A 115,343-nucleotide genomic window follows, 5' to 3' on the forward strand; every position below is an offset into this window, starting at 1 on the left:
TGCTCAAACCGCGCGGCATTAAGCCCGGCCAGTTTGTCGCTAATTTTCATTAACGAACCCAATTGCTGAGGGCTCAACTGCCGGCACACCTTTACCAATTCCTCGGCGTTATCCAGCAATCGTGGCTGAGTTACATCGAGGCTCGGCAAGTTGCTTTCATAATCCAGGTTTTTTGCAGGTGAAACTACAGCCAACATGTCAAATGCACTCCGTTCAAGTTAAACAGTTATACCTATATTAAGGCAAAGGATCCTGATCCGCGCCTTCTTTTTCCACTTCCGTCGGCATTAAGTCGTCACGGCTTACACCAAAGGCCAGAGCCACTGTACTGGCGATATAAATGGATGAATAAGTACCAATAACCACACCAAATAATAAAGCCGTAGCAAACCCATGAATTAACGGCCCACCAAGGAAGAACAAGGTTAATAACACCAATATGGTTGTTAACGAGGTAACCAATGTCCGGCTCAGTGTGTCCGTTAGTGCGCGGTTGACCGTCTGTATAGGAGTCAGTTTAGCGTATTTACGGAAAGTCTCCCGAATTCGGTCACAGACAACAACGGTATCGTTAATGGAGTAACCGATAACCGCAAGTAATGCCGCCAATACCGTCAGGTCAAACTCAAGCCCCAGTATTGAAAACAAGCCCAGCGTCAGAATAACGTCATGCGCCAATGCTGCGACAGCACCTACTGCCAGACGCCACTCAAACCGCATCGCAATGTAAAGCAAAATACAAATAAGAGCGGTTAACATGGCCAGGCCACCCTGTTCGATGAACTCATCACCAACATTGGGGCCCACAAACTCTATACGGCGCATCTCAACGGTTTGCTCAAATTCGCCGCGCAAAGAGTCAAGAATATCGGTGCCGAGCTGCTCGGCTTTCACGCCTTCACGCGGCTCCAGACGAATAAGGATATCTTCCTGGGTGCCGTAGTTCTGAACCACAGCATCACCGAAGCCCTTATTGTCTAACGCACTTCTCACCCGGCTTAAATCAGCTGGTTTTTCAAAACCCACCTCAAGTAGTGTTCCACCGGTAAAATCAAGCCCAAAGTTGAGCTTATTAACCGATAAAGAAGCTATGGAAGCCACCACCAGTATAATACTGATAATGCCCATAACTCCGCGGAACCGCATGAAGGGAAGTCGTTCATTTGTCTTTATAATCTCTTGCATGGCTCCCCCTAGATAGGCAGTTTAGACAGCTTTTTGCCGCCCCAAACTGAGTTAACAATGGCTCGGGTTCCGACTATCGCAGTAAACATGGATGTGATAATCCCGATAGCAAGAGTGATGGCAAAGCCTTTAATAGGACCGTTACCAATAGCGAACAATATAAGCGCCGCAATTAACGTTGTGACGTTAGCATCGGCAATGGTCGACAAAGCGCTGTCGTAACCATGATGAATGGCCTGTTGCGGACTCCGCTTAGCTTTAATTTCTTCGCGTATACGCTCAAAAATAAGCACATTGGCGTCAACTGCCATACCGACGGTCAATACGATACCCGCCATACCTGGCAAGGTCAGTGTTGCGCCGGGTATCATCGACATAACACCGATGATAAGAATCAGGTTAGCGGCCAAAGCGCAGTTTGCGACTAAACCAAACTTTTTGTAGTACACAACCATAAAGGCCAGTACTAAAACAAAGCCCCAGAAAATAGCCTGTGTACCTGAGTCAATGTTTTGCTGTCCCAGGCTTGGTCCTACGGTGCGTTCTTCAACAATCTGTATGGGGGCTATCAACGCACCTGCGCGTAATAGCAGCGCCAGATTCTGTGCTTCGTTAGCGCCAACACCCGTAATACGGAAGCTACTGCCTAAACGAGACTGAATAGTGGCTACGTTAATAACTTCTGCGTTTTTGGTGAACTGCAGGTTACCTTCTTCATCGCGCTCATCGGTGGCTTTATATTCGATAAAAACCGTTGCCATAGGCTGACCAACATGGTCTTTCGTTGCCATAGACATTTTATTGCCGCCGGCACCATCCAGCGTAATATTAACCTGAGGACGGTTATACTCATCGTAACCAACGCCTGCGTTAACAATATGGTCACCAGTCAGAATAACGTCTTCTTTCAGTAGCTGTTGTGGACCATCACGCATTGGCATTAACTCACTACCGAAAGGCACTCGGCCATTGACGGCGTCACGCACGTCATTTTCTGTATCAACCATACGGAACTCCAGCGTTGCTGTAGCCCCTAAAATTTCTTTCGCCCGGGCCGTGTCCTGCACCCCAGGAAGCTCAACAACAATGCGGTTAGAGCCCTGACGTTGAATAACTGGCTCTGCAACACCCAGCTCATTCACTCGGTTACGCATAATGGTGATGTTTTGCGACACCGCGTAATCTCGAGTTTCCGCAAGCTTCTGATCACTCATCTGCAACTGCAGCAGCCGGTTTTCTTCGTCTTCTACCAGGTTATAGCCCTGATACCTGCCGTCTAAGTAGCTTGCGGCCTCGGCATAGGCTTCGTCAGTACGCAACTCTATTTCTACAACGGTGTCGTCAACTCTAACGGCACTGTAACGAATACGCTCTTCACGTAACTCTGTGCGGATTGTGTCTTTCATACCATCGACAATTTTGCGGACAGCTTCATCCATGTCGATTTCCATTAAGAAGTGCACACCGCCGCGCAAATCAAGCCCAAGCTTCATCGGCTGAGCACCAACACTTTTCAGCCATCCTGGTGTTGCGGGCGCTAAGTTCAAAGCAACAATGTAATTATCACCTAAACTTTCCAGGATAGTCTCCCGGGCTTTTAGCTGCTCATCGTCCGAGTTTAAGCGAACCAGTAGCTGCTCTTCTTCTAGTGCGATACTTTTTGCTTGTATGCCAACGTTTTCCAGGCTGCTTTTTACGCGATCCATAGTGCTGGTATCAATGGTCGCATTTCGGTTTGCGGAAACTTGAACTGCCGGGTCTTCACCGTAAATATTTGGCAGCGCATAAAGCGCTGCCACTAAAACGATAAAAATAACCAGCAGGTTTTTCCACAACGGGTATTTATTTAACACGTCGTGCCCCTGTTTCTAATGTCAGAGATTAGAGAGACTTCATTGTTCCTTTAGGAAGAACGGAAGTCACAGACCCTTTCTGGATGGTTACTTCTAGCTCGTCAGTCAAAGCAATAACAAGAAAGTCTTTATCGTCGCTTACTTTGGTAATTTTACCGACTAAACCACCTTGAGTAAGTACTTCATCACCCTTGCTCAACGCACCCATTAATTCTTTATGTTGCTTAACACGCTTAGCTTGCGGACGGTAAATCATGAAGTAGAAAATCAAAGCAAACATTACCAGCATGAAAATTAATTCCATGCCACCGCCACTTTGGCCACCTGCGTCTTGCGCGTAAGCTGAGCTAATAAAAAAGTCCATAAAGTTCCCTCAGTTAATTTAAATTTATTATTAATTTTTGAACAACCATCTCACGATATGGGGACAGCTATTGCAAAATACAATTCAATTTATCTAAACCCGTTATACTATCAGAAAGTTTAACGCCGCTCAGTATTATCAAATATCATATCCCAAACTTTTCAGCCTGCGCCTCAGACCAATTTGTGATACTTGTAAATCCCACATCATTTTTTCGGTGTCAGAACGGTTTTTCTCGTAGCTTTGCTTAATCTCTTCTTCGGATAAGTCCTGTGCGGTTCGCACACCTTCAAAACGTTGAATTAACTGATAAACAGACGCTCGGGAAATACCAAGTTTTTTTGCTGTAGCCTGCAGCTCAAAGCGACAACTTCCCAGCGTTTCTAATAACTCGTTGCGGCTCACGCTGTTTGGTCGCCGCTGAACATTTGTTTCTTCTTCCCAGTGGCCATTTGCCGAGTTGGGCCTAAGCATAGAGAGTAGTTGCGGATCCAAATGCAATTGCTCCTGATCGCGGCTATCAATAACCACCTGCCGAGCAACATTTCGCAACTGCCGCACATTGCCAGGCCAATGAAATGTCATCAGCTGGCTCATTAGTTCACCGGAAATTTTCGCATCGTACGCGCGGTTACCATAAAGCTTTTGCCATTGTTCCCGAACAAAATAATCGAACAACAAGCCAATGTCTTCACGCCTTTCCGTTAAAGGCGGAATAAACAACTGATAAGCGGATAGCTTTTCAATGAGCATCGATAACGTCGAGTTTTCCTCAATGTCGCCGGGGTCTTTATGGCTGGTAAGCATAATACGACAGTTGATAGGCTGCGTGTCCTCGGTGCCGACAGGGACAACTGAGCCACTTTGCAGAACAGTGTGCAATAAGCGATGCACATTCACCGAAGCGTCTTCGATATCTTCAAGTACAATAGTTCCACCGTTTGCTTGCTCAAAATAGCCAAGCTGACGGTTACCGTCGCGTTCGCTCCCAAATAATTCAGCTTCGGCGACTGCATCATGAATTGCCGCAAGGTTCACACTAATGAAAGGCTTGTCGCGTCTTTCACTGGCCTGATGAATGGCAAAAGCCGCCTGCTGTTTTCCTACTCCGGCAGCACCTCTAATCATAACCGGCAGACTCATACTGGCCAGTTGCTCTACACGTTGTCTGATAGCCCGAATATCGGAACTGATACCAAAAAGTACATCGTTATCATCAACCGCAGAGTCATGCAGTGGCAGAAGCTTCAACAATAAGACGATTCTATGGTTTAAACCAATAACCACGCCATTATCCAGCTCTCTTTCGTGCAGCACATACTCATCCTGAACGCCCCGCCCGACAACGGTTACCGTCGTTTTAGTGCTATGTGCCCGAAGCTTTATGCGCCCATCGGGTTCACTTTGAAAAATAATGGGTGAACGACTAATAAATTCATCAAGCAAGGCTCTACCGGCATTGCCATTTTTAGCGAATTCGGGTTTTACCCGGCTTAAATAATCATTGCCCTCATTGTGCAAATCAATTAATGCGGCACGTTCGCCTATCCGTGATCTATCCGGGTGCGTTGCAATAACTAACATGGGAACTCGTTGATAACTGTCAACGAGTTCGTCAACCGCGTGTTTTGTCGTGTACTGAGTTGCACTCATTCTCGCTAATCCTTAGCCCAACAGCCTTTCTGACGTTGATGCCATGATAAAATTATGAATAGCAAATAGCCACTCAATTTGTGCTGGGAATCAATAAAGGTTAATGACAAACTAAGTTATACCATTGCTACTTTCTGATTACTCATGGAATTGATATTTTACTGGACAGATCATGCTGGTGTCGCGGTTTTTGCGATAGCTGGTACGTTATTAGCGTTTCGTAAGAAAATGGATGGTTTTGGCGTACTGGTTTTAGCCTCAGCAACGGCTATTGGCGGCGGAACGACTCGCGATCTTATACTGGGTTTACCGGTTTTCTGGACTTACGATCCCAACTACCTTTACACCATTATTATTGCGGCGTTACTCACTATAGTCTGGCTGCGCTTTAAAGCCTATATTCCCATGACAACATTAATGGTCGCCGATGCCATTGGACTTGCCTTTTTTGCAACAATGGGCGCGGAAAAAACCTTATCAGCGGGCTTTTCACCTTTTATCGCTATTATTATGGGAACCATATCGGCCTGTTTTGGTGGCATGCTCCGTGACGTTCTTGCCCGTGATATTCCCATGGTTTTAAAAAGTGAGTTGTACGCAACGACTTGCATCGCAGGGGCTACGGTTTATGTTCTGCTGGTTCCTTACCAGCCTTTGATAGCATTAGCTGCTGGTATGGCATCAACGCTGCTGATTCGCTTAGGGGCAATTAAGTTTAACTGGTCGCTGACTGTTTTCCGTGATCAGCAGGATCACCATTAGCCATGCTAAGCATCGAAGTCACCGTTTTTGCAGCAATTGCTTACTTAACCATTCTATTCAGCATTGCTTATCGCGGTGACCGGGCAGCGTCCAACCGGGTAAAGCCTTATCGCTACTCCCTGGCTCAGGGTGTGCACTGCACGTCATGGGCGTTTTTCGGCACCATTACTCAGTCTGCCTACTATGGCTGGGCCTTTGCGCCAACTTACGCCGGTGCAATTGTTGTTTTTATCGTGCTTCATGGCTTGCAACTTAAGCTACTCAATTATTGTAAACACCAGAACATTACTTCCATTGCCGATCTCATCGGCACACGCTACGGCAAGTCGCCTTTATTAGCCGGAATTGTCGCCATTACCGCTTTTATCGCCGTTGTGCCTTACATATCACTGCAATTACGTGCAGTCACATCAAGTTTTGCGGCTGTCACCGGTTTTGACAATAACCCGTCGTGGCTATTCGACCTTTCCTTCCTGGTGGCTTTAACCATGATTGGGTTCGGGTTCCTTTTTGGTACACGCCGCCTTAGTTTGGCCGAACAGCACTCCGGTTTAATGGATGCCATTGCTTTCGAGTCTTTAGTAAAGCTTGGTGCTTTTATCATTGTTGGGTTATTTGCCAGTTATACCGTGTTCGACGGTTTAGCCGACCTTTTCCAGACCAGTTTTCAGTCAGCGCATACTCAGGAGGTTCTGGCCGGGCGTGAACATGGCGGCTATGTGTTCGCGGTACATATGCTGTTAGGCGGGCTATCCATGTTTTGTCTGCCTCGCCAGTTTCATGTGGGCTATGTGGAAAATACCCACCCCGATGAATTGAAAACTGCACGCTGGGCTTTTCCGCTATACCTGTTCGCTATTAATTTTTTCATACTGCCGTTGGCATTAAGCGCATTACACCTTGCACCTGAACAAGCAGGCCAGGATACCTTTCTGCTTGCCATTCCGCTTATGATGGACAGGCCGGATATTACCCTTATTGCCTTTATTGGCGGTTTGTCAGCAGCTACCAGCATGGTCATTATTGCGTTACTGGCGTTGAGCATCATGGTCTCAAACGACGTGGTTATGCCCGTCTGGTTGCGCATGACCCGGCAAAAACTCAGGCAGTTTAGCTTTACGCCCAAGCGAATTTTGTCCATTCGCCGCATGACAATGGTCGTGGTCATGTTTATGGCCTACCTGTACTATCAAGCCACCATTGAGTCGATGCCATTGGTAAACTCCGGGTTACTCTCACTGGCCTTACTGGCTCAGTTGGCTCCCGCTATTTTAGCGACGGTTGTGTGGCGAAATGCGACTCAAACCGGGGTGCTGGCCGGACTCGCTGTCGGTACGATTCTCTGGCTGGTACTTTTACTCATTCCATCCATCGGCCGTCAACCTCTGGTTACCGATATTGATATCGCCAATGGCGTACTCATTAGCCTGGGAGCCAACCTGGCCTGCTTTTGGTTATTCTCGGTAATTAGCAGAAATGTTCAGACGGAACCGCCCCATATTGATAACAGTGACAGTTATACGCAACAGCCAAGTCTCACCTGGGCCCGGCTGCGTTCACTTTTATCCCGATTTTACGATGACCAGCAATTAGCGGCTATTCAACAGCGGCTGAGAATGGATCTGTTAACCCCGGAAGGCCAGGCGATGGTTCCGGCTCCTATGCTGGTTCGTATCGAGCGTGAGTTATCAGCGGTAATAGGCACTTCAGCCAGCCGGCTTCTGCTGGATACCGTTTCGGAGCAGCAGGAATTCCCGGTTTCCCGGGTGGTTGACTGGGCGACCGAAGCATCACGCCTTTATCAGTTTAACCGGGAGCTTTTACAGGCTTCCGTCGAAAATATTCCGCAGGGCATTAGTGTGGTCGACCAAAAGCTGAGACTGGTAGCATGGAACCGACGTTATCTGGAGATATTTGCTTACCCGGACGGATTAGTCCGCTCAGGAATGCCTGTTGAAGAACTGCTGCGTTACAACGCCAGTCGCGGTCTGCTAAGTACCTCTGAAAACGGAGACGTCGAAAGTGAAATTCAAAAACGTCTGAGTTACTTACGTGCTGGTAGTGCCTATCGTTACCAGCGCCAGCAGGGCTCATTAACAATAGAGCTTCAGGGAAACCCAATGCCGGGCGGAGGCTTTGTTACAACCTACAGTGATATTACTGAGCGTATCGAAGCCCAAAAACAGCTACAAAAAATTAATCAGGAGCTAGAGCAACGCGTTGACGAGCGAACACAACAGTTATTATCCGCCAAACAGGCGGAAGAAAGAGCTCATGAAAGTAAGTCCCGATTTTTTGCAGCGGTAAGCCACGACTTAATGCAACCTTTTAATGCCGCCAGCTTGTTTTGTGAAATGCTGCAGTCTCGACTACCACAGGACTACCTGCCACTAGCCTCAAATATACAACGGTCTTTAGAACACGCCGAAGAGTTGCTTACCATGCTGCTTGATATGACCAAACTGGACGCAGGAAACCTGCAACCCGACTACCAGTGCTTTTCTATTGATCAGGCGCTACAACCTCTCGTTGAACGTTATCAAATGATGGCGAAAGAAAAGCAACTGCAACTGAACTACCACAAAAGCTCTGGCTTGGTAAAAACGGATAGAAAACTACTGACCCGCATTGTGCAGAACCTGCTGTCTAACGCGTTACGTTATACCGAGCAAGGTCGAATTGTGCTGGGCTTTCGCCGTCGCAAAGATAAACTCACCATTTGCATTGTTGATACAGGAGCGGGCATTCCTGAGCATAAACAACAAGACATATTCCGCGAGTTTCATCAGCTGCAATCCAGTGGCGACAACCCGGGACTTGGGCTTGGGCTTTCTATCGTTGAACGTATGTGTCGACTGTTGGAAATTGAGTTAAACCTGTCTTCAACGCCCGGTCAAGGCACAGCTTTTAGCCTAACCCTGCCTGTTGTTGGATGGGAGAAAGAAGCTCAACCTATGGTTATTCAAAACTATTCCGTTGATGAGAAGTTATTACAGGGTATGAAGGTACTGGTTATTGATAATGACCCACAGGTTCTGGTTGCTACCGCTGGTCTTTTAACTGACTGGGGCGCACAAACCTTCACGGCGGCCGATATCAAACAAGCTAAAATGCAACCACCCTGTGAACTGATTCTGGCCGATTATCATCTCGACGACGGTCATACCGGAATTGAACTTGTTTGGGCTATGCGAAAAGCCTGGAGTGCTGATACCCCGGCTATTATCAATTCAGCTGACCCCGATGAACAACTCAGAGAGCAAGCGTTAGAAGCCAACGCTTACTTTATTCCAAAACCTCTAAAAAGTGGGGCTTTAAAGCGTTTACTCAAGCGTATCCGACGTGTCTAGCATTTCTCGGAACATAATGCCGGCCTGGGTGCGGTTTACACAGTTTAATTTGCGCAAAATTGCGGAAGCGTGTTGTTTAATCGTGGTTTCCTGCACGCCCAGTTCATAGGCTATTTGCTTGTTCAGTAAGCCGTCGGCAATACACTGTAAAACCTTAAATTGCTGTGGTGTTAGCTGCTCAAGCTTATTAGCAAATTCACTCATCTCTTCGTCAGGCTCTGCTAAATTCATGCTTAACATCGACTCCGGTAGCCAGTTATCACCCGACAACACTGTTGTTACAGCCGTCTGCCATTCGGGTAAAGGAACAGATTTTGGAATATAGCCACTGGCACCCAGCGCCATTGCCTGGCGTATAACACGAGTGTCTTCATTTGCAGAAACAATAACGACCAGAATATCCGGAAATTGGCTGCGTAAAGCAGACAGTCCGGTTAAGCCCCGATTACCCGGCATTGAGAGATCAAGAAACACCAGTTCAATTTGAGGAAACTGCTTTAACTGCTGTTCTAACTGAGAAAAACTTGAAGCTTCAATAATGTCGCTATCTAAACTATCACTTAATGCCTGCTTCATTGCCGCCCGAAAAAGCGGATGATCATCAGCAATAATTGCTCTGGCCATAGTTCCTGCTGAATTCAACTGTGAGTTAATGACCATGCTAGCGACTTAAAAGAAAAAAGCCAGCGTTACCGCTTTATGCAGCAACGCCGGCCGGGGGGTTAAAAACGATAACCGACAGACAAAGATACGGTCCGCGGATCACCGTAGTAGCCAGTCACAATGTTTTCGCCAAAGGTTGAGCCAAAGTTGTAGCCCGATACGCGATATTCCTCATCAAATACGTTCTTGGCATGCAAACCGACCGTCCACTGACTTGAGTTTGAGTACCAAACAACACTGGTATTAGTCAGACTATAAGCCTCTTCATCTAATGGTGATGGGACTTCAAAAATCTGTGTGTCATCGCGATAAGAGACATTCGTTGACCAAACCAAAGAGCCACTTTCAAGTGCAAACTCTTTTGTGAAACCAAGGTTGGCAGTCACTTTCGGTGTATTCTGGAAAGACCACAAATCAGACACGTCTTCAACTTGTTGCGTTTCCGGATTAAAGAACGCCACTGAATCGAATTCCGCATCGATATACCCGAGTGAGCCGTTGAAGTTTAATGTTGGAGTGGCCGCAAAAGTAGACTCAATCTCAAACCCTTGAACGGTTGAATCGGCTGCGTTCAGAACTTGAGAGGCGACACCTCCGCCTTCGATAGCCCGCTGCACAGTGACCTGCATATCCTGGTAATCAGAGAAGAACGCGGCAGCATTTAAACGCATACGTCCGTCAAGCATTTCGCTCTTCACACCAAATTCAACGGTATCAACAGTTTCTGGGTCATAAGGGTTTGAAGCGTCAGGGTTCAACGACACGTCCGCTCGCATATCGACACCGCCCGACTTAAAGCCATTGCTATAGCTTGCATAAAGCATAACCGCGGGGTCGACTTGATAACTGACACTTGCGTGAGGACTGAACTTGCTCCAGTCAGCCTGAGTCGTAAAGTCTGAATTAATTACAATAGGGTCCGCCGAGTAATCGCCGCGGTCCAGGAATTTGATGCCAGCATAAGTGTATCGAAATACATCGGCACTCTTATCATCACGTGTATAACGTCCGCCCAAAGTCACTGACCATTGATCATCCAGCTGATAAGTTGCCTGACCAAACAACGCCTCGCTTGACGTATCAACACAACCGCCGGTATCGATAGAAAGCCCCAGTAAACCTAAGACAGTCCCGAACTCACCACAGGCTTCACCTTCATAAAAGTACAAACCACCCACGAAATCTAAACGGTCATCACGATACATGAACTGAAATTCTTGTGTCGTCTGTTCATCTTCATAGACCGCAGGCACCAGTAATACAGGGTTTACTGTGGAATCAAAGTCGATATTCGTGTTTGTGGAACCTTCCCGGTACGCGGTAATCGACTTAAACATCCAGTCGTTATTAATTGCCCAGTCAACCGTCATTGAGTAACCTTCGTTCTCAACTTCGTTCCAGGTAGGCATGGCTGTATAAGCGTCGTAAACATCGGTTAAACGAGGTTCATCACTCAACAGAGACTCTTGTTCCCGGTGACCACCACGTGCGTTTGAGTCGTCTTTTGTCCAGTCAGCCGCAAATTTAACGTTAATGTCTTTATTGACAAGCCATTTGGCGTTGAAGCGCCCCGTCATTAATTCTTTGTTGTAGTTTTCATCGCCCGTGTTAACGAACTCACCGAAGCCATCCCGGTTTAATGTCGCAAAGGCTCCCCCAACATAGAAATTGTCGGCTAAAGCGGTCTGTCCCGATACTTTTAAGTCTCGCTGGTTATAAGTTCCAACAGTGCCTTTAACTTCAAATTCGTCATAACCTGTTAGTTCGCGAGTCACATATTTCATCGCGCCGCCAATGGTGTTCTTACCATATAACGTTCCCTGAGGGCCACGAAGGACTTCGACACGCTGAACATCTAATACTTCTAAAACCGCCCCTTGAGGTCTTGCAACGTAAACGTCGTCAATATAGATACCAACGCCTGGCTCAAAGCCCCATAGCGGATCCTGCTGACCAACGCCCCGAATATAGGCCGTTAATGTTGAATTAGTACCGCGGCTGACCTGGAAGGTTGTATTCGGCATTTTGTACTGCAACTCGGTGATATCCTCGATACCATCTCGTTCCAGTTCACCTTCACCGAAAGCCGAAACTGCAACGGGTACTTCTTGTAAACTCTCGTTTGTCCGGCGCGCGGTCACTTCAATTCGTTCAAGCTTGCCGTCTTCAGCCTCGGTATTCTCATTTTGCTGAGCCAAAGCCATAGGACTGCTAAGCAGAGTGGTTACCGCCGCTGCAATCAGTGATTTCTGAAATTTGGGTTGTTTCATTGTTGTTCCCCTGACAGATAATGTCGTTTGTAATTGTTATTTCCGTTTACAGCTATTTAACGGTTCAGAGTCATGGTTGCTTACTAAACTAGCGCAAATTGTTAAGATTGTGATCTGTACCATAGTACTATAGGGGCAAATCCCTTTATCACGCACAATACATCCATGCAGCGATTCAGAGCATGGTCCGTTTTCTTTTTCGTTGCGAGGTAACTCATGTTAAGTATGATTGGTCTGATCGGCGGCCTTGTGTTGCTCATCATACTCACTTTAAGAGGGATGAACCTGTTTATCAGTGCCCCTCTTTGCGCCGTGGTCGTGGCTTTATGTAGCGGCGTGCCATTACTCACAGGTGACGTGAACTTTGTCAGTGCCTATATGGACGGCTTTGCCAGCTTTGTGGCGGCCTGGTTCTTTATGTTCTTGCTGGGCTCGATGTTCGGTAAGTTTATGGAAGACACCGGTGCTGCTGACAGTGTTGCACGTTGGATAATTAACAAGTTAGGCCGTAAGCAGGCGGTGCTTGCTGTGGTGTTAGCCTGTGCCATTTTAACCTACGGTGGTGTCAGCGTATTCGTTGTGGCGTTCTCAGTTTACCCAATGGCGCTCAGTTTGTTTAAAGACGCGAACTTACCTCGCCGCTTTATTCCTGCTGCGTTAGCCTTTGGCTCTGTGACTTTTACCATGACCTCGGCAGGTTCACCGGAAATTCAAAACTGGATACCGGTTAAATACTTAGGTACTTCGCCCTATGCCGCCTGGGAAGTGAGCCTGGTCGTTGCAGTGTTAATGGCATCCTTCGGTTATTGGTGGCTCAAAAAGATCATTAACCGTGCCGTCGCAAACGGCGAGCAATTTGAAGCACGTGAAGGCGACCCAATACTTTTAGAACGAGAACTACCGTCTCCTATAAGTGGATTAATTCCACTACTGGTTGTGCTTGGACTGTCATTTACCTTTCACGATACCTTGCAGCAAAACGCCTTAATTGTTGCTTTGCTGGGCGGTGTTATTGCCATTGCGGTCATTAACTTCAAACATTTTCATAAGCCACAAACCGCCATTCATGAAGCCACAACCGGTGCTTTGGTGGCTATAGGCAACACCGCAGCAGTGGTTGGATTTGGCAGCATCGCCAAGATTACTCCAGCCTTTGATACAGCGGTAAATGCTATGACCAGTTTGCCGGGTAATGAATTAGTCGGCGCTGCCGTTGCTGTGAGCGTTATTGCCGGTTTAACCGGTTCGGCTTCTGGAGGTCAGGCAATCGCCTTACCTGAAGTAGGACCGCACTATATGGCTGCCGGCGTTAACCCGGAGCAATTGCACCGTATTGTCTCAATCTCCTCCGGTGCACTGGATTCCCTGCCGCACAATGGCTATGTGGTTACCACTATTCGCGCTATTTGTAACGAGAAGCACAGTGCCGCTTACTGGGCTGTTGCTGCCGTGACCGTTGTTGTGCCGTTAATGGGTCTGGCCGTGGCCATTGGCTTATTCATGTTGTAACCCAGCAGTAAGGGAAGGTAACCATGTTAGGAAATATGATGAAACGGCCGCTGCAAATTATCGATTTACTAAGATTTGCAGCGAGCCGCCACCCTCGACAGGAGATTGTCACCCGACGGCTGGAGGGTGACATTCACCGGTATTGCTATGCCGAATGCTGGCAACGAAGCGGACAATTAGCCCACGCATTGAAAAAGCTAGGGGTACAACCCGGCGAGCGCGTAGCCAGTCTGGCCTGGAATACTTACCGCCACATGGAGCTTTATTACGCTGTCAGTGGCAGCGGCGCTGTTATGCATACCGTAAACCCCCGCCTGTTTGGCGAACAGATAGCCTGGATCCTAAACCATGCTGAAAGCGGGTGGGTCTTTGTCGACCTAAGTTTTGTCGAGCTACTGGAGTCCATTGAAGACGAACTGCCCGGGGTAAAAGGCTTGGTAGTGATGACCGACCAAACCCACATGCCGAATACCAAGCTTAAGAATGTGCTTTGTTATGAAGAGCTTTTAGCGTCAGAGCCTAAAGACTATGACTGGCCAGACGTTGATGAAAACAGCGCGGCGCTGCTTTGTTATACCTCGGGCACTACAGGCAACCCCAAGGGCGTACTGGCCTCACACCGCGCTATGGTGTTACACGCTCAGGCAACCGTCAGTGCCGACATGCTCGACCTACGCAGCGATACCGTACTCATGCCTATGGTCACTATGTATCACGTAGCCGCCTGGGGCGCGCCCTACGCCGGTCCTTTGTCCGGTTGTAAGTTGGTGTTCACTGGCGATGGAACATCCGGCGAAGCTATGGCTGACATGATTCGCAATGAGCGAGTCACTGTTGGCTTAGGCGTACCGACCATTTGGCTCACTTTGCACAATTATTTGAATGAAAATAAGCTGGACATCCCATCGCTGCAACGCGTTTGCGTAGGAGGGGCTGCTTCCCCTATGGGGCTGGTTAAAACTTACGACCAAGAGTACGACGTTTACTGGCAGCCTATTTGGGGTATGACAGAAACAGGGCCGCTGGTGCATTCGGTGCCGCCGCAGACAGACATTATTAGCCGACCTAAAGACGAGCAATACCAACTGCAGACAACGGCTGGCCGCCCGGTTTTTGGCATAGAACACCGCATTGTTGACGCTGACGATAATCCTCTGCCTAACGATGGCGAAACCCGGGGCGAATTGCAGGTTCGCGGACACTGGATTGCTTCGCAGTATTTTCGAAATGACGACTTAAGTAGCTTCCCTGATGGATGGCTGGCTACGGGTGACATCGCGGTTATTGACCCCGAAGGCTTTATGAAAGTGGTTGACCGTAAAAAAGATGTGATTAAAAGCGGTGGCGAATGGATAAGCTCTCTTGATATAGAAAACATTGTCAGTCAGCACGAGGCGGTTAACGAGTCCTGTGTCATTGGTGTTAAACATCCGAAATGGGACGAGCGCCCGCTATTGCTGGTGGTACTGAATAAAGGTCACCAGCTGTCAAAACAAGACATTAAAGACTTTTTAACCGGCAAAATTGCCCGTTGGTGGATGCCTGACGACGTGGTTTTTGTCGATGAATTGCCCCATACCGGCACCGGTAAGCTGGTTAAAAATAAATTGCGCGAGCAGTACCAAAATTACTTACAGGAGAATGTATCATGACACGATTATGGACAACGGTTATTAGCATTGCGGTATTGCTGATCAGCTTACCTTTAGCAGCCGAGCAATGGGTCGAGAAAAAGACCTTTAGTATGGACAGTTATACCACCCACGGCGGTGAAACCATTAAAGACGTAAAAGTGGGCTGGGAGTCCTACGGGACACTTAATGGAGCAAAAGATAATGTCGTGCTTATTACCCACTTTTTCTCCGGTAACAGTCACGCCGCTGGCAAATACAGTGAGGATGACCAACAGGCCGGCTACTGGGATTCTATTATCGGCCCAGGCAAAGCCATTGATACCAACAAGTACTATGTTATTAGCGTTGATTCGTTAGTCAACGCTTACCCTAACCTTCCTACTGTCATTACTACCGGTCCTGCCAGCATTAACCCGGATACCGGAAAACCCTACGGTTTAGACTTTCCGGTGGTGACCATACGCGACTTCGTGAATGTGCAAAAAGCGCTATTGGAAGACTTAGGCGTTAAAAATTTGCACGCAGTGGTTGGCGCTTCTATGGGTTCATTGCAGGCTATTGAATGGGCGGCGGCTTACCCGGACTGGGTTGAACGTATGGTCTCTGTTATTGGTGCCGGCTCGTTAGACGCCTGGACCATAATGGGGCTGGAGCAGTGGGCACGAGCCATTAAGCTGGACCCTAACTGGAACGGTGGTGACTACTATGACGGCGACGCGCCTTTAGACGGTGTCACTATGGCGCAGGCAATGATCACACACGGTGCTATGCACCCGGAATATATTAACCAAGCGGTACCTCAGCAGGAGACCCTGCCTGAAAAGGGCCTTGAGTCCGTGACTAATGAGTTGCCTGCCGTAGAATGGTTATACAGTGCCAGCCGTGCGCGTGCACCACTGGCTGATGCCAACCATATTCTTTACCTGGTGCGTGCAAACCAGCTGTTTGTTGCCGGTCATCAGGATACTTTAAAAGATGGATTAAAAAACATTTCTGCAAAAACCTTGTTTTTGCCATCCAGTAACGACCTGCTGTTAATGCCGTACATGGCAGAAAACACGGCTGAGCAACTTAGAGAAATGGGTAAAGAGGTTCAGTACGAAGAAATTAATGGTCCCTGGGGACACTTAAACGGACTGTTTTCTATTCAACAAAAAGCCGAGTTACTCAGCGAGTTTTTAACCACTGAGTAACTCTGCTTAGGCTTAAGAGTCGCCGAAAATGCGGCCCTTAAGCTTATCTTTAAGACTGTCTTCAATTTTTGCCTTAAGTAACTCTTCGAGCTGCTCACTCTTATCGCCTGATTCGTTATCCCACTGAGTCAGGTTTTCCAGCAAACCTTGCTGACCGCCTAACTGGCCAGATACTTTCGCGGTCAAGTCCGCTTTTATTTCCGCCAGTTTCTCATCGGCCTCACCCATTGCACTTTGTGTCAGTAAGTCGCCTAACTGGTTATCCAGATCCGACTCAAAACTCAACGAAGGGCTTTGGATATCACCTCCAATATTGGTGGTGATATCCAACCGTTGCAGCTGTTTCAAAGCACCGGCAATAGCTGATGTCAGTTTGCTACTGCCCTCGGCTTCCAGGTCAAGGTTCAGCATCCGGACCATGGCTTTACCATCAAGCTTGTTTTCACGAACCAGCACAGTACCGTCGCTGTCCAGCAACGAAGACAATATACGAGCACTCAATTCACTGCTGTCGCTAAGGCCCAGGTTTTGTAATTGAGCGCCTTTCAACTGCCATTGCTGTCTTGCGTCTATGCCCAAGTCGGTCAACGACATCTCACCATTAAGGTTAAATGCGCTCCACAAATCGCTGTTGTCTGCTCTGGCCTGGTAGGTTGTGGGTTGTCCCAGTAAATTGTGCTGATGCGTTATGTTCTGCCAGTCGACATCAATAACGGTACCGCCCACCATAAATTCCGTACGAGCTTTTTTAATTAAAAACTCAGGCGGAGCGTTGTCATCAGCGAAGGAGATTCTCTGGCCTTCACCGCGAACCGGCTCTACTGTCGCTGAGTTATCGGAGCGCGCCAGCATAGGGCCCAGCTGCTCATACGCCAGAAGTACATACTTACTCCACTCGCGGGCTTTATCTCCCAAAAGCAAGCCAGTCACGTTCTGTAAGCCACTGCCGTCCATACTGAAAAAGGATTTAATGCGGTCAATATCATTACCGGGCGCATTTTTTAACTCACTAATTTGCTGTTGCACCACGTCTTTCGCTTGTTTGACTTCATCACGAAAGTTACTCACCGCTTCTTTATCGGCTCTTATCGACTCTTTCAACTCGTTTAAAGCCTTTTTCCTGGCGGCAATATCACCCAGACCTTCTACTTTACCTTCGGTTATTTGCTTAATTTTTTGTTCATATTCCTTTATTTTTTCCTCGCTGGGCAGTGCTTCCCGCGCGGCTTTCACTTCCTGTTCTTGTTGTTCATAAGCCGTTTTGGCTTCTTCAATGACTTTTTCGGTACGCAAATCAACCTGACTGACAATCTCATCCACAGAAGGCAGCGACATGGTCAATTTATCCCAGGACTGGTTCGCCCACCCCTGCATATCTTCTTTGTCCGGTAATACGTAAACCTCGCCTTCACTCTCTCTGGGCTGATTTACACGTACGCCTGTCATAGTAAGCTGTTCAATTAAGGTTCTGCCAAGTACCAGCTCCGTTGGACTGATGTCAGCAGACGCCTCACCAATTTGTACCCGGTTATTCTGAGGGGCGTTAGGGTCAGTCACCTGAACTCCGGCTACCGTTAAAGACAACGGAACCCAACGATGCTCTACTCGCTCAATATTCACTTCAGCACCGTTTAACCGACCCATAGTATGTTCCAGGGTCACTTTTATAATGGTATCCAGAAAGAGCCAGGAAATAGCGACTAATAACAGCACAAATCCGGCAAATACGGCCAGTCCCGGCCAGCGAATGATGCTACGTTTCATGCTCACCCCCTTAAGTCCGTATAAATTTGCCAGAAACGGCTGCCACGAATGACCTGTACGACACGCAGTTTCATTATTTTCGCCTGAATGCGTTTGCGGTAATTGGCAATAACCCAGTAGCTTATGGCTGCCACTATTGGCGCAGCAATAAGAGCAATAACAAAGCTACCCATGGTAATAGTGTGGTTAAACATGGAAAGGCGACCTAACGCAGTAGCGTACATAGCTTCGTAAATTCCCTGCCAACTTGAAGCTTCCAGCAAGCTCAGTCCTAAGCTGTGAAACCAGGGGTCAAGCAGGTAGGCGATACCCGAGAACACACCAAAAGATACGATAAATAAACTGAGGTTAACGCGGAAGATCAACGCCGCCAGAATTATAATTAAGTTATGGATCCGCCATAGCGGCGTTATTCCGATGAACATCCCTAGTACGACAGCTAAGGCCAGGGCCCACGCGCTAGTTTCAGAATTCAAAGCCTTTAACAACTTTGCCAGAATTGTCAGCATTCACCTGACTCCTTTGAAAAAGATAAAACAGCAAATCTGCTTGTTATCCGTTGTCTTTCTAATATAGTGTGAGTTGCATTTATTACGCAAATAATAAGCAAATAACTTACACCTTTTTAGCGACTTTTGAGTACTTTACGACATGCAGCAACACGTTCACCTTATCATAGATAATGCCGCCGACTGGCAGCCTTATTACCCAAGTCAAAGCTTACTCACCGCAAGTGAATACTTACAATCGGCACACTTGCAAAGTCGTTATCACGTCTTAAATTTGTGCAATGACCTATCTTACTTGTCCACCGGCTATTATGTCAGCCTGCTCGCAGAAGCACGAGGGCAAAGAGTCATGCCTTCTGTCGCTACCATTAACGACCTGACTAACTTCTCTCATTATCAGTTACTGATTAATACCGCTGACCGATCACTCACAAAATATTTGCAGAGCTATGATCAGAAGTCGCTATCCTTGTTAATTTGCTTTGGTTTGTGCGAGCAACCAGAACTGGCGTCTTTTGCGCGGCAAATTTTTGAGCGCTACCCATGTCCTATTTTAAAAGTTGAGCTGGAATTTAGTGGCCGCTGGCACATCAACAAGCTCACCTCCGGCGCGCTTAATGAGCTGAGTGACGAGCAACAAAGTTTTTTTGGTAACTCACTGGACCATTTCAGTAAACGAGTGTGGCGAAAGGCACGTACGCGTAAAGAATACCGCTTTGATTTAGCCATTCTTTATAACCCGGACGAGGCCATTCCGACCAGCGACAAAAAGGCGCTGGCACAGTTTATTAAGGCAGCAAAAGAAGCGGATATTGAAGCTGAGCTGATTACGGCAAACGACTTTAATCGTTTACTGGAGTTTGATGCGCTTTTCATACGGGAAACGACCCGTATTAACCACTACACCTACCACTTTGCTAAAAAAGCGGAGGCTAATGGCATGGTGGTTATTGATCACCCAGACTCTATTGTTAAGTGTGCCAATAAGGTGTTCTTAACCGAACTATTGGATAAGCATAAAGTTGCAACGCCGAAAACAGAACTGCTGCTGAGCCAGTCAGAAATTGATTACCAAGCCATAGGCGAGCGCCTGAGTTATCCGGTCGTACTGAAAATTCCTGACGGTTCATTTTCTATCGGTGTGGAAAAAGCAGAAAGCCTTGAGCAATTTAAACAAGTGGCAGCGGAGCTTTTCAAACAATCCACTATTTTGCTGGCACAAGAGTTTATGAAAACCGAATACGACTGGCGTATCGGTGTGCTGAATAACCGCCCCATATACGCCTGTCAGTATTTTATGGCCCGTAACCATTGGCAAATTTATAATCATAGCGAGTCGTCGTCGCGGGGTAAGAGTGGGTCTTTTGAAACTTTAGGCGTGCATCAGGCACCAAAAGACGTAGTTCGGCTGGCATTACAGGCAACTCGCTTAATTGGCGACGGCCTATACGGCGTTGATATCAAACAAACACCTAAAGGCCCGGTGGTTATTGAAATTAACGATAACCCGTCAATTGAGTCAGGTGTTGAAGATAAACATTTAGGATATGAACTCTATCGGCTGATAATGGCTGACTTTGGACGACGTCTGGATGAATACTGAGTTTAGGGTTGAGCCTGCAAAGCTCACCGATCTTGATCAATTAGTTACACTGGAGCGGGCGACATTTAATTACAGTTGTATTAGTCGCCGCAGCTTCCGGCAGGTTATTCAGTCTGATCATAATTATTGCTGGGTGGCGCGTTCAGAAAACCAGCTAGCCGGGTATGCCATTGCGTTCACCCGGCGCAACAGTAAAGTATGGCGCCTGTACTCTATTGCTGTATCACTAAACTTTCGTGGTTTTGGTGTCGGCAATTTACTCATTAATCACGTACTGGACACCGCCAAAAGGCAGGGCGCTGAAGCTATGTCTCTGGAAGTAAAAAGTGATAATAAAACCGCCATTCATTGGTATCAAAACTGTGGCTTCGAAACTATCGATATTCTGCCAAACTATTATGATGACGGCAGTGACGGTTTTAAAATGCGGTTTACTTTTTATCCGGAAAGTCTGTGAATACACCCTCAACACCGGCCTGCTTCAACCACTGTCGTAGCTGACCATGAGACTTAACGCCGTCGGGCAGGTCGTCAGCTCGCAAGGTATAAACATGAACATTCAGTCCCTTTTCTTCCGCAGAGTCTAAAACATCGCTCCATTGCGGTTCGCCGTTTTCAGAGACACCTTCTAATACATGATGTAACCACAGCCCGACCCCTTCTGCGTAGCTCTTAACCGACTCTAAACCAGCACTGGATCGCATAGCGCTGTAGTCAATATCTGTCGCGCCCCACTTGTTATCGCCAACCAGCTGGATGAGGGGCGCGTCCCAGTTAAACTCTCGTTTTAAACGCCGCAAGACTTCCGGATCAAAAGACTGCAAATAAATAGGGGTAGGCCGTTTGTCAGAATAGCCATTTCGTGCAAGTACCGACATAACAGCTGAAGTAATGTCGTACCCTTGTTGCTGATACCAACGTGAAGATTTCAGCTCCACATAAATACCGGTAGACATCTCACGCACCCGATTCAGTTCATGAATCAACTTAATGTGCTCATCCAGGGTTTGAATAGGGAAACGTACATCCGGTTGAGCAAAGCGTTTAGGATAGACCAGCTCATAGTCTTTATGGCGGGCAACAACCGTTAAGCGCTTTAATTCATCCAGGGAAAAGTCGACCACATAATATTTACCATCAGGCCGGTGCTTCTCCGGGAATACTTCAGACACGTTGGTAACATGGTCCAGTTTTTCGTCGTGCAAAACCACCGGCACACCGTCACGTGTTAGCTGTATGTCCTGTTCGATGAAGTCCGCACCTAAAGCATGAGCCATAACCGTACTGGCCTGAGTATGTTCCGGTAAATAACCCGACGCACCACGATGCGCAATATCCAGAAACTCAGGTACTTTTAAATCATGAAACGGCGCGTCCGGCAGAGTCTCCTGTGCTTTGGGTGCAGCAACTGCCAAACCTGATAACAAACCGCAAATGATGAATCTATTCATTATTCCAGTTAACCTCTAGCACTTTATCGCCAAGCTCGCGGTAACGTTTTATCAGCACCTCAATGGGCTCGGGCTCAGGGTTTAAGTCACGCCCTCGTAAATACTCCGGGTTATACAATTTACTGACCGAACGTTCACCTAAATCACAGGAAAACGTCACGATACGCTGCCCCGGCCCCTTTCGCAAAGCAGCAACCAAAGCGCCGGCAACATTAAGCGCGGAACTACTACCTAGTACAATACCGTCCTTGTCTCTGACATAACGCGACAGCGTGACTAAATCCTGGTCGGGCAAGTTAACGGCATGATCAATACGTGCCTGACGAAAGTTATCCACTAACCGCATAATACCAATGCCTTCTGTCATGGAACCCCCCGTCGAAACATACTCGCCACTGCGAAGGAACTCATAAATTCCCGAGCCATCCGGGTCCACAACCCAAACATCAATATCCGGATTCTTTTCTTTCAAAAAGCGCGAGTTACCACCAATGGTGCCACCAGTACCTGCCACAGAAACCAGAACATCAACTTTACCACCGGTTTGTTCCCAAATTTCCGGGCCCGTATGAAGGTAATGCGCACGGGCGTTGCTGGTATTTTCAAACTGGTTAGCCCACCAACAGTCGTCACGCTCTTCAGCTAAGCGACGCGCTGTGTGATAAAAGTGGTTTTCGTTTTTAAACGGAACCGGGTCAACGGCCATTAGCTCACCGCCATGCAGACGTATCATCCGTTCTTTTTCTGGTGTTTGATCATTAGGCATAACCGCCAGCATATTCAGCCCATAGGACTTAGCAACAACTGCCAGACCAATACCAGTGTTGCCGGCAGTACCTTCCACTACGGTCATGCCCGGTTTTAGTTCGCCGCGCTGCATAGCGTCGTCAATGAGCTGTTTAGCAGCACGATCTTTTATTGAGCCTCCCGGGTTCTGAAACTCGCACTTAATAAAAATATCGCACCCGGTTAAATCAGACAGCGATGGTATCCGTAACAGATCTGTCTCACCAATAAGGTCGCTCTGCCGTGCTCCAAGTTTCATGCTACTGCACCTTTCATCCTGCATTACTGTAGGTAAATAGTATCTCCCCTGTAAGGTCTGGGTTCAATAGCACTTTTGGTGCAGTGCACAGAGGTTGCGCACGTTTTTTGTGCAGAGCTCTCATCGAAATTCTATTTATCCATAAATATCAACAAATTAATCTTTGGCACATTTCCTGAATTAGAAGGTTGCTTAACAATCTTTTAATAAGGAAGCCTAATGAAAATGCTCGTTGCGTTAATCAAACCTTTCAAGCTGGAAGATGTAAAGCAGGCTTTGTTTGAAATTGGCTGCTCCGGCTTAACTGTAACCGAAGTTCGTGGTGTTGGCCGGCAAAAAGGCCATACCGAGCTGTATCGAGGAGCCGAGTACCAGGTCGACTTTCTTCCCAAAATGAAAATAGAACTGGCTCTTCCCGATGAAACCCTTGAACGGGCGCTGGAAGTTGTTAGCGCAGCGGCTCATACCGGCAATATCGGAGACGGAAAGATATTTGTTCTGCCACTTGAGCACTGCGTTCGCATACGTACCGGTGAAACTGACAAAGACGCTCTTTAAGGAGTCACCCATGGAAGCACAAGATTTACAGCAACTCACTTTTGCCCTCGATACTTTTTACCTGCTTGTTTGCGGCGCGCTGGTCATGTGGATGGCGGCCGGGTTTTCAATGTTAGAAGCCGGCCTGGTAAGAGCCAAAAACACCACCGAAATTCTGACCAAAAACATTGCTCTCTACTCCATTTCCTGTATTACTTATTTAGCCATTGGTTATAAAGTCATGTACCCGGATCCTTCCCCTGCTTACGCCGCCGATGCAAACTTCTTCTTTCAGGTTGTGTTTGTTGCAACCGCTATGTCCATAGTTTCCGGCGCCGTAGCAGAGAGAATGAAGCTCATGAGCTTTTTAGTTTTTTGTGTGGTACTCAGCGCATTTATTTACCCGGTCCAGGGCTTGTGGACCTGGGGTGGCGGCATGATAGCAAACTGGGGGTTTGTCGATTTTGCCGGCTCCAGTATTGTCCACTTAACCGGGGCATCAGCAGCACTGGCGGCGGTCATATTGCTGGGTCCCCGCTCTGGCAAATACCTGAGTGACGGCAGTATTAATGCCTTACCGGGTTCAAACATGCCTCTCGCCGCACTTGGTACTTTTATTCTCTGGTTCGGATGGTTCGGTTTTAACGGCGGCTCGCAGCTGGCCCTGGGCTCAGTTGATGACGCCAACGCCATTGCACGCGCTATGGTCAATACCAATACCTCGGCAGCAGCAGGAACAATAGCGGCACTGCTGTTTACCAAGTTACTCTGGAAAAAAGCCGACCTGACTATGATACTAAACGGTGCTCTGGCCGGACTGGTCGCCATAACTGCACAACCCGTTACTCCCGAACCCTGGCAGGCAAGTGTTTTTGGCTTTGTCGCCGGACTCATTGTTGTGTTGTCAATTATTGCTCTGGATAAGCTGCACATTGACGACCCGGTTGGGGCTATTTCAGTACATGGTGTCGTGGGTATATTCGGTACCCTGCTAGTACCCATAACTGACCCCAGCGCCAGCTTTATAATTCAGTTGGCCGGCGTTGCCACAATTTTCGGTTGGGTCTTTGCCTGTAGCTTTATCATCTGGACTATACTCAAGCTGACCGTAGGTATTCGCGTGACGAAAGAACAGGAATACGTAGGCTTAGATCAGGTTGACTGTGGCGTTGAGGCTTATCCGGAGTTTACTTCGCAGAAGTAGCAATACCGACGTCATATTGCCAGGCCCGCCCGTTCTTGATACGGTTTTATGCCATCAATTTCATGAATGGGCGGACAATTATGTCGACATCACGAGAGTATGTTGAAGAACTTTTAGCTCAGGCAGATATTCGCATTAACGGCAATCGGGCCTGGGACATGCAAATACACGATGAAACCGTTTTTGATCAGGCTTTGTCGCGTGGCAACCTGGGTCTTGGCGAATCCTATATGGCACGCTTATGGGATGCCGAGTCTCTTGATCAGTTTTTTTTCAAGCTTTTGCGGTCGGGCATTCAAGACAAAGTAAACCCCGCACGCCTTATCTTTCACTCTCTGAAAAGCCGCATTTTCAATCTGCAAAGTCAGTCGAAAGCCTGGGAAGTTGGACAGCACCATTACGATATGGGCAACGACTTGTACTCAGCTATGCTTGACGAACGCATGGTTTATACCTGCGCTTATTGGGAAAAAGCGAAAGATGTCGATGAAGCGCAACGGCACAAACTTGAGCTTTGCTGTAAAAAGTTAGGCCTGAAACCCGGTATGCGAGTGCTTGATATAGGCTGCGGTTGGGGCAGTTTTATGCAATACGCTGCTGAAAATTACGGCGTTGAATGCGTTGGCGTTACTATATCTAAAGAACAAGTTGCATTGGGTGAAGAGCGCTGTAAAGGCCTGCCTGTCGAGTTTCGATTACAAGACTACCGTGAGCTTGATGAACAGTTTGATCGGGTTATCAGCCTGGGCATGTTCGAGCACGTAGGCCAGAAAAACTATGACGACTATATGGATGTAGCCCTGCGCTGCACTAAAGAAGACGGTCTGTTTTTACTTCACACGATAGGCAAAAATGTCAGCGACACAGCAGCTGACCCATGGATCAGTAAATACATTTTCCCTAATGGCGAAGTGCCTTCTATTTCACAAATTGGCACCGCGCTGGAAGAAAAGTTTGTCTGCGAAGACTTTCACAACTTTGGGGCCGATTACGATAAAACCCTAATGGCCTGGTTTGAGAATTTTGATAAGGCCTGGCCGGAGCTTAAATCGCAATTTGATGATGAGTTTTACCGTATGTGGAAATACTACTTACTATCTTGCGCCGGAGCCTTCCGCGCCCGTGATATCCAACTCTGGCAGTGGGTATTATCACCTAAAGGGCGCGTTGGCGGGTATTCACGGCCTCAGCTTTAAGGGTCCGCGTTAAATTCCGTCATAAAGATATCCCAGAATACCAGGAACAGGGCTGCAACAAGCGGCCCTAATACAAAACCGGTAATTCCGAATAGAGACAAACCACCCAGAGTGGAAAACAACACTAAGTAGTCCGGCAGTTTTGTATCGCGGCCAACCAAAATTGGGCGTAATACATTATCGGCCAGACCAATAACAATTGCACCGTAAGCAACGAGTATGGTCGCGGCTATCCAGCTTCCTGTCGCGTATAGATAAATAGACACAGGTAGCCAGACCAGGCTGGCACCCACTGCAGGAATGAGTGACAAGAACGCCATCACAACACCCCAAAGTAAAGCGCCCGGAATGCCAAGCAACGCAAAGATAATACCGCCTAACGCCCCCTGAACTATCGCAACCACCAAGTTCCCTTTGACCGTCGCGCGTGTTACTTCAGCAAACTTAGTAAATAGCTTACGCTCTCGTTCATCTCCCAGAGGTAATGCCTTAACCATCAAGTTAATTAAACGGTGTCCGTCCCTTAGCAGGAAAAAAGTCAGGTAAATCATTAAAGCCAGGCTAATCAGAAAAGAAAATGTGTTTTGACCAATGCTGAGTGCTTCTTCCGCTAAGAACTTGCTACCGCTGACGGCTGTCGAGGATATTTTATCTCGCACATCGCTGGCTTGAATATCGAACTGAGCAAGAAGATCATTAATGATTGGGAAGGCAGTCTGAATTTCATCAAAAAGTTTTCCTGGATTAATTTTGCCTTCATTCAGTCGCTGGTAAAAACTAACGCCCTCTTGCACGAATGAATACGAAATTCCCAGTACCGGGATGACAACAATAACAAGTGCAATTAGCAGCGTAACAAGCGCTGCCCGGTTAGGCTTATCTCCAAACCTGTTCTTCAACCGTTGCTGCAACGGCGAGAAAATTACCGTAACGACACAGGCCCAAAAAATAGCAGCCCAAAAAGGTATAAGTACCCAGGCAAAAGCAACGCTGACAAGTGCCAGTGTCAGTAAAAATGAACGTCTTTCTAATGATTCCCGCATACTTGCTTCCTTGGCATTAGTAATTCTTTGCGTAAAGACTTGACAGACTTCCCGTTAGATAACAATCTCAACATAGCTAACTGCTTAATTTATCACAACTGATAAGAATAAATGTCGAAATCGGAAGATCCATACAGCTTTGCCACTTGGTGCAAAGAAAGTTTGATTAACTTTACAAAGATGAACGCCGAAAAACAGGTGTTTATTGGGTTTGTATTGGCGATATTTATTGCTGCTTTTATACGGGTTATTGAAATGACCGGTGGGCTTCCAAGCCTGTACGAGCATTTACTTTACTTTCCTTTAGTATTAACCGGACTTCTACTTGGCCCCCGTATTGGCGCACTGGCCGGGTTCATGTGCGGTGTTTTACTGAGCCCATTTTCTTTTTCTGATTCATTAATAAGCAGTAACGAAATTGCTGGCGGCTGGATCCTTCGCTTACTGGCTTTCACTTTCATTGCCACTATCGCCGGCATTATTGCAAGAGTCGTAAAAGAGCTTAATGGCGCGGAAAAAAGTGCGAAGTTCAAATATCAGGGCACAGACTTGCCTAACATTAATGCCTTACTGGAACAGCTAGAAACTATCGGTCACAGTAAGGACGGAGCTCCGGACGACCTTATCGATATTTTCAACTTTCGCTTGCAGAATATGGAGAAAATTCAGCAGCAAGTAGGTACTGAAAAAGCCAATGAACTCGTCAAACAAATGGCAATACAATTGAAAAAGCTACTTGGCGACCAGGTTCACGTTGGGCAAACGTCGAAAAATGAACTCGTTGGCGTTAGTGCAGAGGCAGAAGAGAATACCAAAGAACTGCAGAGTAAAATTGAAAGCTTTTTAGAAAAACCGATAGTGGTCGACGGCGTTTCGTACCAAATGGATAGTGCGGCAGGTGTACTCCGGGTCAAAAAAGACCAGCTTAAAGAAGACCATCAAAAAGTGTTCGATGAAGCCCAGGCCCATGCATTTAATGCGTTTCAGAAAAAGCAGCAGTTTTCATTTTTGGAACAAAATGATAACGCGATTGACCAAATTGAAGAGGTGACTTTCTCTCGTCAGTTTAGCGAGGCCATGAAGAATAATGACATTCAGCTTTACTTCCAGCCTCGCCTTAACACCAATACGGGTTACTTTTCCGTTCTGGAAATATCGGCAAAATGGGTACACCCAAAACGTGGCGGCATGAATTTAGAAGAGTTCAAGCCCATGATAGAGGAAGCTTCGTTAACCCAGCAGTTCACATCCTGGATGATTCAACGCACCTTTAAAGACCTGAAAACTTGGCTAAAACAAAAAGTCATAGTGCGAGTTTCTATTAATATCACTATTAATGATATTGTCGACCCTATTGTGCTAAACGTTCTGGCACACGAGCTACAGGACTCTAAGTTTCCTGCACGGCAAGTTTATATTGAAGTGAGTGAACGAGCTCTAATGTCACTATCTGATAAGTCAAAACGGTATCTGGAGCGTTTAAGAAGCGTTGGTTGTAACGTCATAGCTTCACATTTTGGAGAGGGTCGTTCGACCATTCAGTCACTTTTTGTACTACCCGTAGATGCCGTAAAACTATCTGAAGAGTTGGTACAAAAAGCAACGTCGCACAGTGACAAAAAGCGAGAGTTAGCGTCTATGGTCAAAATGGCGAGGGCTCGCGGTTTAACCACCATAGCCACAGGCATTAATGACCGCGCTAAACTCCTTCTGTTAAAACAAATAGGATGTGAGGAACTACAAGGATCGATTCTAAGTAAGTCGCTGAAAAAGGCTGATATACCCTGGGCCCGGATAAGATAATGAAAGACAAAATGAAGTTAACAACTCAACATAAGTGGCGCCGACCTTTTTTTAAGCGCCCGGAAGTTATTCTGGTAATAGCCTACATAGTTGCAGCTATAGTTTGGGAGCTTGGAGCCAGCGCCCTAATTCAGAATTTAACTATAGAAACCGATACCCAAAACCTTATGAACCAGTGGAAACCCTGGGGCTTTGTTGTTTTATCTGTGGTTTTTCTGTTTTTCTTTACTCGTATTTGGGTTTTAAGACTAAAAAAATCTCGCGAACTGCTTTATAACTATCTTGGGAACAGCCCTACCATTCATTACGAACTGCGTTCACTGGACTCAGGCATTCGCATTGACTGGGTCAGCCCAAATTGTGAACGCATTATGGGCTACTCACCCGAGGAAGTGAAAGCGCCAGGCTGGTGGTTACGCAATATCCACCCTAACGATACACAGTTAGCTAAGAAAACCATTTTACGAAGCCTTGAAGAAGACCAATTCGTTTACGAGTATCGCTTTCGCCATAAACAGGGGCACTACGTGTGGGTGCGGGACGAATTACGCCGTACCAATAGACGCCCTTTAAGCTTTCAGGGTTCATGGACCAATATCTCAGCCGATTATGTTGATAACTCAAACGGCAAAGCTGGCGAGCTCTCAGAACATGGAGTCTTATCAGGTATTGCCTTGCTCAATAAGCACCGCAAAGTCATTAGCGTGGATGCTCCATTTACCGAAATTTCCGGATTAACCGAAGCTCAGTGTGTTAACTCAAAGTTAGAGGAGCTTTTCACCGCTACAGATATCGACGATCTTGACAGCAATTTCCCTTGTAACCAAAGCATTTTAATTGTTGGCCGTAACGCAGAGAAAAAACGTTACTCCGCTGTTCTGACAATTAGAGAGGCTGTTTCAGGCTTTTCTGAAGAAGCGACTTATATCGCTACATTAAGCGATGTAACCCGAATGAAACAGCAACAGCGGCAGTTACAGAAGTTAGCATTTTTTGACGACTTAACCGGACTACCTAACGGCAATTCATTGGCATTAGATTTATCCAGACTGCTGGATGAGTTGCCCAGCGATCGACTCGCTGCAGTGCTAGTGATGAACGTCGACCATTTTCATCAGGTAAACGACAAATACGGTCATCACATTGGCGACAAAATTTTACAGCGCCTGACCCAAAGGCTAAAAGAAGTCACTCCTTTTGGCACTAAACTATACAATCTGGGTGGTGACGAGTTCGCTATTGTGCTGAATCACATTGTCGAATACATCGATATTCAAAATATTATCTTACAAATTCAAAAAGCCTACGAGCGTCCTTTTGTGCTGACCAATGACGACCAGCAAGTTCAACTAACAGCCAGTATTGGCGCCAGCGTTTACCCCTTAGACGGGCACGATAGCGGAAAGCTCTTAGCTCAGGCTAATTTGGCAATGAACTCAGCTAAAGACCAGCAGAATGAAAACCAGGCTTACTTCAAACAAGAACTTGAGAACCGCTCTTACGATGAAATTCAGCTAGAGGAAGATGTACACAGCGTTCTTCAGAGTGACCAAATGCAATTGGTCTATCAGCCGGTGCTCAATATGGATAAGCAGGTCGTCGGTGTTGAGGCTTTGCTGCGTTGGGAGCACCCCGAACTTGGTACCTTACAGCCTGAAAAATTCCTCCCCCAGTTTGACGCTAATGGCATGTTAGACACTTTGGGTATTTGGGTTATCGAAAACGTTGTAGCCCAAGTTGAAAGGTGGCAACAGCAGAATATTACGCCGGGTAAAGTAGCCATTAATTTGGCCACTGAGCAAATATCACAGCGGCTTTGTCAGGCCATGAACAGGTTAAATAAAGAAAGCCCTAAGCTTTTAGCTAAAATTGAATTCGATTTAAGCGAGAGTAGCTTAAGCGAACCTCTGCCGAACACGCTCGATATTATTGAACAACTGCACGAATTAGGTATTACTCTGGTTATCGACCGTTTTGGTAAGGGCATAGGCAGTATGCTGCATTTGAAAACTATGGCGGTCAGCAAAATTAAAATTGAACGTGAGTTTATCCGCGACCTTGATACCAACGAGCGCTCACGAAACCTGGTCAAAGCAGTTATACGCATGACCACCGAGTTAGGCTTAGAAGTACAGGCAGTTGGCGTAGAGAATCAGGCCCAACTGGATAAACTCAAAGAGTTTGGTTGCCATTACTGGCAAGGGCAACTTTATAAGCTACCTCAGGCCGCTGATGATGTTTTTAGCAGTGACTGATTTAGTCTTCTACTAAGGCCTCATAAACCTGAGTAATATGTGGGTCATTCACACCCAGTTGCTGTAGCGCCAGTTGCAGCTTTACCAGGTACTCGGCATTGGGGCCACTGGGTCCCGATGCACGGGCAATATGCTGAGCTATTTCAGATTCAGGAGCAGCACCAAGAAACGCTTCATTTTCTTCTGTTGCAATGTAAACCAGACCTTCGTTCTGAGAGCCATCGCGAAACGTCATTGCCGTGGTGAAACGCAGGTAACCGTTTTTCTCCCTGTGATCCAAATGCTCAAACACATCCGGCGATACTTTATAGGCCATGCCAGTACAAACTTCACCCGGCGTTTCAATTAAGGTGAGCACCCTACCCGGAGCTTCCGGCGTACCACGATGGTCATGCGAGCCTTGCCAGAAGCGGCGCGACCATCCTTCAATAGAGGCAGGCGCCCTTTCCAGATAAGGAAAGTCAACTTTGTAAATGAGTGACCCATAACCAAATAGCCAGACAGCCTCCAGCCCACTTAAGTCCTGACGCTCTTTATTCATCGCAATGGTATCGTGTGACATACAACTCTCTTGCCTATTTCCAGTTACAAAGGTTTGTAGCCGATACGGAAACCTCCCCAATGCTTTCCATTCACATAGACAGGTACCGATAAATCGTGCATAACCTCGCCCGTGTCGCGCTTGTACGTCTGTAACAATAACGCTTGTGTATGGGCTCCGCAACGCGCACCGGTTTTATCATTAAACAATCGACGAGAACGGTTACCGACCAAGTCTTTGTTTGGATCTCCGGTTAATGGTTTATTAAAGGCGTCATTATGTCGGGCGACATACCCATTCGGATCAGTCGCGATAGCGTAGACAATATGTTCGTGACGCTTCAGAACCGATTCTTGAATAGCGGGCAATACACTGTCGAAAAACTCTGTGTAAGCGGTTCTGTATTTTACCGGATCTGTCCCCGGCACGGGTTCATAGTTTTTTGAGAACAACTCAGAGGATGTCAGTTCACCCTGCTCGAGCGCCTGCTCTAAACGCTGTTCAATTTGCTGTGCCGCATCCGTCGCGGCTTTGTAAATAACTCTATGCTCTGCGTCGGCGTCGTTCTCAACCAAGTGCGCAAATAACTGTTCCGACTGCATTTCCAGTTGCTCTGCCTGACCACTGACATCATCAAGTTGCTGATACTGTTCCGACAGGTCCGAATTAACCGAATGCAGCAGCTCGCCGTTTCGGGAAAGATCCTGAGCGTTTTCTCCCATTAATGCCGTTATTTTCTGCAGTTGTTGCTCGACGGTTTCTGCTTGCTCAACAATGCTAGCCAGCTGCTCAACAATGCCCGCGGTGGTCTCAGACTGCTGCTCAATGTGCTTTGATAAATGCTCGATATTTTTGACAGCAGCAGTCGTTTCGGTATGAATCGCCTCTACCAGATTACTGACTTCTACGGTAGCATCCGAGGTTCTTCCCGCCAGCGTTCGCACTTCATCAGCAACGACCGCAAAGCCTCTGCCATGCTCGCCTGCACGAGCCGACTCTATTGACGCATTAAGCGCCAGCAAGTTGGTTTGTTCGGCAATGCTGTCAATAACCTGAGTCACTTTGCGAATGTCACTGGCCTTCTCCTGCAGGCCCTTAACTGCTTCGGCACTTCCCCGGCTGTCTGATACAACGAGATCAATTTCGTGGGTCAGCTGCTTTATTCGTTCTCTGCCTTCATGACTTATCTGCTTAGTTTGCTCAGCAGCAACCGCAACTTCCGACGAGAAAGTCTCTATTCCCTGAGCCCTCTCACTCACCCGGGACGAGTTATCGACGCTCTCTTCCAGGCGCTCTACAATATCGGCCAGTACAGTCTTAAAACGGGTAATTGCAAAGCTGAGTTCGGCCGTTGCAATAGCATTCTTTCCGGAGTTTTCAGCAAGGTGGTCGGTGCTGTCGTCGGTATCTTCAGGCTCATCAAAAGGAGCCTGGGCTCGCCGCAAGTAGCTAATATAAAAAACGCTTAAACCAATGAACAATAAAGACTGCAGGCAGAGTTGAAGCCAAAGCCAGGGGACAAACGAGGTAACGATTAAACTGGCAACTATCGCTAAAACCGTTATTAGTAAAGGTGGTTTCACATCAACTGTGGACATTTTTTCGCTTCCATAAGGCGTAAACAACGCAACAAACCATGTATATTTATCGAACAGTTTCTATGAAACTTTATGGCGGTGCACTACGACCTTGGTAGCAAAGCCAGGCGAGCGCTAACTCGCCTGACCATTTAATTGATTAGAATCAACGCTCCTTTTCAGTTTCGTCGTTTGAGTCAAGTTCTTCTTGCTGTCGCAAATAACCCGCCGCTTCTTCGTCCGAAGCCTGCGGTTTGTTTTGCTGCAACTTTTCCTGACTTGCAGGAATTGCGCGTGTCTGCTCATTTAGCTGATGTATCTGGGAGGCATTACCTAAGTCTCTGTTGCTGGTAATAGAAGCAATAGACTCACGATCTTTAAGGAAGTCGATGACATCGTTGCGAATCGAGGCCATTTCATCGTCCGATTTGTGCATTTCCAGAATGTGTCGAGGGTGTTCGAGGTTTTTCATTCCTGTGGCCGCAAAAGTTGTCGACACAATACGAGAGACAATAACCCAGGGAGTGATACTGCTGCGTACTAAGGTGTTTTCTGAACGGGTACTGTCGTGAATACCCGCACCAGTTGATATTTTAGATTCGGTGAAAGTACCTTCGCACTTAAAGTAGATAAGCATTGATTCAAACTGAATTTCAGCATAGAACAGATGCGCAATATTTGCCGCTAACCGCGCAAAGGCACGTAACACATAACCAATAAGCAAGAAGTGAATAGCCGTCATGGCAACACCAGCCAGAGCCATTAAGTCAGCGTAAGGCGTATTCTCTGATAACCGGTAGTTCATGCTATCCAGCAGTTTCACCACATCCACCGTGGCATAAGCTAAAAAGAAAGTGAAAAGCACACCAACAATAAACAGGCTGTTACCCAACAACAAACTCACCAAGCGGGATTTTTCAGATAAAGACCCCAGCCCCATAGGTTTAACTCGTGGCTGAATTTCCTGAATCATCTCACCGCTGAATGCGCCTTTACCGTCTACTTGTTCCTGCAAGTTAGGATCAAGCTCACGATAGACCCGGTTAGGTACTTCGCGGTAACGACGGTTCGCCATTACCAGATTATCCAAATTAATAAAGATTTCTTTAGGGTGTACTGACTCCTGCCAGTTTTCGCGTAGCTCTGAAACTTCGGAAACCGGGTTCGCATCGGCTAAGCGTTTTTTCAACAGCACCACAGTTACTAACGTACAAACAATAGCACCGACAAAAATGCTCAATAGATACCAACCGGCATGAAAGTTTGGTAACGCCGCAAACTGTTGCTCAATTGCAGCTGCGGTTAAATTCGCGGCGTTCATCCACCAACCAACAACCAGACCTACAACAACCGGTAGAAGCAGCGCAAAGGCTATAGTTTTAACCAAATCGCCACTACCCATTGAATCAATAGACTGCTCTGCTCCGCGCGATATAGCCTGGCCTGCAGCCTTCCATACATGCATGATATACAGCGTTAACAATACGGTATAAACCGGGAACGCAAGTACACCAGCGTCACCGGCAAACCCAGCCAGAGAAACAAAGGCAGCAAAACCAAAGGCAACCATTGCAGTCAGAGTACGCACCCACGCACCTAACAAACGCTGCGCCATGTTTCGAATGGGGTAAGGCATAAACAGCAACTTGGGAAATACCGTGTGAGCAATGCGCGCCAACAAGCCTTTTGGCTCTATAAAGGTACTGTTCTTACGACCCATCAGCATTTCTTCCAATGCCTGATCGTTATAAGCAACGTAACGCGACTCTTCCTGCGCTGTACTGCGCTCAGACTTACTAAAATTACGTGCCAGTGATGTTGGATGGTTACGACCAACAAAGTAGCGCAGCATAGCCATAATACCGCCACTCAGCACTTTAATACCGCCAGCCAGCAATAGCAGCCCGAAGATAGCTAATACCCAACCTGTAATTGCATCGGGCTTCACGGCCCCGGCACCTGCTACCAGTAAATAAATGCCAAACAACGATTGCACCACACCGCGAACACTCGTCACCAATCCTTCGGTTTTAAACGGGTTCTTTAACCCCAGATCAATCGAACCGTAATCAAACGCCACCGAACTTCCCCTATTTAATACCTAATAAAAATAAAGGCTTTAGGTTAGCGGTAAGTTAACGGCTGAGCAATAGAAAGTTAGGTATGGCAAAGGCGCTTACTTCATTGACATCAAGCCCCACGCGTAGCAATCTAACCTTCTATTTAGGCACCAACTGGCAAAACCTATGAAAAACATCGTTGATCACTTAGCGCAGTATGCGGCTTATCATCGTAATCGTAAGAATGTGGCGACCCACATTGTCGGCATTCCTATGATTGTCGTTGGTATCATTAGTCTCTTGTCTCGACCTGCACTACCTTTGGATTATCTGTTGATCACCCCGGCCAGTCTGGTTGTTTTAGCCGCTGTTATTTTTTACATTCGGCTTGATATTAAGCTTGGGCTACTCATGACCGTGCTGCTATGGCTGTCTTTAGCCATTGGCCGGGACATTGCAGCTTTACCAACAATGTTGTGGCTTAGTTGGGGCATTGGCCTATTCGTAGTCGGCTGGATCTTCCAATTCATTGGCCATTATTTTGAGGGCAGAAAGCCCGCTTTTGTTGATGACATTATGGGTTTAGCAATTGGTCCCTTATTTGTGGTGGCAGAAGTTGTATTCATTTTAGGCTTTAGAAAGGACTTAAAAGCAGCGGTGGAACAAAAACTATGATGGAACTGGATTACCCTCAGTGGTTTCATGACTGGGCGGCTTCCCAACCCTGGGCTTATACCATTAGCGCCTGTGTTATTCTGGCAGTTGCCGTTTGGATATCCCAGCTCATCACTCAGCAAGTTTTATTACGTGGTGTTTCGCGACTACTGTCACAAACAGAGTTAGGCAGTGACCCAGGCGTTGGCATTCGGGTTATTGTGCACCGTCTGGCTCAGGTTGTTCCTGCTTTGGTATTGTCCGCCGGTATTTATCTGGTACCCGACCTACCTGAAACCGTTACCACAGTCATACGTAACATCAGTATTGCTTACTTAATACTGACTCTGGCGCGTTCATTCAGCGCCGCCATGACCAGCGTTAATGAAATATACAACCTTCAGCCCGACGCGCATGAAAAGCCAATTAAAGGTTATCTGCAAATAGCGAAAATAGTGGTTTACGTTGTCGCGGCCATTCTCATCATAGCGTCATTACTCGACCGCTCGCCGGTTATACTCCTTTCCGGAATTGGTGCTATGGGTGCTGTTGCTATGTTGGTCTTTCAGGACACGATACTGTCACTGGTTGCCAGCATTCAGCTTTCCTCTAACGACATGATTCGGGTTGGCGACTGGATAGAAATGCCACAGCTAAATGCCGATGGCGATGTCATTGATATCGCACTTCATACCGTACGGGTTCAGAACTGGGATAAAACCATCACCAACATCCCGACCAAACGCCTTATCTCTGAGTCTTTTAAAAACTGGCGCGGTATGCAGGAAAGTGGCGGACGCCGTATAAAGCGCGCCTTGTATATTGACCAGAACAGCATTCATTTTTTGTCCGACGAGCAGAAGAAAAAGCTTAAGCGTTTCTCCTTACTTAACGACTACCTGGAGCAAAAAGAAAAAGATATTTCAGAGTGGAACTCTAGCCTTGAGCAAACCGGAGCTGATCCAATTAATGGCCGACAGGTGACAAATATTGGTACCTTTCGCGCCTACGTGAAACAGTACCTTAGTAACAGACCTGACGTGCATAAAGGGCTGACATTAATGGTAAGGCAGCTGAACCCTGGCCCTCAGGGCTTACCTATTGAAATCTATTGCTTTAGCAATGACACAGCATGGGAAACCTACGAAGGCATACAGTCTGATATTTTTGATCACTTGTTTGCCATACTGCCGCAATTTGATTTGCAAGTATTTCAGGAAACATCCGGCCAGGATGTGCGCACAGCGGTGCAGCAACTAGGGTTAACTCAAAATAAGCCGGAGTGAAATCTGTAGCAATTAATCAAGTATTTATTGAGTCAGCTCAAAAATACTTGTATGGTCTTTCACCTCATTTGTAACCCGAAAATACAGTGGTGGTATCGTTGTGAAAGCGTTCTCCTTGTTACCCAAGACCTTGTTGTTGCTGCTCTTCATTTTCAGCGCTTCTAATGCCAGTGCGAACAACGAAGAGCCGCTTAAACAAGTTACCTTTAACAAGGTACTTGAACTTGCCGGCGAGGAGCCTGAAAAGACATACTCCTACGGGGCTCACCCTTCACAGTTTATCCAATTCTGGAGCACGCGAGAACATTCAGACTCAGCCGCTAACGTTATTTTTATTCACGGTGGCTGCTGGCTAAAAGACTACGACATTACTCACACCAACCCCGCCAGCAATGCATTAAGAAACGCAGGCTTTAATGTGTGGTCAATAGAGTATCGTCGTTTAGGCCAAGAAGGCGGTGACTGGCCAGCGAGCTTAAACGACGTAGAAGCCGCTATCGACTTTATTGGCGACAAGCTTAATGGCCGACCCAGCGCTGTTATGGGGCACTCTGCAGGCGGGCACCTTGCATTGCTGGCCACTGCAAATGACACTCCTGCATCGCCTAACATTGAAGCTGTGATTGGTCTTGCTGCCATTACCGACATGGTCAGTTACACGCAAACCGATGGTAGTTGTAACCGCGCGGCTTTAAACTTAATGAAAACCGCCTACGAAAATACAAGTGATTACCAGAAGGCCAGTCCAAGAACCCAAAAACTGCACGATAATACCTGGTTAATTCAGGGAGATGCCGACCGTATTGTGCCACTGAGCCAAACTCATAATATTGACGTAGAAACAGAGATACTGGAAGGTGTCGGCCATTTTGACCTGATACACCCACACTCAAGCGCATGGAAAGCCATTATTAAACGCCTGAACAACGAGCTTAATCCATGAACCTTACCGACATACAAGAACTTGACATCATTGACCCTTTCGCAAAGCACCGCGAACAATTTCAGTTACCTGAGAATAAAGTCTATTTGGACGGCAATTCTTTAGGAGTAATGACCAAAGCAACAGAAACTCGCTTGCAGCACGTTATAAAACAACAATGGTCACAAGATCTTATCAATAGCTGGAACGACCATAACTGGGTGAACTTGCCGCAAACCGTTGGTGAAAAAATTGCGCATTTAATAGGGGCCGAACCAGAGCAAACCATTTGCTGCGACTCAATATCGGTCAATTTATTCAAGGCACTAACCGCCGCACTGACCATCGTTCAGACGCAGGACCCGGAGCGCACAGTTGTGCTGTCGACAAAAGACAACTTCCCTACCGACTTATATATGGTTCAGGGTGTTGCTCAGTTTTTAGGGCAGCATCGCTGCCAATTAAAGCTCGTTGACGAAAGCGAGCTTGAACAACACATAAATAGCAAAACCGCTCTGGTGCTGGCAACCGAAGTGAATTTTCGGACCGGCCGACGTATTAACGCAAAGCAATTGGTCGCCAATGCGCACGAAAATGGCGCTCTGGTTATTCTCGATTTAGCACACAGTGCCGGTGCTATGCCCGTTCATTTGGACGACTGGCAAGTAGATTTTGCGGTCGGCTGCACCTACAAATACCTGAACGGAGGGCCCGGTGCTCCCGCATTTATCTACGCAGCAAAACGGCACCACAAAACCATGAGACAACCGTTAAGTGGCTGGTTTGGTCACGCCAGGCCCTTCGACTTTTCACCGGAATACGAACCAGCTGCGGGTATACAGCAGATGCTTACCGGAACACCTTCGGTTCTGGCTATGTCAGCCGTGGACGCCGCGCTGGATGTTTTTAAAGGCGTTAGCTTAGAAAAGCTAAGAGAAAAGTCGCTACAACTGTCCGATGTGTTTCATCAGTTATTAAAGACTCATGACCTTGATGACGTACTGCAGCCTATTTTTCCAGAGCAACGAAGCGAACGAGGCAGCCAACTGTCTTATCACTACGAGCATGCTTACGGTCTCTGCCAGGCTTTAATTCAACGAGGCGTTGTTGCTGACTTCCGTGCACCTAATTACATTCGCTTTGGGTTCACCCCACTGTATAACAGCTTCGAGGACATTTGGCAGGCCGCCGAACAGTTGCGACAAGTGTTAGCAGAAAATGAACATCTGGATCCGCGCTGGCAACAACGTAATACCGTCACCTAAAACCAAAAAGCCTCAACGAAACTCACTCCGTTGAGGCTTTTTCAGAACGGCTTTGGTTTACATCGTATTTCCTAACGGAACTTTTTGACCATTGAGCATAGCCTCACCGCCTTCCATTTCGAACTCACTACGATAATCGTCTTCAGTTTCCGTCAGTAAGCCCTGCTGTAAATACATGTTGATCATCATTGGCGCCTGTTGCTCAGCCATTTTCTGCATCTCGGCCTCATCAGCACCCGGATACTGCATGCGCATAGTTGATAGCAGTTGTTGTTCAGCAAGCCACTTTAATAGAGGTTTATCAACAGTCAGCGACGCATCGGCAATCACACTAGAAAGCCAGAACCGAATATCATCCAAATTATCAGGTACCTGAGCCACACCAACCAATTTGGCTGATAAGTCGCCTTCAAAATTTCCAGGCTCCATTTGACCGCTAAACTCACTAACAACAAACTCAGGCTCTGCCTTCAGTAGTTGCGGTAAACTGTCTTTTACCAACTTCTCAGTTGCCGCCTCCATTTCGTCCGGCCCCTGGTCATAAATAGTTTGCATAGTCTGGTTGTAGGCCCGCAAAAACTCGGCATCGAGATTATTAAATGCCATGTTTACAACAAGATTATCAAGGTGAGTGTCGCCAAACATAAATGATTTCATCGAATAGTTCATATCCACATTCATGTGTTTTTCATCATCGCTAAATGCACTGATAGCCTCGACATCAAGCTCTTCTAAATTGAACAAATCGACATCATCAGGCGAGCGCGCGGTAACCTTTTCAAGCTGCATCGACATTTCGCTTTCATAAAGCCCACCCTGCATAATACTGAGCAAATCGCCTTTAGCTTCCGTACGGACTTTCATCTCACCAACGCTGACAGCCTGACCTTCCATAAGCACTTCAGCACCGTCTAATACGCCTTCATAGCTGAAGCTGTCTGACGAAACCTCGCCACTGCCTTCATAGCGGGACACTGAAATCTGCTGGCGGGCGTCATTTGGCACTAAGGTAAACGAAGAAATGGAGTCGCTGTAGCTAAAGTTGCCGGAAAAACCGACAGAGCCAACCATATGATAAAAAGGCGTTTCATCTTCCCAGTCCAGAAACTCACGTAAGCCTTCGTCTTTAGAGCTGGCCTCAAGTGACGCCAGACCAAGCCCCGGAGAAAACTGAGTAAGCACAGGGCCATGCTGAACATCAATAACCACCTCAAAAGAAAGCTCTTCAGATTGTTCTGCTTCGGGGAACGCACCGCTGAAATCAACGCCCAGCTCGACGGTTGCGGTTGAGCCAAACCAGCCTCTGTCAAATGACACAACTTGCGCTGTATAGGCAGGCACATTATTTAATGCCTCGACGTGCTGTTTCAATGTGTCTTCAACTTGAGATCCGGCAAAGCGGGGGCCAATTAAAGCAGCAGCGACAACGACAATACCGACGCCGCCAAGGAGTCCTTTCTTATTCATAGTAGTCCTTTCATTTATAGAGGTGAGTTGTAATTATTATGTTGAAATTATACATAAATTAAAAACCGACAGCAAAAGTTATGCCCGCAATAGGCGAGTGTGAACCTTTGTGTTAGTTTTCCAGTAGAAGTAGCAGGTTTTTTTTAAGCAGGTATAGCAATATGGTCAGGATAGTAACGGCAGCATTGACTGCCCTCTTTCTTTTTGGGTGTTCCTCAGGTGACTGGCGAGATGCGTCCAGAGAGCCCGCGGGTATCGCGCCTGACCCTGAGATTGAAAAACAAGCCGTCATAGAAGCCTATGCCGCCGATGCGTTTGGCTGGCGTGGCTGGTTTGCCGTTCACACCTGGCTGGCAGTGAAGCCAGAAAATGCCAGTGAGTATACCGTATACGAAGTTGTGGGATGGGGTGTAGAGCACGGGCGCCCGGCACTGCGTGTTTATCAAACAGCAACCCCTGACCGCTACTGGTATGGTGCCGAACCCGAAAAAATACTCTCGGTATCGGGAACGCAGGCCGCCGGCATGATCTCGCGCATTGAAGAAGCAGCTTCCCGTTACCCCTGGGCGGACCAATACGAAGTGCTACCGGGGCCTAACAGCAATACCTTTCCGGCCTGGATAGCCATACAAGTTCCTGAGCTTGGCCTAAAATTACCTTTCAGTGCTATTGGCAGCGGCTACGCGGATAATGATCAATGAATTTTAAATTGCTGAAGCTCTCTTTGCAGTGACATTGAAAGCTTGGCCAAATCATCGCTCGACTCTCTAACTTGAGCCGAACTTTGCGCCGATTGCTCTGCAATATCGGTTATGGTGCTGACATTCTTGTTAATATCTTCAGTTACTGAGCTTTGTTCATCTGCTGCGGTGGCGATATGATTGTTCATATCATTGATTTCAGTCACCGCGTCAGTAATTCCTTTAAGCGCACTATCAGCTCGCTGAGCTTTATCCACCGTAGCATCGGCACTTTCACGGCCCGCGTTCATAGAACTCACGGCTTCACTTGTTGCACTCTGCAAACGTTCAATCATATCCTGAATCTCTTGGGTCGATTGTTGAGTACGACTTGCCAAAGTACGCACTTCATCCGCAACCACAGAGAAGCCCCGACCATGTTCACCAGCTCTAGCAGACTCAATCGCTGCGTTAAGTGCCAGTAAATTGGTTTGTTCTGCAATACTGCCGATAACTTCAATTACTCTGTTAATATTGTTGCTGTCGTCAGCTACTTTATCAATTACCTGAGTAATTTGATGAACCTGATTAGCTAATGCCTGAATAGCATCAACAGTTTCACCTACAGCCTTGCGACCATTTCTCGTATGAGTATCCGCTTCTTGCGCTGATTGTGCAGCTTCATTGGCATTTTTGGCAATTTCATCCACCGTTGCCGACATTTCATGTATAGCAGTCGCAACCTGCTCGACCGCCTGATGTTGCTGTTTAATGCTCTGGTTAGACTGCTCAGAAATACTGGAAAGCTGCTCAGACGAAGTTGCCACTTGTTCAGCCATACTGCTCACTTTCTGAATGGTTCGCTGCAGCTTCTCAATAAATTCATTAAACGCATCGGCAACTTTCCCTAGTTCATCCGTCCGTTGTAAGTGAATTCGTGCGGTTAAATCTCCCTCACCTTTGGCCATATCACGGAAACGCTCCAATAATAAATTCAGTGGCTTAGAAATCAGTGGAGGGAAAAACAATGCTAAAAGCACACAAACCGCTAAACCAATAATAAGCACTGCGCTTTGTGCCCAGTTACTTTGTGCAATGGTTGAATCAATTAACTCTGTCTGATCAAGTGCCGCCTCTTCTTGCCGCTGTTCCAACTGATCGAGGACACTGCGCATTGTCTCGAACTGGGGGCCGCTTTGTTGCTGACTTAAACCCACCGCGGCATCAAGGTTACCGCTAGCATGCAATGCGATAACTTCTGCGGCTGTTGCAATCCAGACCTCACTCTTTTGTTTATAGTCGGCCACCATCCTGCGCTCAGTATCGCTTGAGGTAAGCTTCAGAAACTTATCGACCCGCTGCTGTGCTTGTTCAATATTTTCATTGTGAGTATCAATGAGCTTTTGCTGTTGCGAGCTACCCGGCTCTACAGACAGCAGTGTGCGCTCCGCCACTTGGGCCTGGTGTAAATCTCTGTCCGCTTGCAGCAAAAAATTAAGGCCCGGTAAATGCTCGGCTGAAATTTTGTCAACACTGCCCGCCACCGATTTGAAGTTAGTCATACTCACAGCCGTGATCGCAATGAGAACCAAAGCTAACAATACGATGGGTAATAGCAGCTTGTAACGAACGGTTAAATTATTAAACCAGCCCATAGATTTTTGTTCCTGTGACAGTTCTATTACTTTATATCGTAAGCAAAGCAACAAAGCTTTAGCCGGTCAATAAATATTCAATTTAAAGCATTCACCCAAGACGCCAACACTGAAAGCAGGCATAATACGCTCATATTTAAAATACCTTCGTTCAGCGGTTAATTTTCCCATGGAAATCAATGTAAACTTTCTCGACAATATGCGCCTTGAGGCAAAATTCGATGACTTCACGGTTATTTCGGATCAGCCCATTCGATACAAAGGCGACGGTTCCGCCCCCGGCCCTTTTGACTACTTTCTGGCGTCTTCCGTTATGTGCGCGGCGCACTTCATTCGTCTGTATTGCGACGCCCGCGATATTCCAACCGAGAATATCCGCATTTCACAAAACAACGTTGTCGACCCCGAAGACCGCTACAAGCAGTTGTTCAAAATTCAGGTTGAATTACCGGCCGATGTTTCCGAGAAAGACCGCAAAGCCATTATTCGGGCAGCTGAGCGTTGTGCCGTTAAGCGCGTTATAGAAAATGATCTGGAATTTGACGTTGAAGCGGTTGAAAGCATTACTCAAGACGCTCAGGCGTTACTGACCATACGCCCTGACAGCGACAGCAGAACCTTTATTGAAGGCAAAGACTTACCGCTTGAGCAAACCATTGCCAATATGACCGCCATACTGGCGGACTTAGGCATGAAGATAGAGATATCTTCCTGGCGTAATATTGTCCCGCATGTCTGGTCGCTGCATATTCGCGATGCCGCCTCTCCTATGTGCTTTACCAACGGAAAAGGCGCTACCAAAGAAAGCGCTTTATGCTCCGCACTGGGCGAGTTTATTGAGCGCTTAAGCTGTAACTTCTTTTATAACGACCAATATTTTGGTGAAGAAATAGCAAACACCGAATTCGTACACTACCCCAACGAAAAATGGTTTAAACCCGGCGCCAACGACGAGCTTCCCACCGAAATTCTGGACGAGTACTGTCGTGAGTTTTACGACCCGGAAGGCGAACTGCGTGGCTCGCACTTAATTGATACCAACTCAGGCCGTGCTGACCGCGGTATTGTGTCCTTGCCGTTTGTGCGTCACTCCGACGGCGAGACGGTCTATTTTCCGTCGAACTTAATTGAAAACCTATATTTAAGTAACGGCATGAGTGCGGGTAATACGTTGCCCGAAGCCCAGGTTCAATGCTTATCAGAAATTTTTGAGCGCGCCGTTAAAAAGCAAATTATTGAAGAAGAAATTGCCCTGCCGGACGTACCGCTAGAGGTACTTAACAAGTACCCGAATATTCAGGAAGGGATAAAAGCCTTAGAAGAACAAGGCTACCCGGTGTTAGTTAAAGACGCATCGTTGGGCGGTCAGTTCCCGGTTGCCTGTGTTACCTTAATGAACCCACGCACCGGCGGTGTTTTTGCTTCTTTTGGTGCGCACCCAAGCTTTGAAGTGGCACTGGAGCGCAGCCTGACCGAGTTATTGCAAGGCCGAAGCTTTGAAGGTTTAAACGACCTGCCGGCACCAACCTTTAACTCCATGGCTGTGACCGAACCAAACAACTTTGTTGAGCACTTTATTGATTCGTCGGGCGTTGTGTCCTGGCGTTTCTTTAGCGCTAAGTCTGACATTGAATTCGTTGAATGGGACTTTAGCGGCTCTAACCAGGAAGAAGCCGATACACTGTTTGGTATTTTGCAGGACATGGGCAAAGAAGCTTACGTAGCCTTGCATGAAGACCTTGGCGCGCCGGTATGTCGTATTCTGGTCCCGGGCTATTCGGAAGTCTACCCCGTCGAAGACCTCATTTGGGACAACACCAATATAGCTTTGCAATACCGTGAAGACATTCTCAACCTGCAGCGATTAACCGATGACCAGCTAGAAAACTTAGTTGAGCGCTTAGAAGACAGTCAGCTTGATAACTACATGGATATTATCACCCTGATTGGCATTGAGTTTGATGAAAACACGGTTTGGGGTCAGCTCACCATTCTTGAATTGAAGCTGCTGATTTACCTTGCACTGCAACGCCATGACGACGCTTTCGAATATGTGGAAATGTTCCTGCAGTTCAACGACAACACGGTTGAGCGTACGTTGTTTTATCGCGCTGTTGAAGCGGTGCTTGAAATTACTCTGGACGAAGAACTGGAATTAGAAGACTACCGCTACAACTTAGGCCGCATGTACGGCGAAAAAACCATTGAAGCGGTTATAGGCTCTGTTAAAGGCACTGCGCGTTTCCACGGTTTGGAACCGACCAATATGCAACTGGAAGGTCTGGACAGACACTTGCGCCTTATAGAGAGCTATAAGAAGCTACACACCGCCAGAGCAAAGTAGACTACTCCTTCTGGCATAGTGTACAAAAGTTCCGGCAAGGGATAAGATCGTTGTTTGTAAATTGTACAATTTTCAGAACGATCTTAAGTAGCAGAGTAAGCATTTGATTCAAAACAGTCTTATTGCCGGAACAGACCCGCTCGATGCCATTGATGAATTTCAGGCTATCGTTGACGATATCCCGTCCATCGTTTTCAGAACACCTATGTCATCAGAAAACGGCGCGGCTGAAACTGCTTTTATTTCTAACGACGTTGAACGGTCTTTGGGCTATCCCAGGGCGACTATAAACAACCTGGAAGATTGGTGGTATGGCAATGTACACCCCGATGATATAAACATTGCTAATGACCAGTTCTCCCGTTGGCAACAGGCCGACTTTAAAGGGTTACTGCGACGTCAATATCGGTTTAAACACAAAACCGAAGGCTACCTCTGGGTCGAAGACCTAATCAGAAAGCATTCTTCATCGACACACCACGCAGACCAGTTCGTCGGCACCATTACGGTTATTGAAGACTTGGTAAAAACCCGGGAGCAACTCCGTCAACTGAGCTACATTCTTCCCGGCGTTTTATACCAGCTGCGATTCGTGAGTCGCTCTGACATTTCGTTTCCGCTAATTAGTGCTCACTCCAAAAAACTGTTTGATATATCACCCAGCGACTTAACCGACTCTGCCGAGGCCTTTTTTGACAAAGTACACCCAGATGACCGAGAGCCTCTTATTGAAAGCCTGGAAGATGCCAGCAACAAGCTCACCCCGTGGCAGTTTGAGTTTCGCGTTATGGTTGAACAGAAAGTAATTTGGATATCGGGCAGGGCCGTGCCGGACAAACAAGTAGAAGAGAACCTTATCTGGAACGGCCTTTTTATTGATAATACTGATAAAAAGTCTCTGGAACTTGAGCTAAAGCGGACAAATGATGAGCTGAAACGCGCTCAGCAAGTCGGTCGTGTTGGTCACTGGCAGGCGAATTTGAAATCCCGCGAATTAATTCGCTCTACAATGGTTAGGGAGCTGCTTGGGTTAGAGAAAACGGATTCCAACACCTCGATAGAACGCTTTAACAGTTTAGTTCACCCAGACGACCTCGAAGATGTTAAATCGCTTGAAGAGCTCACTCCCGAAAAAAGTAAAGCCCAAGTTCAGCATCGTATGCAACATGCTGACGGCCACTATATTTGGGTTGAGGAATTTGCTGAGCTGCAGGACGACGGCTACACGCTAATTGGTACCTTCAGAGACATTACAGAGCAAAAAACATTAGAACTGGAGCTTTTGAAAAAGTCATCCACCGACAGAATGACCGGAATATACAACCGGGGCTATTTTACAGAGCAAGTGGACAAAGAGCTGTCACGCGCAAAGCGAAACGGTCGCCCTTTAAGCCTTATCATTCTTGATATCGACCACTTTAAAAACTGCAACGACTCTTACGGACACCCCTTTGGTGACGAAGTGATCATAAAAATTGCATCGCTCCTTGAAAATGCTATTCGCTCTCACGACACCGCTGCCCGAATTGGCGGCGAAGAATTTGCAGCCTTGCTTCCGGAAACTGACCAGGCTGACGCCGCTGCAGTAGCAGAGAAGCTACGCACGACAATTTCAGCACATAAATTCTCGAAAAATGGCGACGATATTTTTGTGACAGTGACATTAGGCGTGGCAGAAGTGCAGTCCGGAGATAACTGGACCAAGCTCTTTAACCGCGCCGATAAAGCGTTGTATAGAGGTAAGCAGTCGGGTCGTAATCAGGTTTTTCTGGCGAGTGATCTTTAATACCACTAAGTATCAGCTAAACTTGCAGCATTTCAGAACAATGACAAACGCTTAACTCGGTAACGTGTTAAAATAGTGCATAAATTGAACGCTCAGTTCCAATGAGCATCTGACCTTTGGTACTAAACTATGCGAACCTTCACATGTCAGTGTGGTAATACTCTGCATTTTGCGAACACCCGTTGTGTCAGCTGTGGGCTAATGCTTGGTTTTATGCCAGATGAAAAAACACTGAGTGCCTTTACCAAACACGATAAAGGGGTTTGGCGATCTGCAACCAATGGCAGACTCTATCGTCAGTGTAAGAACTACTCTGTACAGGATGTGTGTAACTGGATGATTCCGTTTGAAGAGCACGGTGAATTATGTGCTTCCTGTCAGTTAACCCAGACTATTCCCAACCTGGATCAACCAGATAACAGACGACTTTGGTTCCGTATGGAGAATGCCAAGAGGCGCTTGCTGTATACTCTTTACAAACTTGAATTGCCGGTGGTATCAAGGCAACAAGATCCTCAACAAGGGTTGGGTTTTGAGTTCCTGGAAGATCAGACTGAAGATGAATATGGTAATGAACTGACGGTTAAAAACTTCGTCACCACTGGTCATAATGCGGGCATTATTACGCTCGACCTGAAAGAGGCTGAGCCGAGTTCAAGAGTGAAAATGCGCGAGGAGATGAACGAGCAGTATCGCACTCTCGTCGGCCATTTTCGCCATGAGTCCGGTCATTACTATTGGGACCGGCTGGTACGGAACAGCCATTGGTTAACTGAATATCGAGAGCTTTTTGGTGATGAAAGACTGGATTACACCTATGCCCTGCAACATTATTATGAGCAGGGCCCGGCTCCCGAATGGCATAAAGTATGGGTCAGTGCCTACGCTAGTATGCACCCCTGGGAAGACTGGGCGGAAACCTGGGCACATTACCTGCATATGGTAGATACCCTGGAAACCGCCAGTAATTTTGATTTCAGTGTATCTTCGCACCAGGTCATTGACCCTTTACAGCAATTGCCGCAGAGTACTGAGGCCAAAAGCGAAGCACATTTTAACCAGCTGTATAATGACTGGTGCCGACTGACGGCGGTATTAAACGCGCTGAACCGCAGCATGGGTCTGGATGATGCTTATCCTTTTGTCATCTCCAATATCGCAACCGATAAACTGCGTTTCGTTCACAGGGTTATCAGCGAAGCTTGTAACACTTAGATTTAACCCTCTTTTTCCCAGTCGAATCTAGGCAGGCCGGAGAAAGCCTGCCGCAGCCCTTCATTCCATTGTTTTTGCATCGATTTATACATGGGGCTGAACGCGCTATATTTAGCGTGCCAGGGTTCTTCAAGACTGTCGCCGGTGTAAATAGCCAATTCAATGGGTAAGCCCACACTGATATTACTACGCACAGTAGAATCAAGCGATACCATGGCACAGCGTCCGGCATCTTCCAGCGATGTATTAGGCGTGATAATACGATCCAATATCGGTTTCCCGTATTTGTTTTCGCCAATCTGTAAATACGGGGTATCTTCCGATGCGCTAATATAATTACCCTGCGGATAAATCATATAGATTTCACAGGCTTTACCAGCAATTTGACCACCAAGAATAAAACTGGCTTCTCCGCTGGCATTACTTTTCTCCAGCGCCGGTGCGTGCTGTTGTTGCTCTTTCTGACTCAAATTGCCGACATAACTGGCTACATCATACAAATGTTTGCCCTTTCGCAGATTAAAGGCTGCGTTAGGATCTTCCAGATCAGAATTGATGGCGTTAACCACCGCCTGTGAAGTGGCCAGACTACCCGCCGATAGCAGTACAACAGTACGCTCACCCGGCCACGAGAACCGATACATTTTACTGTAGACTGCCACATAATCTACCCCGGCATTTGTGCGCGAGTCGGACGCAAACACCAGGCCTTTGTTAACTCGGATTGCCAAACAATAGGTCACAAAACACTCCAGAAATATCAACTAAAACCCGGCTACAAACCCAACCGAAGTTCATCACATTCTCTATGCAAGAGCAGAGAAAGACAAACAATTTTGTATTTTTGCTGCACTTACCACTATGTTTATAGAAGGTAACGAACCAAAAAGAGGGCTGTGCATGACCATTCGCTGGGGAAGCTATAAAGTCACTAACTTGTACGATGAGCTATTACGAGCAGCAGGAAAACCACGTGAAGCCGCCGAAATTTTATGTGGCTATTTGCGTGGTCTGACAGATAAGAACCTTGAAGAGTATAAGGTTGCTGCAGATTCAGCCATCCATGTCATGGGCATCAGCTTTCGGGTTTATCATGAGGACGAAGGATCTATCGATAGAGCCTGGCCGTTTGACATTATCCCCCGGATAATCGACAAGCAAGAATGGTTAAAGATAGAAAAAGGACTGAAACAACGTGTTAAAGCCCTGAATATGTTTATTGATGATCTCTACAACGATCAAAAAATCATAAAAGACGGCGTATTCCCCGCCGATTTACTCAAAAAATCTAAGAACTTTTTGCCTCAATGCAAGGGCGTTCATCCGCCGCTGGGCATATGGGCACATATTTGCGGCTCGGACTTGGTTCGGGATAACGACGGTACCGTTTATGTCCTTGAGGATAATTTGCGAGTTCCTTCCGGCGTGTCCTATATGCTTGAAAACCGCGAGGTAATGAAACGTGTTTTTCCCGAAATGTTCGAGCAATACAGTATTTTACCGGTAGACGATTACCCTTCTCATCTCTATGACATGCTATGTCAGATATCTCCGAGAGACATTGAGCAACCGGAAATCGTAATACTGACCCCCGGTATCTACAATTCCGCCTACTTTGAGCACGCTTACCTTGCCCAACAAATGGGCGCAGAGGTGGTCGAGGGGCACGACTTGTTTGTCGATGACAACGACATTGTCTATATGCGAACAATTGAGGGGCCTGCAAGGGTGGACGTGGTTTACCGGCGCGTTGATGACCACTTCATTGACCCCGAGGCATTCAACCCTGACTCTCTTCTTGGCGTTCCCGGGCTGATGCGTGCCTGGCAGGCCGGTAATGTTGCACTGGCCAATGCCCCTGGTTCTGGGGTTGCGGATGATAAGGTCGTGTACGCTTTTGTACCTGATATTATTCGGTACTATCTGAATGAAGAAGCCATTATTCCGAACGTTCCCACTTATAAGTGTATTAATAAGCAAGAACGCGACCATGTCATTGAAAATATACATAACATGGTGGTAAAACCGGCCAATGAGTCAGGCGGTGCCGGTATGCTGATTGGTCCCCATGCCAGCAAAGCAGAATGTGAAAAATTTAAGCGTCTGGTTCGCAAAGACCCCCGCAACTACGTAGCGCAGCCAATGCTAATGCTGTCCACGGCGCCGACCCTAATTGAAAATAAAGCAGAACCCCGGCATTTGGATTTACGTCCTTTTGTCTTAAGTGGTAAAGACATTCAGGTCACCATGGGCGGACTAACTCGGGTGGCAATGCGCAAAGGGTCTATTGTGGTCAACTCGTCTCAGGGTGGCGGCAGTAAGGATACCTGGATTGTGGATATGGAGGCTTAATCATGTTGTCACGAGTAGCAAGCAATATATTCTGGATGGCCAGGTACCTGGAGCGGGCTGAAAACACTGCCAGGGTGATAAACGTTAACTCGCACCTACTAATGGATTTACCTCGAACGGTAAAATTAGGCTGGGAGCCAATTATCGATATTTTTTCGATAAGAGAAGATTTCTACGAACACTATGAGGAGGCCGATGAGCGAAATGTGGTCAAATATATGGTCACGGACAAGCACAACCCTGGTTCTATCCTAAATTCGCTTACCCAGGCTCGGGAAAACGCCCGTACCATCAGAGAGATTATTCCCCGTGAAAGCTGGGAGCAGATTAATGCTTTGTACCTGTCGGCAGTGAAAAATTGCCAGTCTATCCTTGGCCGGCGCCACCGTTACGAGTCTCTGAACAATGTCATCCACTCCAACCAGACCCTCACTGGTATGTTAGCCGGTACTATGACCCACGATGAAGGCTATGCCTTTTTACGCATGGGCCGCAACCTTGAGCGGGCTGACATGACCACTCGTATCATTGATGTGCGTTCGGCCTCTCTGCTACCTGAGCTGGATCATGAGCAATCGGCTTTTGACAACATTCAGTGGATGGGGGTACTAAAATCCATGTCCGCGTACCAAATGTACCGACGGGAAATGCGTCTGCGCATTAACCGGGCCGACGTGCTTCGATTCCTACTGTTGGAATCGCGATTCCCCCGCTCTTTGGCGCACACTCTGAAAGAGGTTAAGACGCTTCTGCAGGATCTGCCGCGCCATGACAGCGCTATTGTGCCAATTGATAAGCTGCAATCGCAGTTGTTGAAAGCCAAGCCACAATCTTTAAAGCAGGACAGTCTGCATAAGTTTATCGATGACATGCAGCTGGGTCTGATTACTATTGCAGAGCAAATTACCGAAACGTACTTTTAACAGGAAATAGCCACTGCATATAAAGATGAAGGAACCATAAGCTAAACGGGGCTGAGCTAAAAGTTCAGCCCGATGAAAGCACCACGGTTACGTTTAGCCACAGCCTGCATAAAGGCAGCGAAGGTTTCTGCGTTACCACTTGCGCGGCTAAAGCCGATACCATGAATGCGCATTACAGGCTTGCCGTCCGCGCCCTGATTTTGACTGGTGATCTGGCGAACTATCGCATCCAGATTATTTACCCGATAATCATCACCAAAAACATAAATGCTGGTTGTGCCCTTGGTTTTTTTATAAAGGTTAATGGCTTTCAGAATACCCAGCTCAGGCGCACTTTTACCGCCGGTGAAGTTTGGCATTTGCTGCATAGCCGTTTGCCTGAAGCTTTTGGTATCTGGCAACCAGTCACCAGCTTTACTGCTGAACATAAAGTCGCCATCAGCGGCCATAATTTGGAACCCTTTCATTTTAGGGTGGCTTTCAATAATGTCATTGACCACACTAATGACGCGGTTCCAGCCGTTGCCTCCGGACATCGAGCCTGAGTTATCAACCACAAACACCACGTACTCCGCATCCGTAGGAATACCACCGACGTCATCGTCCGGCGTATCCGTGCTGTTAGGAGTGTTTAGCATTGCAGTGGTTTGCCGTATTTCAGCCCTTAACGACGAGGCTTTATCCTGCAACTGTTGCAGGGTTTTCTGCGCCCGCGGAATAGAGCTTTCCAAATTTCTTTCCTGCTCGGTCACTGAAGCCGTTTTCTGTTCGGCGGCAGACAGTTCGTCTTGTTTCTCCGACAAAGCACCTTTTAATTCTTCAACCGACTGCTGAGCCTGAAGCACTTCAGAAACTAAGGTACTGAGGTTAGCAGGTCCGCGTTCTGTGTCTTCGGTACCATTTTTCGCCAGCAGTACCAGCATAATAACTGCACCAAAAGCGCAAGAAATAATATCCAGGAATGAGAGGTTAAAAACCTCAATTGGCGCACGCTGAATTTTTCTCATTATGGCCACTCCGGAGCTGGTGACAAGAAGGTGCCACCACTTACCCGCGACCAGTTCCAGTATAGCGGAGAAGCGTAGGGGTCACCTTCTATAGGCAGCAGTATAATATTGTAACGAACACCTTTAGGCGCACGTTTTATGGTCTCAACCATCAATGCCTGACGGCAGTCTGAGGAAATAGATTTTTTCGTCGAAATAAAATTACGACAGGAAAGCGGCAGGCCGTCTCCCAATGTTGGCAGCCCATCCGTTACAATGTATACGTCAGTAATATCCGGGTTCGTCTCAAATAACGTGCTAATACCCAGCTGAAGGTTGGTTCCGCCCTCTGGCACAACCGCGCCTAAGTCCTTCACAATAGAGTTCATAGAGCCGCTGACTGAGGCAGTGCTAACGTTCCGTTGCCCTAAACGGTTCGCCGTATTGGAAAACGTCACCACACTCACTTTTGAGGTTTGCGGTAGACGTGCCAGCAACCACTGAGCAACCCGGCGGGTTCTTATCCACTTAGCGGTAGACACTTTGTCGCCATCGCTTAAAGCCAGCTTGCTCAGCACGTCGATTAAGTTGTCGCCCATCATGGAGGCGCTCTTATCCACCAGAATGCCTATTTGTTCGCCTTCCACCTTCATGCCGGTGATAAAGTTCTGCTCACCCGTACCCGAAAGCTCAACGTTAGCTGACTTCTCAATTTCTTTGGACAAAGCCGCTAACTGGTTTTCCAGATCGGCAACAACGGCCAACTGAGTCGACAAGTCCTGCAAAGCTTTGGTTTGATCCTGGGTGGTGTCGCTTTTCGCTTCTTTAGAGTCTTCCTGCTTAGCCGACTCCAGCGCAATTTTGTCATTAATTTCGTCAATGGATTTTTTCAGGCGCTGCTGCTCGTCCATTGACGCAGCCAGCTCCTGCTCGAGCTTTTCCTTTTCTTCCGAGGGCTCGGGCGTAAAGGCTTTAAAGTCTACCAGAATGAAAATAAGGATAACGGCGCCCAGCCCGCATGCCATGACATCCAGAAAAGATAGATTAAAGCCGTCGCCAGCCTGGCGTGTTCGTCGCATCTGAATCGCTCAATTAACTGTGTAAATGAGACAGCAAATGCTTCTCGCAGGACTCTTGCGTGCGGATCACCATCTTGTCCTGACGGCTGTTCAGCAAGTGCATAAACAACATCAGAATCAAAGAAATAAACAGCGCCACCAAAGTCGAGTTAAAAGCCACACCCAGCGATGCAGTCATACCGGCAATGTCTCCCTCAAGCGCTTTGTCGGCCTGCGCCAGCGCCGCGCCGATACCGCGAACCGTACCCACGAAGCCAATAGACGGAATAGCCCAGATAATGTAGCGGATCATGTTGTTGCCGCTTTCTAACTGAATGGCAATATTGTCTACCGACGACTCAATAGTGTCAGCGGCGTGCTGAACGTTTTTGGTGTTTTTAAAACGACGAATACAGTTAATCCAGGTGCTGTAAGCGGGAGTTTCTTTATAGGCCGAGCTTTCTAAATCATTTAAGGCTGCATCAACGTCCAGCGCTTCAGACTTGTCGTAGCTTTCCAGTAAGTCGCGCGAATAAATTTCTTCTTCGTCAATTAACCGCCACAGCTTATACAGCATAAGGAATAAGCAGAACAACATGAGCGAAATACACACCTGCTGTTCAACATCTTTGAAGATAACCGAAAATGCAGTTAAAGCTTCTGTCCCTCGCTCTGCCATTGCCACTTCGGCCGCCGGGCGAATAAGTCCTGCATACAGCAAATGTACAAGGGTAAAAATGGCCAGTAGCACACCACCACTGACAAAAAAGTTAGGGCTCATTGAAAGCGTATTATTTTTAGACATTATGCATTCCGGGCGTTAAATGTTGGTGGGGAAATCTTGTGGTGCATCCAAAGACACAAAATAAGCCGTCGCGCTGCCGGCCAGAGCCAGCAGTATGACGCCCAAAATCACGCGTTTTTTCATGATGTTTCTCCTCATCACTCATGATACCGGGCTATTCTAAAACCGATATCCTCGGCCGAAGCACTTTCACCGTCGCGAACGCTGGCACGAATATTTTTCAACCGCCCGATTTTGTATGACGCGCCTTTTACCACATGGCCATTACCACGCAACGCGCCCAGGTAGTCGGTATACACCCGGTCAAGGTCTGGAGGGTTTAAAGTGTAGCTATCGTGCACCCACTCTTTGACGTTACCGTCTAAATCAAAAAAACCGCCACGTTCTGCTTTAAAGCTGCCGACAGGGGCTTTACCGGCAAAACCGTCATTGTAACCACGTAAAATGAAAGTTTGCTGACCTTTTGCAGACTCATCGGCAAAGTTGCCCTGCTTGTCACGCAGGTGTTCCTGGCTGCCCCACACGTAAGTAGTAGAGTCAGCTCTGCGATTAATTTTGGCAATGTATTCCCATTCGGCTTCGGTCGGCAAGCGGTAACCTCGCGAACTCGCATCGGTTCCCACCACTTTACCATTACTGACTTTATAAAAAGGCTGCAGGCCTTCCTGTTCACTCAGCCAGTTGGTAAATAACGCAGCCTCGTCCCAGGACACATTCGTAGCCGGCATTTTGGTTTTACCACCAGAGCCTTTAAACGCGGCGAACTGCGCCTCGGTAATTTCATGGCGCGATATCCATACGTCCCGCGAAAAGTCTACTTTCACCTGATGCTCATTACGCCCACGGCTAGGTTCATTAACCGGTGACCCCATAGTAAACTTTTTCGGTGACAAGCGGCTCATTTCAATACCCAGAGTACTGACAAACAAAGGCTTGCCTTCTTTCCTTCTGGCATCAAACTCGCGCAGCATTTCTGCTTTTACGTTCAAAGTTCGCTCGCTGCTTGGCTGAAATTCCTGTTTTACGGTACGGTACCCGTTTTTTCGGAATTCAACTTGTGAAGGCAGCGTCTGTAGCCTGGCACGAAAAGGCGTTACGCCCTGCTTCTGCCCATTAATGTATACTTCACTTGGCTCGTTTGCAGCAAAGGCCACATCGCCCATTTCTGGCGTCAACCTGAAGCTCAGCTGGTGATTTTCCGCAGGCCCTAATTTAACGGTCTGGCTTTGCTTAATATAGCCAGCCTTTTCGTAACGAATAACGTGCTCTTTATTGGCATCGACGCTAATTGGATTTTTTGCCGGCGCTCCGTTGACCAGCAACGCACCGCCTTTCGGACTCACTGAGACATTGACCGTTGCCTGAACGGGCTGAAGACGGTAGTTACGCTTCGGTTCTTTGTTGCGAACGGTTAAAGACACTGTGTCAGTAACCGGTTCATACCCGGGATAATTCACCACTACAGGGTAGTCGCCACCCACTTTAGCAACGGTTACCGGAGTTGACCCAACCTCTTTGCCGTCAAGGGTAACCGCAGCGCCAGCAGGGGTTGAATTAATAGAAATAGTACCGCTAATAGGAGTTAACCGAATTTGTTCTTCAACCTTTCCGTCTATTAGCGCTTCAATAGCCACTGAGGCCGGCTCGTAAGCCGGATGAGAGACCGACACCATATAAGTTCCGGGAGCAAATTCACCCTCAAAGGTAGAAGCGGTTTCTCGCTGCTCACCGTTAACTGACCAGACAATATTATCTGCGCCCGGCTCTGTTGTTATCGTCACTTTTGCCGGTTTAGGCTCCAGCTCAACTTCAATGGTAGAAGGGCTGTTGTCATTTACCTGCACTTCTTTGGTTTGGTACTTGTCGGCCGAAACCGCCACGAGGCCACCAGAGCCTACCGCGTAATATTTATTGTCGATGAAAAAGCCAATACCCGATTTAACCGCAAACCGGTGAGCTTGCGCAGCTTCTGTTGGCTTTACGGTAAAACTGTAGCCTTTGGTTAAAAACAACCAGCCAAAGTAAATAAACAGCAATGCAAGAATACTGACCGAGAAGCCAATAGCCATTAACCGCCGTTTACGTCGTCCTTTCTCAATGGCTTCGTCAAGTGTGGCCACGAAGTCTCTCCTGTTATTTATTATCTTGCGCTAAATTATGCTAAACGCGTTCGTTACACTGAACGTTAATAACAATTGGCGTGCCCGACTTCTCCACCACAACATCGACAATGGTTGAGCGGTAGCCTTCGCGGCGGCCTTCTAATTGGTATTTACCCGGCTTTAACTGGATGGTTTTTTCTCTGACCTCACCCACAACACCAACACCCAGTACTTTTATATAAGTGCGATTGTCGGAGCGAATGGTCACATCTATGGGCTGATTTTCATTTTCAATGAGCTGCTCAACCTGGCTTATTTTTTCACCCAGCTTTGCGCTCAATTGCGTGAGCCCACTGTATTTGGACACCGCATTCACAGCATTTTGACGAATGTTGTTATCGGCCAGACGATCCGGCCTATCAATATAAACATCCAGCGCGCTACTGGCTGCTAATATCTCACCTGCGCTTTGCTTTGCCTGCTGAACAACATGGCTGTCCGGGTAATCAGCCATCCCCTTTCCCGCCAGTATCAGCACGGTTTGCCATTCGTCAGCCCCTGCAAATACCTGAATTCGCTTTTCCAGCGACTCCATACCCTGACTTTTTAACTCAGCGTCAATTTGCGCCTGTAGGGTTGCCAGTTCCGGTCGATTGTTGTCTATAGCCGAAGCTTTGGCTAATGCTTCCTGGGCGCGATCAAAGTCCTTGCGATCAATCGCATTCACCGCCGTTGCCAAAGCACGAGCAAAACGTTGTTGTTTAATTTGCTGTTCCACTTTCGCTAAGGCTGCCTTTGCATCCTGCTGTTGCGGATCAAGCTTTATAATTTGTTGATAAGCAGCACGCTGCTTCTCTATGTTACCTTCTACACCGCCTACTCTGGCCTGTTCATACAAATCAGCGACTTCATGGTAGGTGTCTATGCGCTTCTGCAACGCCATCGCGTCGCTAGAGTCGCCTTTTACCCTTAAAGCCTGAGCATTCAGCTGAGCGGCATCATCAATGTCGTCGGCAGCAAAGGCTTTTGCTGCGTCTGCATAAGGTTGTTTATAAGCCTTTTCAAACGCGCTTTGGTAGTTTGTAATATCCGTATTGAGTTGCTCGATAGTGGTTTGCGCCTGGCTGTAGTCACTGGCGCCGTAGTCATCAAAAGCTTGTTCTATATCAGCCTGAAAACCCGCGACTTTGACAGGCTTCCACTTCGACAAATACGGGCTAGAAACAAGTTCGGAAACACGCTGGTTAGTCTCGTTCAAAGCCGTTTGCAGCGCCTTTCTGTCTACTGCATGGTTAGCTAAACTAGCCTGCGACTCACCTTTCTCCACGGCTACCGGCGTGTCGCCGCCAGAAACCGGGAAATAGGCGAGTAGGGTAACGACAACGCCAATCAGCAAACAGGCAAAAACGGAGGTAATTACGCCAGTTACAATAACTCTCTTCTTTTTAGCCCGGCTTTGCGCTATTTGCTCATCTACAGATGACATTGTTACCCTTCCCTGAGTGAATTAAAGCTGAGTTAATGGTGTTGATTCAAGGTCATAAATTTCTTTCAGCTTTTCGCGTAACTGAGCGTACTGCTCGCCGGCGGTACCAGTTAACTCAATGTTTTGCTCATTCAGCTCAACAACTTGTGGGGTTACTTTAATGTCCAGGTTTTGACCCATTTCATCAAGCAACGCACGCTGTGTGCCTAACTCGCGGTTAGTCTTTATTGCTTCACTTAAGCTGTATACCGCACCTAAACCTGCTGCCGCACTTGCTACCTGGCCAGCTGTAGAGCCGGAGTTCTTGCCCAGCAAAATTGCCGCTGTTGCTAAAATACCGGCGCCAACCTGAGCACGCGTTCGCTCTTCTTTTTTCCGGCGTATATCAATAGCAACCGGAAGAGTTTCCTGCTGATACGTGCGATATGCATCGTGTGTGCTTGCGTAGAACGTGTCGTAACTGTCCTGTAGCGAGTCAATAAACTGCTCGTCTTTCGCCTTAATAACGTTAACCCGCTGGTACATAGGGTCAGACTCAGCCGGAGCGCCGGTCAAAGTTATAGTAGAACGGTTCGAGAAAAAGTTACTGGACTCACCCAAATAGCCTCCAAAAGCCTCAGGGCTGTACATAGTGGCGTAGCGCATATCTGAAACCGCCTGAATAGTTTTCTTTTCCTCATCGGACTTTTTCATTAGCAAGTCATAAACATAACCCGCAATGCTTTTAAAAATAGGTCCGTACGGGTTCTCACCCTTTCTTAATGCATCGCGGTAGAAACCCTCCCCCACGCGAAACTCAAACTCTTCCTCGCCCCAAATTTGGTTACTGGCATCCATAACGCGAACGCCAATTTCAACCGTTTCAGTGTCTGAATAATTGATTTTTCCCAGCACATAAACATCCGCGCTTACATTGGCATCGGGCGTAACATTAACAGCGCCAAAAGCTTTAGTGTCAGAAAGCGCTTCGCGAGTATTAACGGCAAAACGATTGGCTTCTAAACGACGTACCTGTGGCCAAATATCTTCCTCAACCAACTCTTCATCGTCGATATTTCCGTACTCATCTTTTGGCAAACCTGGGTCAAAAACCGGAATAGCGACATTAAGATAAACATTGGAATTATAACTGTAGCTGCGCTCTTCTTTTCCTAGCGCCTTAGAACTACCCGGGCCACTCATACTTGGGCCTACACTGGTGACATTGGTTTGGGTTGACTGGCATCCGGCTAATGTAAATAGTGCGGAGAGTGTCATAACGACTGAAAATCGTTTTATTTTTTTTAGTTGAGCTAGTGTATTCATTGTTCTGTCTTCCATTAATTATTGACATCCATATTCGGCCATCAGGCCTTTGAAATGCTCTTTTTCGGCTTCTGTTGTGGCAGAAGCCATACCTTCTTTCACCGCGTCGCATACCGCCGAGCTGCCACTACCGCTGTTGCCACGCTTATGATCTTTTGTATCCACTGAGGAGCTTTCCGATACAACTGAGCTCGACTGCTGTTGTGTTTCACTGCCCGTTGCACCACCTGCGCTCGATCCCGTTGAACCCGATGTGCCTCCCGCCCCGGAGCTGCCAGCTGCGGCTTCAGCAAGGTTGTCGGCGGCCGATGCAGTTGCCGCTTCCATACACTCGGCAGACTCATCCAAAGACGCAAAAAGCGCAGCTTCTTCAAGAGCAATGCGCTCTTGCAGTGTGAGAGTGCTGGGGTCTACGTCATCAAACTCAATATACGAACAATCGGAATAGCTGGCTTCCTGAGCTTGAGACACACTGCTTGTTAGAGCCAAAACGGAGAGCAAAAACACTGAAGCGTATGTAAAGCTAATAAGTGATGAACTGATTTTATCCACGATGGGCCTATAACCTTGCCTGACGGGTAACCCGAAAAGAATATAAGGTTAAGATATTATATAAAGAAGTGTAAATAAACTGTAAATACGAAATTTCTATATTGCAAAGCGCGAAGCCTTGAGGCTTCGCGCTCGTACTGTCGTTAATCGGTGGTTCCGGCCTGCCTCTGAATAAACTGTCGGGTATCTTCCAGTAACGCCTTTCTCGCCGGTTCATGCACATACATCATGTGGCCGCCGTGGTAGTAGTGGTAGATAATATCGTCAGATGCAATACCGTGGCGATTCAGTGTGTACTCAGCATCAAAAAACGGGGTAATCAGATCATAGTAACCAGAGCCCACCATGACTTTTAATGCGGGGTTACTGCGCAAAACAGCGGCTAAATCCGGAGCCGTATTCACGTAATGAGGTTCCCATGTTTGGCCTTCAGGCTTAGGGCTCCAACGCCATTTGCCGGAAAGCTCCGGGTCAGCCGGATTCAAATATTTGCGGTTCCAATCAATTCCTAATTCACTGCGCATGTAGTGCATCAGCGATGCCTTATAGGCCGGTGAAATAGCACGAGCAGCATCTTCACGCGGGCTTGCGGCAACATCGTCGCGTTCGTCCTTGGTGTAACGGCTATCGAGCAGGCCTACGGCTATACCTTCGTCGCGCCGCAGCTCTTTAGCAAAACGAAACGCATTAATGCGCAAGTCAACGCGCTCAATATACTCTTTGCTCAAGCCGGTAAAGCGTTGCAGTTCGCTGACTAACTCTGCTCTTTTCTCTTCGCTTAGCAAATTCCCTTCAAACAACGCAGGTAGTAGTTCTTGTGATGCGAACTCACGGCTTTGCTGAATAAAAGCCTCAAAGTCACCCGAGTTATCTACTTTGCCGTGATACCACGCCGTGGCAGCCATGGTCGGAATATAAGTAATGTAGGAAATGATATTGTCATCGACATAAGGTGTAGAGCCCTGATAATCCAGCGCCTGAGACACAAACACAATACCGTTAACATTAATCACGTAGTCATCGAGCAGTACCTTAGCAACGGCAGCCGCCCTGGTAGTGCCAAAGCTCTCACCCAACAAGAACACCGGCGAGTTCCAGCGATTGTTCTCAGTTAGCCACTGGGCAATAAAAGCAGCCATGGAGTCTGCGTCTTCCGTCAGCCCCCAAAAGTCTTCTTTTTTGCCCTTACCAATAGCGCGTGAAAAGCCCGTGCCAACCGGGTCCACAAACACCATGTCGGTAACGTCAAGAATGGTTTCAGGTGCATCTTTAATGGTATAAGGCGCAGCGCCTGGATGCTCTGCGTCACTTGGCACGACGATACGTTTAGGGCCATAACCGCCCATATGCAACCAGTTTGAAGACGAACCCGGACCGCCGTTCCAGACAAACGTCACCGGACGATTTTCTTCATCCTCGGCAACATAATCAAAAGAGAAAATGCTAGCCGTCGGCTCGCCCTCAGCGTTTTGCAGGTAGGTCTCGCCGGCAGTCACCCGATAATCAATGCGTTCTCCGTTAAAAGAGCCGGTATGCTCGGAAACAAACTCGGTTGGATAAGGAACAGGTTTTTCTTCACTTTCTGATTCAGTGGTTTGTGCCAGCGCGCTGGTGGGTAATGACACCAACAGAAGAAAAGATAAAAGAGTTAGATAGTTGGTCAACAATTTCACAGTTTTACTTCCTAATCAGGGTAATTTCATCAGATTACCACAAATTACTGTTCTGCTAACCCATCAAAACGCTCTGATACATACCGACTATGACAAGCAATACAGCTACCCGTCATTTCGTTATAAAGTTCATATTGTTTTTGAGTATCTCTGTCTTTCGCCGCCTCAGCCAGCCCTGCTGCGAGTCGGTGAAAGTCTTTATCCAGCTTTACGAAGCCTTCTGGAACCGCCGACATTAACTCTTTTTTGTCCTGTTCAGTCAAAGCCTGCTTCATTATAAAGCTGTCGTGTATTTGCTGTGCATTGGTTGCTACCTGCTTATGCTCTCCCGTAACCATGGAAATATGAATTGAGGCCATTGCCGATTGAATTGAACGCATTTCTTGTTGTAATAACTGACTTAGCCTGTCTGTAAGTTTAGGGGTGACAGGATCAGCCGCTAAAGTATTTAAAGACAAACCAACGGCGACTAACGTTAAACCTACATAGCCTACTTTCTGACGAAGTTTCATGATGCCTCCTTAATAAAACTACCGTAGCTTTGTGTTCTTTATTTGCTAGGTTTACGCGCTAACATGGTTGCAAATTGCAGTTGCGCGCCATTGTGCATAGTACCGACACCTTCGTTGTACTTAACTAACTCCCATCCCTCATAGGCATCACGTAACTGCCCAGCTTTAAACATAAAAGGGAAAGGAACCGGGCATGGGTGCTCATTAGTATCCATAGCACAAACAATTAAGTTATAACCACCTGGTAGGGTATGCGACTGCATATCCTTAATAACCGCATCAACACGCGAAGGATGAAGGAACATTAAAGTTACCGTGCAGGCAATCAACCCATAGTCGTCGCTTAACGCTGCATCATTAATGTCATAGACTCGCGCTTCAATGTTGTTGATACCCTCTTTACTGATAATTTGCCGCACCATATTGATAGCATCAGGGTTATTGTCTAACGCGGTCACATTAAAACCAAGCTGGCTCAAATACAAAGCGTTACGGCCATTAGAACAGCCCATATCCAGAGCGTTACACGGCGCTATAATCTCGCCTGCCTCTATCACTTCGCTGTGCGCAGGGTTTAGTCCATAACGTCTATTTATATCAGCTGACATTGTACTCACCTAGTTTTCAATAATGAGCTGGCATGGTACTACTTTTAGTTCGTTATTGAATAACCGTCGCTGATGAGTTAGGCGATATAGATCAAGATCTGCTGATGAATCGTCGATAGATGACTATTTTGATTAAAGCGAGTAGTAAAAACTAATTTAATCTATCTCGTGATTTTGCTTACTTTCTACGGACAAGGAAGACTTATGGAAACTCTAGTTATTATCAAAGATATTATATTCCGTACGTTGTTAGTTGCTGTCGGCCTTGGTGTTTGGGCCTATTTAGCACATAGCAGAAAGAAAATGGGGAGGAGTTTCATTTTCCGTCATCTAATGGGATTTTTTTATGGCTATTTAGCCTTTGCGGCATTTGCGTTTACTTTGCAATTTATTGGTATTATCAACTGACTGCGGCTCAAATCTAAGTCTTTGAGCGCGTCCTGGGCTGCCCTTACGGGAGATAAAAAAGGGCTAAAATAAGATACTAGCGGATGCGGACATCACCGATTCTCGCTTTCATGACCTACACCACCATTTCGCAATTCAAAGTTCTTTTCAATATGTTTACACGAAGAAACAAATATGTTTCTGTGAATGCTAACTTGTTAATTAAATGTTTTTATTGGAGGAGTTTTGAAGTTACCAAATACAATTAAAACGCTTTTTATTTGTGCGTCCTTAACTGTATCTGGATATAGTTTTGCTCAAAATGACAACCAGCGGCCAAATCCGAAAGGCCCAAATATTGATGTACAAACAGTTCAGAAGTTTAACGCCATAAAAAATTATGCGGAGAACCGAGGCGCCGAAGTTACGCTGGATTCGATTGAATTAACTAACAAAAACGTCTCAGACGGTTACACAACTATGATGCCCAAAGATGGTGGATCATGCACAGTGACCGTTACTGTCAACATCGCCGGGCAAGAAGCACAAGTATCAGCGACAGCTGCGACATGCTCTGGAGCTATGAATATGGTCAAAGAAGGTATTGCTTCATTAACTGAATAACGGTTATTGCGGCTAGCTAACCGACGTATTACCTGTTAGCCGCTTGTACATCGGTTCGCTCAAAAACTAAACCTCCGTTTTACTTACTTTACTCCTAGTTTTTGTTATTAGCCGTTCCAATAATTTAACTACACCATTTGACTCTTGTTTAAGCCGTCCTCTCTGAATGACTCTCCGGCGCTTTCCGAAACAAGACTCGACTCATTAAAAAACATCGGCTAAGCGTCAGAACCTTGCCCTGCAACTCCACGTAACTAGCTAGTATCTTTGAAGTCTTTATATAAATGGTGGCCCCTCCCAGATTTGAACTGGGGACCAACCGATTATGAGAGAATTTTAGCGCTATATCCCAGTGAACAACGAAGAACAAATAAAAACAAAATACCCTTTAATTTCATTAAGTTAAATGCACATCCATTGTTTACTCTTGTTCACTACGATCCCATGTAGCACAATCATTTTGCTACATATTTGCTACATGGAAAATTTCAATGGCTATACGAGCTAAGATCACGAACGCCTCAATCAAAAAACTGACACCTGCTGATCAGCGTCTTAACGATACAGAGATCAGTGGCTTTCACGCTCGTATAACAAACAAAGGAAGTGTCTCTTACTACCTCTACTATCGCAAGGATGGAAAGCAGGTAAATTATCGCCTTGGTACTCACGGAAAAATCACACCTGCTGAAGCCAGAGAACTGGCTCGTATAAAAGCGGGTGAAGTGACCAAGGGCACAGACATTCAGGAAGAGAAGAAAAAGCAGAAAGTTGAAGCTGAACGCGAACGCGCTAATCAACTCGAAAAATACCTAAACGAACACTACGAGCCTTGGCTTAATGCAAAGAATGCCAAAACAGCGAAGCGCATCATAAAAACCATAAAATCTGGCTTCCCTGACTTTCTGAAACTCCCCCTGTCTGAAATCAAAGCTCATAAAGTAGAACAGTGGCGAAACAAAAAGATTAAATCCAACGTGACCAAGGCAACAGTTAACCACTACGTAAACTCGTTAAAAGGAGCCATGAGCCGCGCTGTAGAATGGAACCTGATTAGCTCCCACGACCTTAATAAAGTTAAAACGCTAAAAACTGATAACACGCGATTGCGTTACCTGACCAAAGATGAAGAAGCTACTCTGTTAAAAAAGCTTCGTGAACGTGATGAACAGATTAAAGTCGCCCGAGACAGCGCAAATGAACACAGAAGAATTCGCGGCTATGAAGAAACCGAAAGTTTACGAGACCAAATGTTTGCAGACCACTTAGAGCCGATAGTTTTACTTGCTATGAATACCGGAATGCGGCGCGGTGAAATCTTTCAACTGAAATGGTCCGATATAGACTTTCTAAGTAAAACGCTCGCGGTAAAAGCCTACAACGCTAAATCGGGTAAGTCTCGTATCTTACCACTGAATAAAACCGCTATGACCGTTCTACAAGAATGGCAGAAAGTAAGTCAAAGTCAGTTCGTTTTTCATGGCAAAGAAAAAGAGCCTTTAACCGACATTAAAAAAGGCTTCTTGAAAGTGCTTGATGAAGCCAACATTGAAGATTTCAGGTTCCACGACCTACGCCACCACTTTGCTAGTAAGCTTGTAATGGTGGGAGTTGATTTGAATACAGTCCGTGAGCTCTTGGGCCATGCTGATATTAAAATGACTTTGCGATATGCTCATTTGGCGCCCGAGCATAAAGCGAGGGCTGTAAACTTAATTTAATAATTAGAAGTCGGGCGCATTACAAAGCGCGCGGACTCAGTATAAAGCTTTAAAGATAAGGACTCATATGCATACACAAAAAATCACTGCTGTTTCTTGGGCTACCGCGTCTTGCCTTTTCCTTTGGCTTTTTAGCTTTGCTCAGGGAAAAGAGTTTTCCGCGACTCCCGAGCCATCAGAGTTAATCGAATCATTTATATTTTTTTCATTTATGCTGTTAGGTGGCGGTATCTGTTACCATTTTTTTACCGAAATACTTTCAGCTCCATATACTCCTGACAATGAGCATCTTTGGAAGAGCCTAATGATACGTATGGCTCTGCTCATGTTCGCAGCTCTCAGCGTGCCAGCGGTCATCCTAATTCTTCGCGACAACCTCGCGGACTTATATTTAGCTAAGCTTTTATCACTTGTCTATTTAATTCTCGTTTTTGGGGCCTCGGCATGGAAAGCGTCGAGTATCGAAGAGATATTCAAGCAAATTCGCTCTTACAAGCGAATCAAAGCAACTTAGTAAGCTGTGCAGTTAATTTTAAGGGGTAATCATGGATATATCAGCAACACTAGCCGCGATCTCAACTACTAAAGAATTTGCGTCGTTGATAATTGGGCGCAAAGTTGATTCTGCTGTCACCGAAAAGGCAATTGAGTTGCAAGGCTCAATTATTACTCTTCAAACGGGAATCCTCGAAATGCAGGCACAGATTCAGAGTCTAACGCAAGAAAAGTTAGATCTAGAAGAATCGTTAAAAGAAGCGATGACTTGGAAATCTGAAGACGAGAAACATGAACTGGTAACGTTAGCAAAAGGGGTTCATGTTATTCGAGCCAAAGAGAACCAAAGTAATAGTCAATCAGAAGTTTGGTATTGCCAGAGTTGTTGGGAAAAGAAGATTAAGTCCACTTTTCAATACGTCACTCAAGATTATGGTGGCACTCACTACTCATGCAGTACTTGTAAAACGAAAATATATGATCACTCAGATACTGCAAGTTTCGGGCTTTGAGTCTGAGTGCATTCAAAATCGCGAATGTGTATTCTCGACACTCCGCGAATTGTTCGCCATATAGGCGGATGTTAAAAGCCTTTCAGGCTAAGAGGTGGAGACTGTGATAAGTTTAATTTTTGGAGCTGGAGCAAGTTTTGGATCAGGAGGGTGTTATCCGAGTCCCCCTCCATTAGGCAACGATTTGTTCAATGAATTGGAAGGGTTGCATGGCGCATTTTCCAAGCTCGATAACTCTTCAAAATCAGCTTTCAAAGTTGATGGGTTTGAAGCCGGTATGGCCACAATCGCAGATAATAGTAGAGTCATTAATCCATTACAAAAAGAGTTAGCTAGTTACTTATCGAGATTTACCATCAAGCCTGATAACGCTTACGTACGCTTGTTTAACAAACTAGGTAATTGCTTGAAACAGCTCAATATTGCAACCTTAAATTATGATCTTCTAATCGAGCAATCTATCGCCCGTCACGGTCACGATATCGATTATAACGCTAATGATGAAGGGATAAATTTACTTAAGCTACACGGCTCCTCCAACTTTTTGCCTCAAATTCCGAACGGTTGCGTTTTTTCAGGAAATACGATGATAGGAGGTGGGACGTATTTCGAAGGCCTAGAAACGAATGCAGTATCAACAGTTCAAGAAGTAGAATCGTGGTGTCACGACCCCCAAAACTCCGATTTGAGTCCCGTTTTGGCAATGTATGCAAAAGGAAAACGTGTAGTAGTAAATAGAAACCTTATTCAAAACACGCAAAAAAAATATTCAGAGCTTATAGCTAAATCTCGATTGGTTGTTTTGGTGGGGATAAAATATATACCTCATGACGATCATATCTGGGGGCCAATCTGTCATGCCCGTCCAGAAATGTTGATAGTAGATCCATATCCACAAGGTACTATTGATTGGGTGCTAGCCAATAATTTCGACAATGTGACTGTCGTAGAGAAGAGCTTTGATAGCGCAGTTTGGGACATAACGAAAGCAGTGCATAGACATGTGTACTGCACTTAACACGGAGTTCAATAATCTCTTTCAAATTATATTAACTGCCAATGTAATAAACAGTTAATTATTAATAAAGATAGGGAAATAACTCCATACACCACTAAGGGTTAAAATGCGCTTACAAAGGATTGAAAGTAAAGACGTTACCAATATCGCTAGCTTAGCGGATCTTCTCACGTTGATTGAGCAAGGAAAAATAGTCCTTTTCGCCAAAATCAAAACGGCCTCAACTATCGCAAGAAGGCTTGCTTTCGGAGATAAGTTCGTAGGCATGGCAACGGCATCAGTCAATACTATAACTCCTATCTCGGGCAGAGTAGCCGAAAATGTTATTCGGGAAGGTGAATCAACGATTCAACGGATAAGAGTTAGAGCTTCTGAGTTAACTGAGTGGAACCCTGAATTCCCGTACAACAACATAGACGATATTGACGGTATAGATGACTGGGAAGGCACCGACTTCGATACGGCAAAACAGAAATCAGTTGAGCTACTATTAGAGCCTACTGTGGGCCCAGACCTTAAGTCATTAGCTTACATGCTCACTCAGTTAGTGGCTAAGAAAATGAATAACGGAAACGAAGGTGGGCTAGATAGCCCGAAAAGGTTGTCGAGTAAAGGGTACACAATTACTAGGTTCGATTTATTTGTTGAAGTCGATAAACTTCAAGAAGCCCTAAGTGAAACATCATTGACAGTCAGCGAGCAGTTAGCGGGTTGGCAATCTCTTAGCGAACAGGAAATTATTCATTTTATTCAAGAAGCGGAGACACAGACTGATAAGCTCAATATCATTTTATTTCGCTTGTTAGCGGCTCATCCAAACGCCCCAATGAAAGTTTTATGGGCCGAGTTGAAAGAAGATCATGAGAGTGAAGCACGCTCTTACGACCTTGAGCATCACATTGATGACTTTGACGAAGATGCTCTATTTTGGTTGAGCGGGAAACGCACTAAGCGCAATTCATATAGAAGAGTTGAAAACCGTATTTCTCAGCTGAGAATAGCTGTTGAAAAGTTTTTTTCACAAAAAGTCTCATAGTTTCACAGAAAGTCTCACTCCTTTACATCACCACGCTAACCTCACTGTGCATTCATAAACAATGAGGTGACAACCATGAACGTTGAGAAACGTGCATTTTCAGAAATAGAAGCATCCGAATACATCGGAATGAGCCGCTCATACTTGCGTCAGTCACGCATGGATGGGCAAATTGGTAAACGCAAACCTGCCCCGCCATTCATTAAAATTGGGCGGACTATCCGCTATCTCAAAGAAGACCTAGACGCTTGGCTTAACAGCTTTTGTCGCGCTTCCAATTTAACGGAACTGGAGGTTCGCCATGACTAAGTTATCCGATGACCAAAAAGCACTGCTGAACTATTTACGGAACGGGAAACCGCTCCATATCTGCATTGACTTAGTTTCTCATATGGGCTCAGTCATAGTGTTAGATGACTTACCAAGCTGTGACCAAGAAGCATTAGTTTCTCTCAAGGGAAAAGGGCTAATTGAAACCGAGGCTCGAAAGATACACGGAATCAATTTTTTACTCGTGTCAGCTACCGAGGGAGTTTCACCATGCTAAATGACGCTCAGAAGAAACATTACTCATTGCTGTACCCTGAATTGGCACCCGACATTGAAAAGTTTGATATTGGTAGTGTCGAATATTTTGCTTATTACTTATACAAGCTTCCTCAAGAATTTAGTTCGAGATTGCGTAAAGCCTATTTCAAACGCCCTACCATTCGTGAACGTAATATATTTATACGAGATTTAAGCGACAGAATATTCTCAGATGTACCGACTTTCGTAAAGAACCTGAACGCTGATCAATCCGATATACGTTTATGGGCAAATCAACAGTCTGAAAACTGTTTACGAATGATGAGAAATACCCCTTATACCTATACGGGAAAATCAGACAAGAAAATCCCTTATACGGAAAAGCAGCAGAATAACGAAAAGCTGTATACGAGAATGGCCTCTTATACGAGAAGCCTTAACCTCGAGCCACCAAAACCTAATTCAACGGTTACCGTGGAAGGCTGTATAAGACGAATGACTGACGCAAAGTGGTGGACACGCCGTATAAAAACGAAGTTGAAACAAGCCCGAGAAAATACGGCTATCAACTTGAATATAGTGTCGAAAAACCGCGACATTTATTGCAGCAGTTTAACAGCAAAAGCACGACAAACTGAAAAAGCCATGGAGCAAGAGTTTTTAAAGAACAGTTTTCGTGAAAACGAAAACGGAGAGAGAGTATCACTGTTCGATCTTTCGCAAACAACCGTTGCTAACCCTGTAAACAGACGAAATGAAATGATGACTCGCATTCGCGGCTTTGAGAATCATGCTGATAAGCTGAATCACGAGGCTTTATTTCTAACACTCACTTGCCCCTCGAAATATCACAACAACTACGCGAGATCGGGCAAAGCTAACCCTAAATGGATGGGATCAACGCCCAAACAAGCTCAAAGCTACTTAACAAACGTATGGGCCCGCATTCGCGCCAAACTTAAGCGTGACGGCTATACGATATACGGAATGAGAGTTGTTGAGCCTCAGCACGATGGAACCCCACATTGGCACTTACTGGTCTTTTTGCCACCTAGCCAGGTCGAAGCTTTTTCCCGTATATTCCGACATTACGCCTTGCTTGAAGACGGAGACGAATCAGGAGCACAAGAAAACCGCTGTGATATTACGCGCATCGACAAATCTAGGGGCAGTGCGTCGGGTTATATTGCCAAGTACGTTGCTAAAAACATAGACGGCGTACACCTTGAAACAGGTACTCATGGCGAACCAGTTAACATTACCGTAATGCACGTAGAAGCATGGGCCTCGTGTTGGTCAATTCGTCAATTTCAACAGCAAGGCGGTCCGCCTGTTTCCCCGTACAGGGAATTACGCCGAGTTCGGCACGAGCAACCTGAAGACTCGCCTTTTGAGGTTCCAAGACAAGCCGCAGACAAAGGCGATTGGTGCGGCTACATTGAGGCCATGGGCGGGTTATTCGTAAAGCGAAAAGACCTGAAGCTAAAACTCGATTATGAAATTGAGATAGACGAAGAAACGGGCGAGATTAAATCGACCAAGTACGACTGCAACATCAGTAGAAAGTTAACTGGCTTAAAAGCGGGCAATGAACGCTTAACTACCCGCTTTCACACATGGCGGCCTGTGTCTTTAGGAGCCGATTAATCGGCTCCACTTGGAGTACTGGGAATAACTGTACGTTACTCCAATGCATTTTTTATACTTTATCGAGCACTGATTTTTTCGCAAGCTCCATACACAATAATTTTGATTGGGATTTGTCATTTTGTGGCCAACCAACAATATCAGCGTGCCACTTCCAGTCTGATTCTTCAGGAACGACATCTAAATAACTTTTGTCTTCCGTAGCTATCGCGCAAATATCATCGACTTTTATTTTTGCTAAACCTTTAATTTTATGCCCCGCCTTTAACTCGAAGCCGGAATGATTTTCTGAGACTTCTTCTTCCGTCATCTTTTCACATCTAAATACAGAAGTTGACATTCCATAGTTAGGATCTGGGCGAGGAAAAAAAGCTTGATGTTTCACTCCAGAAGCCTTCATATTACCTGATGACGTAATATATCTAGTTACGATCTCTGTCTCTTCTATAGGTTCTGGTTCAGTCTTTACTGATTGCGTTCTTGATAAGACATTCCAAATAGCTTTTATCCATTTCACCAAGGTCCGTCACTCCATACACTTTATTTTTGTCACTGAAATGCCCAGCATAATTCAAAGTTCCGTTTTCATTTACACTTATTGAAAATATTTCTCCAGACTCTGAACTCCAATCAAAGGCTATATCACCATCCGGTTCAGCAGTCAGTTCGCAAGCAGCCGCTTCTTCAGAATTTAAAGCAATAATGAGCTCCAAAGATTTAGCAACTGTGCTTTCAGACACAGGGCGAGCGTCAAATCCGTCCCAGTTAGATTTACGACAGTGAACAAATAGGGTGAACAGTTCATCTACCAACTGATCGTTAAAGTCAGTATTTTCCGAGACTCTAGTAACTGACGAACAGATTAATTCATTAGTCCAGTCCTCTAGATTGTTGCAAACATCTTGCGCCTGCTTGCTAACTCCAGATATCGTCCATGGAAAATTGAAGTTTGAAATTCCACTTGTACTTCTTAAACCGTCTAATGTTGCGGCAAACATCTAAACATCTCCTTTGATTTCTCGGTTATGCTACCTAAGAAAGCTTTGTTTTTTATGCGCCTATACTCGTCAAATAACGACCAAATATTACTATTATCTAGCTTTACTTCAGATTCAACTGAATGAATGTTGAAATCAAGTATAACTGAAATATATTCACCATTTGTTTTTTTAAATGCCTGTAAAACTACAGCTATCGCATTCACTTCGTCGTAAGGAATATCCACTCTACTGAAAAAGTTACATACATCCACTGGCATCCCTTCCGGGGTTTGTGGCTCATTAACCAAATACTCCGACAACTCTACTCTGCCTTTATCAAGAGGAATTTCTAGCTCGTTTATATACCTCAGGTTTATTTGTTTTATTTCCAATTGAGATAATTTTGATGCGTACAACTCCCAGATCTCTTTACCTACTTCCTTGAACTCCCGCCAATTCTCATACGGAGCAAGTTTACTAACTACCAGTTCATTACGTTTAAACTGAACAACTAGATTAAGTTTTTCGCTCGTAACTTTTATACCTAAGCGATCAACCTCCTCTTTCAACGAACTATTCCCTGATTTACCTACCGTAAAGTTTATACTATGGCCTGACAAAGCACTAATTTCACCAAAAGAGTATTTTTCAGGTAACTCTTTAACCACTTCCTCAATCAAATCCAACGAACAGGCTTTCGACTCAAAACGTATGACTATGACTGCTTCTTTTATAGGAGGCTTTTCGAAAACTTCATCGTCATTGTTTAACGCCTCTAACTCATTCTTATCGGTCATGTCTTTGAAACACCTCGTTGGAAAAACACTTATATGGCTTTTAGATAACAAGTTTACACTAATAGTTCAACAACAGTTTATATATTACTAAACCATGAATTTGCTACATATCTGCTACATAGGAAGATTTTTAGGTTAAATGTTAGCGTTAACTTCGGCTGAAAGCCTTTAAAAATGGTGGCCCCTCCCAGATTTGAACTGGGGACCAACCGATTATGAGTCGGGTGCTCTAACCACTGAGCTAAGGGGCCATTTTTGATTGGAAGCTGTAAAGCGGCGCAGATTATACGAAGTTTTTACGCTTTTGTCATGGGTATCAGCACGTTAAATCGCGAAGTTTTATCGACTTTTTCGTAGCTGATGTCGCCATTCTGGTTCCGCAGTGTATCACGCACTACCTTAAGCCCTATACCGTATTGGGTCGGCGCAAGCTCATCGGCATGAAACAGCAAATGTTTGTTTTTATTCTCTATACCGGCACTTTCATCGCTAATAGCAATTTTCACAAAGTTTTCTTCGGCCGTTGCCTGCAGCATAATTTCTGAGTTAGCAGGCACAAAGGTTATGATATGCCGTATCAGGTAATCCAGTGCAAAACGCAGTAATAAGGGCTCTGCTTCAAATTTAAGGCCTTTTTCAGCTATTGCGGTAAACGTTATGTCTTTAACATTTCCGGTGCTTTCATGGTAGTCGGACAGCTCCTGGAGAAAGTCTTCGGCATCAATGGACGTTGGCTTGCTATGCCCGGCACCTTCGGTAACTCTCTCAAAAGAACTGAACAACTCTGTCAGCTGCAGCACCCTTTCTTTAATGTCGTCGGCGTTTGCTTTGGGTAGCTTGCGCTTTATTTCTTCAAGTTCAGTCATTGCAAGCGCTGTCATAGAACGAGCAATACGACCAATCAACGTTTTTTGATTAGCCATAATAACTTTGTTCATTTGTTGGCTTAATTCGCGCTCTTTCGACTGAATTTGCTGTCGAGCCTGATACAACAGCATTAACAATGGCTGAATTTCCGGAATTTCGGTGGTGACCGAAACCGCCTGAGAGCTGTCTTCGGCCTGTGCAACAATGCGATCGCGCTCTGAATGCCAGTTACGGTTAAAGACAGACTCGCGCACAATTAAAACGCCGCCAATAATGGCGAGCACCACAAACAGGGCGCTGACAATAAGAGTAAAGTTAGGAGGTACAAACTGGACACGCTTTTTCAGCCAAATACCCAGGTTGTAGTGATTCTTTTCAGGGCAGGCCGCCACGACAGTTGCAACCTGCTCATTAGACTGAACAGACACAATGTCTCTTTGCTGCTCTAAAGAACGTTGCACAGCAGAACGAACAATTGGAACATCGTCGTTACTGACGCCAACGTCTGTGGTGTCTCCACCGTCGGTCGGTAAAGAGAAGCCTATAAACCCCTGAGCTGTATGCCAAAAACCGCCTTTAACGCCATCGACATTGGTTAGTGCTTCATCCAGTGCCTGATGCATTAAATCGGGGTTAGTTACTTGCTGCTGCGGCGACTCCGATTCAGGGTAAAGACTGTCGACAGCAAGCTGGGCATTTTTACAGGCTTTGCCCATTAGCGTTTGATTGCGCTGCAATGTCTCGCCCGCGGAAAACCAGAACGCAACAAGTAAACCGCCAACGGCTACTGCAATCATTGCAATAGCCAGCCAGCGGTTATGTTTTGTGTGGGAAGAGAGAGACTGCACTTACCTCACTCTCTTTTACTAAGGTAGTTTGTAGAAATTTCGGGCATTCTGATAAAACACCTTATCAACCGCTTCATCGTCGTCCAGTGCATTCACAATAGTGGTAATGTCAGAGGGTTCAAATGAGCGAGTACTGCGCGTACCCGGTAAATCGGTACCAAACATTAAAGCATCCGGGTTGGTCTTATTCAGTGTTTTAATGGCGTCTTCTACGTTAACTTCGGTACGACCAAAGCCACTGGCTTTAATTTTTACGCCACCTTCAGCTAAACGACGCACCTGAGACAACCCTGATTTTGCCATACCTAAGTGGTCTACACTCAGTTTAGGCAACTTAAGTAAGGTAGGTACCATGTCGTCGAGCTCACGGCTATCGACGTAAATTTCTAAATGCCAACCGGCTAAGTCCCAAATACGCTTACCAAACTCGACAATACCTTCAATGTCACGATGAACGCCGCGTTTTAAGTTAACGCGTACGCCGCGAATACCATGCTCATTCAGTTGTTGAATTTTTTCATCGCTAACTGAACCTGGTAACTGTGTAACACCAACAAAATTGCCTCCCAGGTTTTCCAGCGCCGCTTTTAAATAGCGTTGCTCAAAGCCCTGGAAAGAGCCAGACACAATGACACCGCCTTCTATCGGCATGCCACGGACTAAGTTCCGATAATCATCGATATAAAAAGGCTCAGGGATATGACCTTGGTTTTCAATTAGCGGAAACTCGTCATCATAAATGTGCAAATGAGAGTCAATAATACGTTTCGGCCAATTGTCACGGTTGTTACCCATGCTGCCTCCTGTGTCAGAGAATATCTTACTCATCCAAGAACGATTTAAGCTGCTCAGAGCGACTTGGATGGCGAAGCTTTCTTAATGCTTTGGCTTCAATTTGACGAATTCGTTCACGAGTTACATCAAACTGCTTACCAACTTCTTCTAAAGTATGGTCTGTATTCATATCAATACCAAAGCGCATACGCAATACTTTTGCTTCACGAGCTGTTAAGCCGCCAAGCACGTCACGAACCGAGTTACGCAGGCTTTCTGACGTTGCTGAATCAATAGGAAGGTCCAGCGTATTGTCTTCGATAAAGTCACCCAGGTGCGAATCTTCGTCGTCACCAATTGGGGTTTCCATCGAAATTGGCTCTTTCGCAATTTTTAATACCTTACGGATTTTGTCTTCCGGCATCATCATGCGCTCGGCCAGCTCTTCCGGCAGAGGCTCACGCCCCATTTCCTGCAACATTTGGCGTGAAATGCGGTTAAGCTTATTAATGGTCTCTATCATGTGGACCGGAATACGAATAGTACGAGCCTGGTCCGCAATGGAGCGAGTAATAGCCTGACGGATCCACCAGGTAGCATAAGTTGAGAACTTATAACCACGGCGATATTCGAATTTATCCACGGCTTTCATCAGGCCAATGTTACCTTCCTGAATTAAGTCCAGGAACTGCAACCCACGGTTGGTGTATTTTTTTGCAATAGAGATAACCAGACGTAGGTTCGCTTCAACCATCTCTTTCTTCGCACGGCGTGCTTTCGCTTCGCCAATGGACATACGACGGTTAATTTCTTTGACTTTACCAATGGTTAAGCCTGTTTCCTTTTCTACATCAACCAGTTTGTTAACGCAGCGTTCTATTTCACCGCGAACTTCTTTCAATGTATCGGCGTAGGCTGCACCGGAATCTATCTCTTTATCAACCCAGGCCAGGTTATTCTCATGGCTGGCAAAGGCTTTCATGAAGCTGCGTTTCGGCATCTGCCCCTGTTCAACGCTTATCTTCATAATAATGCGTTCCTGCACACGCACGCGCTGCATCATGGCACGCATGTCTTTAACCAAGCGGTCAAACTGTTTAGGAACTAAGCGGAACTGTTTGAATAAGTCGCTGAGCTTGTCAATTTCAACGCGGGCATCGGCACCATCACGACCATGCTTTGCAATAGCCTGACGAGTTGCTTCGTATTGTTCGCGAAGTGCATTGAACTTGCTGCGAGCAAATTCCGGATCAATACCGGTATCGGTTTCTTCTTCGTCATCGTCGTCATCATCGTCTTCATCTTCCAGCTCTTCGGTTGGAAGTTCAGAGCCAACGTGAGTAGCAGCCACAGGAGCTTCGTCTACTTCGTCAGGGTCAATGAATCCGGAAATAATGTCGGTTAAGCGCAGCTCTTCGGCTTCGTAGGAGTCCCATTGCTCAAGCAGGAAGTTAATGGCTTCAGGATACTCAGCAACAGAACACTGAACCTGGTTAATGCCTTCTTCAATGCGCTTGGCAATGTCAATTTCGCCTTCGCGGGTCAGTAGCTCAACCGTCCCCATTTCACGCATGTACATACGCACAGGGTCGGTCGTACGACCAATTTCACCGTCTACAGAAGCTAACGCCTGAGCGGCCTCTTCGGCGGCGTCTTCATCAGCAGCGCTTTCTGCCATCATCAGATCATCGGCATCGGGCGCGCTTTCAAAAACGCGGATCCCCATGTCGTTGATCATGCGAATAATGTCTTCAACCTGATCGGAATCAACAATTTCTTGCGGTAAATGGTCGTTGACTTCAGCAAATGTCAAAAACCCTTGCTCTTTGCCTTTCGCAATAAGGACCTTAAGTTGCGATTGCCGATTCTGCTGCATACAGACGTTCCACCTGTGACTGTGAATGTAGAGTATCCAAAATGACCAAACAGTATAACAGAATACTGACTTTTAAGCTAGCGTAAGACGCACCGGGATGTACTATCTTGCCTTACTTAAGTACTGAATGAGCGTCTGATATTCTTGACGTTCACCCCGGGTTAAAGCCCCTTTCTGCTCTTTCTTTAAAAGTGCGTTTGCACGCTGTTCCACATATTGGTCAATAAGATAAATAAATATATCGTTAAATTCTTGCTCAACGTTGTCTTCGTCGAGCTGATGCTGCCATAAAGCCAGCTTCTGTAAAGGCTGGTAATACTCGGTATCGCGCCACCCTTCTAAAACCTGCGCTGTCGTCATAGCTCGTTCTGCGCATTGTTTATGCAACGCTATGAGTAAATCGATACCATTGACTTGCAACTCCCGCAGTTCCTCTCTAACCGGAATTGACTGCGCTAGCTGAGGGTATTGAACCAGCAAAGCTATCGCCTTACGTAACGGAGTCATTTTAACGCTGTCTTTTGGCCGGGACTGACGCTGAGGCTTATCAAAATGACGTTCCAGTTGTGAGGTTTCACGACGAAGTTTCTCTGCCAACCGTTGCATTAGGGTATCGCGGTAGTAGTCACTCGCGACTTTCTCTATTAATGGTTTTGCAATACTCAGCAATTGTGAGCGTCCGGCGTCAGAAGTAACATCAATATCCGCCTGCAAATGCTCAAAGAAATACTCAGTGAAAGGTGTCGCTCGTTTTAATTGCTGTTCAAAAGCTTCTGCGCCATGTTCCCGAACGACAGAGTCCGGGTCTTCACCTTCCGGTAAAAACAAGAACGCCATATCCAGTCCGTCACGCAATAAGGGTAGTGCATTCTCTAATGCACGCCAGGCTGCGTCCCGACCTGCCCGGTCGCCGTCATAACAGCAAACCACTCTTGGACTCGTACGGAATAAACGCTGTAATTGTTCACTTGTCGTTGCCGTCCCAAGTGATGCCACCGCATAATCAATACCGGCCTGCGACAGGGCAACAACGTCCATGTAACCCTCGACAATGCAGACCTGTTCAGGCTTACGCACCGTCTGTTGCATATGCCAGTATCCGTAGAGTTCACTGCCTTTATGAAATAAGCGCGTTTCCGGCGAGTTCAGGTATTTAGGTCCGTCGCCATCAATAATCCGCCCGCCAAAACCAACAACCCGACCGCGTCTGTCATGAATAGGAAACATGACCCGGTCACGGAAAAAGTCGTAATGCCGCCCTTTTTCATTACGATTAATGAGCTTTAACTCTAATAACTGTTGCCTTTGCGGCGCCGAACTACCAAACGTACTCAGCAAGCTGTCCCAGGCGTCCGGCGCATAGCCAATTTGAAAACGCTTTACCGTTTCACCGCTTAAACCGCGACCTTTTAGGTAATTAATAACCCGTTCAGAGTTTTCATGGTGTTTCAGCTGATGCTGAAAAAAGCGGGCTGTTTTGCTCATCAGCTCGGCATCGTCCCGCACTTGCTGTTGTTTCTTTTGAGCCAGCTCCGGGTTTTCCGCCTGTTCGCGCGGCACTTCAACCCCCATGATTCCCGCCAGCTCTTCCACTGCATCAGGAAAGTTTAAGCCGTCGAACTCCATCAGGAAATCAATGGCGTTGCCATGCTGGCCACAACCAAAGCAATGGTAAAACTGCTTGTCCTGGCTAACCGTAAATGAGGGGGTCTTCTCGTTATGAAAAGGGCAACAGGCCTGATGATTTTTGCCGGCTTTTTTCAGCGGCACGCGGCTATCTACTATCTCGACAATGTCCGCTCGTTCAAGCAAATCATGAATAAAGCTTTTGGGGATCAAGCCTGCCATATTGTCTCAATATTAAAATTTTAAAAGCGTGAATTTGGAAAACAATAAAGTAGCAGAAACACGAAAGCCGCGACAATACAGTCACGGCTTTCAGCACTTTACGAAAAAGTGAACACTCAAATTGTCGTAAGTAATGTCTTAGTAAAGACGAGTACGACGAGCGTTTTCACGAGACAGTTTTTTCGCGTGACGCTTTACCGCAGCAGCTTTCTTGCGCTTACGCTCTGAAGTCGGCTTTTCGTAGTGCTCGCGACGACGGACTTCAGACAGAACACCTGCTTTTTCACAAGAGCGCTTAAAGCGACGCAAAGCTACGTCAAACGGCTCGTTTTCTTTCACTTTAACGACTGGCATTAAAAAATCACCTCGGATAAATTATCTGTTTCGGTTAAAAATTAACCACTACGGGTTCAATTGGTGCTGAATTGTACCGACTCAGAATCGCCTTGTAAAGTGTTATCCGACGCATCCCAACCAGAGTCATTATCGCTAAGCAGCTCGCGGACTGGCGTGGAATCGAGTAAGAGTGTACTGACTAAATCCTGTAAATTATTTGGTTTTTCTTTATACGCCAGCCCTAATTGCCAAAGTTGCGGGCCGACAGATTTAACGCTTCTCACCAAAAGCTCCGAAAAAACGACTGCCTGCGGGGTAGTTTTAACTTTCACTTCAGCCTTCAGCTGGTTCATTTCAGCTGCATTAACAGGGGACGTTCCGCGGTAGTTAAAAGCTATTCCCTTATCTGAAATATCAACCACCTTACCAGGCAGAGGATCGCCAAATTTATTATTCAGATTGAATTGCAGTGTCGCGTCGCAGTTTACCGCTATTCGTGGGGACGAACGTAACACTTGTACGTCAGCCTGTCTTGGATAGCTGACAAACAACAGCTTTTGTGGGTATTGTGTCATGTGAAGCACATCGACAACGCCTGTTATCTGTTCGCCATTTGGAGAGACGGTCTTTAATCCGATGGTTTTATCAGCAACCAAAAGCGGTAAAGTATCCTGCCAACAGTACTGCCGGGACAGTTCCAGAATAAGGTAGTCTGGATGCTGCTGCCCCACTAGCGTCATATTCAAGCGCGTATAGCTGTCATTGTTCTTAATCTGGACTTCAACAAATTGCCTGAATCCACTGTTTGCTAAAACATCACTGTCTTCCTGCATCAGTGCTAACCCCTGCTTTATTATTTTTTTGTGAAGCTCATCATAGCTTATATCTGCTACTTTTTAAGCACTGGCTCGATTATTTTTAATTGATGTCAATTGACGTCAAACCTAAAGTTAATGATGACTAGCCACTCAAAACCTGTTGTTTGATCATAGTCATAGTTAGACTGGATTTGAGCTTAACCAGTAAGGATACGAATTTGGCTGAAGCACATCCGGACAAAACATTTCCTTATCCAATACCGGCACGATACCAGTGCATAAAGTTATTGGGGCATGGTGGCAGTGGTCTGGTCTACAAAGCTTACGATCAGCGCTTAAAACGTGAGGTCGCAATTAAGTTTGCGCGCTCCCCGTCTATTGTCAGTCGCCATAGATTAGTCAATGAAGCGCGCCTTTTATCCAGCGTTAACCACCCTGCATTGTGCCGGGTGTTTGACATTGGTGAGCCTGACGTTTCCTCGTCGTCATTGTTCATGGTCTTAGAGTACATTGATGGTGAGCCCCTTAGTAAAGCTAAGGCCAGTATGTCGACTAAAGAAGCCATAAGTGTTACGAGCTCTTTAGTGGATGCAGTTTGCCGTATGCACGAAGCTGGTTACGCACACAACGACATTCATCCTCATAATATTATGCTCCGCTCATCAGCGGAGGCTACGAAAGAATACCGCAATAAAGTTGCGTTAGTTGACTTAAGCATTGCCGCTCCAAGCTCTCCACTAACCATTCAACGAGATATTTATCAGTTAAGTGCGTTGCTGCTGTTTTTGTTAACGGGAATGAAGCCTGAACCATTTTTTCAAAATTCAGTCGTACAGCGCAACCGGCTTCCATCGGGGCTGGGAGAAATTATAAAACGGGCACTTTCGCTGGAGCCGAATTCCAATTTTCGCAACTGTCGAGATTTTCAAAAGGCTCTGAACACCTGGTTCCATCGTTACCAATTGAAGCAACGTTTCTTGAAACTTGGTGCCGCCAATGCTGCCGCTCTGATTATCGTACTGGTTATGTTCGCGTTCTTGCGCGAACCAACAAATGACTTTCTTTTTAAAAATTATTCAACCGACAAAAATCAGTATGCGCACGCAGTTGTTTTTGCACATTATTCCAAACACTTAGTTAACGATGGTTATATTCAGCAGGCAACAGAACAGGCTGAGCTGGCTTTGACGCACTTTGACGACGCTGTCAGCAATAACCCTGACAAGCTTCAATATCATGTTGAGCGCACAAACTTCATCTTAAACTCGGAGCGTATTTTTAGTCAGGCCCAAATGACCACGATGTTACTTAACGCCGTTAATGAATTGGGTGAACCTGAACATTATGAAGATAAACCGGGAGCTTTTTATTTGAGAGCCAGAATGTATTTAGGCTTAGCCAAGCTTAATAGTGAACAGCCTCACCTGGTAAAACAGTGGGCGGACTCGGCCTCGCAATCCGCTAAAGCAGCGATCAACAGTCAACCGAATGTCGATCGCTACCAAAAACTACACCGTCAAATAAGTCAGTATCAGTCCAGTGGTGGTACTGACTGATCCCTTAATCGATAGAACTCTTCTACGAATTCATCAAAGGTTCCCGCATCTAAAGCGTCACGCATGTCACTCATCACTTTTTGATAAAAGCGTAAGTTATGGATGGTGTTCAGGCGTGAGCCCAGCATCTCGTTAGTACGATCCAAATGATGCAGATACGCGCGAGAATAGTTTTTACAAGTGTAGCAGTCACAGTTTTCATCTAACGGGGAGGTATCTGTGCGGTGCACAGCGTTACGAATTTTTACCACGCCCGAGCTAATAAACAAATGGCCGTTACGCGCATTACGGGTTGGCATAACACAGTCGAACATATCGATACCACGACGCACCGCTTCAACTAAGTCTTCTGGTTTACCCACACCCATTAAGTAGCGAGGTTTTTGCTCAGGCATTTGCGGCGCAGTGTGCTCTAAAATGCGCATCATGTCTTCTTTAGGCTCGCCAACCGACAAGCCACCAATAGCATAGCCATCGAACCCGATGTCAGTCAGGCCTTTCAGAGAAATATCACGCAATTCCTCGTACATGCCGCCCTGAATAATGCCGAAAAGCGCGGCCTTGTTGTCGCCGTGCTCCTGCTTAGAACGTTCGGCCCAACGCAGCGAAAGCTCCATTGAACTGCGGGCTTCTCCCTGCGTCGCAGGGAACGGTGTGCATTCATCAAATATCATGACAATATCGGAGCCCAGCTCACGCTGAACCTGCATAGATTTTTCAGGCGTTAACAGAATTTTCTCACCGTTAATTGGCGAGCGGAAAGTCACGCCCTCTTCGGTAATTTTACGAAGCTCACCCAGACTAAAAACCTGAAAGCCACCTGAGTCGGTCAAAATAGGCTTGTCCCAGTTCATGAAGTCGTGCAGGTCACCGTGCTGCTGGATAATTTGTGTACCCGGGCGCAGCATTAAGTGAAAAGTGTTACCCAGGCAAATTTGTGCGCCGGTGTCTTTCACTTCCTCTGGTGTCATGCCTTTTACCGTACCTAAAGTCCCAACAGGCATAAATGCCGGCGTTTCTACGGTTCCACGTTCAAATACCATGCGCCCACGACGTGCGCGACCACTGGTTTTATCTAATTCAAATTTCATTGTCATAAGTATTCACTTCAGTGTATTAAATTTAGCGCTGTAACAGCATGGCATCGCCGTAGCTAAAGAACCGATAGCGCTCTTTAATGGCTTCATTATAAGCCTTCATAATCAAATCACGACCCGAAAATGCTGACACCAGCATAATGAGCGTGGACTCAGGTAAATGAAAATTTGTTATCAAACTGTCGACAACTTTAAATTCATACCCCGGAAAGATAAAAATATCGGTGTCATCAAAAAACGGTTCAATGTCTTCTGACTCTGAAGCCTGAGCAGCTGACTCGAGCGAGCGAACGGAGGTTGTACCAACCGCCACCACCCGGCCGCCCTCAGCCTTGGTTTGCTTAATGGCATGACAGGTTTCAGCACTGACTTTGGCGTACTCACTGTGCATTACATGGTCGTTAATGTCTTCAACACGAACCGGCTGAAAGGTTCCGGCGCCTACATGCAAGGTGACATAGGCAAAGTTCACGCCTTTATCTCGCAACTGCTGCAAAATTTCGTCGTCAAAATGCAGGCCTGCGGTAGGTGCTGCAACGGCACCTGGTTCGCGGTTATAAACGGTTTGATAGCGCTCTTTGTCAGAGCTTTCATCGGGGCGGTCGATATACGGCGGCAATGGCATGTGCCCGTATTGTTCCAGCAGTTCCAGTACCGTTTCTTCGTGTTCAAATTTCAGTTCAAAAAGCGCATTATGCCGGGCCAGCATAGTAACTTTTACGTGGCCTTCTAACAGTAGCTCAGCACCTGCTTTTGGCGCACGATTAGCACGGACATGAGCCAGTACACGATGGTCGTCCAGCAAACGTTCAACTAACACCTCTACTTTACCGCCAGAGACTTTTTCACCCAGTAAGCGGGCCGGAATAACCCGGGTATCGTTAAACACCAGTAAATCACCCGCGTTTAACTCATCAACGATATTACTGAACTGTTTGTGAGCAATGCTGTTTTCATTCGCATTCACCGACAGTAGCCGGCTTGCACTGCGCTGCTCCTGCGGATAGCGGGCTATAAGCTCATCGGGTAGTTCAAATGAAAAGTCGCTGACTTTTAAAGAAGAATGATTGGTATCTGACATGTCCGTGCTGCAATTGCGAGATGTAATAAAGCGCGGATTTTACTGGAAAGTGGACAGCCTGTCACTGTTACAGGCTGTCCGTTTATCGCAAGCTTAAGCTACACCGAAAATTGCTTTCAGAATGTAGAAGAAGATGATGGACATAATGGCACCTGCCGGCAAGGTAACAACCCATGAAATAACTATGTTGCGAACAACACCAAGATTCAGGGCCGCGATACCACGCGCCATACCAACACCCAATACTGCACCAACCAGCGTTTGTGTGGTTGATATCGGCAACCCGGTACCTGACGCCAGAACCACGGTTGAAGCAGCAGCAAGTTCCGCCGCAAAACCGCGGCTTGGGGTTAAATGCGTAATGCCGTTACCAATGGTGGCAATAACGCGTTTACCCAACATAGCAAGACCAGCCACAATACCAACAGCGCCTAAAGGTAATACCCACCAGGCTAATGTCGCTTTACTGCCAATATCACCACCGCTGGTAACCACGCTCACTACAGCGGCCAGTGGCCCGATAGCGTTCGCAACGTCGTTTGAACCATGAGCAAAAGCCATAGCACAGGCGGTTACCACCATTAATACCGCAAAGACTTTTTCCACGTTGGTGTAGTGCATTTCTTTGTCGTCGGAAGGGTTAAACTTAAGGCGACCAATGGCCATTTTACCAACTGCAAAGACCACTACAGCAATGCCCAGAGCCCATAAATAACCCTCAATACTGCCAAGGTTCAGGCCAACATGCTTAAGGCCTTTTTTAATGGTGACCAACGACAATACGAAGCCGGCTAACCCCATATAGTAAGGCACATAGCGCTTAGCCATTGCTAAAGGATTAGAGCGGTCAAAAATGAGCTTTTGTGCACTCATAAATATGAGATAGGCAATAAACCCGGATATGGCGGGGGTGACAACCCAGCTTCCAACGACACCTCCCACTTTCATCCACTGAACCGACTCCATACTAACGCCAACGGCAGAGAAGCCAACAATGGCACCAATAATGGAGTGAGTCGTTGATACCGGCCAGCCAAGGTAAGAAGCTATCAGCAACCAAAAGCCGGCGGCTAATAGCGCTGAGATCATACCAAATACGAGTAGTTCGGGTTGATCAACGAAGTAGCCAGAGTCAATAATGCCTTTGCGGATGGTTGAAGTGACTTCTCCACCTGCCAGGTAAGCACCGGCAAACTCAAAAACCATAGCAATAAGAATTGCCTGTTTTATTGTTAGCGCCTTGGAACCAACCGACGTACCCATGGCATTTGCGACGTCATTTGCGCCAATACCCCAGGCCATGAAGAAACCAAAAACCGCTGCCATCCCGATAAGCAGGAGGCTGTAGCTAGAAATAATATCCATAAATCAGACTCCGCTTAAACGCGTGCTAGCATCAGTTCGAAACGTGCACCGACTCGCTCAGCCAAGTCAGCCAAGTCGCCCACCCAATCGAGAATACGATATAAGAACATCACATCTACCGGATTCATTTCGAGTTCAATTCCACGCAAGTCCTGACGTAGTTTAATTTGAAGTTGATCAGTATCGGCTTCAATTGCGTCAAGCTCGGCAATGAAGTTGTCGACAAGATCACGTTCGCGGCCTTTAAAGCCCGTCTCCAGCAAGTCGTCAAATTCACCAATGGTTTCACGAGCTTTGTCTGTAGCATCCAGACAACGGCTTAAATACGCATCAAAGTCTTTAACCAATGACTCAGGAATGCTCAATTCACGTCCCGTAACCAGACCGGAGATGTCTTTGGCTTTATTAGCAATTTTGTCCTGCTGTGAAACAAGCTCAAGTAAGTCAGCTCGTTCTACAGGCATAAATAAGCCACTAGGAAGGTTCAGGCGGATTTTACGCTTCATGTCATCCGCGGTGGATTCGTGTTTTACGATGGTTGCGCGAGCGACTTCTGCACTCTGCCAGTCCTTTGAATAAACCGCTTTAAAGAAATCTTTCAACGCATAGGCGCAGCGGTGCACTTCATCCATGTGCTCAATCATCGGTTTGATTGGCGACTTCGCAAAGACGCCAAGAAATGAGTTCACTGACATAACATTATCCGATTTTTTTCAGCCGATGTTAGCTGCGGCGAATGTTAGCGAAATCTAAAGATAAAGGAAACCGTAAGATTTGATTAATTACTCAATTTTTATTCGACTTCTTCGCAAAGAAAAAAGCCGCGGCATAGCCACGGCTTTTTATCTGCAGTCACAACAGTTTATTAAAAGGAGTAAACTAAAGTCACAGCGGTTTCTGTATCCAGTTTTTCGATGCTTTCATCAGCAACCTGAGAGTTGTGATTTGCACCAACAGAAAACTTCATAGCCAGAGAGCTATTAATGTTAGCAGATACAGAGAGTTCAGCTTTGCTCTTGGTATTGTCTTCACCAATCTCCGATGACAACAATGCGTTAAAGCGCGAGTTTTCACTGATTTTCCAGTTCAAACCGCCAGCCAGACGCAAAATTATAGAGCCATCAGACTCCACTGGTGGTTCACCTTCAACCTGAACCGGTTTGGTTCGTGAATAACCAGGACCAATTTCATAGTCGGCATAGATGTCTTCGTCGTAGCGATAGCGAGCACCGTAACCGGTTGCTACGGTTGCCTGATATTCAAAGCCACTAAATTCATCTTCTTCATAAGAACCGAAAACAAACAGCGAGTCGCGGCTATCAGGATCAAACTTGTAGTTACTCTGAGCGGAGACGAACATCCGGTCTGCAGTTTCTACACTCTCACCAGTTTCCTGATCTTCCTGTTCGGCGGTGTAATAGTCAAAGACACCTTTATGGCGCCAATTTTGAATATCGCGCGATGCATTAAACTTACCTTTCAGGCTTTCTGTTTCGGTATTACCAGAAGTGTAAAGCAAGCCAAACTCTGCACTCGCCTCCCACTCTTCAACCGTTTCTGTATCAATGTCATCAGCATCGTCAAACATAAATGTTTGAGCACTCGCTACAACAGGTAAAAACAAACTAGCGAATAATAAAGAAAATCGCACACTAACCTCGTTATTTGTGTCTTTTATAAAGTACTTCGTTACTTAACAATGGCGTCTAATTCGCCATTTTCATAGCGCTGAAACATTGATTCTAAGTTAATTGGCTTAATTTTACTCGCCATACCAGCACAACCAAAGGCTTCATAGCGCGCACGGCAAATATCTTCCATTGCCGTTGTCGCTGCCGCAAAGAATTTACGCGGGTCAAAATTAGACGGATTTTCCGCCAAATGCCGGCGAATAGCACCGGTTGAAGCCAAGCGTAAATCGGTATCAATGTTTACTTTGCGAACACCGTGCTTAATACCTTCCTGAATTTGCTCTACCGGCACACCGTAAGTTTCCGGGATCTCGCCACCAAATTCATTAATAATTTTCAGCCACTCTTGCGGTACAGATGATGAACCATGCATAACCAAGTGTGTACCCGGAATGCGACGATGAATCTCTTTAATGCGATCAATGGCCAAAATATCACCAGTTGGTGGACGAGTGAATTTGTAGGCGCCATGTGACGTACCACAAGCAATAGCCAGTGCATCCACATTTGTAGCTTTAACAAATTCAGCTGCTTCTTCGGGGTCTGTCAGCAGTTGTTCATGCGACAGTTTACCCTCGGCACCAACACCGTCTTCTTCACCCGCTTCACCAGTTTCCAGTGAACCAAGACAGCCCAGCTCACCTTCAACAGAAACGCCACAGGCGTGTGCCATTTCAACAGTTTGCTTGGTAACTTTTACGTTATAATCGTACTCGGCTGGTGTTTTTCCGTCTTCCAGCAAAGAGCCGTCCATCATCACAGAGCTAAAGCCCAGTTGAATAGAACGCTGACATACCGCCGGAGAGGTACCATGGTCCTGATGCACAACCACAGGAATATGTGGCCATTCTTCAACAGCGGCCTGAATTAAGTGGCGCAGGAAAGGAGCACCGGCGTATTTACGAGCGCCAGCAGAAGCCTGCACGATAACCGGGCTGTCGGTTGCATCAGCAGCCTGCATAATTGCACGCATCTGCTCGAGGTTATTGACGTTAAACGCCGGGACACCGTAGTCATGCTCTGCAGCATGGTCAAGTAACTGTCGTAATGACACCAGGGCCATAAAAATACTCCTTATTTAAAACTTATGTTCAGGCGTCTTTAGCCCGTTCTTGTAAAATCGCAACGGCTGGTAATGTTTTACCTTCCAGGAATTCCAGGAACGCTCCGCCACCTGTTGAAATATAGCTTATCTTATCAGCGATAGCGTATTGATCAATTGCCGCTAAGGTGTCGCCACCGCCTGCAATTGAAAACGCATCACTTTGTGCAATGGCTTCGGCGATGGTTTTTGTACCATGCCCAAACTGCTCAAATTCAAAAACACCCACTGGCCCGTTCCAGACTATGGTGCCTGCATTTTTCAGCATAGCGGCTAGCTGCTGTGCTGTTTCCGGGCCAATATCAAAAATCATGTCGTCATCTGCAACGGCGTTAACGGCTTTAGTTTCAGCTGTTGCTTCTGCGCTGAATTCCTTACCTGTCACCACATCAACGGGTAATGGAATGTCACCGCCTTTGGCTTTCGCCTGCGCCATTAAACGGGTAGCTTCGTCGGTTAAATCGGCTTCGTATAATGACTTACCAACCTTATGGCCTGCAGCCGCAACAAAAGTGTTCGCAATACCGCCGCCCACAATTAACTGGTCAACAACGCCGGACAATGACTCCAGTACCGTGAGTTTGGTCGAAACCTTTGAACCACCAACAATGGCCACTAATGGCCGCTTAGGGTTTTCCAGTGCTTTGCCTAAAGCTTCTAATTCACCAGCCAGCAGAGGTCCGGCACAGGCAACTGGCGCATATTTAGCGACACCATGAGTGGATGCCTGAGCCCGGTGCGCGGTACCAAAAGCATCCATCACATAAACATCACACAAGCCGGCTAATTTTTTGGCAAGCTCGTCGTCATTTTTCTTTTCGCCCACATTAAAGCGAACGTTTTCAAAAACTACCAGCTCCCCGGCACTAACTTCAACACCATCCAGGTAGTCTTTACACAGGCGGACAGGGAAATCCAGTGCCTCTTTTAGGTAATCAACAACTGGCTGCATAGAGAACTGCTCGTCATACTCACCTTCGGTCGGGCGACCAAGGTGAGACATCACCATAACTTTAGCGCCAGCTTTTAACGCTTGTTGAATACTTGGCATTGCTGCTTTTAAACGCGCATCGGAGGTGACTTTGCCATTTTTTACCGGAACGTTTAAATCTTCCCGGATAAGTACGCGTTTATTACTTAAATCCAAATCAGTCATAGCAATGACAGACATGCGGTATCCTCTCTAAACTTAGTGTTCTATTTGTTCAGCCATCGTCTTTGCTGTATCCAGCAAACGATTAGCGAAGCCCCACTCGTTATCGCACCAGCACAACAACTTAACCAGCCGCTTGTGGCTGACCCGGGTTTGCGTGCCATCGACAATCGAAGAATGTGGATCATGGTTAAAATCTATTGAAACTAAAGGTTCTTCAGTATAGTCCAGTATACCCGCCAGTTGATGCTCACTTTGCTCACGCAGCACATGGTTTATCTGCTCGATTGTGGCATCACTGTTTAACGTAACACTTAAGTCCATGGCGGTGACGTTTGTGGTAGGCACTCGCACCGCAATAGCCTCAAAACGCCCTTCTAAATGCGGCAGTATACGTTCAATGCCTCGCGCCAGCCGCGTATCCACCGGAATAATAGAACGCCCGGCGGCACGGGTACGCCTTAAATCAGGGTGGTAGGCATCAATAACCTGTTGGTCATGCATCGCTGAATGAATGGTGGTAATGGCGCCTGAATCAATACCAAAGGTGTCATCCAGCACTTTTATCACCGGCACAATACAATTCGTTGTGCAGGAGCCGTTAGACACCACTTTATGCTCGGCCGTTAACTCTTTTTCATTCACTCCATAAATTGCAGTGAAATCAACATCCGGTTTGCCGGGATGAGAGTACAGTACCCGCTTCACCCCTTGCTGCAGGTAAAGCTGGCCGTCAGCCTGGCTGCCAAATACCCCGGTACAATCAACCACAAAGTCAACGTCATTAGCGCGCCAGTCAACAGCTTCAATCTCGGTTTGATGCGTTAAAGCAATGGCGTCACCAGCGACTGTTAAAGTGTCACCAGAGTGCGTCACTTTTTCTCCAAACCGGCCGTGGCTTGAGTCGTATTTCAGTAAATGAGCTATTGCTTCCGACGCTGCAGGTTCATTAATCAGAACCACCTGCACGCTGTCGCGATAGCCATTTTCATACAAAGCACGCAAAAAGCTGCGGCCAATTCGGCCAAAACCATTAATTGCAATACGAGCCGGTTTGCTCATTTACGCTCCCAGCAAACGTTTAGCGGCAGCCACAGCATTTTCTGCGGTAATACCAAAGTGTTTGTATAAGTCGCCGGCCGGAGCAGATTCACCAAAGGTGGTCATGCCGACGATTTCGCCGTTAAGGCCAATGTACTTGTACCAGAAGTCCGCAATACCGGCTTCAATTGCAACGCGACGAGTAACCTTTGATGGCAGCACAGACTCTTTGTACTCAGAATCCTGAATATCAAACACGTTGGTCGATGGCATAGAAACAACACGTACCTTATGGCCTTGTTCTGAAAGTTGCTCATAAGCTTCAACCGCTAAATCAACTTCAGAGCCAGTAGCTATTAAGATGACTTCGGGCTCACCGTCACAGTCTTTCAGCACATAACCACCACGGGCAATATTAGTGAGCTGATCTTCATTGCGCTCCTGCTGTTGCATGCCCTGACGGCTGAAAACCAGCGCAGTAGGCGTTTTGCTGCTTTGTATTGCCGCACCCCAGGCAACGGCGGTTTCAACCGGGTCACACGGGCGCCAGCACTGTAAATTAGGGGTTTGTCGTAAATTAGCCAGCTGCTCTACCGCCTGGTGAGTCGGCCCGTCTTCACCCAAACCAATAGAGTCGTGGGTATAAACAAAGATGCTGGGCTGTTTCATAAGCGCTGACATACGCACAGCATTGCGGGCGTATTCCATAAACATAAGGAAGGTTGCGCCATAGGCTTTAAACCCGCCATGCAGGGTTACGCCGTTCATAATGGCGGACATACCAAACTCACGAACGCCATAAAACACATAGTTGCCCCTGGCGTCATCCGCCGTAATGCCTTTTGCGTCCTTCCATAAGGTTAGATTGGAGCCGGCCAGGTCAGCCGAGCCACCTAACAGTTCAGGTAGTTTAGGACCAAACTCATTCAGTACATTCAAAGACGCCTTGCGGGTAGCTATAGCTTCTGGGCTACTTTGCAGTTGCTTAGCATAGTTGTGCACTGTGTTTTCGAAGTTTTCCGGAAGCTCTCCATTCAAACGGCGCTTCAATTCTTTTGCCAGTTGCGGATATTCCTGCTCGTAAGCAACCCAACGCTTATTCCACGAAGACTCAACCGCTGCACCTTTATCCACAGCAGACCATTTTTGGTAAACATCGGCCGGTACTTCAAAGGCTTCGTGTGGCCAGTTCAACTGTTTGCGCGCTGCTGCAATCTCGTCATCGCCCAGCGGCGCGCCATGGCAACTTTCAGACCCCTGCTTGTTCGGAGCACCATAGCCAATCACCGTTTTGCAAATGATCAGAGTCGGTTTATCTTCGTTAGCACGGGCTTCATCAATAGCACGGGTGATGGCTGCTGAGTCGTGTCCGTCGACTTTATTGACTACGTGCCAGCCATAAGACTCAAAGCGCTTCGCCGTATCGTCGGTAAACCAGCCTTCAACTTCGCCATCAATGGAAATGCCGTTGTCATCGTAAAACGCGATGAGTTTACCTAAACCTAAGGTGCCGGCCAGTGAGCACACTTCGTGCGAGATGCCTTCCATCAAGCAGCCATCACCCATAAAAGTGTAGGTGTGGTGGTCAACAACTTGATGATTTTCACGATTAAACTGTGCGGCTAATACTTTCTCGGCCAGTGCCATACCTACGGCATTTGCAAGGCCCTGGCCCAACGGGCCGGTGGTAGTTTCCACACCAGGGGTATAGCCATATTCAGGGTGACCCGGGGTTTTTGAGTCTAACTGACGAAATTGCTTCAAATCATCGATACTCAGATCATAACCAGACAGGTGCAACAGGGAATAAATCAGCATTGAGCCGTGCCCGTTTGATAAAACAAAGCGGTCGCGGTCAGCCCAGCCCGGGTTATTAGGGTTATGCTTTAGATAGTCACGCCAGAGAACTTCTGCGATATCTGCCATACCCATGGGCGCTCCCGGGTGGCCGGACTTAGCTTTTTGAACTGCATCCATACTAAGCGCGCGGATAGCATTGGCGAGATATTGACGATCTGACATGAAAAACCCCCTGGAAGATGAAGAGCAACTTGCGATGCGCGTATTCTCCACATTTCAGGGGGTACAAGCAAATTTATAGGCAAAATTTTGTTTAAATATCAGCCTGTAAATCGGCGGCTTTGTCCGTTTGCTCCCACGGCAGGTTATCACGGCCAAAGTGCCCGTATGCCGCTGTCTGCTTATAAATTGGGCGCTCCAGGTCAAGCATTTTGATTAATCCGTAAGGACGCAAGTCAAAATGACGGCGCACCAGCGCAATTAACTGCTCTTCTGAGTGTTTAGACGTTCCGAAAGTATCAATGCTAATAGAGGTTGGTTCAGCAACACCAATGGCGTAAGAAATTTGCAGTTCGCAACGCTCTGCTAAACCGGCTGCAACCAGATTCTTAGCAACATAACGTGCAGCATAAGCCGCACTACGGTCAACTTTTGACGGGTCTTTACCTGAGAAAGCACCACCACCGTGACGCGCCATACCGCCATAGGTATCGACAATGATCTTACGACCCGTCAAACCGCAGTCGCCCATAGGTCCACCAACGACGAAACGTCCGGTTGGGTTAATATGGAATTGCGTATCTTTGGAAATCCACTGCTCCGGCAATACAGGTTTAATGATTTCTTCCATAACCGCTTCGCGCAGCGTTTCCTGAGTAATGTCTTCTCTGTGTTGAGTTGACAGAACCACGGTATCAATAGCGACCGGCTTGCCGTTCTCGTAAACGAAGGTCAGCTGGCTTTTGGCGTCAGGACGCAGCCAGTCCAGGGTGCCATTGTTACGCACTTCCGACTGACGCTGCATAACGCGGTGCGCATAAGTAATTGGCGCAGGCATTAAAACAGAGGTTTCATTAGAAGCATAGCCGAACATCAGGCCCTGATCACCAGCGCCCTGCTCTTCGGGATGAGCGCGATCAACACCCTGGTTGATATCGCCACTTTGTTTACCAATGGCGTTCAATACCGCACACGATGCGCCATCAAAACCCATATCAGAATGTCGGTAACCGATATCTTTGACGGTCTCGCGGGCCAGGTCTTCAACATCCACCCAGGCATTTGTTGAGATTTCGCCGCCAACCAGCACCATACCGGTTTTTACATAGGTTTCACAGGCAACACGGGCTTTCGGGTCTTTTGCTAAAATTGCGTCTAAAACCGCATCGGATATCTGGTCGGCAATTTTGTCCGGATGCCCTTCGGACACTGACTCTGAGGTAAACAGGTGACGTGACATATGCCCACTATTCCTTTATTTTGATGAAATCACTCAATACTGGTTGCATAATGTAACCGATCACTCTGTTTTTTTCTACTTCTGGACGTCTAAAAGTCCGAATAAGGCTGACGACATGCGAGTACCGCGGATTTATCACCCCGCTCCTGTAAGTTTACAAACTGAAACCGAATTGAGTTCGGATGGATTCCAGCACCTGATCAAAGTATTGCGCTTGAACGTAGGTGATAACATTGCTTTATTTAACGGTGACGGACAAGACTACGAGGCGACCATAACCTCGGTTCAAAAAAAGTCTGCGTACTTTCTTGCAACCGGCAGCAAGGTAAATGATTCAGAGTCGCCTGTCAGCGTGCATCTTGCTCAGGTCATTTCACGCGGTGACCGCATGGATTTTGTTCTGCAAAAGTCAGTCGAACTGGGCGTTACCGAAATTACGCCTATGTTCAGTGAACGTTGCGGCGTTAAACTCAGTGGCGAAAGGCTGGAGAAAAAGCAGCAGCAGTGGCAAAAAATTGTACGCTCAGCTTGTGAACAATGTGGTCGCAGTGTGGTTCCTGAGGTTAAACCAGCCCAGCAATTCAGCGACTTTATTGAAAGCACATTTGCAGGGCTTCGTCTGACTTTAGACCCGACTGCGACAAAACCGCTTTCATCGTTTCAACACGCCGAAAAGGGGATACAATTGCTCATTGGGCCCGAAGGTGGGTTTACTGACGATGAAGTCAGTGCTGCTGAACAGCAAGGGTTTAATCCAATGCGTTTGGGTCCTCGCGTGTTACGAACAGAAACCGCCGCGCTATCGGCGCTTACCACCGTGCAATATCAGTTTGGCGACTTAGGTTAAAGGAGTTTACATGAAAAAATTAGCTATGGTGATGGACCCAATCGCCGCTGTAAAAACCGAAAAAGACACCAGTTTCCGCTTACTGCTGGAAGCGCAGGCTCGCGGCTATCAATGTTTTTATCTGGAAATGGGCGACTTAGTTATTGATAACGGTCAGCCAATGGCCTTTGCTCGGGAAGTTCGTGTTCAGGATCAAAAAAGCGACTTTTACAATTTAAGTGACAGTCAGTACCGCCCGCTTGAAGATTTTGATGTCATTATGATGCGTAAAGATCCGCCCTTTGACAGCGAGTTCTTATACGCGACACAAATTCTGGAACTGGCCGAGCAGCGCGGTAGCCTGGTGGTGAATAAACCGCAGAGCCTGCGTGACTGCAACGAGAAGCTCTTTACTTCATGGTTCGCAGATTCTATTGCTGACACATTGGTCAGTTCCCGGGCTGACGTGATTAAAGCGTTCCATAAAAAACACGGTGATGTAATTTTGAAACCGCTGGATGGCATGGGCGGAGCTTCGATATTTAAAGTAGGGGCAGACGGCAGTAACCTGGGCGTTATTATTGAAACCCTGACCGAAAAAGGTCAGCGCTACGCCATGGTGCAAAAGTACCTGCCTGAAATTAAAGACGGCGACAAACGTATTCTGATCATAAATGGCGAACCTGTACCTTACTCTTTAGCGCGAATTCCCAGCGCCGGAGAAACTCGCGGAAACCTTGCCGCCGGGGGCAGCGGACGAGCTCAACCTTTATCCGACAGTGACTGGGCTCTGGCTCATAAGGTCGCACCTGAACTGAAAAAACGAGGGCTCATTATCGTTGGGCTGGACGTGATTGGCGACCGCATTACCGAAATTAATGTCACCAGCCCAACCTGTATGCGTGAAATTGAAAACGCCTACGACATCAATATTGCAGAAATGGTCTTTCAGGCAATTGAAGAGAAGCTGAATTGAATTTCTATGAGACGCCCCCATATCCTTGTTAGAGATTATCGTTAAGGAGTCGGTGAATCGATGAACAATTTGCAGAATCACTTTTTGATAGCAACACCTATGCTGAACGATCCGATGTTTAAACGGACCGTGACCTATATCTGTGAGCATAATGAAGAAGGTGCGATGGGGCTGGTAATTAATCAGCCTGCAGATTTAAGCGTTACCTCGCTGCTGGATAAACTGGAAATTGTTTACCCGGAAAATAACCAGCACTTGCAGGGTAATGTCTACCAGGGTGGTCCCGTGGGTCGTGAACGGGGCTTTGTGATTCACCCGCCTCAGGATAACTGGCGTGCCAGTCAGAAGCTAAGCGATGACATCATGGTGACCACCTCTCGGGATATTCTGGAAGCCTTAGGTTCATCAGCGGCCCCGCCTCAGTTTTTACTGACCCTGGGTTACGCAGGCTGGGAAGCCGGGCAGTTAGAGGAAGAACTGGGTGAAAATTCCTGGTTAGCGATTCCGGCAGACCCTGAGCTGTTATTTAATACACCAGCAAGTGAGCGCTGGCAAAAAGCCACAGAGCAGCTTGGTTTTGATGTGTGGCAACTGGGACCGGATGTCGGCCACGCATGAGTACGGTTATTGGCTTTGACTTTGGTACCAAAAGCATTGGTGTTGCGGTTGGTCAAACCGTTACCGCAACAGCTTCGCCATTAACCGCGCTAAAAGCAAAAGAAGGTATACCCGACTGGCAGCTTATTGAAAAGCTGTTTGCCGAATGGCAACCAGAGCAACTGGTCGTTGGCCTGCCTCTGAATATGGACGGCACCGAACAACCCTTGACGCAGCGGGCCAAAAAGTTTGGTAACCGACTTCATGGGCGTTTCGGCTTACCTGTCACTTTTCAGGACGAAAGACTGACTTCAACCGCCGCACGCGAAAGCCTGTTTGCCGAAGGCGGCTTTCGAAAACTGGAAAAAGGACTTGTCGACAGTCAAGCGGCGTTAATAATTGTTGAAGATTTTCTGAACGGTTATTTGCCAAAAACCGATAATTCGTTATAGTGTCGTCAGTAATAAGTTGACACGACAGGAGCTGGCTTTGTTTGGTAATGAAGAACCCTATTCAGTAACGGGTAATACCATTCTACTGAAAGACGAAAATAAGAAACTGCTTTTAATTACTGGTCCTCGTTACCAAAACATACTGGTTTCGCGAGGTTCAGTTGAATTTACAGACTTACCTGCTGAGCGTCGCCCAGGCTTAAGGCTTGTTTCCCTGCAAGAAGTCTTTAAGAAAGAAAAGACTTATTTTTTCGTTCGCGCCGGCGGCATTGAGTATCAAGTAGACCTTAAATTCGAAGACAGCCCTATTACTGAAATGAAGTTTTAAGGGGCAACAGGAGTAATCAGAGTGACACATAAAATCTGTGCTGTTATCTGGTTACTCTTTACTCTTCCTCTAACAGCAAATGGCCAAAACTTTTTTAACCTTAACGAAACCCAAGACGGCCAGTTAACCTTTTCTTATCAATGGCGTGACTTTAACGACAGTCAGCAATCCTTTGACTTCCAGGTCGATAAAAGAGAGTTCCTGCAACCTTTAAAGCGTTATCGGGGATTTAATCTCGAGCGCAGTCAACGCGAGCTTACTCACCAGTTGAATCGCTACATCCGGCAGCAACAATGGCAGGGTATTCAGGCTCGCCTTACACCCCGTCAACAGTCAGTAGAGCTGGTCACCGCCAATAGCAGAACTCAGGAAAAACAAGCACAGCTGACTGAATACAAAAGGCTTTTACGCGAATACTACAATGAACGCTGGAATGATTATTTAGAAGCCAACTTTTATCGTCAGCTCACTCTGCCTCCGGGTGAACAGGGCATTATTCCCGACCACCCCGCTATTGCCAGCGAAATGACGGCTGTATTACGCCCGTTAATACAAGCTATTGGAGAGCAGCTAGGTAACAACACACAGCGCAATTACATCAATTACATCGCCAGCTTTATTCAGCAGATCCCTTATAACGACTTGAGCAGTAAGCTTGATAGCCGTGGAGATGGCTTCGTACCCCCTAACCAGCTGCTCTACTATAATCAGGGCGACTGCGACAGCAAGGTCACGTTAATGAGCTCGGTAATTAAAGAAATTATTGAGACCCCAAAAATGGCAATAATTTACCTGCCCAACCATGCGGTTTTCGGTATATCTATTAGTAGCAGAAGCGATGACATTAGCGTGAAACACAATGGCGTGAATTACATACTAGTAGATGTTACTGGCCCGGCGGCAATGCCTCTGGGCCAGGTTGGAGGAGAAACCGAGTTTCAGGTCAACACTGAGCAATACACGGTTGTGCCCATTAACTGATTAAAGATGCTCTTCTGCGAACTTAGCCAATGGACTGCGCACCACCCCATTCAAGTTAACTGTTGCACTACCGGGGTAGTCTTTAAAGCGCTCAACAATATAAGTTAAACCTGAAGTCACAGCCGTTAAGTAATAACTGTCAATTTGTGCCAAATTACCCGATACCACCAGCTTAGTATTTTCACCACAACGCGTTATTAGGGTTTTCAACTGAGACGCCGTTAAGTTCTGCGCTTCATCCAGAATGACTATAGCGTTCTGTATGCTGCGTCCGCGCATAAAGTTGAGTGACTTAAACTGAATATTGGCTTTTTTCATAATATAGTTCAGGCTCGACTCCATACTCTCATCGTGTTTATGCAAAGCCTCCAGGGAATCTGTTATTGCCGATAACCAGGGCGCCATTTTTTCCTCTTCCGTGCCCGGCAAATAGCCAATTGACTCGGCAATTTCCGGGGTATTGCGGGTCACGATAACTTTCTCATAAATTCCCTGCTCTACCACCATTTGCAAGGCCGCTGACAAAGCCAGGAAAGTCTTACCACTGCCAGCAGGACCAGTCAGAATGACCATATCCATGCTGGTATCAAGCAATGCATGCAACGCCATGGCCTGATAGATGTTCTTAGGGTGAACACCCCAGGCGCCGTAAGACATCATGCGCTCGACGCTCAAGTCCATTAAAGTAACGGTTTCGTTGTCGTACTCCTCTACCCGGGCAGCAAAGCTGTCTGTTGAGTCAATAATGTATTCATTGGCAAAAATCTGCGGCAGTAAGTCCCGGCTTACAGTATGATACGCATCGCGACCTTCCTGTTGAGTTTTCACTTCACCCACCTGCGACCAGAAATCCCCTTCAAATTTATAGAAGCCTTTGGTCAGCAATCGAATGTCATCAATAAGCTGGTCGGTACGATAATCTTCAACGAATTTCATGCCCGCGCCTTTGGCTTTCAGGCGCATATTGATGTCTTTGGTTACCAGCACCACACCAGCGGGGGCTCGCTCGCGCTGAATTTCCAGAGCGGCCTGAATAATCCGGTGGTCATTTTCCGCTAACGAAAGCACCGATTCGGTTTGCTCAAGCTGATAATCCGGGAAAATAGCCAAGGTTCCGTTCGCGGTATGCTCACCATGCATTCTGCTTAAGGGCACTCCAGCAACAATTTCCTCTGGTGTTGCTTCTTTTAACACTTCTTCTAAAGAGCGAATAGCCACCCGGGCTTCCCGGCTGACGTCCTTATTCCGATCTTTGATCTTGTCGAGTTCCTCCAGAACCACCATGGGAATAATAACGTTGTGTTCATCGAAATTGAGGAAGGCTAGCGGGTCGTGCAGAAGAATATTGGTATCCAGGATAAAGAACTTGCCGGTGTGTTTAGTCATTAGCGCATACCTTTGCTGTGATTATTCTTTTCTTACAGCTTAGCCTAAAATTCATGACATAACGGTTACAGAAATAAATTTTTCCTCGGAATTGGTGACTGAATTAAGTACCATTGCGGCCTTAGAAAATGGCATGCGGGAGTGTGTAGTGAGCGAGTTTAGAGTTGGACAACGTTACCTCAGTGAAACTGAAACCGAGTTAGGGCTGGGTATGATAACTCAGGCCGAAGGTCGTCACTTAACCGTGATGTTCCCTGCCACCGGTGAAGTGCGACTGTACTCTGCTCAGGATGCGCCTCTTGCTCGATATCAGTTGCAAGTTCAACAGCAAGGTAAGCACGCCGACGGCTGGAGCTTTACTATTCAGGAGCTGACTGAGTCGCAGGGTATTGTGACTTACCACGGACTGCGTGATGACAACCAGGAGTCAGTTGTTGTTCCTGAAACTCAACTCTCGCATCAAGTTGACAGTAATCCGGCATTAACTCGTTTGCTTGCTGGTCAGGCCGACCGACTCGATATGTATCAATTGCGCTGTGAGGCTGGTGAACATTTGGCGCATCACCAGGCAAGCGAGGTGGCCGGCTTATTAGGCGTTCGTACCCATTTGCTGCCGCATCAGCTGTATATTGCTAAGACGGTCGCTGATCGCTATCACCCACGCGTGCTTTTGGCCGACGAAGTGGGCTTAGGAAAAACCATTGAAGCCGGCATGATCATTAAACGCCGACTGACCACCGGCCGCTCGCAGCGCGCACTCATTGTTGTGCCTGAGTCTCTTATGCACCAATGGTTAGTGGAGCTACGTCGCCGCTTTGCACTGAACTTTACCCTGTTTGATGATGAACGTTGTGAGCAAGCGGAAGCCGACAGTGAAAATCCTTTTCTGACCGAACAACACATTATTATCAGTAGTCGGTTTATGCATGAGTCACGCTGGAATGAGGCCTTACTCGATGCGGAATTTGATCTGCTGATTATTGATGAAGCCCACCATCTGCAACCGGATGCTCCTGAATTCAGCGCCATAAAAGACCTTTGCGAAGCTGTGCCCAGTTTGCTGCTGCTAACGGCAACACCAGAACAAGAAGGTGCTGAGGGACATTTCCAGCGACTGCAGTTGCTGGACCCGGACAGGTTCTCCGACTTTGCCAGTTTCCAGCAAGAACAGGCGCACTACAAAGAGTTAGCGGAACAGGCGGAGTCTGTGACTGACCCGGCAGAGCTTGATGACTTGCTCGATAAACACGGCACAGGGCGCGTTATGTTTCGTAACCGTCGGGCCGATATCGGCGGCTTCCCTGAACGCCATTTTCATCCGGTAGAACTGGACGAGTGCGAACCCGATGAAGACATGCCCTGGTGGATGGAAGATCCGCGTATTGACTGGTTATTGGAGCACATTAAGCAAAACCGCTCAGAAAAAGCGCTGCTAATCTGTAAAACTGCGGAGCAAGTGCTGGATTTGTCTGAAGCTCTGCGCGTACTCGCAGGTGTGCACGCGGCCACCTTTCATGAAGGAATGACGCTGACCGAACGAGACCGTTCTGCCGCCTTTTTTGCGAGCGAAGAAGATGGCAGCCCTATCCTACTGTGCTCAGAAATTGGCAGTGAAGGCCGCAATTTTCAGTTCGTGCATCAACTGATCTTATTCGACTTACCAGCCAACCCTGACTTGCTGGAACAGCGTATTGGTCGTTTAGACCGTATTGGCCAGCAGCAGGACATTGATATTTACCTGCCTTATTGTAGAGGCTCTGCCGAAGCTATATTGCTGCCATGGTACGAGCAGGGAATGAATGCCTTCACTCAGTGTAATGCGATAGGCCGTAAACTGTACGACGCTTTCGGCGCTGAAATTGAGCAGGCTATTACTGAACAGCAGCCTTTAAGTTCTGAGCTATTAGAGCAGACAAAAGAGCTGCACAAAACCTGGCTGGAGCACAACAGGGAAGGTCAGGACAAGCTGCAGGCACTCAATGCTTGTCGCCCGGAAACCGCAGAAAAAATCATAGAGCAAATTCATAGCGACAGCGATACCGATACGCTCGCCGATTTCATGATTGCCTTCTTTGACCGTTTTGGTGTTAATAACGAAGTTCTGGATGAGGAACGCTGGTTTATTCGCCCGGGAGAACACATGCGTGTTGGCAGTCTGCCTGGTTTGCCTGACGACGGTATTACCATAACCTTTGACAGGGTTACCGCGCTGAACCTTGAAGATACCGACTTTCTGAGCTGGGATCACCCGATGGTACAAGCGGCGCTCGAGTTGCTGACTGCTGATGATTTTGGCAGTACTTGTGTGGCCGAGTTAAAAAACCCGGCAATTCCGGCTGGCAGCTGGTTCCTTGAATTAGACTTTGCCAGCATAGTTCCTGCGCCTAAAGCCGCGGCCCTACAGGAGTTTTGCCCACTGCAAAGCCTGCGGCTTCTGTTTAATGGTCAGGGTCAGGAGCTCTCTGCCAAAGTATCGCGCGAGCTACTGGATCAGCAGTCTAACTTCATTGATAAGAAAACCGCCCGTCAGGTATTGCGCCAGCTAAGAGATGCAGCGCAAAAGCTTATCCAGTCAGGCCAACAACAAGCACGCAAATGGCAGCAAGAGCAACTGGAGCAGGTAAGACAAGAGGCTACAGCGGCACTGCAACATGAACGCCAACGACTGCTCGACTTGCAGAAGAAAAACCCGTCGGTACGCAGCAGTGAAATAGAAGCTATAAACTGGCGCGAAGAGCAGATTACAGCGGCACTGGAAAGTCCGCAGTTGTCGCTACAGGCTGTTCGCATTTTGGTGAACAACCATTAATGACGCTGCTTCACTATGAGCCACCAACAACGCCATTTCTTCAAGTTATTTATGAAGACGCTCAGTTATTGGTGGTTGATAAACCCAGCGGATTACTGAGTGTTCCGGGCAAGCGGCCAGAGCATAAAGATTCCACTTATACTCGAGTGCAGCGGGTACACCCGGAAGTTAGAGTGGTTCACCGGTTAGACATGGCCACCTCCGGTATCTTGTTACTGGCAAAAACCAAAGCCGCACAAAGCCACCTGAACAAACAATTTCAGGACCGCACAACCCACAAAAAATACATTGCCAAGGTATGGGGGGAACTACCTGCTTCACAGGGCGAAGTTGAACTCCCGCTTTCCTGCGACTGGCCGAATCGCCCGCGCCAGCATATGGATTTTTTCACCGGCAAACCAAGTACGACCTTCTACCGGGTGAGTGAATTTGACGGCAAGTGTAGTCGTGTTGAACTGACCCCATACACTGGCCGCTCGCACCAGCTTAGAGTTCATATGCAGGCCATTGGCTGCCCGATATTAGGCGATAAATTCTATGCGCACAGTGAGGCGTTTTCTACCGCTGAACGCTTATTGCTGCATGCTGAGGACCTTTGCGTAACACACCCACAAACTGAACAACCTATAGCCTTTCATAGCCCGGTTCCGTTTTAACACTTTGCGCTCAAGCTGACGCCGCTGTGGCCGATATAAGCTGCATGAAGCGTTATTCATTATTGCTACTCGCGGCACTGTGTATCAGTCCCGCAGTCAGCCAGGACGACTTACAACGTTATTTACCGCAAGACCAGCTACACTGGTTGTCCGGTAATGACGACCAACGCTATTTGGTTTTAAAGAAAGAATACCTACAGGCTTTTGAGCGCGGTCAAATCGTGCTTATACCCGACTGGCACTATCATCCATTGCAGTCTTTTTATATTCGCCCGGTGTATGAAAACGCACCGGATTTTGGCTGGACCACCTGGGCGCTCACTCCGCCGGAAAATGACATACGCACGGACAATCTGCAGACCCCCGCCAGTGCCACACACTTTCCTGAAGCAGCTGATGAAGAGGTCTTCGAGCCTCTGGTTGGCGCCTTGCAACAACGCATGACACTGCTTCTGGACGAGACCTTAAGCCGGCCGGGCTTCTCAGTGTGGGTGGTTGAAGGTATTACAGCGGATATTACTTTGCGACTGTTAGAAAGTGATCCGTCGATAATGCCGGATGCTATCGTCCTGATTAATGCTTATGTTCCGCAATTTCAGTATAACCGCGCTCTTGCCGACCGTATTAGTCAGTCACAACTGCCGGTTCTGGATATTCGCAGTGCTGAGAGTAATCAATGGATAAGCAAGCACTGGCAACTGCGCAAAAAGCTGGCGAGTAAATATCAGCACCCGGCTTACCGGCAGCGACAACTTATCAACTCCGGGAATGCCGGGCAGCGTGAGTTAATCTCAACCATAAAAGGCTGGCTTGAGTTTCACGGCTTTTAGCAGCAATCTTTTAACGAATATCCCGCTTTTCTTTGATTTTTTCATAAGCCGCCTGAATATCCTGCGCCCGTTGCTGAGCCTGCTTCATGACTTCTTCAGGTAAGCCTTTCGATGCCAGCTTGTCCGGATGATGTCGGGCCATAAGTTTACGATAAGCCTTTTTAATTTCAGCGTTACTGTTCTGGGCGGTCACCCCAAGCACTTCATAGGCGTTGTTAATTTCATCCTGACTGGTGGTTTTACGCTGTTGTTGATGCTGCTGACGGCGATGCTGATGAAAACGAAAAGCCGCTTTTTCCATCATTAACCATTGGTCTAACTGAAAGCGCGTAAAGCCCAGAGACTTAGCAACGTTAACCAGCACTTCATGCTCCGACTTTTCCAGAATTCCGTCATTCAATGCCAGACCAATTAACTGCTCCATGAAAAGCTGCAAGACATCCCGGTTGCCGTAAAAGGACGCACTAAAATCTTTCATGACCTGCTGCAAAGGAAATGTCGGTTCTTTACCTTCTCTGAACGCTTCCTGCGCTTCACGAGTAGCATCAGAACTTAAGTTCAGGCGCCGCATAAGCTCCTGCGCCTGCGCAATGTCACTGGTTGTTACTTTTCCTTTTGCCTTGGCAACATGGCCCATTACAGCAAACAAGGTGTAAATGAAGTTGGCATCCCCGGCAGCCTTCTCTGCACCGTATAAAAAGCGTCCCCAGGCGCCTTTTTGGGAAAAGTCCTGAGCCATTCCCCGATCAAACCAATGGCCAATCAGAACGCCTAAAATAGCGCCCGGCCATTTCATAAATGCAAAACCCGCCAAGGCTCCTACAACTTTTCCCCAAACCATGTTATTTCTCCAACTGCTGGTTAAGTTGATGCAGCCGCTCAGGGGTCCCTACGTCGGTCCAGTGCCCATCCCAATAGCTTGCTGCTAACCTGCTTTGATTTATTGCCCGGTCAAAGAAGGTTTTAAGTGGCTGCTTGCCCTGAGGGTATGGTTCCAGCAGCTCTTTTCGGTATAAGCCAATACCGGAAAACGTCTTGCGCTCACTTCCGTCATTAACCAACAGGCCATTTTCTAAAGCAAAGTCGCCCTCAGGATGATGAGCAGGATTTTTAACCATGATCAAATGCGCCAACTGTTCCGTTTCCAGTTGAGTCGGCAGCTCACGGTAGTCCCAGTCGGTCCAAATATCTCCGTTAATGACCCAGAAAGGTTCGTCACCTAATAGGGGCAAGGCTTTAATAATACCACCGGCAGTTTCCAACCCACCTTCCGGTTCTGCGGAAAAAGATACCTGTAACCCCCACCGACTGCCGTCACCAACAAAGCTCTCAATTTGCTCCCCGTGCCAGGCATGATTAATAACAACCTCATTCACGCGGGCCTGCGCCAGCTTTTCTAAGTGATAAGCCAACAACGGTTTACCCGCTATGGGTAGCAAAGGTTTAGGCTGATTATCGGTTAAAGGCCGCATGCGACTGCCTCGGCCAGCGGCTAAGATCATTGCTCTCACTTTGCTTCCTTCCAGGCCGGTATGACGCGTTTTTCCAGCCATTGGTTATAATCTGACAACTGTGAATAGTTAGCGCTTACTCGCTGTAAATAACCTAAAGTTCTGGGCACGTCTTGCAAGTAGCCCGGCTTGTGGTCACGATGAGCCAGGCGGGCGAAGATACCAGCGGCCTTAGTATGACGCTGTAAGCCCATCCAGTCGAACCAATGCTGCCATTGTTCAGGCTCGATCTGAGCTGCCAAATGGTTTGACTGAACGAGCCTTTGCCGCAAGCCCTCACCCAGTTCAGCCACCCATTCATCGGGCCACTCAATATAGCAGTCTCGTAACAGCGAGACCGCATCGTAGGTGACCGGTCCCAGCACCGCATCCTGAAAATCAATAACCCCAATGCTGTCGTCATCCAGCAGCATTAAATTACGTGAGTGGTAATCTCTGTGCACCCCAACCTGAGGCTGTTCCAGTGCATTATCAATAAGTTGCTGGCTGAATTGCTGCCAAATTTCCTGGTCTTCATTATTCCAGTTAAGGTTTAAGTGAGTCTGGAGCAGCCAGTCTTTAAACAACGACAACTCGCGTTTGAGCAAAGCCGTGTCGAACGCAGGCAATTCACCTAACTCGGTACTGCGTACTGACATAATATTCGGCAAAGCAGCTAAAGCTTGCCGGTAATACTGCCGGGCATTACGAGGGTGCAGCTTACTGAGCAACAAAATCTGGCCGAAATCTGACTGCAACATAAAACCTTGCTCGGTATCGGCTGCGATAATTTCAGGCACAGTAACGCCAGCATCAGCGTACGCTTGTGCAACCGCCAAAAAAGGTTCCATAGGTTCTTTTTCCGGTGGACAGTCAACCGCTATCAGGCTTTCCTTTCCGTCAGTTGCCCGAAAATAACGACGGAAACTGGCATCGCCGGACACAACCTCTAAAGTCGGCTGGGGAACCCCGGTCTGGGCTTCGCACCAAGCCTGCAGAGCCACTTCTCGTTTGTCTTCCAAATTATCCTCCACCAAATTTTGTCGCAAAGCCTTAAAACTAGCAGTGTACCAAATAGCGAAACAAACAAAATTGCTTTATTATACCCTCGCGCTGCAAAACAGAATAAATGCATTTAATAACAACGAACGGAAGATTCAATTGCTGCTAAGGTTTATTACTCCGCTGATGCTACTGTCGTTTACTGGCGATGCGCTAGCGGCTTTACAAAATCAAAACGTGCAACAAGGCATGGCTTGTGAGGCTTCCCGGCCCGCAGAAAATGTAATTGGTTCAGTGCAACTGCAGCAAACTGAAGCAGGCACTATTGGCGTTGAATCGCGCAGCGCCGAAATTTTTGCAGATGAGAAGGCGTACTTTACCGGTAACGTTATCATTCACCGTGATGGGCAATGGCTATCCACATCAAAAGCGACAGTCGACCAGCAAAAAGGAGAAATTATTGCCTCTGACGGTATTACCTTTAGTGACGGCTACCTTAACGTCACAGGCGATTCTTTATTTCTCGACCTGAATGAAGACAGAGCAGAGCTTTATAATAGCGATTATCGTCTGCAGGATCATAATGCCCGGGGTCATGCTGAACGTCTGTCTTTATCTCGACAAGAGGTGCTATTGCAGGACTCAAGCTTTACCACTTGTCCCGGAGATTCACCAGCCTGGCAATTACGCGCGCAGCGTATTCAAATTAATGAAACCAGCGATTTCGGGGAAGCCTGGCATGCCCGTTTCGAGCTATTCGACGTGCCCATTCTTTATTTGCCTTACTTTAACTTTCCTATAAGTGACGCGAGAAAGACCGGGCTGCTTTACCCTACTTTTGACTCATCATCTAACAGTGGCTTTGAAGTAGAAATCCCTTATTACTTTAATATTGCACCCAATATGGATGCCACTATAGCGCCAGTCTATATGTCCGAACGCGGCACTATGTTGAAAAGCGAGTATCGCTATCTATTTGGGCAAAATGCCGGACAATTCAATTTAGAGTATTTAGGTAATGACGATACCCGCATCGAAAATAAAAAGCGTTACCTTTGGCATGTTCAGCATGCAGCGCAGATTAATCCGGACCTAAGCTTTTACCTGGATGCCACCGAAATTAGCGACGACAATTATTTAAACGACTTTGGCAGTGACTTCGCTGGCAGAGCCGATACTCATTTATACCGTGTCGCACAGCTGGACTACGATAACGATAACTGGACCGCTCAGCTGCGGACTGAAGACTATGAGCTGATAGGTGATTACCGAAGCCCCTACCGGACACTTCCGCAATTGAGCGTGGACTATAGCGCAAAGACTCTTCATGGTTTCAGTGCAGGTATTTATAACGAACTGACTTATTTTCAGAATCAGGACCAATCACGCGAATACGCTACCCGTGCCCATATTGAACCGAGCCTAAGATATCGTTATGAAAAGCCGGCCTTCGATACCGAAGCGGAGCTGTCTTATCTTTATACGCGCTACTGGCAGGAAAGTCCTGACAGTGCAATTGCGGAAAATGTCACACGGACGTTGCCAAGAGCACGGGTCAGAGCCCGTATGCACCTGGAAAGGTCTGTTGAAATTGGCAATGAGCAATACCGTCAAACATTATCGCCGCAAATTCAATACCTTTACGTGCCCTATGAAAACCAACAAGACATCGGTATTTACGACACTTCGCTGTTACAGGACGACTATCATGGTCTATTCCGTAGCCGTCGGTTTTCAGGTCTGGACCGTATAGCAGAGGCCAACCAGGTAACTTACGGAATCAGTAGCAGCTTGTTCACTCAGAATGAACGTGAAATGCTACGCGCCAGTCTTGGTCAAATATACAACATTGAAGACAGTCGCACGCAGCTGTTCGCCGCTAATGAAGAAACCACGACTTCCAGTAACAGTGAGTGGGTGGCTGACATAAACTGGGCGGTTGATGAGAACTGGTCGTTGCGCAGCTCAATTCAGTACGATACGGAACTTAACAGCACCCGTAAGAGTCAGACCGCGATAGAGTTTCGCAAAGACGATTCGAACCTGGTACAAGTGAGTCACCGCACAGCAACAAATATTTTGAATAACGATATAGAGCAGGTTGGAACACAAGCAGTTTGGTCGGCTAGTTCGCGTTGGCAAGTAGCTGCAAATGTCTTTTACGATCTCACACATGACCGTTTAAATGATGCTATGGTGGGCGTCCAATACAGCAGTTGTTGCTGGGCATTACGAGTTAGTGCTTACCGACGTATAAACCGTGATCTCGAGCCAGCATTTAGTGCGAACCAGATAAACGGCGACACACAGTTTGACAACGGCATTAGTATACAATTTATTATCAGTGGATTAGCTTCTGATAACAGTGGTCTAATTAACATGCTTGAGAAAAGTACGTACGGCTACCGCCGTCCTTTTTATCTCAGTAACTAGTGGTAGGTATAATGAAAAAAATTGCAATGTTTTGTTCAGCAGCAGTGCTGATAGCATCGTCCCTTTTGCTGAATAATAGCGTTCAGGCTCAACAGATTCTGGATCGTGTCGTCGTTATTGTTGACGAAGGCGTGGTTCTGCAAAGCCAAATTGATCATCTGGTTCGGCAAGTAAAAAACAGTCAAAACTTTAATAATGGTAATGCCCCTTCCGATGAGGTTTTGGAAACTCAGGCAATTGAACGTTTAATATTACAGGAAATTCAGCTTCAGATGGCTGACCGCATGGGCATAGAAGTCGATGACGGTCAACTTGAGCAAGCCATTAGCAACATCGCCAACAATCAAAACATCACTGTTGCTGAGCTGCGCGAAGAGATGGTCAATAACGGCATGAGCTGGGCTTCGTACCGGGAAAATGTCCGTAATGAAATTGTTATTCAGCAAGTTCAAAGAGCTGCCGTGCGACAACGAGTTGCAATTACGCCTCAGGAAATAAATAACCTGGTAAAACTCATTGATAATAATCAGGAAGTTCAGGAAGAGTACCGCTTGGCTCAAATATTAATCGCGGCGGATTCCGATGCTTCGCAAGCTGAACTTGAAAAAGCCAAAGAACGTGCTGATGCCGTTTTAAGCCTTCTTGAAAAAGGGCGTGACTTTTCTGATCTGGCTGTACGCTCTTCATCAGGCTCTGCTGCTTTAGAAGGTGGTGATATGGGCTGGATGACAGCGAACAGTATGCCGACACTATTTGCTGAAGCCGTCGACGGAAAACCCGTTGGCGAAGTTGTTGGCCCTATTCGTAGCGGTATTGGCTTTCACATTCTAAAAGTTCAGGACAAACGTGGCGAACAAACTGTAGAAGTCCAGGAAGTCAAAGCTCGACATATTTTAGTAAAACCATCAGTTATCTTGTCGGACAATAAAGCAAAAGAAATGCTCAACAACTATCGTGAGCAAATTGCCAATGGCGAAAAAACTTTTGCCGAACTTGCCCGAGAGCACTCAGCGGATCCAGGTTCAGCCTCGCGCGGCGGTGATTTAGGCTGGGCACGCCCTGACAAATACGCACCAGAATTCAAGCAAAAAGTTGAAACCATTGAAGCAAACACCATAAGCGAGCCTTTCCGTACTCAGTTTGGCTGGCACATCGTGGAAGTTACTGAACGCAGAACTCAGGACGCCACTGAAGAAAGCAAACAAGAACGAGCTTATCAAATGCTTTTCAGTCGGAAGTTCCGCGAAGAGTTAGATAACTGGCTACAGGAAAAACGTGATCAGGCCTATGTCAGAAGAGTTGCCGAGTGAGTCTACCGACACTAGTTTTTACACCGGGTGAGCCGGCAGGTATAGGCCCGGATCTGATTATAAAAATTGCACAGCAGCCCTGGCCGGCTGCTGTGATTGTCTGTGCCGACAAAAACTTATTAAAACAGCGCGCTGAGCAACTCAACCTGCCCATTACTTTGCATCGCTATCGTAAAGGTGAGGACGTGCCAGAACACCAGCCTGGCCATTTATGGGTTGAGCACATCCCTGTATGCGAAGAAGTCACTGCCGGTCAGCTATCTGTATCTAACGGTCATTACGTAGTGGACTGTTTAAAGCGAGCCTCCGATGGCAACCTTGCAGGCGAGTTCGATGCAATCGTCACAGGTCCGGTGCATAAAGGCGTAATTAACCAGGCAGGCGTTGCTTTCTCGGGACACACAGAGTTTTTAGCCCACGAAGCCAACTGCAATGATGTTGTGATGATGCTGGCCACCGAAGGCTTACGCGTTGCTTTGGTAACGACTCATATCCCTTTAGCCTATGTTGCAAAAGCAGTGACTAAAGAGCGCCTGAGCAACATTTTAACGATTCTGCATAACGACCTGAGCAAGAAATTTGGTGAGTCCTACCCAAAAATTCTGGTTTGTGGTTTAAACCCTCATGCCGGAGAGTCCGGACACTTGGGCCGTGAAGAGATTGAGACTATATCTCCAGTCATAGAGCATCTGAAGCAACAGGGTATGAACCTACATGGCCCCTACCCGGCGGACACTATCTTTCAGCCCAAATACCTGGAAGACGCCAGTGCAGTAGTTGCTATGTATCATGACCAGGGACTCCCCGTGCTAAAATATAAGGGCTTCGGTCAAGCGGTAAATATCACCCTGGGTCTACCTTATATACGAACCTCTGTGGACCACGGTACAGCCCTTGAACTGGCTGGAACAGGTAAAATAAATGACGGTAGTTGTCGACTGGCAATGAAAACCGCTATCGATATGGCAAGAGCAGCGTACTATGAGTAAAAACCAAAATGGGAGTAGACACTCAGGCGGGAGCAAAACCCATCTGGGGCACCGTGCACGGAAGCGGTTTGGTCAGAACTTTCTGAACGATGAGCACATTATTGAACAGATAGTTGATGCCATTAACCCTCAAGCTGGTGAAAACCTCATTGAAATTGGTCCGGGGCTAGCAGCTTTAACCGAACCCACAGTGGATCGCGCCGGCCATCTGAAGGTCATTGAAATTGACCGAGACCTGGTTGAGCGTCTTCAGCACCATCCTTTTTTAAGTGCGAAACTCGAAGTAATACAGGGAGATGCATTAAGCATCGACTTTAGCCAGTTTGCAGAGAAAGCGCAGGCAAGAGTATTCGGTAATTTACCTTACAATATTTCGACGCCTTTGATTTTCCACCTGCTAAAATTTGCAGAGCACATACAGGACATGCACTTTATGCTGCAAAAAGAGGTTGTGGATCGCCTGGCTGCAGAACCCGGCTCAAAAAGCTATGGTCGAATTAGCGTCGGCGTGCAACAAGCCTGCAGAGTAACACCTGTAGTTTCGGTTCCACCGTCAGCCTTTACACCGCCGCCTAAAGTTGAGTCTTCCGTCGTTCGTTTAGAGCCATACAAAGACAGCCCCCACCCGGTGAAAGACAAAGCTCAGCTACACAGCTTATGTTTGACAGCATTCAATCAACGCCGTAAAACAATACGTAACAACTTAAAACAGCTGGTTCCTGCAGAGCAACTCGAAGCGCTTGGCATTAATCCTGGCGCCAGACCAGAGACGTTATCGGTGGATGACTACTGCAGAATATCGGACTGGCTCACAGAACAAGCGGAAAAGAATGACAGTCAGTAAAATTGAAATTGATGTAAAAACGCAATATTTAGCGGCGCAGTCGAACCCTGATGCCGGCCAGTACGTGTTTTCTTATACGATAACCATAACCAATGAATCCAGTCAGTTGGTACAATTGCTTGCCCGTGAATGGCGAATTACTGATGCAGACAGTAAAATAACCCGGGTAGCTGGTGACGGTGTTGTCGGTCAACAACCGAAGCTTGAGGCAGGAGAGTCTTTTAGCTATACGAGCGGTACGGTCCTGGCAACACCTATTGGTACTATGGAAGGTCATTATTTGATGATAGATGCCCAGGGCGAGCAGTTTAAAACACCGATTCCCTCATTCCGGTTGGCTATTCCTAATATTATTCATTAACTATGAGCCATTACATTGTTGGAGATATCCAAGGCTGCTTCCGCGAACTTGAAGCTCTGCTAACCAAAGTCAGTTTTAACCCAGAAAACGATACTCTATGGTGCGTTGGGGATATTGTTGCGCGCGGTCCGGACTCTCGTGATGCTCTCAAGTTCTTCTATCAAAACAGCCGTTCAGTGCATACTGTATTAGGCAACCACGACTTAAACTTAATGGCCGTATTACTCGGCTACCGCAAGCCAAACCCGAAGGATAAACTCGACACCTTACTTGCTGATAGCGAACGTTTCAGTTGGCTAGACTGGCTGCGTCAGCAGCCCTTGCTACAACAGCTAAAAAGTCATGAAACGGTCATAGCTCATGCCGGAATTTACCCTTGGTGGAAGCTGGAAGAAGCAGCTCAGTACGCTAACGAAGTCGAGAATGTTCTTGTCGGCACTCAGTTTGAGAGCTTCATGCGCGAACTATTTGGCAACACTCCTGAAAAATGGGACTCAAGTCTGCAAGAATTCGACCGATACCGTTTTATAGTGAACGCATTTACCAGAATGCGTTACTGCAGCCCGGATGGTGAACTCGAATTTTCTAAAAAAGATAATCCGTATCAAAGTTCATCGCAGGATTCGTTTAAGCCATGGTTTAACTTTTGGCCTGAATCCGATAATCGCGTAATATTTGGACACTGGGCTGCGTTAATGGGTGAAACCCGACGTCAAGATGTAATAGCGCTCGATACTGGCTGTGTCTGGGGTCAGCATATGACGTTATATAACGTTGAAAGTAAGACATTCTTTCATCAACCGGCTTTGTCCGGGAAGTGATAATAATCATGCAGTGCTGAGGAAAGTTTCATGAAAATTACTGTTGCCATGCGAGTCATTGGTGGTTTTGCCATCATTACATTGCTGTTACTCATCATTAGCTTAAGCTCGTTGTTTAATATCAACAGCATTGGCTCATCGGTTGATAATCTCAACGACCAGGCCGTGCCCGCGCTCAATGAAGTAGCTGCCGTCAAAGTGGATATTCTTGAATTGGGCAGCGTGCAATTAGAAACTTTCTATGATGAAAAAGTTGGCGAGGTCGATGCTCACAGAAAAGAATTTGAAGCATCCCGTAGTTCGCTTTTTTCTTCCTTGAACGAACTCAACCGATTAATTCAGGGCGCCGGTCAAGGCGACAGAATTGATGCTATTGAAAAGGACTCTCAGAAGTATGTCGACTTAATCGACCGCTTATTCAATCAGCAACGCGAATACCTGGAACTTCAAACCACAACAGCTTCTCAGTTGGATGAAATTGCATTCAATATCGATGACGCTGCTATAATGCTGCTAGACACCATGGATATGTCTAACAACGAAGTTATCTCACGCGAAGCCAGTAATGTTGAGTCCTCGCTGTCGAGCCTCATCACCTTGATGTACGACTTAAACAAAGCCAACAAACTAGACAGTGCCGAAGTTATTCGCAGTGAAATTGATATTAATATTGACAGTATCCGTCCCCGCTTAGAAGTTTTAGAGAACGAGGCAACCGGCAGAACTGAGACAATGGTTAGTGACGCTATCACGACCGTTCGTAATGCCATCGACAGTCTGCAGGGTAATGGTTCCTATCCCGCAAATGTCATTCGCCGTCAACAACTTCGCGTAGACGCGGAAAACTCACTGAATAGTTCACAAACCCAGCTGAATAAGTTAATGACAGAAACTGATGAGTTGCAGAATGCGGTTCGTGGCATTGCTGAAGACACACGAGTTTCTGTGACAGATTCAATTTCAACCAGCAGCTGGATAAACAGCATTATTACGGTTGTTTCAATTGCACTGGCCATTTTAATTTCCTGGTATACCGTACGCAGTATCAGTCAGCCATTGTCTCGTGTTAACCATATGCTGAATATTATGGCCGACGGTAACCTGACTGAGCGAGTCGACTACAACGCTCAGGATGAGTTTGGTGAACTGGCATCAAACACGAACAAGCTGACCGGCAATTTGCGTAAACTTATTGAAGGTATCGCTAACCGCGCGACTCAATTAGCGACAGCGGCGGAAGAGTCCTCCAATGTCTCTGACGAAACAACGAACGCGATTGATGAGCAGCGCCGTCAAATAGAGCAAGTGGCAACAGCCACCCAAGAAATGAACAATACAGCGAGTGAAATGGCTGATGGCGCTGATCAGGCTCTTCAGGAAATTCAGCACTCCGATGACGAAGCCAAGCGCGTACGGGAAATTTCAGATAAAAACCGTACCACTATCGAAGGCCTGGCTCGCGAAATTCAGAGTGCCTCCGAGGTTATCGATCAGTTATCAGAGAACAGCAAAAACATTGGCGGTATTTTAGATGTTATTCGCGGTATTGCGGATCAGACCAACTTGCTTGCCCTGAACGCTGCTATTGAGGCTGCTCGGGCTGGTGAACAAGGTCGGGGCTTCGCTGTTGTTGCCGATGAAGTTCGTACCCTGGCCAGCCGTACTCAGGAGTCGACCGAAGAAATTCAGGATATGATTGAAAGCTTGCAGAACGACTCTCAACGCGCTGTTAGTGTAATGAATAAGGGCCGCGAACAAGCCGAACTCAGTGTTCAACAGTCGGATGAAGCCGCTCAGGCACTGCAGTCAATCACTGAGTCAGTCCACCAGGCCTCTGACAGCAGTAACCATATTGCGAACGCTGCGAAAGAACAGAGCAGTACCGCACACGATATCAGCGAACGTCTTGAAGCTATTGTTTCTATTGCAGAACAAACCGCTTCTGGTTCGAAACAAACCGCTCAGGCGTCTAACGAAGTAGCGAAACTGGCAGATGAGCTGCAGGACTCAATCAAGAGCTTTAGAGTCTAAAAGCACGGAAACAAAAAAAGGTGCCAACTGGCACCTTTTTTATTGTCTGAAACCTTGAACAATTAAGCCGTTAAGTTAAGTTTTGCGAAGCGGCGCTTGCCTACCTGATAGACCCCTGAGTCCTTCTCAGTGCACACATAACGCGCATCACTGAACTTCTCACCATCTACTTTAACGGCATTTTGCTTTATCATCCGCAACGCTTCAGAGGTTGACTGAACTAAACCGGCTTCCTTTAGCACATTACCTATAGCCATTCCCTCGGTTCCAACGTGCACCGTCTTTTCCGGAATATCATCCGGTAATGCATTCTTTTGGAAACGCTGAATAAAATCCTGCTCCGCTTTCTCTGCGTCTTCTTCAGAATGGAAGCGTGCAATAATTTCTTTTGCCAACAGTACTTTGACATCGCGTGGGTTTTTACCGTCGGCTACCGCTGCCTTCAATTCATCAATTTCCGTTATGGAGCGGAAGCTGAGCAGCTGGAAGTAACGCCACATAAGCTCATCAGATACCGACATGATTTTACCAAACATGTCATTAGCGGATTCGGTAATGCCAATATAGTTATTTAATGACTTCGACATTTTCTGAACGCCATCGAGGCCTTCCAGTAACGGCGTCATAATGACAGTTTGTGGACGCTGCCCTTCTTCTTTTTGCAGCTCGCGTCCCATTAGCAGGTTAAAACGCTGATCGGTACCACCAAGCTCAACATCCGCCTTTAGCTCAACAGAGTCCCAACCTTGTACTAACGGGTAGAGAAACTCATGAATCGCAATAGACTGATTGTTCTGGTAACGCTTTTTAAAGTCATCACGTTCTAACATACGCGCGACCGTCTGACGGGCAGCTAGCTTAATCATATCGGCAGCCCCCATTTTCGACATCCACTCAGAGTTGAAGCGAATTTCCGTTTTAGCGGGGTCCAGAATCTTAAAAACCTGTTCTTTATAAGTTTCAGCGTTTGCAATAACCTGTTCAGTGGTCAGCGGCTTTCGGGTGACATTTTTGCCTGTGGGGTCGCCTATCATGCCGGTAAAGTCCCCTATCAGGAACACCACTTTGTGACCAAAGTCCTGAAACACTCTCAATTTGTTAATT

100 protein-coding genes and 1 tRNA gene (2 of these 101 cut by a window edge) are annotated in these 115,343 nt (G+C 46.9%); 48 read left to right on the top strand and 53 right to left on the bottom strand.

What is annotated here, in order from left to right; all coding sequences use genetic code 11:
- From yaaA to ACP7FG_RS08085, 5 genes are all read right to left on the bottom strand, one after another.
- On the bottom strand, positions 1 to 197 hold the 5' end (the start) of the coding sequence (gene yaaA / locus ACP7FG_RS08065; RefSeq protein ID WP_222235760.1) for a peroxide stress protein YaaA. 580 nt of this gene lie to the left of the window's left edge; the window shows 197 of its 777 coding nt (coding positions 1-197); the start codon lies at positions 195 to 197; the stop codon falls past the left edge of the window.
- Between the two features lie 40 nt (positions 198 to 237).
- A complete protein-coding gene (gene secF / locus ACP7FG_RS08070; protein ID WP_271331724.1) occupies positions 238 to 1,185 on the bottom strand; it encodes a protein translocase subunit SecF in 948 nt (315 codons plus the stop codon).
- A gap of 8 nt (positions 1,186 to 1,193) precedes the next feature.
- The gene (gene secD, locus ACP7FG_RS08075) at positions 1,194 to 3,038 is read right to left on the bottom strand and encodes a protein translocase subunit SecD (RefSeq protein ID WP_439226068.1); all 1,845 of its coding nucleotides are present in this window, start codon (positions 3,036 to 3,038) and stop codon (positions 1,194 to 1,196) included.
- A gap of 28 nt (positions 3,039 to 3,066) precedes the next feature.
- Positions 3,067 to 3,402 (bottom strand): preprotein translocase subunit YajC, encoded by a 336-nt coding sequence (gene yajC, locus ACP7FG_RS08080; RefSeq protein WP_054489456.1) that lies wholly within the window; start codon positions 3,400 to 3,402, stop codon positions 3,067 to 3,069.
- 138 nt (positions 3,403 to 3,540) lie between these two features.
- Positions 3,541 to 5,055 carry a sigma-54-dependent transcriptional regulator gene (locus tag ACP7FG_RS08085; RefSeq protein ID WP_439226069.1) on the bottom strand — a complete coding sequence of 505 codons (1,515 nt, stop codon included), beginning with the start codon at positions 5,053 to 5,055 and terminating at the stop codon, positions 3,541 to 3,543.
- Between the two features lie 144 nt (positions 5,056 to 5,199).
- Here ACP7FG_RS08085 and ACP7FG_RS08090 point away from each other — a divergent pair, with 144 nt between their 5' ends.
- Positions 5,200 to 5,817 carry a trimeric intracellular cation channel family protein gene (locus ACP7FG_RS08090; RefSeq protein ID WP_416512393.1) on the top strand — a complete coding sequence of 206 codons (618 nt, stop codon included), beginning with the start codon at positions 5,200 to 5,202 and terminating at the stop codon, positions 5,815 to 5,817.
- A 2-nt stretch (positions 5,818 to 5,819) separates the two neighbouring features.
- The gene (locus ACP7FG_RS08095; protein WP_439226070.1) at positions 5,820 to 9,167 is read left to right on the top strand and encodes a PAS domain-containing hybrid sensor histidine kinase/response regulator; all 3,348 of its coding nucleotides are present in this window, start codon (positions 5,820 to 5,822) and stop codon (positions 9,165 to 9,167) included.
- Here ACP7FG_RS08095 and ACP7FG_RS08100 read toward each other — a convergent pair.
- Together ACP7FG_RS08100 and ACP7FG_RS08105 are read right to left on the bottom strand one after the other, a co-directional pair.
- The gene (locus ACP7FG_RS08100; RefSeq protein ID WP_439226071.1) at positions 9,141 to 9,791 is read right to left on the bottom strand and encodes a response regulator transcription factor; all 651 of its coding nucleotides are present in this window, start codon (positions 9,789 to 9,791) and stop codon (positions 9,141 to 9,143) included. The two genes, ACP7FG_RS08095 and ACP7FG_RS08100, sit on opposite strands and share 27 nt — an antisense overlap.
- 98 nt (positions 9,792 to 9,889) lie before the next feature.
- Positions 9,890 to 12,100 (bottom strand): TonB-dependent receptor, encoded by a 2,211-nt coding sequence (locus ACP7FG_RS08105; protein WP_439226072.1) that lies wholly within the window; start codon positions 12,098 to 12,100, stop codon positions 9,890 to 9,892.
- A gap of 216 nt (positions 12,101 to 12,316) precedes the next feature.
- Here ACP7FG_RS08105 and ACP7FG_RS08110 point away from each other — a divergent pair, with 216 nt between their 5' ends.
- From ACP7FG_RS08110 to ACP7FG_RS08120, 3 genes are read left to right on the top strand one after another with little or no spacing between them, the layout of a single operon-like run.
- Positions 12,317 to 13,609: a GntP family permease gene (locus ACP7FG_RS08110; RefSeq protein WP_222235767.1), complete on the top strand. Its 1,293-nt coding sequence runs from the start codon at positions 12,317 to 12,319 to the stop codon at positions 13,607 to 13,609.
- 23 nt (positions 13,610 to 13,632) lie between these two features.
- Positions 13,633 to 15,261: a long-chain fatty acid--CoA ligase gene (locus ACP7FG_RS08115; protein ID WP_439226073.1), complete on the top strand. Its 1,629-nt coding sequence runs from the start codon at positions 13,633 to 13,635 to the stop codon at positions 15,259 to 15,261.
- A complete protein-coding gene (locus ACP7FG_RS08120; protein ID WP_439226074.1) occupies positions 15,258 to 16,436 on the top strand; it encodes an E22 family MetX-like putative esterase in 1,179 nt (392 codons plus the stop codon). Before ACP7FG_RS08115 ends, ACP7FG_RS08120 begins: the two co-directional genes overlap by 4 nt.
- Before the next feature lie 12 nt (positions 16,437 to 16,448).
- On the opposite strand, the gene ACP7FG_RS08125 is transcribed toward ACP7FG_RS08120, so the two are convergent.
- Positions 16,449 to 18,200 (bottom strand): TIGR03545 family protein, encoded by a 1,752-nt coding sequence (locus tag ACP7FG_RS08125; protein ID WP_439226075.1) that lies wholly within the window; start codon positions 18,198 to 18,200, stop codon positions 16,449 to 16,451.
- Positions 18,201 to 18,202: 2 nt separating this feature from the next.
- A complete protein-coding gene (locus tag ACP7FG_RS08130; RefSeq protein WP_199494344.1) occupies positions 18,203 to 18,709 on the bottom strand; it encodes a DUF2062 domain-containing protein in 507 nt (168 codons plus the stop codon).
- 142 nt (positions 18,710 to 18,851) lie between these two features.
- On the opposite strand from ACP7FG_RS08130, the gene ACP7FG_RS08135 reads away from it, so the two are divergent.
- On the top strand, positions 18,852 to 20,312 hold the full coding sequence (locus ACP7FG_RS08135) for a RimK family protein (protein ID WP_439226076.1): 1,461 nt from the start codon (positions 18,852 to 18,854) through the stop codon (positions 20,310 to 20,312).
- Positions 20,302 to 20,769, top strand: coding sequence for a GNAT family N-acetyltransferase (locus ACP7FG_RS08140; RefSeq protein WP_054489479.1), 468 nt, complete (start codon positions 20,302 to 20,304; stop codon positions 20,767 to 20,769). Before ACP7FG_RS08135 ends, ACP7FG_RS08140 begins: the two co-directional genes overlap by 11 nt.
- Here the strand turns inward: ACP7FG_RS08140 and glpQ are convergent.
- Both glpQ and ACP7FG_RS08150 read right to left on the bottom strand, forming a co-directional pair.
- Positions 20,744 to 21,763, bottom strand: coding sequence for a glycerophosphodiester phosphodiesterase (glpQ, locus tag ACP7FG_RS08145; protein WP_439226077.1), 1,020 nt, complete (start codon positions 21,761 to 21,763; stop codon positions 20,744 to 20,746). The genes ACP7FG_RS08140 and glpQ overlap by 26 nt on opposite strands.
- Positions 21,756 to 22,808: a cysteine synthase A gene (locus ACP7FG_RS08150; RefSeq protein WP_439226078.1), complete on the bottom strand. Its 1,053-nt coding sequence runs from the start codon at positions 22,806 to 22,808 to the stop codon at positions 21,756 to 21,758. Before ACP7FG_RS08150 ends, glpQ begins: the two co-directional genes overlap by 8 nt.
- A 219-nt stretch (positions 22,809 to 23,027) precedes the next feature.
- Here ACP7FG_RS08150 and ACP7FG_RS08155 point away from each other — a divergent pair, with 219 nt between their 5' ends.
- From ACP7FG_RS08155 to cfa, 3 genes are all read left to right on the top strand, one after another.
- Positions 23,028 to 23,366: a P-II family nitrogen regulator gene (locus ACP7FG_RS08155; RefSeq protein WP_054489485.1), complete on the top strand. Its 339-nt coding sequence runs from the start codon at positions 23,028 to 23,030 to the stop codon at positions 23,364 to 23,366.
- A gap of 10 nt (positions 23,367 to 23,376) precedes the next feature.
- A complete protein-coding gene (locus ACP7FG_RS08160; RefSeq protein ID WP_439226079.1) occupies positions 23,377 to 24,549 on the top strand; it encodes an ammonium transporter in 1,173 nt (390 codons plus the stop codon).
- Between the two features lie 80 nt (positions 24,550 to 24,629).
- Positions 24,630 to 25,745 (top strand): cyclopropane fatty acyl phospholipid synthase, encoded by a 1,116-nt coding sequence (gene cfa, locus ACP7FG_RS08165; RefSeq protein ID WP_222235773.1) that lies wholly within the window; start codon positions 24,630 to 24,632, stop codon positions 25,743 to 25,745.
- Here cfa and ACP7FG_RS08170 read toward each other — a convergent pair.
- On the bottom strand, positions 25,742 to 26,788 hold the full coding sequence (locus ACP7FG_RS08170; RefSeq protein ID WP_439226080.1) for an AI-2E family transporter: 1,047 nt from the start codon (positions 26,786 to 26,788) through the stop codon (positions 25,742 to 25,744). The genes cfa and ACP7FG_RS08170 overlap by 4 nt on opposite strands.
- A 111-nt stretch (positions 26,789 to 26,899) precedes the next feature.
- Here ACP7FG_RS08170 and ACP7FG_RS08175 point away from each other — a divergent pair, with 111 nt between their 5' ends.
- Together ACP7FG_RS08175 and ACP7FG_RS08180 are read left to right on the top strand one after the other, a co-directional pair.
- Complete coding sequence (locus ACP7FG_RS08175; protein WP_439226081.1) at positions 26,900 to 28,591, top strand: EAL domain-containing protein; 1,692 nt, start codon at positions 26,900 to 26,902, stop codon at positions 28,589 to 28,591.
- The gene (locus tag ACP7FG_RS08180; protein WP_439226082.1) at positions 28,591 to 30,846 is read left to right on the top strand and encodes an EAL domain-containing protein; all 2,256 of its coding nucleotides are present in this window, start codon (positions 28,591 to 28,593) and stop codon (positions 30,844 to 30,846) included. The genes ACP7FG_RS08175 and ACP7FG_RS08180 overlap by 1 nt, the downstream gene beginning before the upstream one ends.
- Before the next feature lies 1 nt (position 30,847).
- Here ACP7FG_RS08180 and ACP7FG_RS08185 read toward each other — a convergent pair whose 3' ends face one another.
- The 3 genes from ACP7FG_RS08185 to ACP7FG_RS08195 all read right to left on the bottom strand — a co-directional run bounded on the left by ACP7FG_RS08185 (position 30,848) and on the right by ACP7FG_RS08195 (position 35,044).
- On the bottom strand, positions 30,848 to 31,408 hold the full coding sequence (locus ACP7FG_RS08185) for a gamma-glutamylcyclotransferase (RefSeq protein WP_439226083.1): 561 nt from the start codon (positions 31,406 to 31,408) through the stop codon (positions 30,848 to 30,850).
- Positions 31,409 to 31,431: 23 nt separating this feature from the next.
- On the bottom strand, positions 31,432 to 32,985 hold the full coding sequence (locus ACP7FG_RS08190) for a methyl-accepting chemotaxis protein (RefSeq protein ID WP_199494336.1): 1,554 nt from the start codon (positions 32,983 to 32,985) through the stop codon (positions 31,432 to 31,434).
- Positions 32,986 to 33,130: 145 nt separating this feature from the next.
- Positions 33,131 to 35,044 carry a hypothetical protein gene (locus ACP7FG_RS08195; RefSeq protein WP_439226084.1) on the bottom strand — a complete coding sequence of 638 codons (1,914 nt, stop codon included), beginning with the start codon at positions 35,042 to 35,044 and terminating at the stop codon, positions 33,131 to 33,133.
- Positions 35,045 to 35,210: 166 nt separating this feature from the next.
- Here ACP7FG_RS08195 and ACP7FG_RS08200 point away from each other — a divergent pair, with 166 nt between their 5' ends.
- From ACP7FG_RS08200 to kynU, 4 genes are all read left to right on the top strand, one after another.
- Positions 35,211 to 35,699, top strand: coding sequence for an Mpo1 family 2-hydroxy fatty acid dioxygenase (locus tag ACP7FG_RS08200; RefSeq protein WP_222235779.1), 489 nt, complete (start codon positions 35,211 to 35,213; stop codon positions 35,697 to 35,699).
- Positions 35,696 to 36,964: a mechanosensitive ion channel family protein gene (locus ACP7FG_RS08205; RefSeq protein ID WP_439226085.1), complete on the top strand. Its 1,269-nt coding sequence runs from the start codon at positions 35,696 to 35,698 to the stop codon at positions 36,962 to 36,964. The genes ACP7FG_RS08200 and ACP7FG_RS08205 overlap by 4 nt, the downstream gene beginning before the upstream one ends.
- 100 nt (positions 36,965 to 37,064) lie before the next feature.
- Positions 37,065 to 37,907 carry an alpha/beta hydrolase family protein gene (locus ACP7FG_RS08210; RefSeq protein WP_439226086.1) on the top strand — a complete coding sequence of 281 codons (843 nt, stop codon included), beginning with the start codon at positions 37,065 to 37,067 and terminating at the stop codon, positions 37,905 to 37,907.
- Complete coding sequence (gene kynU, locus ACP7FG_RS08215) at positions 37,904 to 39,151, top strand: kynureninase (protein WP_439226087.1); 1,248 nt, start codon at positions 37,904 to 37,906, stop codon at positions 39,149 to 39,151. The genes ACP7FG_RS08210 and kynU overlap by 4 nt, the downstream gene beginning before the upstream one ends.
- A 57-nt stretch (positions 39,152 to 39,208) precedes the next feature.
- Here kynU and ACP7FG_RS08220 read toward each other — a convergent pair whose 3' ends face one another.
- The gene (locus ACP7FG_RS08220) at positions 39,209 to 40,618 is read right to left on the bottom strand and encodes a YdgA family protein (protein WP_439226088.1); all 1,410 of its coding nucleotides are present in this window, start codon (positions 40,616 to 40,618) and stop codon (positions 39,209 to 39,211) included.
- A 161-nt stretch (positions 40,619 to 40,779) separates the two neighbouring features.
- Here ACP7FG_RS08220 and ACP7FG_RS08225 point away from each other — a divergent pair, with 161 nt between their 5' ends.
- Entirely contained in the window at positions 40,780 to 41,319 is a 540-nt protein-coding gene (locus ACP7FG_RS08225; protein WP_054489513.1) for a DUF3750 domain-containing protein, read from the top strand.
- Here ACP7FG_RS08225 and ACP7FG_RS08230 read toward each other — a convergent pair.
- Positions 41,313 to 42,953 (bottom strand): methyl-accepting chemotaxis protein, encoded by a 1,641-nt coding sequence (locus tag ACP7FG_RS08230; RefSeq protein WP_439226089.1) that lies wholly within the window; start codon positions 42,951 to 42,953, stop codon positions 41,313 to 41,315. The genes ACP7FG_RS08225 and ACP7FG_RS08230 overlap by 7 nt on opposite strands.
- 169 nt (positions 42,954 to 43,122) lie before the next feature.
- Here ACP7FG_RS08230 and ACP7FG_RS08235 point away from each other — a divergent pair, with 169 nt between their 5' ends.
- From ACP7FG_RS08235 to ACP7FG_RS08245, 3 genes are all read left to right on the top strand, one after another.
- Positions 43,123 to 45,297: an OsmC domain/YcaO domain-containing protein gene (locus ACP7FG_RS08235; RefSeq protein ID WP_439226090.1), complete on the top strand. Its 2,175-nt coding sequence runs from the start codon at positions 43,123 to 43,125 to the stop codon at positions 45,295 to 45,297.
- A gap of 103 nt (positions 45,298 to 45,400) precedes the next feature.
- Complete coding sequence (locus ACP7FG_RS08240; protein ID WP_439226091.1) at positions 45,401 to 47,083, top strand: sensor domain-containing diguanylate cyclase; 1,683 nt, start codon at positions 45,401 to 45,403, stop codon at positions 47,081 to 47,083.
- A 129-nt stretch (positions 47,084 to 47,212) separates the two neighbouring features.
- Positions 47,213 to 48,298: a zinc-binding metallopeptidase family protein gene (locus tag ACP7FG_RS08245; protein WP_439226092.1), complete on the top strand. Its 1,086-nt coding sequence runs from the start codon at positions 47,213 to 47,215 to the stop codon at positions 48,296 to 48,298.
- 2 nt (positions 48,299 to 48,300) lie between these two features.
- Here the strand turns inward: ACP7FG_RS08245 and ACP7FG_RS08250 are convergent, their stop codons facing one another.
- The gene (locus tag ACP7FG_RS08250; RefSeq protein WP_439226093.1) at positions 48,301 to 49,041 is read right to left on the bottom strand and encodes a peptidase; all 741 of its coding nucleotides are present in this window, start codon (positions 49,039 to 49,041) and stop codon (positions 48,301 to 48,303) included.
- 157 nt (positions 49,042 to 49,198) lie between these two features.
- On the opposite strand from ACP7FG_RS08250, the gene ACP7FG_RS08255 reads away from it, so the two are divergent.
- Entirely contained in the window at positions 49,199 to 50,650 is a 1,452-nt protein-coding gene (locus ACP7FG_RS08255) for a circularly permuted type 2 ATP-grasp protein (protein WP_439226094.1), read from the top strand.
- Positions 50,651 to 50,652: 2 nt separating this feature from the next.
- Positions 50,653 to 51,573: an alpha-E domain-containing protein gene (locus ACP7FG_RS08260; RefSeq protein ID WP_439226095.1), complete on the top strand. Its 921-nt coding sequence runs from the start codon at positions 50,653 to 50,655 to the stop codon at positions 51,571 to 51,573.
- A gap of 56 nt (positions 51,574 to 51,629) precedes the next feature.
- On the opposite strand, the gene ACP7FG_RS08265 is transcribed toward ACP7FG_RS08260, so the two are convergent.
- The 10 genes from ACP7FG_RS08265 to tehB all read right to left on the bottom strand — a co-directional run bounded on the left by ACP7FG_RS08265 (position 51,630) and on the right by tehB (position 62,660).
- Positions 51,630 to 52,580 carry a VWA domain-containing protein gene (locus ACP7FG_RS08265; RefSeq protein WP_439226096.1) on the bottom strand — a complete coding sequence of 317 codons (951 nt, stop codon included), beginning with the start codon at positions 52,578 to 52,580 and terminating at the stop codon, positions 51,630 to 51,632.
- Positions 52,580 to 53,638 (bottom strand): VWA domain-containing protein, encoded by a 1,059-nt coding sequence (locus ACP7FG_RS08270; RefSeq protein WP_439226097.1) that lies wholly within the window; start codon positions 53,636 to 53,638, stop codon positions 52,580 to 52,582. Before ACP7FG_RS08270 ends, ACP7FG_RS08265 begins: the two co-directional genes overlap by 1 nt.
- A gap of 13 nt (positions 53,639 to 53,651) precedes the next feature.
- Positions 53,652 to 54,422 carry a MotA/TolQ/ExbB proton channel family protein gene (locus ACP7FG_RS08275; protein ID WP_439226098.1) on the bottom strand — a complete coding sequence of 257 codons (771 nt, stop codon included), beginning with the start codon at positions 54,420 to 54,422 and terminating at the stop codon, positions 53,652 to 53,654.
- Positions 54,423 to 54,559: 137 nt separating this feature from the next.
- The gene (locus ACP7FG_RS08280; protein ID WP_439226099.1) at positions 54,560 to 56,542 is read right to left on the bottom strand and encodes a PEGA domain-containing protein; all 1,983 of its coding nucleotides are present in this window, start codon (positions 56,540 to 56,542) and stop codon (positions 54,560 to 54,562) included.
- Positions 56,543 to 56,582: 40 nt separating this feature from the next.
- Positions 56,583 to 58,010: a tetratricopeptide repeat protein gene (locus ACP7FG_RS08285; RefSeq protein WP_439226100.1), complete on the bottom strand. Its 1,428-nt coding sequence runs from the start codon at positions 58,008 to 58,010 to the stop codon at positions 56,583 to 56,585.
- A 21-nt stretch (positions 58,011 to 58,031) separates the two neighbouring features.
- Positions 58,032 to 59,315 (bottom strand): hypothetical protein, encoded by a 1,284-nt coding sequence (locus ACP7FG_RS08290; protein ID WP_054489534.1) that lies wholly within the window; start codon positions 59,313 to 59,315, stop codon positions 58,032 to 58,034.
- A gap of 18 nt (positions 59,316 to 59,333) precedes the next feature.
- Positions 59,334 to 59,786, bottom strand: coding sequence for a hypothetical protein (locus ACP7FG_RS08295; protein WP_439226101.1), 453 nt, complete (start codon positions 59,784 to 59,786; stop codon positions 59,334 to 59,336).
- A 224-nt stretch (positions 59,787 to 60,010) separates the two neighbouring features.
- Entirely contained in the window at positions 60,011 to 61,540 is a 1,530-nt protein-coding gene (locus ACP7FG_RS08300) for a S10 family peptidase (protein WP_439226102.1), read from the bottom strand.
- Between the two features lie 44 nt (positions 61,541 to 61,584).
- Positions 61,585 to 62,052, bottom strand: coding sequence for a cytochrome c (locus ACP7FG_RS08305; protein ID WP_439226103.1), 468 nt, complete (start codon positions 62,050 to 62,052; stop codon positions 61,585 to 61,587).
- 38 nt (positions 62,053 to 62,090) lie between these two features.
- A complete protein-coding gene (gene tehB / locus ACP7FG_RS08310) occupies positions 62,091 to 62,660 on the bottom strand; it encodes a tellurite resistance methyltransferase TehB (RefSeq protein WP_439226104.1) in 570 nt (189 codons plus the stop codon).
- A gap of 204 nt (positions 62,661 to 62,864) precedes the next feature.
- Here tehB and ACP7FG_RS08315 point away from each other — a divergent pair, with 204 nt between their 5' ends.
- From ACP7FG_RS08315 to ACP7FG_RS08355, 9 genes are all read left to right on the top strand, one after another.
- Positions 62,865 to 63,068 carry a hypothetical protein gene (locus ACP7FG_RS08315; RefSeq protein WP_439226105.1) on the top strand — a complete coding sequence of 68 codons (204 nt, stop codon included), beginning with the start codon at positions 62,865 to 62,867 and terminating at the stop codon, positions 63,066 to 63,068.
- A 225-nt stretch (positions 63,069 to 63,293) separates the two neighbouring features.
- Positions 63,294 to 63,671, top strand: a complete 378-nt coding sequence (locus ACP7FG_RS08320; RefSeq protein WP_439226106.1) for a hypothetical protein — start codon at positions 63,294 to 63,296, stop codon at positions 63,669 to 63,671.
- Positions 63,672 to 64,162: 491 nt separating this feature from the next.
- Entirely contained in the window at positions 64,163 to 65,392 is a 1,230-nt protein-coding gene (locus tag ACP7FG_RS08325; RefSeq protein ID WP_439226107.1) for a tyrosine-type recombinase/integrase, read from the top strand.
- 67 nt (positions 65,393 to 65,459) lie between these two features.
- Positions 65,460 to 65,906, top strand: a complete 447-nt coding sequence (locus tag ACP7FG_RS08330; protein ID WP_439226108.1) for a hypothetical protein — start codon at positions 65,460 to 65,462, stop codon at positions 65,904 to 65,906.
- A 31-nt stretch (positions 65,907 to 65,937) separates the two neighbouring features.
- Complete coding sequence (locus tag ACP7FG_RS08335; RefSeq protein ID WP_439226109.1) at positions 65,938 to 66,399, top strand: hypothetical protein; 462 nt, start codon at positions 65,938 to 65,940, stop codon at positions 66,397 to 66,399.
- A 103-nt stretch (positions 66,400 to 66,502) separates the two neighbouring features.
- Positions 66,503 to 67,417 (top strand): hypothetical protein, encoded by a 915-nt coding sequence (locus tag ACP7FG_RS08340; protein ID WP_439226110.1) that lies wholly within the window; start codon positions 66,503 to 66,505, stop codon positions 67,415 to 67,417.
- 106 nt (positions 67,418 to 67,523) lie between these two features.
- Positions 67,524 to 68,453 carry a hypothetical protein gene (locus ACP7FG_RS08345; protein WP_439226111.1) on the top strand — a complete coding sequence of 310 codons (930 nt, stop codon included), beginning with the start codon at positions 67,524 to 67,526 and terminating at the stop codon, positions 68,451 to 68,453.
- Between the two features lie 75 nt (positions 68,454 to 68,528).
- Positions 68,529 to 68,762 (top strand): helix-turn-helix domain-containing protein, encoded by a 234-nt coding sequence (locus ACP7FG_RS08350; protein ID WP_114981674.1) that lies wholly within the window; start codon positions 68,529 to 68,531, stop codon positions 68,760 to 68,762.
- A gap of 231 nt (positions 68,763 to 68,993) precedes the next feature.
- Complete coding sequence (locus ACP7FG_RS08355; RefSeq protein WP_439226112.1) at positions 68,994 to 70,628, top strand: replication endonuclease; 1,635 nt, start codon at positions 68,994 to 68,996, stop codon at positions 70,626 to 70,628.
- A 52-nt stretch (positions 70,629 to 70,680) separates the two neighbouring features.
- Here the strand turns inward: ACP7FG_RS08355 and ACP7FG_RS08360 are convergent, their stop codons facing one another.
- The 10 genes from ACP7FG_RS08360 to ACP7FG_RS08405 form a co-directional block, all read right to left on the bottom strand.
- Entirely contained in the window at positions 70,681 to 71,148 is a 468-nt protein-coding gene (locus ACP7FG_RS08360) for a hypothetical protein (RefSeq protein ID WP_439226113.1), read from the bottom strand.
- Positions 71,087 to 71,626 (bottom strand): hypothetical protein, encoded by a 540-nt coding sequence (locus ACP7FG_RS08365; RefSeq protein WP_439226114.1) that lies wholly within the window; start codon positions 71,624 to 71,626, stop codon positions 71,087 to 71,089. The genes ACP7FG_RS08360 and ACP7FG_RS08365 overlap by 62 nt, the downstream gene beginning before the upstream one ends.
- Positions 71,608 to 72,405 (bottom strand): TIGR04255 family protein, encoded by a 798-nt coding sequence (locus ACP7FG_RS08370; RefSeq protein ID WP_439226115.1) that lies wholly within the window; start codon positions 72,403 to 72,405, stop codon positions 71,608 to 71,610. Before ACP7FG_RS08370 ends, ACP7FG_RS08365 begins: the two co-directional genes overlap by 19 nt.
- A 175-nt stretch (positions 72,406 to 72,580) precedes the next feature.
- Positions 72,581 to 72,656 (bottom strand) — tRNA-Ile (locus ACP7FG_RS08375).
- A 45-nt stretch (positions 72,657 to 72,701) separates the two neighbouring features.
- A complete protein-coding gene (locus ACP7FG_RS08380) occupies positions 72,702 to 74,120 on the bottom strand; it encodes a sensor histidine kinase (RefSeq protein WP_439226116.1) in 1,419 nt (472 codons plus the stop codon).
- An 18-nt stretch (positions 74,121 to 74,138) separates the two neighbouring features.
- Positions 74,139 to 74,915: an amidohydrolase family protein gene (locus ACP7FG_RS08385; RefSeq protein WP_199494309.1), complete on the bottom strand. Its 777-nt coding sequence runs from the start codon at positions 74,913 to 74,915 to the stop codon at positions 74,139 to 74,141.
- A gap of 25 nt (positions 74,916 to 74,940) precedes the next feature.
- Complete coding sequence (gene rpoD, locus ACP7FG_RS08390) at positions 74,941 to 76,770, bottom strand: RNA polymerase sigma factor RpoD (RefSeq protein WP_222235804.1); 1,830 nt, start codon at positions 76,768 to 76,770, stop codon at positions 74,941 to 74,943.
- 102 nt (positions 76,771 to 76,872) lie between these two features.
- Positions 76,873 to 78,618 (bottom strand): DNA primase, encoded by a 1,746-nt coding sequence (gene dnaG / locus ACP7FG_RS08395; protein ID WP_439226117.1) that lies wholly within the window; start codon positions 78,616 to 78,618, stop codon positions 76,873 to 76,875.
- 138 nt (positions 78,619 to 78,756) lie between these two features.
- Positions 78,757 to 78,972: a 30S ribosomal protein S21 gene (rpsU, locus tag ACP7FG_RS08400; protein WP_054489551.1), complete on the bottom strand. Its 216-nt coding sequence runs from the start codon at positions 78,970 to 78,972 to the stop codon at positions 78,757 to 78,759.
- Between the two features lie 56 nt (positions 78,973 to 79,028).
- Complete coding sequence (locus ACP7FG_RS08405) at positions 79,029 to 79,787, bottom strand: glycosyltransferase (protein ID WP_222235806.1); 759 nt, start codon at positions 79,785 to 79,787, stop codon at positions 79,029 to 79,031.
- Positions 79,788 to 79,990: 203 nt separating this feature from the next.
- Here ACP7FG_RS08405 and ACP7FG_RS08410 point away from each other — a divergent pair, with 203 nt between their 5' ends.
- On the top strand, positions 79,991 to 81,328 hold the full coding sequence (locus ACP7FG_RS08410; RefSeq protein ID WP_224798125.1) for a serine/threonine protein kinase: 1,338 nt from the start codon (positions 79,991 to 79,993) through the stop codon (positions 81,326 to 81,328).
- Here the strand turns inward: ACP7FG_RS08410 and tgt are convergent.
- The 10 genes from tgt to metK form a co-directional block, all read right to left on the bottom strand.
- On the bottom strand, positions 81,304 to 82,419 hold the full coding sequence (tgt, locus tag ACP7FG_RS08415) for a tRNA guanosine(34) transglycosylase Tgt (protein WP_439226153.1): 1,116 nt from the start codon (positions 82,417 to 82,419) through the stop codon (positions 81,304 to 81,306). The genes ACP7FG_RS08410 and tgt overlap by 25 nt on opposite strands.
- A 31-nt stretch (positions 82,420 to 82,450) precedes the next feature.
- Positions 82,451 to 83,506 carry a tRNA preQ1(34) S-adenosylmethionine ribosyltransferase-isomerase QueA gene (gene queA, locus ACP7FG_RS08420; protein WP_439226118.1) on the bottom strand — a complete coding sequence of 352 codons (1,056 nt, stop codon included), beginning with the start codon at positions 83,504 to 83,506 and terminating at the stop codon, positions 82,451 to 82,453.
- A gap of 93 nt (positions 83,507 to 83,599) precedes the next feature.
- On the bottom strand, positions 83,600 to 84,871 hold the full coding sequence (locus tag ACP7FG_RS08425) for an inorganic phosphate transporter (protein ID WP_224798127.1): 1,272 nt from the start codon (positions 84,869 to 84,871) through the stop codon (positions 83,600 to 83,602).
- Positions 84,872 to 84,885: 14 nt separating this feature from the next.
- The gene (locus ACP7FG_RS08430) at positions 84,886 to 85,566 is read right to left on the bottom strand and encodes a TIGR00153 family protein (protein ID WP_054489568.1); all 681 of its coding nucleotides are present in this window, start codon (positions 85,564 to 85,566) and stop codon (positions 84,886 to 84,888) included.
- 170 nt (positions 85,567 to 85,736) lie between these two features.
- On the bottom strand, positions 85,737 to 86,459 hold the full coding sequence (locus tag ACP7FG_RS08435; RefSeq protein ID WP_439226119.1) for a DUF481 domain-containing protein: 723 nt from the start codon (positions 86,457 to 86,459) through the stop codon (positions 85,737 to 85,739).
- 101 nt (positions 86,460 to 86,560) lie between these two features.
- The gene (fba, locus tag ACP7FG_RS08440) at positions 86,561 to 87,625 is read right to left on the bottom strand and encodes a class II fructose-bisphosphate aldolase (protein WP_054489570.1); all 1,065 of its coding nucleotides are present in this window, start codon (positions 87,623 to 87,625) and stop codon (positions 86,561 to 86,563) included.
- A 28-nt stretch (positions 87,626 to 87,653) separates the two neighbouring features.
- Positions 87,654 to 88,835, bottom strand: a complete 1,182-nt coding sequence (locus ACP7FG_RS08445) for a phosphoglycerate kinase (protein WP_439226120.1) — start codon at positions 88,833 to 88,835, stop codon at positions 87,654 to 87,656.
- Between the two features lie 18 nt (positions 88,836 to 88,853).
- On the bottom strand, positions 88,854 to 89,879 hold the full coding sequence (gene epd, locus ACP7FG_RS08450; protein ID WP_199494304.1) for an erythrose-4-phosphate dehydrogenase: 1,026 nt from the start codon (positions 89,877 to 89,879) through the stop codon (positions 88,854 to 88,856).
- Positions 89,880 to 91,880: a transketolase gene (gene tkt / locus ACP7FG_RS08455; RefSeq protein ID WP_439226121.1), complete on the bottom strand. Its 2,001-nt coding sequence runs from the start codon at positions 91,878 to 91,880 to the stop codon at positions 89,880 to 89,882.
- Positions 91,881 to 91,971: 91 nt separating this feature from the next.
- Positions 91,972 to 93,117 carry a methionine adenosyltransferase gene (metK, locus tag ACP7FG_RS08460; protein ID WP_054489579.1) on the bottom strand — a complete coding sequence of 382 codons (1,146 nt, stop codon included), beginning with the start codon at positions 93,115 to 93,117 and terminating at the stop codon, positions 91,972 to 91,974.
- 115 nt (positions 93,118 to 93,232) lie between these two features.
- Between metK and ACP7FG_RS08465 the strand changes: the two genes are divergently transcribed.
- Genes ACP7FG_RS08465 through ACP7FG_RS08490 form a run of 6 tightly spaced genes read left to right on the top strand, consistent with a single transcriptional unit; the run spans position 93,233 to position 97,277 of the window.
- Positions 93,233 to 93,964 carry a 16S rRNA (uracil(1498)-N(3))-methyltransferase gene (locus tag ACP7FG_RS08465; RefSeq protein ID WP_439226122.1) on the top strand — a complete coding sequence of 244 codons (732 nt, stop codon included), beginning with the start codon at positions 93,233 to 93,235 and terminating at the stop codon, positions 93,962 to 93,964.
- Between the two features lie 10 nt (positions 93,965 to 93,974).
- Positions 93,975 to 94,919 carry a glutathione synthase gene (gene gshB / locus ACP7FG_RS08470; protein WP_224798131.1) on the top strand — a complete coding sequence of 315 codons (945 nt, stop codon included), beginning with the start codon at positions 93,975 to 93,977 and terminating at the stop codon, positions 94,917 to 94,919.
- 60 nt (positions 94,920 to 94,979) lie between these two features.
- Positions 94,980 to 95,537, top strand: coding sequence for a YqgE/AlgH family protein (locus tag ACP7FG_RS08475; protein WP_054489583.1), 558 nt, complete (start codon positions 94,980 to 94,982; stop codon positions 95,535 to 95,537).
- Complete coding sequence (ruvX, locus tag ACP7FG_RS08480; RefSeq protein WP_054489585.1) at positions 95,534 to 95,968, top strand: Holliday junction resolvase RuvX; 435 nt, start codon at positions 95,534 to 95,536, stop codon at positions 95,966 to 95,968. Before ACP7FG_RS08475 ends, ruvX begins: the two co-directional genes overlap by 4 nt.
- A 37-nt stretch (positions 95,969 to 96,005) precedes the next feature.
- Positions 96,006 to 96,296, top strand: coding sequence for a hypothetical protein (locus ACP7FG_RS08485; RefSeq protein ID WP_054489587.1), 291 nt, complete (start codon positions 96,006 to 96,008; stop codon positions 96,294 to 96,296).
- Positions 96,297 to 96,317: 21 nt separating this feature from the next.
- Entirely contained in the window at positions 96,318 to 97,277 is a 960-nt protein-coding gene (locus ACP7FG_RS08490) for a hypothetical protein (RefSeq protein WP_054489589.1), read from the top strand.
- On the opposite strand, the gene ACP7FG_RS08495 is transcribed toward ACP7FG_RS08490, so the two are convergent.
- The gene (locus tag ACP7FG_RS08495; RefSeq protein ID WP_199494299.1) at positions 97,278 to 98,663 is read right to left on the bottom strand and encodes a PhoH family protein; all 1,386 of its coding nucleotides are present in this window, start codon (positions 98,661 to 98,663) and stop codon (positions 97,278 to 97,280) included.
- A gap of 94 nt (positions 98,664 to 98,757) precedes the next feature.
- Here ACP7FG_RS08495 and rapA point away from each other — a divergent pair, with 94 nt between their 5' ends.
- Genes rapA through ACP7FG_RS08510 form a run of 3 tightly spaced genes read left to right on the top strand, consistent with a single transcriptional unit; the run spans position 98,758 to position 102,958 of the window.
- A complete protein-coding gene (rapA, locus tag ACP7FG_RS08500; RefSeq protein WP_439226123.1) occupies positions 98,758 to 101,472 on the top strand; it encodes an RNA polymerase-associated protein RapA in 2,715 nt (904 codons plus the stop codon).
- Positions 101,472 to 102,128, top strand: coding sequence for an RluA family pseudouridine synthase (locus ACP7FG_RS08505; protein WP_439226124.1), 657 nt, complete (start codon positions 101,472 to 101,474; stop codon positions 102,126 to 102,128). The genes rapA and ACP7FG_RS08505 overlap by 1 nt, the downstream gene beginning before the upstream one ends.
- A gap of 26 nt (positions 102,129 to 102,154) precedes the next feature.
- Entirely contained in the window at positions 102,155 to 102,958 is an 804-nt protein-coding gene (locus ACP7FG_RS08510) for a DUF3530 family protein (protein WP_234972470.1), read from the top strand.
- A 10-nt stretch (positions 102,959 to 102,968) separates the two neighbouring features.
- On the opposite strand, the gene djlA is transcribed toward ACP7FG_RS08510, so the two are convergent.
- From djlA to ACP7FG_RS08525, 3 genes are read right to left on the bottom strand one after another with little or no spacing between them, the layout of a single operon-like run.
- The gene (gene djlA, locus ACP7FG_RS08515; protein WP_054489597.1) at positions 102,969 to 103,799 is read right to left on the bottom strand and encodes a co-chaperone DjlA; all 831 of its coding nucleotides are present in this window, start codon (positions 103,797 to 103,799) and stop codon (positions 102,969 to 102,971) included.
- A 1-nt stretch (position 103,800) separates the two neighbouring features.
- The gene (gene murU / locus ACP7FG_RS08520) at positions 103,801 to 104,469 is read right to left on the bottom strand and encodes an N-acetylmuramate alpha-1-phosphate uridylyltransferase MurU (RefSeq protein ID WP_439226125.1); all 669 of its coding nucleotides are present in this window, start codon (positions 104,467 to 104,469) and stop codon (positions 103,801 to 103,803) included.
- A complete protein-coding gene (locus tag ACP7FG_RS08525) occupies positions 104,466 to 105,470 on the bottom strand; it encodes an aminoglycoside phosphotransferase family protein (protein ID WP_439226126.1) in 1,005 nt (334 codons plus the stop codon). The genes murU and ACP7FG_RS08525 overlap by 4 nt, the downstream gene beginning before the upstream one ends.
- A 139-nt stretch (positions 105,471 to 105,609) precedes the next feature.
- On the opposite strand from ACP7FG_RS08525, the gene ACP7FG_RS08530 reads away from it, so the two are divergent.
- The 7 genes from ACP7FG_RS08530 to ACP7FG_RS08560 are packed head-to-tail and all read left to right on the top strand — an operon-like array spanning position 105,610 to position 114,239.
- A complete protein-coding gene (locus tag ACP7FG_RS08530; RefSeq protein ID WP_439226127.1) occupies positions 105,610 to 107,883 on the top strand; it encodes an LPS-assembly protein LptD in 2,274 nt (757 codons plus the stop codon).
- Between the two features lie 11 nt (positions 107,884 to 107,894).
- Positions 107,895 to 109,193, top strand: a complete 1,299-nt coding sequence (gene surA, locus ACP7FG_RS08535) for a peptidylprolyl isomerase SurA (protein WP_439226128.1) — start codon at positions 107,895 to 107,897, stop codon at positions 109,191 to 109,193.
- Positions 109,190 to 110,182: a 4-hydroxythreonine-4-phosphate dehydrogenase PdxA gene (gene pdxA, locus ACP7FG_RS08540; RefSeq protein WP_439226129.1), complete on the top strand. Its 993-nt coding sequence runs from the start codon at positions 109,190 to 109,192 to the stop codon at positions 110,180 to 110,182. The genes surA and pdxA overlap by 4 nt, the downstream gene beginning before the upstream one ends.
- The gene (rsmA, locus tag ACP7FG_RS08545; RefSeq protein ID WP_439226130.1) at positions 110,175 to 111,026 is read left to right on the top strand and encodes a 16S rRNA (adenine(1518)-N(6)/adenine(1519)-N(6))-dimethyltransferase RsmA; all 852 of its coding nucleotides are present in this window, start codon (positions 110,175 to 110,177) and stop codon (positions 111,024 to 111,026) included. Before pdxA ends, rsmA begins: the two co-directional genes overlap by 8 nt.
- Entirely contained in the window at positions 111,013 to 111,387 is a 375-nt protein-coding gene (apaG, locus tag ACP7FG_RS08550) for a Co2+/Mg2+ efflux protein ApaG (protein WP_054489610.1), read from the top strand. Before rsmA ends, apaG begins: the two co-directional genes overlap by 14 nt.
- A 2-nt stretch (positions 111,388 to 111,389) precedes the next feature.
- Positions 111,390 to 112,208, top strand: coding sequence for a symmetrical bis(5'-nucleosyl)-tetraphosphatase (locus tag ACP7FG_RS08555; protein WP_439226131.1), 819 nt, complete (start codon positions 111,390 to 111,392; stop codon positions 112,206 to 112,208).
- A 30-nt stretch (positions 112,209 to 112,238) separates the two neighbouring features.
- Positions 112,239 to 114,239: a methyl-accepting chemotaxis protein gene (locus ACP7FG_RS08560; RefSeq protein WP_054489614.1), complete on the top strand. Its 2,001-nt coding sequence runs from the start codon at positions 112,239 to 112,241 to the stop codon at positions 114,237 to 114,239.
- 62 nt (positions 114,240 to 114,301) lie between these two features.
- Here ACP7FG_RS08560 and tyrS read toward each other — a convergent pair whose 3' ends face one another.
- On the bottom strand, positions 114,302 to 115,343 hold the 3' portion of the coding sequence (tyrS, locus tag ACP7FG_RS08565; protein ID WP_439226132.1) for a tyrosine--tRNA ligase. The gene runs 164 nt beyond the window's last position; the window shows 1,042 of its 1,206 coding nt (coding positions 165-1,206); the start codon falls outside the window, past its right edge — the gene reads right to left on this strand; it ends in the stop codon at positions 114,302 to 114,304.

It is taken from the genome of Idiomarina sp. ST10R2A5 (genome assembly GCF_051842325.1).
Taxonomy (GTDB): Bacteria; Pseudomonadota; Gammaproteobacteria; order Enterobacterales; family Alteromonadaceae; genus Idiomarina; species Idiomarina abyssalis.

Bases quoted from the DNA above. Each gene is read 5' to 3' on its own strand.
- secF (WP_271331724.1), bottom strand. From the start codon at position 1,185: ATGCAAGAGATTATAAAGACAAATGAACGACTTCCCTTCATGCGGTTC.
- yajC (WP_054489456.1), bottom strand. From the start codon at position 3,402: ATGGACTTTTTTATTAGCTCAGCTTACGCGCAAGACGCAGGTGGCCAA.
- ACP7FG_RS08085 (WP_439226069.1), bottom strand. From the start codon at position 5,055: ATGAGTGCAACTCAGTACACGACAAAACACGCGGTTGACGAACTCGTT.
- ACP7FG_RS08090 (WP_416512393.1), top strand. From the start codon at position 5,200: ATGGAATTGATATTTTACTGGACAGATCATGCTGGTGTCGCGGTTTTT.
- ACP7FG_RS08095 (WP_439226070.1), top strand. From the start codon at position 5,820: ATGCTAAGCATCGAAGTCACCGTTTTTGCAGCAATTGCTTACTTAACC.
- ACP7FG_RS08100 (WP_439226071.1), bottom strand. From the start codon at position 9,791: ATGGCCAGAGCAATTATTGCTGATGATCATCCGCTTTTTCGGGCGGCA.
- ACP7FG_RS08105 (WP_439226072.1), bottom strand. From the start codon at position 12,100: ATGAAACAACCCAAATTTCAGAAATCACTGATTGCAGCGGCGGTAACC.
- ACP7FG_RS08110 (WP_222235767.1), top strand. From the start codon at position 12,317: ATGTTAAGTATGATTGGTCTGATCGGCGGCCTTGTGTTGCTCATCATA.
- ACP7FG_RS08115 (WP_439226073.1), top strand. From the start codon at position 13,633: ATGTTAGGAAATATGATGAAACGGCCGCTGCAAATTATCGATTTACTA.
- ACP7FG_RS08120 (WP_439226074.1), top strand. From the start codon at position 15,258: ATGACACGATTATGGACAACGGTTATTAGCATTGCGGTATTGCTGATC.
- ACP7FG_RS08125 (WP_439226075.1), bottom strand. From the start codon at position 18,200: ATGAAACGTAGCATCATTCGCTGGCCGGGACTGGCCGTATTTGCCGGA.
- ACP7FG_RS08130 (WP_199494344.1), bottom strand. From the start codon at position 18,709: ATGCTGACAATTCTGGCAAAGTTGTTAAAGGCTTTGAATTCTGAAACT.
- ACP7FG_RS08135 (WP_439226076.1), top strand. From the start codon at position 18,852: ATGCAGCAACACGTTCACCTTATCATAGATAATGCCGCCGACTGGCAG.
- ACP7FG_RS08140 (WP_054489479.1), top strand. From the start codon at position 20,302: ATGAATACTGAGTTTAGGGTTGAGCCTGCAAAGCTCACCGATCTTGAT.
- glpQ (WP_439226077.1), bottom strand. From the start codon at position 21,763: ATGAATAGATTCATCATTTGCGGTTTGTTATCAGGTTTGGCAGTTGCT.
- ACP7FG_RS08150 (WP_439226078.1), bottom strand. From the start codon at position 22,808: ATGAAACTTGGAGCACGGCAGAGCGACCTTATTGGTGAGACAGATCTG.
- ACP7FG_RS08155 (WP_054489485.1), top strand. From the start codon at position 23,028: ATGAAAATGCTCGTTGCGTTAATCAAACCTTTCAAGCTGGAAGATGTA.
- ACP7FG_RS08160 (WP_439226079.1), top strand. From the start codon at position 23,377: ATGGAAGCACAAGATTTACAGCAACTCACTTTTGCCCTCGATACTTTT.
- cfa (WP_222235773.1), top strand. From the start codon at position 24,630: ATGTCGACATCACGAGAGTATGTTGAAGAACTTTTAGCTCAGGCAGAT.
- ACP7FG_RS08170 (WP_439226080.1), bottom strand. From the start codon at position 26,788: ATGCGGGAATCATTAGAAAGACGTTCATTTTTACTGACACTGGCACTT.
- ACP7FG_RS08175 (WP_439226081.1), top strand. From the start codon at position 26,900: ATGTCGAAATCGGAAGATCCATACAGCTTTGCCACTTGGTGCAAAGAA.
- ACP7FG_RS08180 (WP_439226082.1), top strand. From the start codon at position 28,591: ATGAAAGACAAAATGAAGTTAACAACTCAACATAAGTGGCGCCGACCT.
- ACP7FG_RS08185 (WP_439226083.1), bottom strand. From the start codon at position 31,408: ATGTCACACGATACCATTGCGATGAATAAAGAGCGTCAGGACTTAAGT.
- ACP7FG_RS08190 (WP_199494336.1), bottom strand. From the start codon at position 32,985: ATGTCCACAGTTGATGTGAAACCACCTTTACTAATAACGGTTTTAGCG.
- ACP7FG_RS08200 (WP_222235779.1), top strand. From the start codon at position 35,211: ATGAAAAACATCGTTGATCACTTAGCGCAGTATGCGGCTTATCATCGT.
- ACP7FG_RS08205 (WP_439226085.1), top strand. From the start codon at position 35,696: ATGATGGAACTGGATTACCCTCAGTGGTTTCATGACTGGGCGGCTTCC.
- kynU (WP_439226087.1), top strand. From the start codon at position 37,904: ATGAACCTTACCGACATACAAGAACTTGACATCATTGACCCTTTCGCA.
- ACP7FG_RS08220 (WP_439226088.1), bottom strand. From the start codon at position 40,618: ATGAATAAGAAAGGACTCCTTGGCGGCGTCGGTATTGTCGTTGTCGCT.
- ACP7FG_RS08225 (WP_054489513.1), top strand. From the start codon at position 40,780: ATGGTCAGGATAGTAACGGCAGCATTGACTGCCCTCTTTCTTTTTGGG.
- ACP7FG_RS08230 (WP_439226089.1), bottom strand. From the start codon at position 42,953: ATGGGCTGGTTTAATAATTTAACCGTTCGTTACAAGCTGCTATTACCC.
- ACP7FG_RS08235 (WP_439226090.1), top strand. From the start codon at position 43,123: ATGGAAATCAATGTAAACTTTCTCGACAATATGCGCCTTGAGGCAAAA.
- ACP7FG_RS08245 (WP_439226092.1), top strand. From the start codon at position 47,213: ATGCGAACCTTCACATGTCAGTGTGGTAATACTCTGCATTTTGCGAAC.
- ACP7FG_RS08255 (WP_439226094.1), top strand. From the start codon at position 49,199: ATGACCATTCGCTGGGGAAGCTATAAAGTCACTAACTTGTACGATGAG.
- ACP7FG_RS08260 (WP_439226095.1), top strand. From the start codon at position 50,653: ATGTTGTCACGAGTAGCAAGCAATATATTCTGGATGGCCAGGTACCTG.
- ACP7FG_RS08265 (WP_439226096.1), bottom strand. From the start codon at position 52,580: ATGAGAAAAATTCAGCGTGCGCCAATTGAGGTTTTTAACCTCTCATTC.
- ACP7FG_RS08270 (WP_439226097.1), bottom strand. From the start codon at position 53,638: ATGCGACGAACACGCCAGGCTGGCGACGGCTTTAATCTATCTTTTCTG.
- ACP7FG_RS08275 (WP_439226098.1), bottom strand. From the start codon at position 54,422: ATGTCTAAAAATAATACGCTTTCAATGAGCCCTAACTTTTTTGTCAGT.
- ACP7FG_RS08285 (WP_439226100.1), bottom strand. From the start codon at position 58,010: ATGTCATCTGTAGATGAGCAAATAGCGCAAAGCCGGGCTAAAAAGAAG.
- ACP7FG_RS08290 (WP_054489534.1), bottom strand. From the start codon at position 59,315: ATGAATACACTAGCTCAACTAAAAAAAATAAAACGATTTTCAGTCGTT.
- ACP7FG_RS08305 (WP_439226103.1), bottom strand. From the start codon at position 62,052: ATGAAACTTCGTCAGAAAGTAGGCTATGTAGGTTTAACGTTAGTCGCC.
- tehB (WP_439226104.1), bottom strand. From the start codon at position 62,660: ATGTCAGCTGATATAAATAGACGTTATGGACTAAACCCTGCGCACAGC.
- ACP7FG_RS08315 (WP_439226105.1), top strand. From the start codon at position 62,865: ATGGAAACTCTAGTTATTATCAAAGATATTATATTCCGTACGTTGTTA.
- ACP7FG_RS08325 (WP_439226107.1), top strand. From the start codon at position 64,163: ATGGCTATACGAGCTAAGATCACGAACGCCTCAATCAAAAAACTGACA.
- ACP7FG_RS08330 (WP_439226108.1), top strand. From the start codon at position 65,460: ATGCATACACAAAAAATCACTGCTGTTTCTTGGGCTACCGCGTCTTGC.
- ACP7FG_RS08335 (WP_439226109.1), top strand. From the start codon at position 65,938: ATGGATATATCAGCAACACTAGCCGCGATCTCAACTACTAAAGAATTT.
- ACP7FG_RS08345 (WP_439226111.1), top strand. From the start codon at position 67,524: ATGCGCTTACAAAGGATTGAAAGTAAAGACGTTACCAATATCGCTAGC.
- ACP7FG_RS08350 (WP_114981674.1), top strand. From the start codon at position 68,529: ATGAACGTTGAGAAACGTGCATTTTCAGAAATAGAAGCATCCGAATAC.
- ACP7FG_RS08355 (WP_439226112.1), top strand. From the start codon at position 68,994: ATGCTAAATGACGCTCAGAAGAAACATTACTCATTGCTGTACCCTGAA.
- ACP7FG_RS08365 (WP_439226114.1), bottom strand. From the start codon at position 71,626: ATGTTTGCCGCAACATTAGACGGTTTAAGAAGTACAAGTGGAATTTCA.
- ACP7FG_RS08370 (WP_439226115.1), bottom strand. From the start codon at position 72,405: ATGACCGATAAGAATGAGTTAGAGGCGTTAAACAATGACGATGAAGTT.
- ACP7FG_RS08385 (WP_199494309.1), bottom strand. From the start codon at position 74,915: ATGGGTAACAACCGTGACAATTGGCCGAAACGTATTATTGACTCTCAT.
- rpoD (WP_222235804.1), bottom strand. From the start codon at position 76,770: ATGCAGCAGAATCGGCAATCGCAACTTAAGGTCCTTATTGCGAAAGGC.
- dnaG (WP_439226117.1), bottom strand. From the start codon at position 78,618: ATGGCAGGCTTGATCCCCAAAAGCTTTATTCATGATTTGCTTGAACGA.
- rpsU (WP_054489551.1), bottom strand. From the start codon at position 78,972: ATGCCAGTCGTTAAAGTGAAAGAAAACGAGCCGTTTGACGTAGCTTTG.
- ACP7FG_RS08405 (WP_222235806.1), bottom strand. From the start codon at position 79,787: ATGCAGGAAGACAGTGATGTTTTAGCAAACAGTGGATTCAGGCAATTT.
- tgt (WP_439226153.1), bottom strand. From the start codon at position 82,419: ATGAAATTTGAATTAGATAAAACCAGTGGTCGCGCACGTCGTGGGCGC.
- queA (WP_439226118.1), bottom strand. From the start codon at position 83,506: ATGTCAGATACCAATCATTCTTCTTTAAAAGTCAGCGACTTTTCATTT.
- ACP7FG_RS08425 (WP_224798127.1), bottom strand. From the start codon at position 84,871: ATGGATATTATTTCTAGCTACAGCCTCCTGCTTATCGGGATGGCAGCG.
- ACP7FG_RS08430 (WP_054489568.1), bottom strand. From the start codon at position 85,566: ATGTCAGTGAACTCATTTCTTGGCGTCTTTGCGAAGTCGCCAATCAAA.
- ACP7FG_RS08435 (WP_439226119.1), bottom strand. From the start codon at position 86,459: ATGTTTGACGATGCTGATGACATTGATACAGAAACGGTTGAAGAGTGG.
- fba (WP_054489570.1), bottom strand. From the start codon at position 87,625: ATGGCCCTGGTGTCATTACGACAGTTACTTGACCATGCTGCAGAGCAT.
- ACP7FG_RS08445 (WP_439226120.1), bottom strand. From the start codon at position 88,835: ATGTCTGTCATTGCTATGACTGATTTGGATTTAAGTAATAAACGCGTA.
- epd (WP_199494304.1), bottom strand. From the start codon at position 89,879: ATGAGCAAACCGGCTCGTATTGCAATTAATGGTTTTGGCCGAATTGGC.
- tkt (WP_439226121.1), bottom strand. From the start codon at position 91,880: ATGTCAGATCGTCAATATCTCGCCAATGCTATCCGCGCGCTTAGTATG.
- metK (WP_054489579.1), bottom strand. From the start codon at position 93,117: ATGTCACGTCACCTGTTTACCTCAGAGTCAGTGTCCGAAGGGCATCCG.
- ACP7FG_RS08465 (WP_439226122.1), top strand. From the start codon at position 93,233: ATGCGAGTACCGCGGATTTATCACCCCGCTCCTGTAAGTTTACAAACT.
- gshB (WP_224798131.1), top strand. From the start codon at position 93,975: ATGAAAAAATTAGCTATGGTGATGGACCCAATCGCCGCTGTAAAAACC.
- ACP7FG_RS08475 (WP_054489583.1), top strand. From the start codon at position 94,980: ATGAACAATTTGCAGAATCACTTTTTGATAGCAACACCTATGCTGAAC.
- ruvX (WP_054489585.1), top strand. From the start codon at position 95,534: ATGAGTACGGTTATTGGCTTTGACTTTGGTACCAAAAGCATTGGTGTT.
- ACP7FG_RS08495 (WP_199494299.1), bottom strand. From the start codon at position 98,663: ATGACTAAACACACCGGCAAGTTCTTTATCCTGGATACCAATATTCTT.
- ACP7FG_RS08505 (WP_439226124.1), top strand. From the start codon at position 101,472: ATGACGCTGCTTCACTATGAGCCACCAACAACGCCATTTCTTCAAGTT.
- djlA (WP_054489597.1), bottom strand. From the start codon at position 103,799: ATGGTTTGGGGAAAAGTTGTAGGAGCCTTGGCGGGTTTTGCATTTATG.
- surA (WP_439226128.1), top strand. From the start codon at position 107,895: ATGAAAAAAATTGCAATGTTTTGTTCAGCAGCAGTGCTGATAGCATCG.
- rsmA (WP_439226130.1), top strand. From the start codon at position 110,175: ATGAGTAAAAACCAAAATGGGAGTAGACACTCAGGCGGGAGCAAAACC.
- apaG (WP_054489610.1), top strand. From the start codon at position 111,013: ATGACAGTCAGTAAAATTGAAATTGATGTAAAAACGCAATATTTAGCG.
- ACP7FG_RS08555 (WP_439226131.1), top strand. From the start codon at position 111,390: ATGAGCCATTACATTGTTGGAGATATCCAAGGCTGCTTCCGCGAACTT.
- ACP7FG_RS08560 (WP_054489614.1), top strand. From the start codon at position 112,239: ATGAAAATTACTGTTGCCATGCGAGTCATTGGTGGTTTTGCCATCATT.